Source organism: Aromatoleum sp. (genome assembly GCF_032027225.1).
In the GTDB taxonomy this organism is placed as follows: Bacteria; Pseudomonadota; Gammaproteobacteria; order Burkholderiales; family Rhodocyclaceae; genus Aromatoleum.
The window spans coordinates 1-115,343 of record NZ_JAVSMM010000013.1 but is presented as its reverse complement, the minus strand read 5'-3'; the positions used below and the strand labels follow the sequence as shown (position 1 = coordinate 115,343).

General features: G+C 66.3%; 95 protein-coding genes (1 of these 95 running past the window's edge). 47 read left to right on the top strand and 48 right to left on the bottom strand.

All coding sequences use genetic code 11. The features are described from left to right. Positions 1 to 553, bottom strand: partial view of a cytochrome c3 family protein gene (locus ROZ37_RS14715; protein ID WP_312660379.1) — the 5' portion only. Its footprint begins 341 nt before the window's first position; only the first 553 of its 894 coding nucleotides appear in the window; its start codon is at positions 551 to 553; its stop codon lies off the left edge, out of view. A gap of 101 nt (positions 554 to 654) precedes the next feature. Continuing rightward, positions 655 to 1,734: a hypothetical protein gene (locus tag ROZ37_RS14710; RefSeq protein WP_312660378.1), complete on the bottom strand. Its 1,080-nt coding sequence runs from the start codon at positions 1,732 to 1,734 to the stop codon at positions 655 to 657. A 291-nt stretch (positions 1,735 to 2,025) separates the two neighbouring features. On the opposite strand from ROZ37_RS14710, the gene ROZ37_RS14705 reads away from it, so the two are divergent. From ROZ37_RS14705 to ROZ37_RS14695, 3 genes are all read left to right on the top strand, one after another. Beyond that, positions 2,026 to 4,059 (top strand): TonB-dependent receptor, encoded by a 2,034-nt coding sequence (locus ROZ37_RS14705; RefSeq protein WP_312660377.1) that lies wholly within the window; start codon positions 2,026 to 2,028, stop codon positions 4,057 to 4,059. Between the two features lie 128 nt (positions 4,060 to 4,187). After that, a complete protein-coding gene (locus ROZ37_RS14700) occupies positions 4,188 to 5,672 on the top strand; it encodes a DegQ family serine endoprotease (protein WP_312660376.1) in 1,485 nt (494 codons plus the stop codon). A 492-nt stretch (positions 5,673 to 6,164) separates the two neighbouring features. Next, positions 6,165 to 6,638: a cytochrome c gene (locus tag ROZ37_RS14695; RefSeq protein WP_312660375.1), complete on the top strand. Its 474-nt coding sequence runs from the start codon at positions 6,165 to 6,167 to the stop codon at positions 6,636 to 6,638. Between the two features lie 186 nt (positions 6,639 to 6,824). Here ROZ37_RS14695 and ROZ37_RS14690 read toward each other — a convergent pair whose 3' ends face one another. Next, complete coding sequence (locus tag ROZ37_RS14690; protein ID WP_312660374.1) at positions 6,825 to 7,514, bottom strand: cytochrome b/b6 domain-containing protein; 690 nt, start codon at positions 7,512 to 7,514, stop codon at positions 6,825 to 6,827. Positions 7,515 to 7,577: 63 nt separating this feature from the next. Then, positions 7,578 to 13,364, bottom strand: coding sequence for an excinuclease ABC subunit A (locus ROZ37_RS14685; protein WP_312660373.1), 5,787 nt, complete (start codon positions 13,362 to 13,364; stop codon positions 7,578 to 7,580). Positions 13,365 to 13,766: 402 nt separating this feature from the next. Here ROZ37_RS14685 and ROZ37_RS14680 point away from each other — a divergent pair, with 402 nt between their 5' ends. Beyond that, positions 13,767 to 14,036, top strand: a complete 270-nt coding sequence (locus tag ROZ37_RS14680; protein WP_312660372.1) for a hypothetical protein — start codon at positions 13,767 to 13,769, stop codon at positions 14,034 to 14,036. Positions 14,037 to 14,103: 67 nt separating this feature from the next. Here ROZ37_RS14680 and efp read toward each other — a convergent pair whose 3' ends face one another. From efp to ROZ37_RS14665, 3 genes are all read right to left on the bottom strand, one after another. Then, on the bottom strand, positions 14,104 to 14,661 hold the full coding sequence (gene efp / locus ROZ37_RS14675; protein ID WP_312660371.1) for an elongation factor P: 558 nt from the start codon (positions 14,659 to 14,661) through the stop codon (positions 14,104 to 14,106). Between the two features lie 58 nt (positions 14,662 to 14,719). Continuing rightward, positions 14,720 to 15,880, bottom strand: a complete 1,161-nt coding sequence (earP, locus tag ROZ37_RS14670; protein ID WP_312660370.1) for an elongation factor P maturation arginine rhamnosyltransferase EarP — start codon at positions 15,878 to 15,880, stop codon at positions 14,720 to 14,722. A 634-nt stretch (positions 15,881 to 16,514) separates the two neighbouring features. Further along, positions 16,515 to 17,228, bottom strand: a complete 714-nt coding sequence (locus ROZ37_RS14665; protein ID WP_312660369.1) for a pseudouridine synthase — start codon at positions 17,226 to 17,228, stop codon at positions 16,515 to 16,517. Between the two features lie 239 nt (positions 17,229 to 17,467). Between ROZ37_RS14665 and ROZ37_RS14660 the strand changes: the two genes are divergently transcribed. Both ROZ37_RS14660 and ROZ37_RS14655 read left to right on the top strand, forming a co-directional pair. Beyond that, on the top strand, positions 17,468 to 17,938 hold the full coding sequence (locus ROZ37_RS14660) for an SRPBCC family protein (protein ID WP_312660368.1): 471 nt from the start codon (positions 17,468 to 17,470) through the stop codon (positions 17,936 to 17,938). 87 nt (positions 17,939 to 18,025) lie between these two features. Next, complete coding sequence (locus ROZ37_RS14655; protein WP_312660367.1) at positions 18,026 to 18,973, top strand: recombination-associated protein RdgC; 948 nt, start codon at positions 18,026 to 18,028, stop codon at positions 18,971 to 18,973. 40 nt (positions 18,974 to 19,013) lie between these two features. On the opposite strand, the gene ROZ37_RS14650 is transcribed toward ROZ37_RS14655, so the two are convergent. From ROZ37_RS14650 to ROZ37_RS14630, 5 genes are all read right to left on the bottom strand, one after another. Continuing rightward, a complete protein-coding gene (locus ROZ37_RS14650) occupies positions 19,014 to 22,385 on the bottom strand; it encodes an EAL domain-containing protein (protein ID WP_312660366.1) in 3,372 nt (1,123 codons plus the stop codon). Positions 22,386 to 22,389: 4 nt separating this feature from the next. Continuing rightward, positions 22,390 to 22,818 carry a response regulator gene (locus ROZ37_RS14645; protein ID WP_312660365.1) on the bottom strand — a complete coding sequence of 143 codons (429 nt, stop codon included), beginning with the start codon at positions 22,816 to 22,818 and terminating at the stop codon, positions 22,390 to 22,392. Continuing rightward, positions 22,815 to 25,463, bottom strand: coding sequence for a PAS domain-containing protein (locus ROZ37_RS14640; protein ID WP_312660364.1), 2,649 nt, complete (start codon positions 25,461 to 25,463; stop codon positions 22,815 to 22,817). The genes ROZ37_RS14645 and ROZ37_RS14640 overlap by 4 nt, the downstream gene beginning before the upstream one ends. Beyond that, positions 25,460 to 26,440, bottom strand: a complete 981-nt coding sequence (locus ROZ37_RS14635) for an ABC transporter substrate-binding protein (RefSeq protein WP_312660363.1) — start codon at positions 26,438 to 26,440, stop codon at positions 25,460 to 25,462. Before ROZ37_RS14635 ends, ROZ37_RS14640 begins: the two co-directional genes overlap by 4 nt. A gap of 402 nt (positions 26,441 to 26,842) precedes the next feature. After that, positions 26,843 to 28,030, bottom strand: a complete 1,188-nt coding sequence (locus ROZ37_RS14630) for an acyl-CoA dehydrogenase (protein WP_312660362.1) — start codon at positions 28,028 to 28,030, stop codon at positions 26,843 to 26,845. A 356-nt stretch (positions 28,031 to 28,386) separates the two neighbouring features. Between ROZ37_RS14630 and ROZ37_RS14625 the strand changes: the two genes are divergently transcribed. After that, complete coding sequence (locus tag ROZ37_RS14625) at positions 28,387 to 29,298, top strand: LysR family transcriptional regulator (RefSeq protein WP_312660361.1); 912 nt, start codon at positions 28,387 to 28,389, stop codon at positions 29,296 to 29,298. A 133-nt stretch (positions 29,299 to 29,431) separates the two neighbouring features. Here the strand turns inward: ROZ37_RS14625 and gabD are convergent, their stop codons facing one another. From gabD to ROZ37_RS14605, 4 genes are all read right to left on the bottom strand, one after another. Continuing rightward, positions 29,432 to 30,892: an NADP-dependent succinate-semialdehyde dehydrogenase gene (gabD, locus tag ROZ37_RS14620; RefSeq protein WP_312660359.1), complete on the bottom strand. Its 1,461-nt coding sequence runs from the start codon at positions 30,890 to 30,892 to the stop codon at positions 29,432 to 29,434. 454 nt (positions 30,893 to 31,346) lie between these two features. Further along, positions 31,347 to 31,763: a bacteriohemerythrin gene (locus ROZ37_RS14615; protein WP_312660357.1), complete on the bottom strand. Its 417-nt coding sequence runs from the start codon at positions 31,761 to 31,763 to the stop codon at positions 31,347 to 31,349. An 11-nt stretch (positions 31,764 to 31,774) separates the two neighbouring features. After that, positions 31,775 to 32,935: an HD domain-containing phosphohydrolase gene (locus ROZ37_RS14610; RefSeq protein ID WP_312660354.1), complete on the bottom strand. Its 1,161-nt coding sequence runs from the start codon at positions 32,933 to 32,935 to the stop codon at positions 31,775 to 31,777. 267 nt (positions 32,936 to 33,202) lie between these two features. Next, positions 33,203 to 34,981: an NYN domain-containing protein gene (locus ROZ37_RS14605; protein ID WP_312660352.1), complete on the bottom strand. Its 1,779-nt coding sequence runs from the start codon at positions 34,979 to 34,981 to the stop codon at positions 33,203 to 33,205. 365 nt (positions 34,982 to 35,346) lie between these two features. Between ROZ37_RS14605 and ROZ37_RS14600 the strand changes: the two genes are divergently transcribed. Beyond that, positions 35,347 to 35,607, top strand: coding sequence for a hypothetical protein (locus tag ROZ37_RS14600; RefSeq protein WP_312660351.1), 261 nt, complete (start codon positions 35,347 to 35,349; stop codon positions 35,605 to 35,607). A 35-nt stretch (positions 35,608 to 35,642) separates the two neighbouring features. Here ROZ37_RS14600 and ROZ37_RS14595 read toward each other — a convergent pair whose 3' ends face one another. The 4 genes from ROZ37_RS14595 to dnaA all read right to left on the bottom strand — a co-directional run bounded on the left by ROZ37_RS14595 (position 35,643) and on the right by dnaA (position 41,646). After that, entirely contained in the window at positions 35,643 to 36,014 is a 372-nt protein-coding gene (locus ROZ37_RS14595; RefSeq protein WP_312660349.1) for a hypothetical protein, read from the bottom strand. A gap of 320 nt (positions 36,015 to 36,334) precedes the next feature. Next, complete coding sequence (gene gyrB, locus ROZ37_RS14590) at positions 36,335 to 38,833, bottom strand: DNA topoisomerase (ATP-hydrolyzing) subunit B (RefSeq protein ID WP_312660347.1); 2,499 nt, start codon at positions 38,831 to 38,833, stop codon at positions 36,335 to 36,337. 185 nt (positions 38,834 to 39,018) lie between these two features. After that, entirely contained in the window at positions 39,019 to 40,125 is a 1,107-nt protein-coding gene (dnaN, locus tag ROZ37_RS14585; protein ID WP_312660346.1) for a DNA polymerase III subunit beta, read from the bottom strand. Positions 40,126 to 40,218: 93 nt separating this feature from the next. Then, positions 40,219 to 41,646, bottom strand: a complete 1,428-nt coding sequence (gene dnaA, locus ROZ37_RS14580; RefSeq protein ID WP_312660345.1) for a chromosomal replication initiator protein DnaA — start codon at positions 41,644 to 41,646, stop codon at positions 40,219 to 40,221. Between the two features lie 285 nt (positions 41,647 to 41,931). Here dnaA and rpmH point away from each other — a divergent pair, with 285 nt between their 5' ends. From rpmH to ROZ37_RS14510, 14 genes are all read left to right on the top strand, one after another. Then, the gene (gene rpmH, locus ROZ37_RS14575; RefSeq protein WP_002926183.1) at positions 41,932 to 42,066 is read left to right on the top strand and encodes a 50S ribosomal protein L34; all 135 of its coding nucleotides are present in this window, start codon (positions 41,932 to 41,934) and stop codon (positions 42,064 to 42,066) included. Between the two features lies 1 nt (position 42,067). Then, complete coding sequence (gene rnpA / locus ROZ37_RS14570) at positions 42,068 to 42,430, top strand: ribonuclease P protein component (RefSeq protein ID WP_312660333.1); 363 nt, start codon at positions 42,068 to 42,070, stop codon at positions 42,428 to 42,430. Beyond that, positions 42,427 to 42,636 carry a membrane protein insertion efficiency factor YidD gene (gene yidD / locus ROZ37_RS14565; protein ID WP_312660331.1) on the top strand — a complete coding sequence of 70 codons (210 nt, stop codon included), beginning with the start codon at positions 42,427 to 42,429 and terminating at the stop codon, positions 42,634 to 42,636. Before rnpA ends, yidD begins: the two co-directional genes overlap by 4 nt. Before the next feature lie 21 nt (positions 42,637 to 42,657). Then, positions 42,658 to 44,316: a membrane protein insertase YidC gene (gene yidC, locus ROZ37_RS14560; protein ID WP_312660330.1), complete on the top strand. Its 1,659-nt coding sequence runs from the start codon at positions 42,658 to 42,660 to the stop codon at positions 44,314 to 44,316. Next, complete coding sequence (gene mnmE, locus ROZ37_RS14555; protein ID WP_312660328.1) at positions 44,288 to 45,643, top strand: tRNA uridine-5-carboxymethylaminomethyl(34) synthesis GTPase MnmE; 1,356 nt, start codon at positions 44,288 to 44,290, stop codon at positions 45,641 to 45,643. Before yidC ends, mnmE begins: the two co-directional genes overlap by 29 nt. A gap of 204 nt (positions 45,644 to 45,847) precedes the next feature. Further along, entirely contained in the window at positions 45,848 to 46,627 is a 780-nt protein-coding gene (locus tag ROZ37_RS14550; protein WP_312660420.1) for a TSUP family transporter, read from the top strand. 300 nt (positions 46,628 to 46,927) lie between these two features. Next, positions 46,928 to 48,250 carry a 16S rRNA (cytosine(967)-C(5))-methyltransferase RsmB gene (rsmB, locus tag ROZ37_RS14545; RefSeq protein WP_312660327.1) on the top strand — a complete coding sequence of 441 codons (1,323 nt, stop codon included), beginning with the start codon at positions 46,928 to 46,930 and terminating at the stop codon, positions 48,248 to 48,250. Beyond that, positions 48,204 to 48,797, top strand: coding sequence for a DUF4390 domain-containing protein (locus ROZ37_RS14540; RefSeq protein ID WP_409449967.1), 594 nt, complete (start codon positions 48,204 to 48,206; stop codon positions 48,795 to 48,797). The genes rsmB and ROZ37_RS14540 overlap by 47 nt, the downstream gene beginning before the upstream one ends. Then, positions 48,794 to 50,914, top strand: a complete 2,121-nt coding sequence (locus ROZ37_RS14535; RefSeq protein ID WP_312660326.1) for an ATP-binding protein — start codon at positions 48,794 to 48,796, stop codon at positions 50,912 to 50,914. Before ROZ37_RS14540 ends, ROZ37_RS14535 begins: the two co-directional genes overlap by 4 nt. Before the next feature lies 1 nt (position 50,915). Next, positions 50,916 to 52,160, top strand: coding sequence for a response regulator (locus ROZ37_RS14530; RefSeq protein ID WP_312660325.1), 1,245 nt, complete (start codon positions 50,916 to 50,918; stop codon positions 52,158 to 52,160). 87 nt (positions 52,161 to 52,247) lie between these two features. Next, positions 52,248 to 53,651, top strand: coding sequence for a Trk system potassium transporter TrkA (gene trkA / locus ROZ37_RS14525; protein ID WP_312660323.1), 1,404 nt, complete (start codon positions 52,248 to 52,250; stop codon positions 53,649 to 53,651). 3 nt (positions 53,652 to 53,654) lie between these two features. After that, positions 53,655 to 55,112: a potassium transporter TrkG gene (locus ROZ37_RS14520; protein ID WP_312660321.1), complete on the top strand. Its 1,458-nt coding sequence runs from the start codon at positions 53,655 to 53,657 to the stop codon at positions 55,110 to 55,112. Positions 55,113 to 55,214: 102 nt separating this feature from the next. Continuing rightward, on the top strand, positions 55,215 to 56,285 hold the full coding sequence (hemE, locus tag ROZ37_RS14515; RefSeq protein ID WP_312660320.1) for a uroporphyrinogen decarboxylase: 1,071 nt from the start codon (positions 55,215 to 55,217) through the stop codon (positions 56,283 to 56,285). Between the two features lie 643 nt (positions 56,286 to 56,928). After that, a complete protein-coding gene (locus ROZ37_RS14510; protein ID WP_312660319.1) occupies positions 56,929 to 59,103 on the top strand; it encodes a primosomal protein N' in 2,175 nt (724 codons plus the stop codon). A gap of 3 nt (positions 59,104 to 59,106) precedes the next feature. Here the strand turns inward: ROZ37_RS14510 and ROZ37_RS14505 are convergent, their stop codons facing one another. Genes ROZ37_RS14505 through ROZ37_RS14490 form a run of 4 tightly spaced genes read right to left on the bottom strand, consistent with a single transcriptional unit; the run spans position 59,107 to position 62,746 of the window. Beyond that, positions 59,107 to 60,006, bottom strand: coding sequence for an ROK family protein (locus tag ROZ37_RS14505; RefSeq protein ID WP_312660318.1), 900 nt, complete (start codon positions 60,004 to 60,006; stop codon positions 59,107 to 59,109). A gap of 14 nt (positions 60,007 to 60,020) precedes the next feature. Beyond that, entirely contained in the window at positions 60,021 to 60,677 is a 657-nt protein-coding gene (can, locus tag ROZ37_RS14500) for a carbonate dehydratase (protein WP_312660317.1), read from the bottom strand. Positions 60,678 to 60,695: 18 nt separating this feature from the next. Then, positions 60,696 to 61,439 (bottom strand): uracil-DNA glycosylase family protein, encoded by a 744-nt coding sequence (locus tag ROZ37_RS14495; protein WP_312660316.1) that lies wholly within the window; start codon positions 61,437 to 61,439, stop codon positions 60,696 to 60,698. 11 nt (positions 61,440 to 61,450) lie between these two features. Beyond that, complete coding sequence (locus ROZ37_RS14490) at positions 61,451 to 62,746, bottom strand: AmpG family muropeptide MFS transporter (protein WP_409449966.1); 1,296 nt, start codon at positions 62,744 to 62,746, stop codon at positions 61,451 to 61,453. 411 nt (positions 62,747 to 63,157) lie between these two features. Between ROZ37_RS14490 and ROZ37_RS14485 the strand changes: the two genes are divergently transcribed. Further along, positions 63,158 to 63,475 carry a hypothetical protein gene (locus tag ROZ37_RS14485; protein WP_312660315.1) on the top strand — a complete coding sequence of 106 codons (318 nt, stop codon included), beginning with the start codon at positions 63,158 to 63,160 and terminating at the stop codon, positions 63,473 to 63,475. 181 nt (positions 63,476 to 63,656) lie between these two features. On the opposite strand, the gene metW is transcribed toward ROZ37_RS14485, so the two are convergent. The 7 genes from metW to ROZ37_RS14450 form a co-directional block, all read right to left on the bottom strand. Beyond that, the gene (gene metW / locus ROZ37_RS14480; protein ID WP_312660314.1) at positions 63,657 to 64,244 is read right to left on the bottom strand and encodes a methionine biosynthesis protein MetW; all 588 of its coding nucleotides are present in this window, start codon (positions 64,242 to 64,244) and stop codon (positions 63,657 to 63,659) included. A 2-nt stretch (positions 64,245 to 64,246) separates the two neighbouring features. Beyond that, positions 64,247 to 65,374 (bottom strand): homoserine O-acetyltransferase, encoded by a 1,128-nt coding sequence (locus ROZ37_RS14475; RefSeq protein ID WP_312660313.1) that lies wholly within the window; start codon positions 65,372 to 65,374, stop codon positions 64,247 to 64,249. Positions 65,375 to 65,549: 175 nt separating this feature from the next. Beyond that, entirely contained in the window at positions 65,550 to 67,280 is a 1,731-nt protein-coding gene (ptsP, locus tag ROZ37_RS14470; protein ID WP_312660312.1) for a phosphoenolpyruvate--protein phosphotransferase, read from the bottom strand. A 1-nt stretch (position 67,281) separates the two neighbouring features. Then, positions 67,282 to 67,551, bottom strand: coding sequence for an HPr family phosphocarrier protein (locus tag ROZ37_RS14465; RefSeq protein ID WP_312660311.1), 270 nt, complete (start codon positions 67,549 to 67,551; stop codon positions 67,282 to 67,284). 22 nt (positions 67,552 to 67,573) lie between these two features. Beyond that, on the bottom strand, positions 67,574 to 67,957 hold the full coding sequence (locus ROZ37_RS14460; RefSeq protein ID WP_312660309.1) for a PTS fructose transporter subunit IIA: 384 nt from the start codon (positions 67,955 to 67,957) through the stop codon (positions 67,574 to 67,576). 184 nt (positions 67,958 to 68,141) lie between these two features. Then, a complete protein-coding gene (locus ROZ37_RS14455) occupies positions 68,142 to 68,549 on the bottom strand; it encodes a hypothetical protein (protein ID WP_312660307.1) in 408 nt (135 codons plus the stop codon). A 327-nt stretch (positions 68,550 to 68,876) separates the two neighbouring features. Continuing rightward, positions 68,877 to 70,502, bottom strand: coding sequence for an ABC-F family ATPase (locus ROZ37_RS14450; RefSeq protein WP_312660304.1), 1,626 nt, complete (start codon positions 70,500 to 70,502; stop codon positions 68,877 to 68,879). Positions 70,503 to 70,648: 146 nt separating this feature from the next. Here ROZ37_RS14450 and ROZ37_RS14445 point away from each other — a divergent pair, with 146 nt between their 5' ends. Beyond that, positions 70,649 to 71,215, top strand: a complete 567-nt coding sequence (locus tag ROZ37_RS14445) for a DUF3592 domain-containing protein (protein WP_312660303.1) — start codon at positions 70,649 to 70,651, stop codon at positions 71,213 to 71,215. A gap of 51 nt (positions 71,216 to 71,266) precedes the next feature. Here the strand turns inward: ROZ37_RS14445 and ROZ37_RS14440 are convergent, their stop codons facing one another. The 11 genes from ROZ37_RS14440 to ROZ37_RS14390 form a co-directional block, all read right to left on the bottom strand. Then, complete coding sequence (locus tag ROZ37_RS14440; protein ID WP_312660302.1) at positions 71,267 to 73,114, bottom strand: glycoside hydrolase family 15 protein; 1,848 nt, start codon at positions 73,112 to 73,114, stop codon at positions 71,267 to 71,269. Positions 73,115 to 73,238: 124 nt separating this feature from the next. Continuing rightward, positions 73,239 to 73,673 (bottom strand): DNA-binding protein, encoded by a 435-nt coding sequence (locus ROZ37_RS14435; RefSeq protein ID WP_312660301.1) that lies wholly within the window; start codon positions 73,671 to 73,673, stop codon positions 73,239 to 73,241. A 182-nt stretch (positions 73,674 to 73,855) separates the two neighbouring features. Then, a complete protein-coding gene (locus ROZ37_RS14430; protein ID WP_312660416.1) occupies positions 73,856 to 75,082 on the bottom strand; it encodes a M1 family aminopeptidase in 1,227 nt (408 codons plus the stop codon). A gap of 257 nt (positions 75,083 to 75,339) precedes the next feature. Then, positions 75,340 to 75,945 (bottom strand): hypothetical protein, encoded by a 606-nt coding sequence (locus ROZ37_RS14425; RefSeq protein ID WP_312660300.1) that lies wholly within the window; start codon positions 75,943 to 75,945, stop codon positions 75,340 to 75,342. A gap of 402 nt (positions 75,946 to 76,347) precedes the next feature. Continuing rightward, positions 76,348 to 76,902: a phasin family protein gene (locus tag ROZ37_RS14420; protein ID WP_312660299.1), complete on the bottom strand. Its 555-nt coding sequence runs from the start codon at positions 76,900 to 76,902 to the stop codon at positions 76,348 to 76,350. A 151-nt stretch (positions 76,903 to 77,053) separates the two neighbouring features. Further along, positions 77,054 to 77,641 carry a hemerythrin domain-containing protein gene (locus ROZ37_RS14415; protein WP_312660298.1) on the bottom strand — a complete coding sequence of 196 codons (588 nt, stop codon included), beginning with the start codon at positions 77,639 to 77,641 and terminating at the stop codon, positions 77,054 to 77,056. A 37-nt stretch (positions 77,642 to 77,678) separates the two neighbouring features. Then, positions 77,679 to 78,887: a 3-oxoadipyl-CoA thiolase gene (gene pcaF, locus ROZ37_RS14410; protein ID WP_312660296.1), complete on the bottom strand. Its 1,209-nt coding sequence runs from the start codon at positions 78,885 to 78,887 to the stop codon at positions 77,679 to 77,681. Positions 78,888 to 79,137: 250 nt separating this feature from the next. Continuing rightward, positions 79,138 to 80,388 carry a benzoyl-CoA 2,3-epoxidase subunit BoxA gene (gene boxA / locus ROZ37_RS14405; RefSeq protein WP_312660294.1) on the bottom strand — a complete coding sequence of 417 codons (1,251 nt, stop codon included), beginning with the start codon at positions 80,386 to 80,388 and terminating at the stop codon, positions 79,138 to 79,140. 181 nt (positions 80,389 to 80,569) lie between these two features. Continuing rightward, positions 80,570 to 81,991 (bottom strand): benzoyl-CoA 2,3-epoxidase subunit BoxB, encoded by a 1,422-nt coding sequence (gene boxB, locus ROZ37_RS14400; protein WP_312660293.1) that lies wholly within the window; start codon positions 81,989 to 81,991, stop codon positions 80,570 to 80,572. Positions 81,992 to 82,129: 138 nt separating this feature from the next. Next, complete coding sequence (boxC, locus tag ROZ37_RS14395; RefSeq protein WP_312660292.1) at positions 82,130 to 83,797, bottom strand: 2,3-epoxybenzoyl-CoA dihydrolase; 1,668 nt, start codon at positions 83,795 to 83,797, stop codon at positions 82,130 to 82,132. Between the two features lie 26 nt (positions 83,798 to 83,823). Further along, a complete protein-coding gene (locus tag ROZ37_RS14390; RefSeq protein WP_312660290.1) occupies positions 83,824 to 84,741 on the bottom strand; it encodes a helix-turn-helix transcriptional regulator in 918 nt (305 codons plus the stop codon). Between the two features lie 317 nt (positions 84,742 to 85,058). Here ROZ37_RS14390 and ROZ37_RS14385 point away from each other — a divergent pair, with 317 nt between their 5' ends. The 13 genes from ROZ37_RS14385 to paaH all read left to right on the top strand — a co-directional run bounded on the left by ROZ37_RS14385 (position 85,059) and on the right by paaH (position 98,466). Continuing rightward, positions 85,059 to 86,636: a 3,4-dehydroadipyl-CoA semialdehyde dehydrogenase gene (locus ROZ37_RS14385; RefSeq protein WP_312660288.1), complete on the top strand. Its 1,578-nt coding sequence runs from the start codon at positions 85,059 to 85,061 to the stop codon at positions 86,634 to 86,636. A gap of 48 nt (positions 86,637 to 86,684) precedes the next feature. Beyond that, on the top strand, positions 86,685 to 87,158 hold the full coding sequence (locus ROZ37_RS14380) for a DUF4863 family protein (RefSeq protein WP_312660286.1): 474 nt from the start codon (positions 86,685 to 86,687) through the stop codon (positions 87,156 to 87,158). A 258-nt stretch (positions 87,159 to 87,416) separates the two neighbouring features. Next, positions 87,417 to 89,015: a benzoate-CoA ligase family protein gene (locus tag ROZ37_RS14375; protein ID WP_312660285.1), complete on the top strand. Its 1,599-nt coding sequence runs from the start codon at positions 87,417 to 87,419 to the stop codon at positions 89,013 to 89,015. A 378-nt stretch (positions 89,016 to 89,393) separates the two neighbouring features. Then, positions 89,394 to 90,566 (top strand): ABC transporter substrate-binding protein, encoded by a 1,173-nt coding sequence (locus ROZ37_RS14370; protein WP_409449965.1) that lies wholly within the window; start codon positions 89,394 to 89,396, stop codon positions 90,564 to 90,566. A gap of 72 nt (positions 90,567 to 90,638) precedes the next feature. After that, positions 90,639 to 91,505 (top strand): branched-chain amino acid ABC transporter permease, encoded by an 867-nt coding sequence (locus tag ROZ37_RS14365; RefSeq protein WP_312660284.1) that lies wholly within the window; start codon positions 90,639 to 90,641, stop codon positions 91,503 to 91,505. A gap of 4 nt (positions 91,506 to 91,509) precedes the next feature. Then, a complete protein-coding gene (locus ROZ37_RS14360; protein ID WP_312660283.1) occupies positions 91,510 to 92,472 on the top strand; it encodes a branched-chain amino acid ABC transporter permease in 963 nt (320 codons plus the stop codon). A 98-nt stretch (positions 92,473 to 92,570) separates the two neighbouring features. Further along, on the top strand, positions 92,571 to 93,299 hold the full coding sequence (locus ROZ37_RS14355; protein ID WP_312660414.1) for an ABC transporter ATP-binding protein: 729 nt from the start codon (positions 92,571 to 92,573) through the stop codon (positions 93,297 to 93,299). Next, the gene (locus tag ROZ37_RS14350; protein ID WP_312660282.1) at positions 93,292 to 94,140 is read left to right on the top strand and encodes an ABC transporter ATP-binding protein; all 849 of its coding nucleotides are present in this window, start codon (positions 93,292 to 93,294) and stop codon (positions 94,138 to 94,140) included. The genes ROZ37_RS14355 and ROZ37_RS14350 overlap by 8 nt, the downstream gene beginning before the upstream one ends. 1 nt (position 94,141) lies before the next feature. Further along, positions 94,142 to 94,927 carry an alpha/beta hydrolase gene (locus tag ROZ37_RS14345; RefSeq protein WP_312660281.1) on the top strand — a complete coding sequence of 262 codons (786 nt, stop codon included), beginning with the start codon at positions 94,142 to 94,144 and terminating at the stop codon, positions 94,925 to 94,927. Between the two features lie 36 nt (positions 94,928 to 94,963). Continuing rightward, the gene (locus ROZ37_RS14340) at positions 94,964 to 95,386 is read left to right on the top strand and encodes a thioesterase family protein (RefSeq protein ID WP_312660280.1); all 423 of its coding nucleotides are present in this window, start codon (positions 94,964 to 94,966) and stop codon (positions 95,384 to 95,386) included. A 296-nt stretch (positions 95,387 to 95,682) separates the two neighbouring features. Next, positions 95,683 to 96,486 (top strand): enoyl-CoA hydratase/isomerase family protein, encoded by an 804-nt coding sequence (locus tag ROZ37_RS14335; protein WP_312660278.1) that lies wholly within the window; start codon positions 95,683 to 95,685, stop codon positions 96,484 to 96,486. A gap of 249 nt (positions 96,487 to 96,735) precedes the next feature. Beyond that, complete coding sequence (locus ROZ37_RS14330; RefSeq protein WP_312660277.1) at positions 96,736 to 96,909, top strand: rubredoxin; 174 nt, start codon at positions 96,736 to 96,738, stop codon at positions 96,907 to 96,909. A gap of 9 nt (positions 96,910 to 96,918) precedes the next feature. Then, positions 96,919 to 98,466, top strand: coding sequence for a 3-hydroxyacyl-CoA dehydrogenase PaaH (paaH, locus tag ROZ37_RS14325; RefSeq protein ID WP_312660276.1), 1,548 nt, complete (start codon positions 96,919 to 96,921; stop codon positions 98,464 to 98,466). 102 nt (positions 98,467 to 98,568) lie between these two features. On the opposite strand, the gene sstT is transcribed toward paaH, so the two are convergent. Further along, positions 98,569 to 99,810: a serine/threonine transporter SstT gene (sstT, locus tag ROZ37_RS14320; RefSeq protein ID WP_312660275.1), complete on the bottom strand. Its 1,242-nt coding sequence runs from the start codon at positions 99,808 to 99,810 to the stop codon at positions 98,569 to 98,571. Between the two features lie 80 nt (positions 99,811 to 99,890). After that, positions 99,891 to 101,270, bottom strand: a complete 1,380-nt coding sequence (locus tag ROZ37_RS14315) for an L-serine ammonia-lyase (RefSeq protein WP_312660274.1) — start codon at positions 101,268 to 101,270, stop codon at positions 99,891 to 99,893. Positions 101,271 to 101,410: 140 nt separating this feature from the next. On the opposite strand from ROZ37_RS14315, the gene ROZ37_RS14310 reads away from it, so the two are divergent. Beyond that, positions 101,411 to 103,174, top strand: a complete 1,764-nt coding sequence (locus ROZ37_RS14310) for a LysR substrate-binding domain-containing protein (protein ID WP_312660273.1) — start codon at positions 101,411 to 101,413, stop codon at positions 103,172 to 103,174. A gap of 288 nt (positions 103,175 to 103,462) precedes the next feature. Here ROZ37_RS14310 and mgtA read toward each other — a convergent pair whose 3' ends face one another. Next, the gene (gene mgtA / locus ROZ37_RS14305; protein WP_312660272.1) at positions 103,463 to 106,228 is read right to left on the bottom strand and encodes a magnesium-translocating P-type ATPase; all 2,766 of its coding nucleotides are present in this window, start codon (positions 106,226 to 106,228) and stop codon (positions 103,463 to 103,465) included. Positions 106,229 to 106,797: 569 nt separating this feature from the next. Here mgtA and sugE point away from each other — a divergent pair. Further along, positions 106,798 to 107,115 carry a quaternary ammonium compound efflux SMR transporter SugE gene (sugE, locus tag ROZ37_RS14300; RefSeq protein WP_312660270.1) on the top strand — a complete coding sequence of 106 codons (318 nt, stop codon included), beginning with the start codon at positions 106,798 to 106,800 and terminating at the stop codon, positions 107,113 to 107,115. Between the two features lie 300 nt (positions 107,116 to 107,415). On the opposite strand, the gene ROZ37_RS14295 is transcribed toward sugE, so the two are convergent. Continuing rightward, positions 107,416 to 107,709 (bottom strand): hypothetical protein, encoded by a 294-nt coding sequence (locus ROZ37_RS14295; protein ID WP_312660269.1) that lies wholly within the window; start codon positions 107,707 to 107,709, stop codon positions 107,416 to 107,418. Between the two features lie 343 nt (positions 107,710 to 108,052). Between ROZ37_RS14295 and ROZ37_RS14290 the strand changes: the two genes are divergently transcribed. The 8 genes from ROZ37_RS14290 (at position 108,053) to tnpC (ending at position 114,642) form a co-directional block, all read left to right on the top strand. Next, entirely contained in the window at positions 108,053 to 109,330 is a 1,278-nt protein-coding gene (locus tag ROZ37_RS14290; protein ID WP_312660268.1) for a 2Fe-2S iron-sulfur cluster-binding protein, read from the top strand. Continuing rightward, positions 109,331 to 109,909 carry a hypothetical protein gene (locus tag ROZ37_RS14285; RefSeq protein ID WP_312660267.1) on the top strand — a complete coding sequence of 193 codons (579 nt, stop codon included), beginning with the start codon at positions 109,331 to 109,333 and terminating at the stop codon, positions 109,907 to 109,909. Continuing rightward, complete coding sequence (locus ROZ37_RS14280) at positions 109,906 to 110,643, top strand: cytochrome c3 family protein (protein ID WP_312660266.1); 738 nt, start codon at positions 109,906 to 109,908, stop codon at positions 110,641 to 110,643. Before ROZ37_RS14285 ends, ROZ37_RS14280 begins: the two co-directional genes overlap by 4 nt. A 183-nt stretch (positions 110,644 to 110,826) precedes the next feature. Then, positions 110,827 to 111,162: a cupin domain-containing protein gene (locus tag ROZ37_RS14275; protein ID WP_312660264.1), complete on the top strand. Its 336-nt coding sequence runs from the start codon at positions 110,827 to 110,829 to the stop codon at positions 111,160 to 111,162. A 122-nt stretch (positions 111,163 to 111,284) separates the two neighbouring features. Continuing rightward, the gene (locus ROZ37_RS14270) at positions 111,285 to 112,241 is read left to right on the top strand and encodes a glutathione S-transferase C-terminal domain-containing protein (protein WP_312660263.1); all 957 of its coding nucleotides are present in this window, start codon (positions 111,285 to 111,287) and stop codon (positions 112,239 to 112,241) included. A gap of 130 nt (positions 112,242 to 112,371) precedes the next feature. Beyond that, a complete protein-coding gene (locus tag ROZ37_RS14265; RefSeq protein ID WP_312660262.1) occupies positions 112,372 to 112,740 on the top strand; it encodes a transposase in 369 nt (122 codons plus the stop codon). Next, positions 112,737 to 113,066, top strand: a complete 330-nt coding sequence (tnpB, locus tag ROZ37_RS14260) for an IS66 family insertion sequence element accessory protein TnpB (RefSeq protein WP_312660261.1) — start codon at positions 112,737 to 112,739, stop codon at positions 113,064 to 113,066. The genes ROZ37_RS14265 and tnpB overlap by 4 nt, the downstream gene beginning before the upstream one ends. A 61-nt stretch (positions 113,067 to 113,127) precedes the next feature. Continuing rightward, the gene (gene tnpC / locus ROZ37_RS14255; RefSeq protein WP_312660260.1) at positions 113,128 to 114,642 is read left to right on the top strand and encodes an IS66 family transposase; all 1,515 of its coding nucleotides are present in this window, start codon (positions 113,128 to 113,130) and stop codon (positions 114,640 to 114,642) included. On the opposite strand, the gene ROZ37_RS22120 is transcribed toward tnpC, so the two are convergent. Both ROZ37_RS22120 and ROZ37_RS14250 read right to left on the bottom strand, forming a co-directional pair. After that, complete coding sequence (locus ROZ37_RS22120) at positions 114,524 to 115,192, bottom strand: IS4 family transposase (protein ID WP_409449964.1); 669 nt, start codon at positions 115,190 to 115,192, stop codon at positions 114,524 to 114,526. The two genes, tnpC and ROZ37_RS22120, sit on opposite strands and share 119 nt — an antisense overlap. A gap of 46 nt (positions 115,193 to 115,238) precedes the next feature. Further along, positions 115,239 to 115,343, bottom strand: a 105-nt coding sequence (locus ROZ37_RS14250) for a transposase domain-containing protein (protein WP_312660413.1), incomplete at its 5' end; no start/stop codon positions are given.

Genomic DNA, 115,343 nt, shown 5'->3' with positions numbered 1-115,343 from the left:
CCCCGGGGGCATGGCAGCCGAGACATTCCTTGCCTTCCTTGAGGCCGAAGTGCGAAGTCGCATCGGGACCGCTCGTGTTGGTCCACGTGTTGAGGAAGACGTTGTCCTGCGAAGTCTTCTGCGCCTCCTTGTATCCCCCGGACCCCGGCATATTGACGACCGAGTCCACCGCCGTCTGGCCGTCGTGGCACGACAGACAGGCGAGAGAGTTCGCGCCCGGCTGGCTGATCGCGCCCGACAGGCTGGCCTGGTTGTAGAGCGTGTAAGTGGTTTCCCTGACGGTGCGGTTCCACAACGGTGCCGCGATATTCGTGTTGGCACCGTGCGGCGTGTGGCAGTACACGCATACCTCGCGGTAATCGTTGCGAAACTGGTCCATGCTCGCGCCGCTCGGGCCGCCGCCGCTCGTCTGACGTTGGGTGAGATTGTGACGCGTGTTACCGATCGTGCCCTGGTTGGAGAACTTCGTCGGCAAGTCGATGTCGGCGCTCGCCCATTGCACCGGCAGCACGATGGCGACCGCCGAAAGAATTACAAGATTCCTGAATTGCACGCTTGGCTCCCGCCTTTCGAGTGTTGTTGGGCCGCGCCCGTTCAGATGAAACTCAAATAACTCGATGGCATCAAAAGCAATTACTGCGCCAGCCCATTTCCTCAGCGTGCCGAGCCCGTCGCGTCCCCCGGCCCCACGGGGCGATAGACCTCGATCTTGTTGTGATAGTGATCCGACATGTAAAGCCGGCCGGTTTCGTCGGTCGCGATCCCCGCGATCAGTCCGAACTGCCCGGGCCCGTTGCTGCGCAGGTCGGGCTTGCCGATCCACATCAGCAGTTGCCCTTCCGGATTGAAGATCTGGACGTTGTTGAACGAACCGTCGGAAACGAAGATGTTGCCGTCGGGTCCGGCCGCGATGCTTCTCGGTCGTGAGAATTGCCCCAGGCCCGCTCCCACACTTCCAAACATCATATTCTGACGGCCTTCCAGATCGAAACCCTGCACGCGGAAGTTCCCGGAATCGAGAACGTATAGGGTGCCGTCGGGTGAAACCGTCGCCGAAAGCGGGATGTTGAACCGGCCCGGGCCCGAGCCGCGCGGGCCGAGGCGGAACAATTCCTTTCCATCCGGGGCGTAGGCTACGACCTTGTGATCGTCCCCCTCGAGGCTGCCTCGATCGACGACGAAGATCCTCTGTCCGTCCGCGCTTACCGCGACGCCCGACGGCTGCTGGAGCACCGCCGGGTCACCGACCGCGAACAGAAACAGGCCGAGCGAATCGTAGACCATCACCGCGCAGCGGCCGGCATCGAGAACATAGACGCGGTCGCTCGCGTCGAGCGCGATCGAGACGGGCTTGCGCACCTGATTCGGCTCCCGGACGCCCATCTGGAAAACACGCTGCCGTGGCACGTCGAACACGACGACGGACGCGGTCGGAGGATCCGCAACGTAGATTCGCCCCTTGCGAGCGGCGATGGCGGCCGGCTTGCGATAGACGGGATCGGTCGACACCGCACCGCGGCCGGTGAGCATGCGGCGAACGCGCTCGTCTTCCTTTTCCGGCCGGATGTCGGCGGGGGACCGGAGCTGCGCTTCGTAGACATACCGCGGCGCGTCGGGCGGAGCAGGCCACTGCAACTGGACTTCGGGTTCATCCTCTCCCGAAGACCTCTGGCTCGCGCATCCGGAGAGCAGTACGATCGTCACGCCCGCAATAAAGGTCGCGCACGCGCGCATGGTCGCCGATCGGCATCGAGATGCACGAGAACACGGTAGATCGACAGTCGGGGGCGACGAAGCCCGGAAAGGGGGGCGGCGGACATGCCGAAATAACACTTTTGTCATATAAATGCAGGATGGGCTCCAGACGCCGCTTCTGACTTCGCGCAGCGCCGAACTTCTTTGCTAAAGTCGGACATATCGTTCGAACCCTTGGGTATATCGTTCGAACTACCGGGAGCGCGACGTTACAATTTCGTCTTTTTGCGCATTCGCGACCGCGCGGACAGCGACAACACGAACGGATTCATGAAGCCTCGACGCCCGCCTTACCTCGTCCCTTTCGCACTCGCCGGGCTGTGCGCACAAGCAATCGCCGGGCCAGAAGTCTCCGAAGAAGACTTCCTCAAGCCGCTGCCGATCGTGCTCACCGCCTCGCGCCTGCCGCAGCCGTTGCGCGAGACCCCCGGTTCCGTCACGGTGCTCGACGAGGAGCTGATCCTCGCGACCGGCTACCGCAACGTCGCCCGCCTGCTGCGCCTCGTCCCCGGCATGCAGATCGGCCAGTCGCGCGGGCACGACCAGTGGGTCACATACCACGGTCTGGGCATCGATTACCCGAACCAGATCCAGGTGCTGATCGACGGGCGCTCGGTGATTTCGTCGGGCGGCGGGGTCGGCGGCGCCGATTGGAGCGGCATGCCGATCGCCGTCGAGGACATCGAACGCATCGAAGTGGTGCGCGGTCCGAACTCCGCGGCTTACGGATCGAACGCCTTTCTCGGCGTCGTCAACATCCGGACTCGCCACCCCCGCGCAGAAACCGGGAGCAGCGTCGGCTTCAATGCCGGCGACGGACTGTTCGATACGACCGCGCGGGTCGCAGGCAGCACCGGACCGCTGGGTTTGCGCGTGACTGCGCAGCATCAGCAGGACGAGGGAACGGCAGGCATCAGCGACGATGTCGACCTCAATCGGGCCAACCTGAATGGCAGCCTGCGCCTCGGCGACTATGACGAAATCAACTTCCGGGCGGGAGTGAGCGAAGGCCGGCGAGGCCTCGGTAATCCCGACACGCCCTTCAACACCGACGGTCTGCGCAACGGCCGGCACGAGAGCAACTTCGTCGATGTCGAATGGCGTCTCGTCCGCAGCACCGAAGAGGAAATCACGCTGTCGTATTCGCGTACTTCGGACCAGTACCGCGACGAGTGGCTCGGCGGCGATCCGCGTCGCCCGCTCCCCGGTGCCGGCATCGTGATCGTGCCGGTGAACAACAATGCCGACTTTGTCGGCGAGGCCGTCCGTTTCCAGCACACGTCGGCGCCCTTCGGCGACACACGGGCCGCGTGGGGCGCGGAGTGGCGCTCGGACCGGGTCGAAGGTTCTTTCCTGTTCCACGACAGCGGCGAGCACCGACAGAGCGATCGGCGCCTTTATGGCAGCCTCGAGTGGCACGTCTCCCCCGAGTGGGTGGTGAACACAGGCGCGACGGTCGAGCGGGTCGAAGGTTACCGGAGCCGCGTCGTGCCGCGGCTCGCGGTCAACTGGCTGGCGGCGCCCGAGCACACATGGCGCGCGGGATTTTCGCGCGCCTACCGCTATCCTTCACTGTTCGAACGCAACGCCGACGTGAAGCTCCCGTTTCTCGACACCTTCCTGCGACGCCATGTACCCAATCCCGGTTTGAAGCCGCAGCGCGTCGATGCGTTCGAAGTCGGATACCTCGGGCAGAGCAGCGACCACAAAGGGATGCTCGACGTGCGCGTGTTTCGCGAACGCGTGACCGACCTGATACGCCGCGAAACGGTCACGCCCGAACCGACTTCCAATCCCGTTATCCGGCAGTTGCGCGAACTGCTCGGCTCGAGTCGCTGGGAAAACCAATCCGATGCGGTGACGCTGACCGGCGTCGAATACCAGTTGCGTTACGAGCCGGTCCGGAACGGCCAGCTGATCTTCAGCCACACGCTGATCGACGCCCGCTCGAAGGAGGCGCGGGCGGAACGCTCCGTTGCACCCTACATCGCGTCACTGTCGTGGCTGCAGCAGATCGGCGACTGGCAAGGAATGCTGACGGTGCTGCGGATGGGGCCGGTGGACTTCGGCACCAGCTTCATTCCCGGCTACCGCCGGAAGGTCGACGCCTATACCGCGGTCGACGCGAGCATCGCGTGGGAAAGGCGCATCGGCGGAAACCCGGTCAGGGTAAGTCTGAGCGGCATCAACCTCTTCGGCGAGCACCAGGAAGTCGCGAACCGGCCGCTGCAACAACGGATCGGGGACAGGCCGGCGAACGAGGTCGGCCGCCAGGTGCATCTCGGCCTGCGCATCGGCTTCTGACGTCCACGACCGCATCCGGAATATTCCCGCCATGACCATCGCCTGAGGTCCGAACCCGTTTGGGGAACAATTCCGGCCGCCCGAAAGTCCACTTGCGCACGCTTACTTCTCAGGGAAGCCGGAATACGATGAACAACTCCTTCTTCAGCCGCGTCGGCGCGCGTACGCACATCCTCCGCCTCGCCGTCGCCACGCTTGTGCCGTTCGGCCTCACGCTGTCGGCTTCACCGACGTTCGCGGCCGATAGCGCGACCGCGACACCACAGGCAGCTCCGAACCGGCTCGGGCTTCCCGATTTCGGCGATCTCGTCGAACGCGTCGGGCCTGCGGTCGTGAATATCAGCGTCGTGCAGCGCCAGAAGGGCACCGACGAGCGCGCGCTCGCCGAGGACCCGTTCTACGATTTCCTGCGCCGCTTCGGCGTGCCCGTCCCGGGAATGCCCGGAATGGAGGGCAACCGCGGTCCGCGCATCAGCCGCGGCATCGGCTCGGGCTTCATCGTCAGCGGTGACGGCTACGTGATGACGAACGCCCATGTCGTCGGTGAAGACGGGTCCGAAGTCACGGTGCGGCTAACCGACAAGCGCGAGTTCAAGGCGAAAGTCATCGGCAAGGACCTGCGCACCGACATCGCGCTGCTGAAGATCGATGCCAGCGGCCTGCCCGTCGTGCGCACGGGCAATCCCGAAAAGGCGCGGGTCGGCGAATGGGTCCTCGCGGTCGGTTCGCCATTCGGCTTCGACAACACCGTGACCGCCGGCATCATCTCCGCAAAGGCACGCCGCCTGCCGGACGAGAACTACGTGCCGTTCATCCAGACCGACGTCGCGATCAACCCGGGCAACTCCGGCGGACCGCTGTTCAACCTCGCCGGCGAAGTCATCGGCATCAACTCGCAGATCTACTCGCGCTCGGGCGGCTTCATGGGCATCTCGTTCGCGATCCCGATCGACGTCGCGCTGAACGTCAAGGACCAGATCATCAAGTACGGGCGGGTCCAGCGCGGCAAGCTGGGCGTGACGATCCAGGGGGTCGATCGGGAGCTTGCGCAGTCGTTCGGACTTTCGGAGCCGACCGGTGCGCTGGTGTCGAACGTCGAGCCGGGCGGGCCGGCGGAAAAGGCGGGTCTGAAGGCGGGCGACGTCGTGCTGGGCGTCGACGGAACGAAGGTCAAGGATTCGGGGGATCTTCCGCGCATCATCGGCGACAAGCGGCCCGGCACGGCGGTCAAGCTCGAAGTGTGGCGCGACGGACGCAGCCGCACCCTGACCACGACGCTCGGCGAAATGAGCAACGAAGCGGTCGCCGAAGGGCCCGCCGCTCCGAACAGTGGCGGCGAAGACGCGGGCGGCAAACTGGGCCTCGTCGTGCGGCCGCTGGCGCCCGAGGAGTCCGCGCAGCTCGGCGTGCGCGGGGGCATCGTCGTCGAGGGCGTGAACGGGCCCGCGGAGCGCGCCGGCCTGCAGCCCGGGGACGTCATCCTTGCGCTGAACAACCAGCCGGTCACGAACGCGTCGTCGTTCCGCAATATGCTCGAAAAGGCGGGTAACCGCTTCGCGCTGCTCGTTCAGCGCGGCGGTACGCGCATCTTCGTGCCGGTGCGGATCGAGTAATACGCGTCGTTGGGGGGCGAGCGCGGTGCGGCCCGCGCCCGCTTCCGCACGCTTTTTTTCGCCGGCCTTGGCTTGCGACTGAATCTATCCGCATGCAGTCCGCTCATCGAGGCGATTGCCGAGGCGTTGAGTCGGACGGCGCGAAGCGATATCGACACCGGCGCGGCTTCCGTATCGTTGAAGCCTGGCTTCGGCTCGGCGACGTACGAACGATCCGGATGTCATAACGGAACGTAGAGCCGACCGACCGATCTGCGCGCGGCCGACGGGCTACGCTCCAGCAGCAGCCCGCCGCGACGCGCGAGGAAACAGCATGAGTTTCAGTGCCTGTTTTCCGCCGTCTGCATATCCCGGAGAACTTGTACCGTTCGTGACCTCGGTCACGTTCGTCTTTTCTCCGTAACCAATCTCGCCGAAACTCCTGCTTCCCGAGATATCCCCGGCTAAGGCCTCGCGGCTGCCGGCCTTCCAACACTTCCAATAGGGTCAAGAATGAAGAAGAGCATCAAGCACCTGACTTTCGGTCTTGCCGCGCTGGCGATCGCCGCAAGCGCGTCCGCGCAGACGAAACCCGAAGACCTGATCAAGTATCGCCAGTCGGGATACACCTTCATGGCCTGGAACATGGGCAAGATCAAGGCGCAGGTCGTCGACGGCAGCGTCCCGTACAACAAGGACCAGGTCGCCGCGGCCGCCAACCTGATCGCCGCGACCGCGAACTCCGGCATGGGCGCGCTGTATGCGCCGGGCACCGACAAGGGCAAGGGCTGGAAGGAAACCCGCGTGAAATCCGATTTCTTCAAGGAGCAGGACGAAGTCGGCAAGATCGCGGTGAACTTCGTGCAACAGGCGAACAAGCTGCAGCAGGTCGCCGCGGGCGGAGATCAGGCCGCGGTCAAGGCGCAGTTCGGCGAAGTCGGCAAGGCGTGCAAAGCCTGTCACGACAAGTACCGCATCGAGGACTAAGCGCGAAGCCGTGCGCTCCGGTCCAGCTCTGCAGCCGCCCGTCCGGGCGGCTTTTTTTTCCGCGCTACCGGAATCTCGCGTTCCCACCGCGCCCGACGCTCCATAGGCGCGACCCTAGCCTGAAGGTCTCGACCGAGCGCTGAGGCACACTCAGTCGCGCACGTCTCGCCGCCCCACGCGCTGCCCTTACCAGCTCGGCACCGGCGGCGGGGGTTCGGCCGGCGGCAGGATGCCGCCCGCGGCGACCCACACCGCCGCGATCGCAAGCGCGAGCGCCACGACGAAGGCCGTGACACCGCCGCCGCGCGCGCTTTCGATCGCCGGGTCGCTCACGCGCTTCGTTCCGGTGATCATCGGCACGATCAGGTTGTCCTTCTTCACATGGACGTGGAACATCACCGCGGCAACGTGCAGACCGACCAGCGCGTACAGAATCCATTCCGCCTGGCGGTGCAAGCCGCTCGCGAGCGCGCCGAGCTCGTCGGACACCAGCTCCGCGAGCGGGCCGTAGAACGCGATGTCGTCGTTCGCGAACAGTCCGGCCGACGACTGGAACGCGACGAACGCAAGCAGCGCGAGGACCGACAGCGCGCCGAGCGGGTTGTGGCCGGCGCCGCGCCAGCGGCCCGCGAGGTAGTCGGCGAGCGCGCGCGGCCGCGGCACGAACGCGGCGAAACGCGCGTAGGTCGAGCCGACGAGGCCCCAGACGATGCGGAACACGACCAGGCCGAGCAGTGCGAGCCCGACTCGGCCGTGCCAGACCATCGCGTTGCCGCCGATCTTCACCGACACGATCGCCGCCGCGAACAGCGCGACGCCCGCCCAGTGCGCGACGCGCGTGGGCAGATCCCAGACGCGGATGACGTGTTCGTTCATGCCCGGATTTCCTCCCTGATCCAACATTCGCCGCCCCGGCGGGCAGCATTCCGATGACTCCGTTTATACCGCACGCGTCGCGAGAAATTCCCGCAGGATGCGACCGGTATGCGATCCCTCCGCGGCGCAGACCACCGCCACCGCCCCCTGCGCGACGATCCTTCCGCCACCGTCGCCACCTTCGGGTCCGAGGTCGATCAGCCAGTCGGCCTCGGCCATGACGTCGAGATCGTGCTCGATCGCGAGGACGGTGTGGCCGGCGTCGGCGAGCCGGTGCAGCACGCGGATCAGCTTGTCGACATCCGCCATGTGCAGGCCGACCGTCGGCTCGTCGAGCACGTACAGCGTGTGCTTCTCGGGCGGTAGCGGGCGGCCGCCGGTCGCGGCCCCTTCCCCGGCGCGGCCGCGCACTTTCGCGAGCTCGGTGACGAGCTTGATCCGCTGCGCCTCGCCGCCGGACAAGGTCGGACTCGGCTGCCCGAGCGTCAGGTAGCCGAGCCCGACGTCCTGCAGCAGCGCGAGCGGATGCGCGATCGCCGGATGCGCGGCGAAGAATTCGACCGCGTCGTCGATCGGCATCGCGAGCACGTCCGCAATCGTTTTCTCGCGCCAGCGCACCGTCAGCGTCTCGGGATTGAAGCGAGCGCCGCCGCATGCGTCGCACGGTAGCTTGACGTCCGACAGGAAGCTCATCTCGACGGTCGTCTGACCCTGGCCTTCGCAGACCGGACAACGGCCGGCGCCGGTGTTGAACGAGAAGCGCGACGCGTTCCAGCCGCGTGTCTTCGCTTCGAACGTCTCGGCGAACAGCTTGCGGATCGTGTCCCAGAAGCCGACGTAGGTCGCCGGGCACGAGCGGGGCGTCTTGCCGATCGGCGTCTGGTCGACTTCGAGCACGCGGCCGACCGCTTCCCAGCCGTCGATCGCGCGGCAACCGATCGGCGCCGCGTCGCTCGTCTGCGGCAGGCCGCGGCGTCGCGCCTTCTGCGCATCCGGGTCGCCGAGCCGCGCGCGCAGGCTCGCGTGGATCACATCGCGCGCCAGCGTCGACTTGCCCGAACCGGACACGCCGGTGACGACGGTGAGGCGTCCGAGCGGCACGCGCGCGTCGACGGACTTCAGGTTGTGCAACGATGCGTCGCGGACGAGGATAGCCGGATGGGCGTCCTCGACCGCGCGGCGCGGGTGCAGCGGGTGCCGCAGCGGCGCACGCAGGTACGCGCCGGTCGCGGACTCGGGCGACGCGATGAGGTCGTCAAGGCCGCCTTGCGCGACGACTTTCCCGCCGCGCACGCCCGCGCCTGGTCCGAGGTCGATGACGTGGTCGGCGCGGCGGATCGTGTCCTCGTCGTGCTCGACGACGAGCAGCGTATTGCCGCGGTCGCGCAGCGCTTCGAGCGTGTCGAGCAGCAGCCGGTTGTCGCGCGGATGCAGGCCGATCGTCGGCTCGTCGAGCACGTAGCAAACGCCGCGCAGGTTGGAGCCGAGCTGCGCAGCGAGGCGGATACGCTGCGCTTCGCCGCCGGAGAGGGTCGGCGCGCCGCGGTCGAGCGCGAGGTAGGCGAGGCCGACCTGTTGCAGGAAGTCGAGCCGGCCGCGGATTTCGGTGACGAGGTCGCGCGCGATGTCGACTTCGCGGCCTTCGAGCCGCAGCGTGTCGAAGAACGCCGCGACGGCCTCGACCGGGCGCGCCGACAGCTCGTGGATGCCGAGGCCGCGAAAACGCACCGCGCGCGCGACCGGATTGAGGCGCGCACCGCTGCAGACGCCGCAAATTTCGCCGTCGCCGAACGCCTCGTCCGGCTCCGTGACGTCGAGCGCATCCGGATCCTCGACCCGGCCGCTGACCGACAGGCCGGTGCCGTAGCACGCCGGACACCAGCCGTGCTTCGCGTTGTACGAGAAGAGGCGCGGATCCGGCTCGGGAAAGCTGTCGCCGCAACACGGGCACGCGCGCAGCGTCGAGAACGTCGTCGGCACGGCCCCGACCTTGCCGAGCTCGAGCACGCGGACGACGCCCTTGCCGTGTTCGAGCGCGTCGGCGAGCTGCGCCCGCAGCGCCGCTTCGTGCTCGGGCGCGACGACCGTCATCCCGACCGGCAGCTCGATCGTGTGCTCCTTGTAGCGGTCGAGGCGCGGCCATTTCGCGGTCGGCAGGTAGTCGCCGTCGACGCGCAGCTGCGCGAACCCCTTGCCCTTCGCCCATTTCGCGAGGGCCGTGTACAGGCCTTTGCGGTTCGTCACCAGCGGCGCGAGCAGCTCGACCGACGCGCCGCGGAAATCACGCAGGATCTGCGCGGCGATCGCGTCGAAGCTCTGCGGCGACACCGGCACGTCGCATTGCGGGCAGAACTGCGTGCCGAGCTTCACGTACAGCAGCCGCAGGAAGGGCTGCACCTCGGTCAGCGTGCCGACCGTGCTCTTCGTGCCGCCGCGGCTCGTGCGCTGCTCGATCGCGACCGTCGGCGGGATGCCGAACAGCGCATCGACGTCGGGCTTCGCCGCGGGCTGGACGAATTGCCGCGCGTACGCGTTCAGCGATTCGAGGTAGCGGCGCTGGCCTTCGCCGAAGACGATGTCGAACGCGAGCGTCGATTTGCCGGACCCGGACAGGCCGGTGACGACGGTGAAGCGGTCGCGCGGGATCGACAGGCTGACGTTCTTCAGGTTGTGCTCGCGCGCGTGGCGGATCTCGATCGCGGGCGCGGCGATGGCGCGATAGCGCGCGGCCGGCTCGGCGGCCTCGAAATGGGGCACCGCACTCGATTTCCCGCGCGGGTCCTGTCCCCAGTTTCCCGCCTCAAGCTTCTCCGCCGCCTGAGCGATGTCATCCTCGTATTCGCGCAGCGCGCGCCCGGTCGGCGACGCGTCGCATCCGGCGACGATGGCGGGCGGCCCTTCGACGACGAGTTGCCCGCCATCCTCGCCGCCGTCGGGGCCGAGCTCCACGATCCAGTCCGCCGCGCGCAGCACGTCGAGGTTGTGCTCGATGACGATCAGCGCATGGCCGGCGTCGAGCAGCTTGTCGAATGCGCGCAGCAGCGTCGCGACATCCTCGAAATGCAACCCGGTCGTCGGCTCGTCGAACAGGAACAGCAGGCGCCCCGGCGCTTCGCCGCGCCCGGCCCGCGACTTCTTGCCCGCGAGTTTCGCCGCTTCGGCGAGGTGGCCGGCGAGCTTCAGGCGTTGCGCTTCGCCTCCCGACAAGGTCGGCACCGGTTGGCCAAGCCGCAGATAGTCGAGGCCGACGTCGGCGAGCGGCGCGAGCGCGGCGCGCACCGGAGACTGGTCCGCGAAGAACGCGAGCGCCTCGGAGACCGTGAGCTCGAGTACATCCGCGACCGACTTGTCGCGCCAGCGCAGCTCCAGCACCTCCGGGCGATAACGCCGGCCGTCACAGTCCGGGCAGCGCAGATAGACGTCGGACAGGAACTGCATCTCGACGTGCTCGAAACCGGAGCCGTTGCACGTCGGGCAGCGCCCGGTGCCGGCATTGAAGCTGAACGTGCCCGGCGTGTAGCCGCGGCTCTTCGCGTCCGGCAACGCCGCGAACAACGCGCGGATCGCGTCCCACGCGCCGACGTAGCTGACCGGGTTCGAGCGTGCGCTCTTGCCGATCGCCGACTGATCGACCATCACGACGCCGGACAGGTGTTCGATGCCGTCGAGGCGGTCGAACGCGCCCGGCACCTCGACCGCGATGCCGAAATGTTTCGCGAGCGCGGGATACAGCACGTCCTGGATCAGCGTCGATTTCCCCGACCCCGAGACGCCGGCGACGCAGACGAGCTGGCCGAGCGGAAACGCGATGTCGACATCGCGCAGGTTGTGCTCGCGCGCGCCGACGAGGCGCAGCCGGCGGCTATCGTTGCTCACCGGCCGCATCCGCCTGCCCGCATCCACGCGCCGGCGACCCGCAAGGTAGGCGCCCGTGACCGACGCCGGGTCCGCCGCGAGCTCGGCGGGCGGCGCGTACGCGATGATCTCGCCGCCGCGCTCGCCCGGGCCCGGCCCGATGTCGAGCAGCCGGTCTGCGGCACGCATCAGTTGCGGATCGTGCTCGACGACGACGAGCGTGTTGCCCGCGTCGCGCAACCGCGTCATCACGCCGAGGATGCGGTCGATGTCGCGCGGGTGCAGGCCGATCGACGGCTCGTCGAGCACGAACAGCGTGTTGACGAGCGAGGTGCCGAGCGCGGTCGTGAGGTTGATGCGCTGCACTTCGCCGCCGGAAAGCGTGCGCGACTGGCGGTCGAGCGTCAGGTAAGCGAGGCCGACGTTCGCGAGATAGTCGAGCCGGCTGCGGATCTCGCCGAGCAGCAGCGCCGCGGCCTCGTCGACACCGCCGGGCAGATCGAGGTGGGCGACGAAGTCGCGCACGCGGCCGATCGGCAGCGCCATCAGCTCGTGGATCGCGAGGCCTGGCAACTCCTCGCGCGGAACCGGACGAGCGTGCATCACAGGCGAGGATCCGGGTCGCACATCCGCCGCCGTTACCGGCGCTTCCGGTGCTCGTTGGACGCGCCGCGGACGGTTCGCCACCGAAACCCCCGCATCGGCGGGCTGCGGCGGGTCAGCCTGAACGTTCTCGGTAATGGCTATTGCCGGGCGGCACCCGCTCCGCTCCCCCAGGCGCCACAGCAGCGCTTCGGGCTTCAGCCGCGCGCCCTTGCACGCCGGGCATTCCGTGTAGCTGCGGTAGCGCGACAGCAGCACGCGGATGTGCATCTTGTACGCCTTCGTCTCGAGCCAGTCGAAGAAGTGCCTCACGCCGTACCACTTGCGCGGCCACGACGCGTCCCAGCTCTTCCACTCCGGGTCGCCTTCGAGCACCCAGCGCCGATCCTCGGGCGGCAGGTCGCGGAACGGGATGTCCATCGCGACGCCGTACTTCTTCGCCATCTTCGCGAGGTCGTCCTGACACTCGCGGTAGCTCGCGGTCTGCCACGGTTTGACGGCGCCCTCGGCGAGCGTCTTCGATTCGTCGGGAATCACGAGCGAGAAGTCGACACCGATGACGCGGCCGAAACCGCGGCAGGTCTCGCACGCCCCGACCGGCGAATTGAACGAGAACAGGCCGGGCGTCGGATCCGCGTAGTCGATGTCGCAGTCGGCACAGTGCAGGTCGCGGCTGAAGCGCCACACCGACTCGCCTTCGTCATGCTGCGCGCGCACCGCAAGCCGCCCGTGGCCGTGCTGCATCGCGGTCTCGATCGCTTCGAGCGCGCGCGGCCGGCCGGCGTTCGACAGCCGGAAGCGGTCCTGCACGACGTGCAGCACCTCGCCGGACCCACGCGTTTCACGCGCGTGGATCCGCGCGTAGCCCTGGCGGCTCAGGAGCTCGGTGATTTCCGCATCGCTGAAGCCCGCCGGGACCGGCACTTCGAACGTCAGCACGAGACGGGGATCGTCGGCGGCACAACGGGCGGCGAGCGCCTCGTAGACGCTGTCCGGGTTGTCGCGCCGCACTTCGCGGCCGCAGCCGCGGCAGTAGAGCCGCGCCGCGCGCGCGTACAGCAGCTTGAAATGGTCGGTCAGCTCGGTCATCGTGCCGACCGTCGATCGCGAACTCCGCACCGGGTTGGTCTGGTCGATCGCGATCGCCGGCGGCACGCCTTCGATGCGATCGACCTGCGGCTTGTCCATCCGATCGAGGAACTGCCGCGCGTACGGTGAGAAGGTCTCGACGTAGCGGCGCTGGCCTTCGGCGTACAGCGTGTCGAACACGAGCGACGACTTGCCCGAACCCGAGACACCGGTGACGACCGTGATCTCGTTCAGTGCGAAGTCGAGCGTCAGGTTCTTCAGGTTGTTCTGGCGCGCGCCGAAGATGCGGATACGGTCGGACATGACGGACTCGGGTTGGGCGACGATGAGACGGAGGCGAAGATTCTAACGGTCCGCCAGCCCGGCCGACGCGACACACCGCGACCAGTTCCTTTCCGCCGACGGAAACGGGCATGCACCGATGGCACAAGCGCATCGCTACGCCGGACCGGCAGACGGAATACCGGTTCCCCTGTGAGCGGCCGATTCGGCGGCATGGCCCTTGCGTCAGTTTTCTGACCAGCCCTCCCGGTCGCGCCCCGTACGCGTTCCCAACCGGTTGGAAAAACCCTACAATACAAATACTTGAGATTTCCGGACCGCCGTCTTGCAATTGCGGAACCGGAAGCCGCCGAAGCGAGCCGCGCCAACATGGTGCAGGACGATCACCAGGTTGGCGCGTCGTCTACTTCAGAGGAGACAACGATGCTCAGCCTGACCGATTGCCTCGACTTCATCGACCTCGACGGCGACACCATCGACGTCATCGCCCAACACGAACGCCTGCCGGCGATGCTCGCCACCCAACTCGGCAACCAGTTGCTCGCCGACCTGCGCGGGATCTGGCAGCTGCACCTGATGCACCGCGCGCTGATCGACGAGGCGGCAAGGCGCAAGCGACTCGGCGACGAAAAAGAACTGCGACGCATCTACGCGGCGTTCAGCCGCAAGTATCCGGTACCGCGCCGGATGTAGTCCTCGCACCCGCAGCCAAAAAGAAACGGGCTCCTTCCGGAGCCCGCGGAGCCACGTCGATGGACGCTTACTTGACGCGGTTCTTGTATTCGTCGGTGCGCGTGTCGATTTCGATCTTGTCGCCGATCTCGACGAAAGCGGGCACCGGCAGCTCGAAGCCGCTGGCGATTTTCGCGGGCTTCATGACCTTGCCCGACGTGTCGCCCTTGACCGCCGGCTCGGTGTAAACGACTTCGCGCACGACCGAATTGGGCAGATCGACCGAGATCGCCTTGCCGTTGTAGAACACGACTTCGCACTGCAGCCCGTCTTCGAGGTACTTCAGCGCGTCGGTCATGTTCTCGGCTTCGACTTCGTACTGCTCGTAGTCGGCATCCATGAACACGTACATCGGGTCGGCGAAGTACGAGTACGAGACTTCCTTCTTGTCGAGCTGCACGACTTCGAACTTGTCGTCGGCCTTGTAGACCGATTCCGACGGCGCGCCGGTCAGCAGGTTCTTGAGTTTCATCTTCACGACCGCGGAGTTGCGGCCGGACTTGTTGTATTCGGCCTTCTGCACCACGAGCGGGTCGTTGCCCACCATGATGACGTTGCCGGAGCGGAGTTCCTGTGCGGTTTTCATGCGGTTTCCTGAAATAGAACGCTTACGGCAACGGCCGTAAAATTTAAAAAACCCGACACTATACGCCTAATTCGGAAAAATGAACCAGCGTGGATGCGAGATCGGGTGACTCGGCCAGCCTGCGCGTCCAGCGCTGCTCGTGCGCCAGAAGCTGGGGCAGCGCCGCGTGGAAGTATTTCCAGTTCGACGACACCTCGCCCCAGCCGTTCCACGCCCGCCAGAAGCCGCGCAGCGCGGCTGCCGAGCGCTCGTCGAGCCCTTCGGCGTGGAGATCGAGAAACGCGTCGAGCTTCGCCCGGTGTGCCGCCTCGTCCTGAGGATAGATGTGCCAGACGAACGGCCGTCCGGCCCATTGCGCGCGGACGAAAGAGTCCTCGCCGCGCACGAAGTTCAGGTCGCACGACCACAGCAGGCGATCGTAAGCGTCCTGGTCGACGAACGGCAGGATCCGCACGTCGAGCGCGCGGTCCAGGATGCGGCTGCCGACCGGCGCCGCCTCCCGGCCGAAATGGCGCGCGATGTTTGCGACGACGCGTCCTTCCGGTACGAGCAGCAGCGTCGGCTCGTCGCCTTCGGCCCAGGCGTGGAGCAGCATGCCGAGGGCGGGATTCTCGTAGGCGAACAGGGAGACGACACGCGTTCCCGGCGGCACCGGCTCGACGCCGAGCGTCCGCAGGAAGGCGGCCTGCACGCTGGCGTCGGCCTGTAAGCGGTCGCGGGCGGCGAGCAGCCCGGGCTCGCGCAGCAGGCCGCCAGTGCCCGCAACGAAGCCCGGAAAGAAGAAGCGCTTCAGCAGCGGCAGCAGCGGGTGCGGTGAGCCGAGCCGGTGGCAGCCGGTCACCCACGGCTCGGCGGAGAGATATTCGAGATTGACCCACAGCGGCTTCGCGTCGCTCGCCGCCATCGCCGCAACGTAGCCTGCAGGCAGCTCGCAGCCGAAAGCTTCGATCACGTTCTCGGCCGGCACGACCGCGGGAAAGGGTTCGCGCCATTGCCTCACTTCGACACCGTCGCTTTCGAACCGTCCGGGCACCGTTCGGGCCCCCGGACACAGCCGCGAGAACGCTTCCCAATCATCTACCCACAGCCGCACCGCAAGGTGGTGATCGCGCGCCAAGGCCCGCGCCAGCCGCCAGGTGACGCCGATATCCCCGAAGTTATCCACAACCTTGCAGAAAATGTCCCACGCAAATCGCGGATTGACAGGCAAGGCATTCATGGTCGTGGACAAATAGCGGAAAAGGGCGGGAATGCTTTGTGGAGAAAGGCGTTTACAGCCACCAGCAGGAAAACGGGGCACATTCCATGCACAAGTGAACCGGCCGCTTATCTACGGCTTTTTCCCGCGACGAAATGCTTGCAGCACTTGGGGAAAGCGGACTTATCCACAGAAAGTCGCCCACTGTATACTTCTTTATCTCTTAAATTAAGAGAAAAACAGAAGAACAAAACCGGCGCCCGATCCAGGTTCCCGGCTCGATCCGAATAGCGGTTGCCGACTCCGACCGGAACGTCGTCTAGCGCGGCAACAGGGATCCGGCGCAGAAATTCGCTTCAGTGCGATTCCTGCGCCGAACAACTGCGGGGACAAAAGGTGGATCGCTTGGGGACAAGGCACTGGATTTCCGTTGCCTGGAAAACAGGACACATTCGACGCACAGGTGAACCGGGCTTCTGTCTACTGCCTTGTTCAACGCCCAAGTCTTTGAACGGATGAAGAAAAGAACGCTTGTCCACAGAAAGTGGAGCACTGTTAACTTCTTTATTTATTTAATAAATAGAAAAACAAGAAGAACAAACCCGAGGCTCGCGGCGACGCCTTTGCCATTACCGGCGCCACCGCAAGCGGTGTTTCATTCGAAGCCGCGAGCGGCCAGTTGTGCGAGATCCGCGGCGTCCAGCCAGCGCCATTGCCCCGGCGGGAGGTCGCCGGGCAGCGCAAGACCGCCGACGCGGCTGCGGTGCAGCGCGTCGACCCGGTTTCCGGCCGCAGCGATCATCCGTTTTACCTGGTGGTACTTGCCTTCGGTGATCGTCAGCCGTAGACTCCGCTCCCCCGTTTGCTCGCAGGACGCTGCGGCAATCGGTGCGGGTTCGTCGTGAAGCTGAACCCCCGAGAGCAGCGCCGCGATCAGCTGATCACTGACCGCGTGGCGGACGACGACGTCGTAGACCTTGGGGATGCGCTTCTTGCCGGAACTCCAGGTGTGGATGAACTGGCCGTCATCGGAGAGCAGCAGCAGGCCGGTCGTGTCCTGGTCGAGCCGACCGACGCACTGCACGCCGCGATTGGCGATCGCGTCCGGAAAGAGCGCGAAGACGGATGGATGGAACTGCGGCTGATGCGAGCACTCGTATCCGACGGGTTTGTTGAGCAGCAGATACGCGTTGCCGCGGAATTGCCAGGCTTGGTCGTCGACGCTGAAGACGAGACCGGTCGTCGCGAAGTCGGCAAACGGGTCATCGATGGGCTGGCCGGACACCGAGATGCGGCCGCTGCGGATCAGGGCGCGACACAGCTTGCGGCTGCCGAAGCCCTGGGAATGGAGGATTCGTTCGAGTTGCATGAACGGATGCTAACCGAAGCGTGGAAGGCGTTCCGTGGAACGGTCAGGCGGACTGTGCCAATGCAGAGTCGGGCCCCGCACCGGCCCCCAAGGCGCCGACGCCGAAGTCCTGGCGGAGCGAAGCGCGGCGGCGGACGACTGTGGAGCACGACATCGTCGCGGTGAAAAGCGTAGATTCCGCATCGATCTCCGCGCAGCGGGCGGCTAAACTTCCGCCGAGGTCGTAACGGAGCGGACCATTGAATTTTGAACATCTGGTCGTCATCAACGACCCCGCGGATCCGGCGCTCGAAGAACTGACGCGCGAGGAACTGTGGTTCGGGCTGCTGTGCCGTGCCGAGGATCCGCGGGCTTTCCTGCCGGGGCTCGAGACCTGCACGATCGTCGAGCGCAGCGAAGTGGAACTCGTGCGCGAACTCAAGTTCGGCAGCGCGCTGATCCGGGACCGCGTGACGCTGATGCCGATGGATTCGGTGCGCTTCGAGTCGGAGCCCACCGAATCGCACGCCGGCGGGAGCCTGACGATCGCGATCGAGGAGCCGGCGCTGGGGCAACTGGTGCTGCGCTTCCGCTACCTGACGACGCTGCCCGACGACGCCGGAAGCCCGGACCGGGCCTACGTCGAATACGTGAAGTCGGCCTATCATCAGTCGGACCTCGACACCGTGCGGGTGATCCGGATGATTGCCGAGTCCACCCGGTTCCAGTAGGTCGCCGGCGTAAGCAACGAACATCGCGCCGCCCGCGCGCCCTTCGCGCGGCCGGTTCCCGTCATCCCGAAAATCCGGAAAATTCCCATGTGGTTCAAGAATTTGCAGCTCTATCGTCTTCCTGTCGGCTGGGACGTCGACGCGAACGCCGTCGAGGATCAGCTCGGGAAGAAGCGTTTCGTCCCCTGCGGCAGCCAGGATCAGGAAACGCGCGGCTGGGTGTCGCCGATGGGGGATGAATTCCTCCTCCACCGCGTCGGCGGCCAGTGGCTGATCGCGCTCGGGATGGAGCAGAAACTGCTTCCGTCGTCGGTCGTCAAGCAGGAGGCCGAGGAGCGCGCGGAGGAAGTCGCCGAGCGCCAGGGCTACAAGCTGGGCCGCAAGCAGATGAAGGACCTGCGCGAGCAGGTGATGCAGGAACTGCTGCCGCGCGCGTTTACACGGCGCCGCAAGGCCTTTGCGTGGATCGACCCTGCTGGCGGGTGGCTCGCCGTCGACGCGTCGAGCCAGGCCCGCGCGGAGGACGTTCTGGAGGCATTGCGACAGTCGCTCGACGCCCTGCCGCTCGGCCTCGTGCGCACCGAGCTGTCGCCGACGAGCGCGATGGCCGACTGGCTCGCGGGCGGTGAAGCGCCGGCGGGATTCACGATCGACCAGGATTGCGAACTGCGCTCGGTCAGCGAGGACAAGGCGGCGGTACGCTACGTGCGACACGCGCTCGACGGCGACGAGGTGCGTGCCCACCTCGAAGGCGGCAAGCTGCCGACTCGGCTCGCGCTGACTTTCGACGACCGGATCAGCTTCGTGCTCACCGAAAAGCTCGAGATCAAGCGGCTCGACTTCCTCGATGTGGTCAAGGACAAGCTCGACGAGTACGGCGCGGAGGACGCGCGCGCGCTGTTCGATGCCGGTTTCGCGCTGATGACCGGCGAGCTCGGCCGCCTGCTGCCGGCACTGCTCGAAGCGTTGGGCGGGGAGCTGAAAGGCGTGGATGGCGCCGCGGCGGCGGCCGCCGAACTGCGGCCGGCCGCCTGAGCGGCAAACGCGACAAGGTCCGCGGGCCGGCGACCCGCGCTTACTTCGACGGCAGTTCCGGCGGCTCCGTCAGCAGCCGGGCGAAGTCCTGCGCCGGCAGCGGGCGGCTGAACAGGTAGCCCTGATACGCGTCGCAGCCCTGTTCGGCGAGGAATGCGAACTGCGCGTCGGTTTCGACCCCTTCGGCGAGCACATTCAACTGGAGCTTGCGTGCGAGGGCGATGATGCCGGCGGTGATCTCCATGTCGTTGCGGTCGTCGGGAATGTTGCGGATGAAGCTCTGATCGATCTTCAGCAGTTCGATCGGAAGGTTCTTCAGGTACGACAGCGACGAGTAGCCGGTGCCGAAGTCGTCGATCGCGAGCCGCACGCCCATCGATTTCAGCAGGCGGAGCCGCTGCTCGGCCTGCGCCTCGTGGCCCATGATCATGCTTTCGGTCAGTTCGAGCTCGAGGTTCTCCGGCGGCAGCCCGGTGCGCGCCAACGCTGCCGCGATGCGGTCCGGCAGGTCGGCGTGCCACAGCTGGCGCGCGGACAGGTTCACTGCGACGACGACCGGCGGCAGACCGGCGTCGAGCCAGGCGCGCGCCTGCCGGCATGCGGTCTCGAGCACCCACTCGCCGATCGGCACGATCAGCCCGCTTTCCTCGGCGAACGGGATGAAGCGCGCCGGCGGCACGTCGCCTTCTTCGGGGTCGTGCCAGCGCAGCAGCGCTTCGCAACCGACGATGCGCCCTTCGGCGATGTCGATCCGCGGCTGGTAGTGCAACTCGAATGACTGCTGTTCGAGCGCCGCGCGCAGGCGCCGTTCGAGATCGAGGTGGCGCTGTGCGGCGAGGCTGAGCGCCTCGGTGAAAAAGCGGTAGGTGTTGCGCCCCTGCGTTTTCGCCTGGTTCAGTGCCGCGTCGGCGTGACGGATCAGTTCGGACGCGTTGTCCCCATCCTGCGGAAAGAGGCTGACGCCGACGCTCGCGCCGACATAGACGGTGGAGCCGTTGGCGAGCGTAAAGGGCTCGCCCATCACGTCGATGAGGTTTTGCGCGACGCTCGCGGCTTCGTCCGGCTTGTGCAGGTTCTCGACGATGACGAGGAATTCGTCCCCGCCCCAGCGCGCGATCGTGTCCTCGGGACGCAGCCGCGTGCGCAGGCGCCATGAGATCGCGACCAGCACTTCGTCGCCGCTCTCGTGGCCCATGCTGTCGTTGATGTTCTTGAAGCGGTCGAGGTCGATGAACAGTACGCCGAGGCCCGCCCCGAGGCGACCGGCCTGCGCGATCGCGTGCGTGAGGCGCAACTGGACGAGCAGGCGGTTCGGCAGGTCGGTGAGCGGGTCGTAATGCGCGAGCCGCTCCAGCTGGGCTTCCGACTGTTTCAACTCGCTAATGTCGGTCATCACGCCGACGTAATGGGTCGGGACGTTTTCGTCCATATAGACCGTGCTGATGCTCAGCCACTGCGGATACAGTTCGCCGTTCTTGCGCCGGTTCCAGATTTCGCCCTGCCAGTGCCCGGTGCGCATGACGCTCGCCCACAGTCGGCGGTAGAACGCGTCGTCCTGCAGCCCGGACTTCAGCAGCTGTGGCGTCTTGCCGATGACTTCCTCGCGTGCAAAACCGGTGATCTCGCACCAGGCGCGATTGACGCGGACGATGCGGCGCGACAGGTCGGTGACCATCACGCCGTCGCGGGTGCTTTCGATCACGGCTGCGGCCTGGCGCAATTCGGCGTTGGCGTGGAATTTCTCGACGGCGAGCTGCACGATGACCGAAAACGCCTCCAGCAGCGCGACGGTTTCCGGATCGCGCTTGCGCGGCCGCTTGAAATACACGCCGAACGTGCCGAGCACCGCGCCGGCCGTGTCATGGAACGGAAACGACCAACAGGCGCGGAAGCCGGCGCGCGCGGCAACCTCGCGGTATTGCACCCAGCTCGGGTCGGACAGCACGTCCGCGGCGAACACCGGCTCGCCGCGGGACACTGCGGTTCCGCAGGTGCCGTTGCCGTCCTCGGGCTCCAATCCCTCGACCGCGTCCTTGTAGAAGCCGGGCAGGCTCGGCGCCGCGCCGTGGACGAGGCGGCCACTGGCCTCGTCGAGCAGCAGGATCGACGCGCGCATTTCCGGGACGAGCTGTTCGAGCCGGCGCGCGACGCCATCGAGGATCAGCGGCAGCGGGTCGCCGGCGACAAGGCAGTCGAGCACCGCGTTGCGCGCGTCCTGTACCAATTCTTCGTGCTTGCGTACGGTGATCTCGGTCCAGATGCCGACGACTTCGTGCGCGCTGCCGCCCTCGATGCGTGTCGCGCGCGACTCGTCGCGAATCCAGAACACCCTGCCGTCGTCACGGACGACGCGGTATTCCTCGTTGCAGAAGCCGTTCTCGAGCAGCCTCGGCCGTATCGTGAGCGCGACATCGAGATCGTCGGGATGAACGTGCGCTCTCCACCAGCCCGGGGCGAGCGCTTCGGCGAGCGGGATGCCGAGGATGCGGGCGATGTTTTCGCTGACCCACAGCGGTCCGGCGCTGCCGGGGGAGATTTTCGTCGTGTAGATGATGGTCGGGCTGGCCGACAGCAGATGCGACAGATGCTTTCCGGTCTGGCTCAACTCCGCGCGCTCGCGGATCAACTCGGCGCGCTCGCGAACCTTTTCGAGGGTCGCCGGCAGCGCGTGCAGGTAGCCTTCGTATTTCGTGAGGTAATCGTCGATGCCCAGGCGCAGCGCGCCCGTCACCGCGTCTTCCCGGCCCGGCGCGGCAATCAGCACGATCGGCAGGTCGAGCCGACGTTCATGGCGCAGGATGCGGGCGAGTTCCAGCCCGTCGGTGTCGCCGTCGAGCCGTAGCGCGAGCAGCAGCACATCGAACTCCGACGGCCGGGCCTCGGCCGGCAGACGCGACAGCACCGCGGCGGCGTCGCGCACGATGGTCGGACGGATGTGAGGCGTGTGCTGCGCGAGATGCAGGCGTGTGCGCTCGACGTCGGCACTGTCGCAGTCGGCGTACAGCACTCGCAGCGGGCGCACGCGCGCGAGGCTTGCACCGCGGAAGCGCGCGAGCGCCGAGCGCAAGGTGTCGGGGAGGTGCGCGAGGTAATCGCTGCGCTTGACCTGGTAGTCGTCGGCCCCCGCCTTCAGTGCCGCGAGCGCTGCGGCCTGGTCGTGGGAACCGGTCAGCAGCACGAACGCGAGCGGGCGCTGTTCCAGGCGGACGTGGGACAGCAGGTCGAGGCCGCTGCCGTCGGGCAGGTTCAGGTCGGAGAGGACGAGGTCGAAACGGGTCTCGCCGGCAAGCCGCTGCGACGCGGCGGAGAGCGTGTTCGCGATGTCGATCGTGATGTCGGGCGCCGCCCGCGCGAGCGCACGCTGCGTCAGATCCGCATCGTCCTGCGAGTCCTCGACGTAGAGGATATGCATGTTCTTAGCTCGCAGCCTCGTTCAACTGGCACCAGTACCGCTCGATGTCTCCCGCGACATCGACGAATTTCCCGAAATCGACCGGTTTGACGATGTAGGAATTCGTCCCCAGGTCGTACGCGGAGGTCACGTCGCATTCCTGGGCCGACGACGTCAGCATCACGACCGGGATGCGGCGGAAGCGGGTGTGCGCTTTCAGCTGCCGCAGCACGTCGAGGCCGCCGATGCGCGGCAGGTTGATGTCGAGGAGGATCACCGCGGGGAGCGGGTGGCCGCTCTCCCAGCGCGCGATGAACGCGAGCGCTTCTTCGCCGTCGCGGGCGATGTCGATCCGGTTCGCGTTGCCGCGGCGCGCGAAGGCCCGCAGCGTGAGGTCGAGGTCGACCGCATCGTTCTCGACGAGCAGGATCGGGCCGGGGGTCGCCATCGTCATCGGGGGAACTCCAAAAAGAACGTCGATCCTCGTCCGGGCTCGCTTTCGGCCCACACGCTGCCGCGCATGCGCTGCATTGCCTTGCGCACCAGCGCGAGGCCGACCCCGGTGCCCGGATATTCTTCGATGCGGTGCAGCCGCTGGAAGATCTCGAAGATGCGGTCGTGGTATTTCATGTCGAATCCGATCCCGTTGTCGCGCACCCACACCCGGGCACGGTAGTCATCGAGGTCCCCGCCGATCTCCACCCGAGGCGGCGCGGCATTGCTGCTGAATTTCAGCGCGTTGCCGATCAGGTTGCGGAGCACGAGAGCGAGACCGTTGCGATCGAGCGAGAGTTCGAGCGGCGGGATCTGTACTTTCACGTCGGCGCCGGTTGCGGCGAGCTCGTGCGCGAAGCCATCGAGCACTTCATGCACGAGTTCCGGCACCGCGACGATCGAGCTGTCGAGCGGGCGGCGTTCGATGCGCGAATAGGCGAGCAGGTCTTCGATCAGCTCATGCATTTGCGCAACGCCGCGACGGATGTTCGCGAGCAGACGGCGCCCTTCGTCGTCGAGCTGTTCGCGGTGGTCCTCGAGGAGGATCTGGCTGTAGCCGTCGATGCCGCGCAGCGGGCCCTTGAGGTCGTGCGACACCGCGTACGAAAAGGATTCGAGCTCCCGGTTCGCGTCCTCGAGCTGCTGCGTGCGCTCGGCGACGCGGGTTTCGAGGTCCGCGTTTAGCCGGCGCAACGCATCTTCTCCGTGCTTGAGCGCAGTCACATCGAGCAGGGTGCCGGACACTTTGCGTGGCGCCCCGTCTCTGTTGTTCTCGACGGAAACGCTCGAGAACCACCAGTGCAATGCGTTGTGGTCCGGGTTGCTGCGGAACGGTTCGACATCGACGATGCGGCCGTGCAGCAGTTCGTGGAACGCGGCAACGACGCGGCTGCGGTCGGCGGGATGGACGAACTCCAGGAAGGTGTCGAAGGTCGGGCGCTCACGCGTGCTGTCCGCGCCGAGCAGCACGTACAGCTGCGGCGACCACCAGACCCGCTGCGTGTCGAGTTCGAATTCCCAGCTCCCAAGCTTCGCATGCGCTTCGGCCCGTTCCAGGCGCTCCTTCTGCTGCTTCAGATCGAGTTCGATGCGCTTGTGCTCGCTGATGTCCTGGACCGTCGCCAGGAGGTAATCGACCTCGCCGTCCCCGCGGCGCACCGCACGCACGTCGAGCGTTGTGAACACCACCGTTCCGTCTTTGCGCACGAAGCGCTTTTCGATCTGGTAACCGTCGATCTTGTCGCGAATCACCCGTTCGAACCCGGCCAGGTCGCGATCGACGTCGTCGGGATGAGTAATATCCACCCAGGTTTTCTCGGTCAGCTCCGCGCACGAATAGCCGAGAATTTCGCACAGCCGAGTGTTTGTCTTCAGCCACTGGTGGGTGACCGGCGACGAGATACCCATGCCAATGAAAGGGAGATCGTAGAAGAGGCGCAGGAGGTCGGCCTGCTCGCGCAGCGCCTCGTCAGCGCGTTTTCTCGCCGTGATGTCGACGAGCACTCCGTAGAACCTCGTGACGGCGCCGTCGGCCTCACGGCTCAGCCAGGCGCGGCCTTCGACCCAGATCCAGTCACCGCCCGCGGTGCGCAGCCGATATTCATAGCGACGGTCATCCCGTTCGTCGGCCACGTGCCCCGCGGCCGTGCTCTCTACTTTCGCAAGGTCGGCTGGGTGGATCAGGTCGGCGAAGCGCACGCCCTCGGCAAGCAGTTCCTCCGTCGTGTAACCCCATTGGCCGACGCTCTCGCTGATGAAGCTGACCGGCCAGCCCGGTGCGTTGCGCCATTCGACCGCGACGACCGGGGAGCGGTTGATGAGGTCCGAAAGCCGCTGCAGCTTCGCCTGCCGCGCTTCGACGTCGGCCGCCATGCGGTCGACCGCGAGGCCGATGCGCGCGAGCTCGTCGCGTCCGCTCAGACCCGTCCGCACGTCGATGCGCCCCTCGCCGATCGCGGTGACGGCGGCAGTGAGCTGGGCCGCGCGGCGGAACCACAGCACATGCAGCAGCGTGCCGAGGAGCGCCGCGCCGAGAATGATCATCAGCGTTTCACGGATGATCTCGTGGCGAGTCCCGGCTGCGCGTGCCGCCAGCGACGGCGCGAGGTTCACGCGGACGATCAGCTTGTGGTCGGGAAAGACGGCGACTTGCGCGAGCAGGCAGTCGTCGTCGCCTTCGGGGGCGACCGTGCGGATGCCTTGCGGGTCGTACGTCGCGATCTCGAGGATGCCGGTCTGGACTTCCAGCGGTTCGGACGCGATCGCTTCGGTCAACGGCCAGCCGATCTGCGTGCGCGACATCGCCGCGACCACCGTGCCCTCGGAATTGACGAGCAGCGCGTGCGTGATCCCGGTACGCAGGCCGAGACTCGTGACGAGACGCTTGATCTCGAGCGCGTTGCCGAGGCCGAACTGAACTTCGAGCCGGGATTCCTCCGTGTTCAGGATCTCGGTGATGCGCCCGCGCTGTTCGGTCAAGACCTCGTCCCGGAGGTCGCTCAGCTGCATGAAGAAGTTCAGCGCGGCCGTCGACAGCGCGAAGGCCGCGAGCAGCAGCGGTGCGAGGATATGGGCCGGCAGCGCCGCGAAGAGCCGGCCCCTCATCGCTGCGCCTCCAGCTGCAACAGCGCCTGGAGCGCCGGCTGCGGCGTCAGCAGCGCGCTCCAGTCGGGAGGCCTGTTGATCAGGCCCAGTTGCAGCAGGAGTCGTCCGAGCCCGTGATGCTGTTTCGCGAGCGGCGCGGGATTGCCGGCAAGCAGCCAGGTGCTGCGCTCCAGGGTCTCGAATTTCAATCCCTGCAGGCTCGCCAGATACGCTTCGGGGTCGAGATTCGCACCGCGTGCGAGCAGTCCCGCGGCGGCGGCCGGGGCCGCGCGCATCGCTTCGACGCCCCGTTCCCAGCCCATCAGCAAGGCGATGACGTCGTCGGGGCGCTCGGCGAGCGCGCTCGCGCGTACGACCATCACCTCGACGAGTTCGTCGGGCATCTGCGTGCTGTCGAACAGGACCTTGTAGCCCTCGGCCTGAAGCCGCGACTTGGTCGGTTCGAACGTGATGACCGCGTCGATCCAGCCGGCGCGCAACGCCCCTTCCTGCAGCGACGCTTCGATCCGCAGCAGCGACACGTCGTCGTGGCTCAGTCCGGCTGCCTGCAGCAGGCGTGCGAGGACGACGGCGCCGCCCGCGCTTTGCTCGACACCGATGCGTTTGCCCTTCAGTTGCGACAGCTTCGTGATCGTCGGGCGCACGACCACCGCGTCGCCGCCGGCCGAGACGCCGAGAACGGCGACGATGTGGATCGCCGCGCCCTCGTGCGCGAGCCGCAGCGCCTCATCCAGCGTCAGCGCTGCCGCATCGAGCACGCCGTTGTGCAGGTTGCGCACGATTTGCGAACTCGATGAAAGTTCGACAACTTTCACCTGCGTCGGGTCGATGAGCCGGCGTTCGCGCGCGAGCACGAGCGGGTCGTAGCCGATCCAAGGATTGACGCCGACCATGAGCGGATACGCGACCGGTTTGCCGCAGCCGGCAAGGACGACAAGAACGATCCCGACAGCAACGGCGAGCCAGCCCTTCCGCATTCACCCTCCCTGGACGTGGTACGCGAGCCCGATGGGCAGTGCCCGCAGCTCGGCCCGTGCGAGTGCGCGGGCGAGGGACGAATTCTACAAGCGAAAGGCGTTCCGCCCGTCGGGCGTGACGAGCAGTGGCGCTTCTGCGCATCCGGAGCGTGCGAGTGCAGTGCGGGGGTCGGTCGGGGCAGTCAGCGATCCGACGATTGCGGTGAGCAGGCAAACCGCGGGCCCGTGGGCGTTGGGCGCGGCGATACGGTTACGCGGCGATGTGGCCGGCGTGGCCGGGGCGAGGATGCGGAGGCCGGAACGAAGTCCGACGGGCCGCGAGGAGCGGCTCGCCGGTGCGCAAAATCGTGCGAGCGGGGGCGGCGCTGCGGCTTTCGCGGCAGCGCCGCCCCGTGCCGTGCCTCAGTTCGAGAACGCGGCGATACCGGTGATCGCGCGGCCGAGGATCAGCGCGTGCACGTCGTGGGTGCCCTCGTAGGTATTCACGACTTCGAGGTTCACCAGGTGACGGGCGACGCAGAACTCGTCCGAGATGCCGTTGCCGCCGAGCATGTCGCGCGCGGTGCGGGCGATGTCGAGCGACTTGCCGCAGGAGTTGCGCTTCATGATGGAGGTGAGCTCCACCGGCGCGTTGCCTTCGTCCTTCAGACGGCCGAGGCGCAGGCAGCCCTGCAGGCCGAGCGTGATTTCGGTCAGCATGTCGGCGAGCTTCTTCTGGATCAGCTGGTTCGCCGCGAGCGGGCGGCCGAACTGCTTGCGGTCGAGCACGTACTGGCGCGCGGTCTCATAGCACGCTTCGGCTGCGCCGAGCGCGCCCCAGGCGATGCCGAAACGCGCCGAATTCAGGCACGTGAACGGGCCCTTCAGGCCGCGCACGGTCGGGAACGCGTTCTCTTCCGGCACGAACACCTCGTCCATGACGATTTCGCCGGTGATCGAAGCGCGCAGGCCGACCTTGCCGTGGATCGCCGGCGCCGACAGACCTTTCCAGCCCTTCTCGAGGATGAAGCCGCGGATCTGGCCTTCGTCGTCCTTCCCCCAGACGACGAACACGTCGGCGATCGGGCTGTTCGTGATCCACATCTTCGAACCGGACAGGCTGTAGCCGCCGTCGACCTTCTTCGCACGCGTGACCATGCTGCCCGGGTCGGAGCCGTGGTTCGGCTCGGTAAGGCCGAAGCAGCCGATCAGCTCGCCGGTCGCGAGCTTCGGCAGGTACTTCTGCTTCTGCGCCTCGGTGCCGAATTCGTTGATCGGCACCATCACGAGCGACGACTGCACGCTCATCATCGAGCGATAGCCGGAATCGACGCGCTCGACTTCGCGCGCGATCAGGCCGTAGCTGACGTAGTTCATCCCCGAGCCGCCGTACTGCTCGGGAATCGTCGGTCCGAGCAGACCCAGTTCGCCCATCTCGCGGAAGATCGTCGGATCCGTCTTCTCGTGGCGGAAGGCTTCCTGCACGCGCGGCAGCAGGCGTTCCTGGCTGTACGCGCGCGCGGTATCGCGCACGAGGCGTTCGGTTTCGGTCAGCTGGCCGTCGAGATGGAGCGGGTCGGCCCAGTCGAAGGTCACTCGGTTCGTTGCCATGTCGGAGTCTCCTTGGTGCGGCGGATTATCGATGCGAGGGCCGGCAAGAACTGCACTCCGGCACGTCGGGTAGACGGAATGTAGCGAATCGGCGGATGCCGGCACAAACGAAAAATCGGTCCTGAGGTGTGCGAAAAACTCACTTCACGGGGCGCGCAGCGGCGAAGCTCGGCTACCATCGGGGGTGGATGGCGTCGACGGGTACGCCGGAAAGGTCGCTCCGCTCGCTGTGCCCACCAGTCTGGTGGCCCGGCAGTCGCGCCGCGACGGTCGCCTGCCGCGACGGGACCGGCGCGCGTCGACGCTCATGCCCTGCGGTCTCGTGCAATTTACGCATTTTGACGGGAGAGATTTCGATGCGCCGCAAGATTCCGAGCACGACCGCGCTGCTCGCGTTCGAACTGGCCGCGCGCCACGAGAGTTTCACGCGTGCCGCAGAGGAGCTGGCGCTGACGCAGAGCGCGGTGTGCCGGCAGATCGCCGGTCTCGAGGATTTTCTCGGCCTGCGCCTGTTCCGGCGCACCAAGCGGGGCGTGACGCTGACCGAAGCCGGGGTGACGTACAGCCGCCAGATCAGCGCGCGGCTCGACGCGGTCGAGCGCGACACGCTGTCGGTGATGGCGCATCACGGCCAGGGCGCGACGATCGAGCTCGGGGTCGTGCCGACGTTTGCGACGCGCTGGCTGTTGCCGCGTCTGTCGGGCTTTCTCGAGCGCCACCCGGGCGTCACGGTGAATCTGACGAACCGCAGCCGCCCCTTCCTGTTCGCCGAGACCGAGCTCGACGCGGCGCTCTATTTCGGCGACGCGGGCTGGCCGGGCACCGAAGCGCATTTCCTGATGCGCGAGAACCCGGTGCCGGTGTGCAGCTCACGACTGCTCGGCGGCGCGTCGGCGCTGACGCCCGACGAGGTCGCGGCGCGGCCGCTGCTGCAGCAGACGACGCGACCCTACGCTTGGCGAGAATGGTTCGCGTCGCTCGGGATGCGCATCGCGCACGACATGACCGGTGCCCGGCACGAGCTTTTCACGATGCTCGCGCAGGCGGCGATGCACGACATGGGCGTCGCGCTGATCCCGCCGTTCCTGATCCGCGACGAACTCGACAGCGGCCGGCTCGTCGTCGCGATGAATCACGCGCTGGTCAGCAACAAGGCGTACTACCTGATCATTCCCGAGCGCAAGGCCGAGAGCGCGGCGCTCGCGGCGTTTCGCGACTGGCTGCTCGAGGCGGCGGCGGAATACCGCGCCGCCGCGGGGCTCGACTGATCAGCCGCCAACGCAGTCGGCTAGCTTCGCGCCGAGCTTGCACAAAGGCGGCCGCAACTAGCCGGGCTTCGACAAATCCGGCCGGACGAGGTCCTGTCGCCGGGCTGATCGAAACACCGCTGCGGATAACGTGCTACTGCACGCCGCCCATGCACAGATACTTGATCTCGAGGTAGTCCTCGATGCCGTACTTCGACCCTTCGCGGCCGAGGCCGGACGACTTCATGCCGCCGAACGGCGCCACTTCGGTCGAAATGAGGCCGGTGTTGATGCCGACGATGCCGTATTCGAGCGCGGCCGAAACGCGCCAGACGCGGTTCATCCCCGACGCGTAGAAGTAGGCGGCGAGGCCGAACTCGGTGTCGTTCGCCATGCGGATCGCGTCGGCTTCGTCCTTGAAGCGGAACAGCGGTGCGACCGGTCCGAAGGTCTCCTCGCGCGCGACTTTCATCGTCGGCGTCACGTCGGCGAGGATCGTCGGCTCGAAGAAGCTGCGGCCGAGCGCATGGCGGCGGCCGCCGGTGACGACGCGGGCGCCTTTCGACAGCGCGTCGGCGATGTGCTCCTCGACCTTTCCGACCGCGTTCATGTCGATCAGCGGGCCTTGCGTGACACCTTCGTCGACGCCGTTGCCGACTTTCAGCTTCGCCACCGCGCCAGCGAGCTTTTCGGCGAACGCGTCATAGACGCGGTCCTGCACCAGCAGCCGGTTCGCGCAGACGCAGGTCTGGCCGGTGTTGCGGTACTTCGACGCGATCGCGCCTTCGACCGCGGCGTCGAGATCGGCGTCGTCGAAGACGATGAACGGTGCGTTGCCGCCGAGCTCGAGCGACAGCTTCTTGACGGTCGGCGCGCACTGGGCGGCGAGCTTGACGCCGACTTCGGTCGAGCCGGTGAAGCTCAGCTTCCTGACGATCGGGTTCGACGTCAGTTCGCCGCCGATCTCGGTCGCGGACCCGGTCACGACGCTGAAGACCCCTTTCGGCACGCCGGCCCGTTCGGCAAGCGACGCAAGCGCGAGCGCGGAATATGGCGTCTGCGTCGCCGGCTTCAGCACCATCGTGCAACCCGCGGCGAGTGCGGGGCCGGCCTTGCGCGTGATCATAGCGAGCGGGAAGTTCCACGGCGTGATCGCCGCACAAACCCCGATCGGCTCCTTCGTGACGACGATGCGCTTGTCCGGCTGATGGCCCGGGATCACGTCGCCGTAGATGCGCTTGCCTTCCTCGGCGAACCATTCGATGAACGACGCGGCGTAGAGCACTTCGCCGCGCGCTTCGGCGAGCGGTTTGCCTTGCTCGCTCGTCATCAGCAGCGCGAGGTCGTCCCGATGCTCGACGATCAGTTCGAACCATTTGCGCAGGACGCGCGAGCGCGCGCCGGCCGTGAGTCCGCGCCACGCGGGCAACGCGGCGTTCGCGGCTTCGATCGCGCGACGCGTCTCGACGGCGCCCATCTTTGGAATCGTGCCGAGTTGCTCGCCGGTGGCGGGGTTGTGGATCGCGACCGTCGCGCCGCTGTCCGCGTCCGCCCATTCGCCGCCGACGAAACAGCGGGTGCGGAAGAGTGTGGGGTCTTTGAGCTGTAGGGGCATGAGCGATCTCCGTTGGCTCTGGATCGCGGCTCGGCGCTGACACGGAACCGGCCGACGATCGGGGGTTGTCGATACCCGGCGGCGGAAGCGAGGAAGTGCCAGAAAGGCGCCGGGCGTCGCGGGGACCGTCAATTTACCCGAACCCGGGTGCGGGCGCTCTGTGGGATCGGAAACCGGGAGGTTTCGGCAAACGGTGAGACTGCCGACAACGCGATCGCCGGGCGCCGGGGGAGGGCGAGCGATGATCGAACCGGCACCCGGAACAAGCGCTCGCGCCGAAGCTGGCGGAGGACGTTCTCGGCTGCGAGTCGATCGTTCCGAGTGAGAGCGAGGGATCCGGCTCGAACCCCGTCCGCTCGACCGGTCGGACACCGTCCGCTGGCGCGACCGGCATCCCCGCAGCGAGCGTCGCCCAACTGCAGAAAAGCCGCTCGGGGCACCCTCCGACAGACCGTCAGCGTGCCGTCTTCAGATACGGCACGTATTCCCGATCGGTTTCGCAGATGTGATGGATCAGCCAGTCGCCATAGAGGAAGGGCATCAGCTCTTCGAGCACCTCGGCTCCGCCTTGCTCGAAGACCCGTTCGAATTCCTGCACCTTGCGCAGCAGCGCGTTGTGCTCCTGGCGGTGCGCGACGATCCGATCTTCCGGGTAGCCGGCGTCGGCAATGCGCTGTTCTTCGTACGCCAGATGCCCGGTCACGTAGGCCGCCAGGTCGTCGAAGACCGCACGCGCTCCGCCGCTTTCGGGCGCGGCATTGCCATCGAGCGCGTCGGCGAGCTCATCGAGGATCGCGAGCATCTGGCGGTGCTGGTCGTCGAGGATTGCGTCGTCGACCGAGTACTCAGCTTTCCATTCGAAACGGGACATTGGCGGGGCTCTCAGGGCCGGTTCCAAAGACTGCGCAGGACGACGATCGAGCCGCGGTAATTCGAGAACGGGACGATCCCTTCGACGCGGAATTTGTCGTCGGCGGTGTCCCGCTGCAGCGGCGTCAGCATCGGCATGCCGTCGGGTTTGATGAAGGCGCAGACCAGCGGGCTCGCGCTGTTCGCGGTGCGTTTCTTGACGACGGCGACTTCGCCGCTCGCGAGCCGTACGATCGCCCCGGGCGGAAAGACGCCGATTTCCTTGATCATCATGTGGATTAGGCGGTTGTCGGTCTTCTGGCCCTGCTCGAGCATCAGCTTGCGCATCGCCTCGCCCGACACCATCGCTTTGCGGTACGGACGGTCGCGCACCATCGCGCTGTAAATGTCGGCAATCGCGAGTACGCGGGTTGGCGTGCCGATCGCGTCGCCGGTCACGCCGTCCGGATAACCGGTGCCGTCGAGGCGTTCGTGATGGTGGCGCACCGGATCGAGCCAGGCCGCCTCGGTCGCGCCAAGACTCGCGAGGATCCACTCGCTGTCGGCCGGGTGCCGCGTGATCCGGTCGCGTTGCAGTGGCGTCAGCGGCGTGTGCTGCCGGTCGAGTTCGTCCTGGATGTCGATCAGACCGATGTCGTGGGTGAGGCCAGCCTTCACGAGCGGCAGTCGCGAGTCCTCGCGAACGCCCATCTTCTTGCCGATCAGTTCGCACAGGATGGCGCTCTGCAGGTGATGGATCACCGCGTACGACGTGTCGTAGTCGAGATGCAGGTTCGCGAGCGCCGAATCGGTGTCGTGCGTGCAGGCTTCCTGGATCGTCAGCGCGATGCCTTCGATCCGTGGGACGAAATCGGCGTTGAGGCTGCCCGCCTTGTAGAGATCGAAGGTGCGCTTCAGCCGGATCTTGAGCAGGTCGAGAGTCTCGAACGTGTTGTGCTCTTCGTTCACCGTCGCGATCGGGAGCGGCGGCGTCGAGTGCGGCCGCGGCGTGTCCTCGCCGCGGCAACTGCCGTTCTCGATCAGGACGTCGAGCTGCTTCTGCGTATTGATGACGAATCCGGCCTTGAGCAGCAGCATGCCGCCGCTGTCATAGACCGCATACGGCAGCGGTTCGCCGAGGCGCAGATCGGTCGGCGCGACGCGGCGAAAGCCGCGGCCAGGCAACTTGGACATGCTCCCCCGCCCGGTCGCATTCGTGTCCAGGGTCATTTCGTTACTCGCAGGAAAAAACTGCCGCCAGATCGCGTGCAGTTCGGCACCCGGCAAGTGCCGGAATGCGTGGTGGGATGAGCCTAACAGTTGGGACCGGGCGCAACCGGTGAAAAAAGCCACATCATCGGTAAGGAAATCGGACAGCAATCGGCCGCCCCGCCCGATTGGTGCGCGAATGCGGTCGGATGGCGGTCCGATTTCGGTCCGATTGCGGGGAGACGAGCCCTCTTAAGCTTCGTCCGGGGTCGCATCGGCCTTGCGCGGGCGGCGCGCGCGGGCCGGTTTGCGTTGCGGCGCGGGGGCTTCCGCACCTGCGGCAAGCGTTGCGAGCGTGGCCCCTGCGTCACCTGCGACGATCGTTGACGGCTCGGAGCCCGCGGTCCCCTGCTCCGCCTTCGAGGTCTCGGGTTTGCGGCCCCGACGTTGACGCCCGCGAGCTTCGGACTGCGCGGCCGCGGCTGCTGCTCCTTCGCCGAGGGGCGGCGCGGATTCCGGTTCGGCCGTGAATTGGTGCTCGGGTGTGCTGCTCGTGCCGGCGCCGACGGGAACGGCCGGCGGCACCGGGGGCGAGACGATCACGGCAGGCCGTTCGGCCTTGGGGCGGGGCTGCGCGCCACTAGGCGCTGCGGTAGCGGGTGTGGCGGTCGCTCCAGCGGTGGCCGCCGCCGGTGCAGACTCCCCGACCGACGCAGCGGACGCCGCGGCAGGCGCCACCGCAGGGGTCAGTAGCGCGGTCGACCTGTCCGGACTCGGCGCTGCAGCGGCTGGTGCCGTGGTAGTCGGTGCCGCCTGAGCGGGATCGCGGCCTTCGGCAGCAGGCGTGGGGGACCGTGTTTCCGCGTGGCCGGATGACTCGCCCGGCGCGGTCTTTGCCGGCTTGCGGCCATGCCCGCGACGGCCGGAACGATGGGGCCGCTCGGCCGCAGCGGCGGGCGCGGGGGCCGTCGGTTCGCCCGACAAGGATTCGGCGGCGAGTCCGTCGGGTTCCGCGAGCTGATCGGGTTGCGACGCGGGTTCCACCGCCGAAGTCGGGGGTAGTTCGAGCGTTACGGCCTCGTCTGTCGTTGCCGGTCCGCCGCGGCGGCGCCGGCCGCTCGAGCGGCCGGCGCTCTCGTCCGCGGTCCTGTCCGTCGTAGCGGATGAGGGTTCGGGATGAAGGGTAGTCGGGGCGGCGGCATCCGCGCCTCCGTTGTGCCGGTAAACGTAGGCGCCCGATTTTTCGTCCCGGCCGAGATCCAGCAGACCGCGCGCCTGCGCTTCTTCGAGCAAGTTGCCGAACGCACGAAAGCCGTAGTACGACTCGTTGAAGCCCGGCTTGCGGCGCTTGATGGCCTCTTTCAGCAGCGATGCCCAGATCTTGCCGCTGTCGCCGCGTTCGGCGACGAGCGCGTCGAACGTTTCGACGGCGAGCTCGACGGCCTGCGTCTTGCGTTTTTCCTGCTCTTCGCGGCGGCGCTTCTCCTCGTCCGGCGAGCGCTTCGCGGCCGGCTGTGCCTCGCGCGCGTCCTGCTTCGCGGCCGCCCGCTCGCTCTCGCGGACGAGATCGTCGTAGAAGATGAATTCGTCACAATTCGCGATCAGGAGGTCCGACGTCGATTGCTTCACGCCGACGCCGATCACCTGTTTCGCGTTCTCGCGCAGCTTCGACACCAGCGGCGAAAAATCCGAGTCCCCGCTGATGATCACGAAAGTATTGACGTGGGATTTCGTGTAGCACAGATCGAGTGCGTCGACGACGAGGCGGATGTCGGCCGAGTTCTTGCCCGACTGGCGCACGTGCGGGATCTCGATCAGTTCGAAGCTCGCCTCGTGCATCGTCGCCTTGAAGCCCTTGTAGCGCTCCCAGTCGCAATAGGCTTTCTTGACGACGATGCTGCCTTTGAGCAGCAGGCGTTCGAGCACGCGCTTGATGTCGAACTTCTCGTATTTCGCGTCGCGCACGCCGAGCGCGACGTTCTCGAAGTCGCAGAAGAGCGCCATGCTGACGGTGTCGTGGGATGAAGCCATGCAATTCTCCGTTTAAGCGCCGCATCGTGCAGCGCCAAGCGGACGCGCTGAAGTGCGGGTCCGCGATTGGCTGCGCCGAATGTGGTTGTGGACACGACGCTAGCCGATTTCTTGCCGTCCGGGGCAGGATCCGTGCGCTCCATCCGCCACGCAATGACGGAACGGGGATCTGGGTCGCCGCCTGCTACCGATCCGAGCGTGCGTCTGCGAAGTTCCGCTCACCGGATCCCTTCGGGACTCCGCACGGTCGAACTTACGGATTCGAACGCCTGCGGCGATCGCGAGTTCGAATTTCGGGCGGGCGGCGAGCCTGAAGGCGCGCGACGCGAAACGCCCCTTTCGAGGAGGATGAACAGGAGCGAGCGATGCGGAAACTTTCCGAATACGTCGAGATGGCCGCTTCCGAATATCTGCGCGAGACCGGGAATATCGAGCTCGATGCGAGGTGGATCGCTGAGTTTTTCCAGGACCAGGGCGTGCTCGACGATTATCCGCTGCTCGACCTCGTCGCATTCAGCGGTTTGGTTCAGAAGGCGCTGATCGTGAAGTCGGAGCGCGCGAGCAAGCAGGCCCGGCGGCACATCGAGAAGGTGATGACGTTCTCGAAGCGACGGCGCAAACCGTGAATCCGGTCGCGCCGCTCGCCCCGCCCGTTCCTGCGCTACTTCGCGGGAACGATCTCCGTGTCCTCGACCAGCAAGGGATACAGGTAGCCGCTGCCGAAGTCGCGATCGAGGACGACGCGCCCGGTCGCGACGACCTGATCCCCGACCGCTGCCGTCTGCTTGCTCGTGACGATGAGCCGGTTGCTGTTTTCGTCCCCGGTGCCGTCCTGCAGATGCACGAAGTTGCGGCCCATGATGCCGTTGTTCACCTTGACGACCTTGCCTTCTACGCGCACGAGCTTCCCGCCGAGCGCCGTCTTGTTCTGATGCAGCGCCGCGACGGTTTTCGGCACCGCGTCTTCTGCAAACGCCGCCGGCGAGCCGATGGCGACCGCCGCCGTGAATGCGAGGATCAGAAGTGATTTCATGCGAATTTCCTGGAAGGGAGAAGGCGCGCGAAGACGCCCGAGGGATTGACGCCGGCATTGTACGCGAGCGGGCGCGCCGGGAGGTCGGCGCGCGGGGACGCGCTTTCAACCCCGGACATCGGCCGCGAGCTTGATCGGCGGGAAGCGCGCAGGCGCGCGCGCAAGGACGGAATCGTCGAGGCGACAGACAACAAAAGCCCCGCGTTTACGGTCGGTTTGCCTTTCGGCATATCTTTCAAAATACCGCCTCTGAAAGAACTGTCCGGCCACGCGGGGGTGATTTCATTCTAGGTCGAGATCTACCGGTTTCAAGGAAAAGATCAGACGTCGATGTTCCGCGCGTACAGCGCGTTCCCCTCGATGAATGCGCGTCGCGGTTCGACGTTGTCGCCCATCAGCGTCGTGAAGATCTCGTCGGCGGCGATCGCGTCGTCGATCTGCACCCTCAGCAGGCGGCGCACCGCCGGGTCCATCGTCGTTTCCCACAGCTGCTCGGGGTTCATTTCGCCGAGGCCCTTGTAGCGCTGCTTCGTCAGGCCGCGCTCGACCTCCGACAGCAGCCAGCGGATCGCTTCGGAGAAGCGCGTGATCGCGCGGCTCTTTTCGCCGCGGCGGATTTCCGCACCGGGGCCGATGAGGTCGGAGATCGCTTCGGCGGCCGTGCGGATGCTGCGGTAGTCGCCGGTGACGAGGAATTCCTCGTCGATCGATGCGAGGCGGCGATTGCCGTGATGCATGCGCTCGATCGCGAGGCGCCAGGCGTCGGCTTCGTCGTGATATTCGGCGCGGATCGTCACGCCCGGGGGCAGGTGGGGTTCGATGCGCGCCGCCGAGTCACGGGCGGCGGCTTCGTCATCCAGGCTCACGGCGATGTTGTGCGCGAGCATCGCGTGCAGCACTGCCGGGTCGACGTAACCGGCAAGGCGGTTGATGACCGCTTCGGCGAGCAAGTAGCTGCGCGCGAGGCCGCCGAGCGCTTCGTCGGTGATCGGCTGCGCGCCGTCGTGCGGAATCAGCACTGCGCCCTCGAGCGCCAGCTTCAAGAGGTGCTGGTTCAGCGCGTTCTCGTCCTTGATGTACATCTCGTTCTTGCCGTGCTTGATCTTGTACAGCGGCGGCTGCGCGATGTAGATGTGGCCGCGCTCGACGAGCTCGGGCATCTGGCGGTAGAAGAAGGTCAGCAGCAGCGTGCGGATGTGGGCACCGTCGACGTCCGCGTCGGTCATGATGATGATGCGGTGGTAGCGCAGCTTCTCCGGCTTGTAGTCTTCCTTGCCGATGCCCGTGCCGAGCGCGGTGATCATCGTCGCGATCTCCTGGCTCTGGAGCAGCTTGTCGAAGCGCGCCTTCTCGACGTTGAGGATCTTGCCCTTCAGCGGCAGGATCGCCTGGAACTTGCGGTCGCGGCCCTGTTTCGCGGAGCCGCCGGCGGAGTCACCCTCGACGAGGTAGATTTCGCACAGCGCCGGGTCCTTCTCCTGGCAGTCGGCGAGTTTGCCCGGCAGGCCGACGCCGTCGAGCAGCCCCTTGCGTCGCGTCATCTCGCGCGCCTTGCGGGCGGCGTCGCGGGCGCGCGCGGCTTCGACGATCTTCGCGCAGATCGTTTTCGCGTCGATCGGGTTTTCCTGCAGGTAGTCGCCGAGCTTGTTCGCGACGACCTCTTCGACCGCCGGCCGCGCCTCGCTCGACACCAGCTTCATCTTGGTCTGGCTCGCGAACTTGGGGTCCGGCATTTTCACCGACAGCACGCACGCGAGCCCCTCGCGCATGTCGTCACCGGTGATGTCGACCTTCGCCTTCTTCGCGATCTCGTGCTCTTCGATGTATTTGTTGATCACGCGCGTCATCGCGGCGCGCAGGCCGGTGAGGTGCGTGCCGCCGTCGGCCTGCGGGATGTTGTTCGTGAAGCACAGCACCTGCTCGGCGTACGAGTCGTTCCACTGCATCGCGACTTCGACCGAGAGTTCGGCGTCGTGCCCGGCGCCGGTCGGGATCCGCGTCGTGCCCTCGGCGTAGAACACCGTCGGGTGCAGCACGGTCTTCGCGCGGTTCGCGTATTCGACGAAGCCCTTCACACCGCCGGCGAACGCGAAGTTCTCTTCCTTGCCGGTCCGCAGATCGATGAGGCGGATCTTCACGCCGTTGTTCAGGAACGACAGTTCGCGCAGGCGTTTCGCGAGGATGTCGTAGTGGAATTCGACGTTGCCGAAAATATCGTCGTCGGCGAGGAACTGCACCTTGGTGCCGCGCTTGGTGGTGTCGCCGGTGACGCGCATCGGGCTCGTCGGCACACCGTCGACGATCTCGATGACGCGGTCCTGCGGCACGCCGCGGTGGAACTCGAGGAAGTGCTTCTTGCCGTCGCGCGCGACGGTCAGGTGGAGCCATTTCGACAGCGCGTTGACGCACGACACGCCGACCCCGTGCAGGCCGCCCGACACCTTGTAGCTGTTTTGGTTGAACTTGCCGCCAGCGTGCAGCACGCACATCACGATCTCGGCCGCGGAGCGCCTCGGCTCGTGCTTGTCGTCCATCTTCACGCCGACCGGAATGCCGCGACCATTGTCGGTCACGGAGATCGAGTTGTCCGGATGGATCGTGATGACGATGTCGTCGCAATGGCCGGCCAGCGCCTCGTCGATCGCATTGTCGACGACCTCGAACACCATGTGGTGCAGGCCGGTGCCGTCGGACGTGTCGCCGATGTACATTCCGGGGCGCTTGCGCACCGCTTCCAGCCCTTCGAGCTGCTGAATGCTGGACTCGTCGTAGGCGGCGGGTGCGAGGGGGGTTTGCGGTTGGACTTGCGGTTCGGACATGGTCATCTCGGTTCGGCGGCCCGCGCGTCGCAGGCCGGCCTTGCATCAACAATCAAAGAACGGGGCACTCGCGTCGCACGCGGGCGCCGGAATCGACCCGCGACGGCGGGCGCCGCGAATGCGAGCGCGCACGGCACAGCCGCCCGGCTGGCCGTGGCATTCGTCGGGACGGACGGCCGGCTCGGTCAAATCCGCATCGGCATCACGACATACTTGAAGCTGTCGTTGCCGGGCAGCGTCACGAGCGCGCTGGAATTGCCGTCGTTGAAACGCCACTCGATGCGGTCGCTTGCGGCGTTGTTGAGAACGTCGAGCAGATAAGTGACGTTGAAGCCGATATCGAGCGGGTCGCCGTGATAATCGACTTCGAGCTCTTCCTGCGCTTCTTCCTGCTCCGCGTTCGTGCTGACGATCTTCAGGCTGCCGTCGCCGAGGACGAGCCGCACGCCGCGGAACTTCTCATTCGTCAGGATCGCCACCCGCGATAGCGTGGCGAGCAGCGGCGCGCGTTCGAAGGTCAGGAGCTTCGGGTGGTTCTGCGGAATCACGCGCTCGTAGTCGGGGAACTTGCCGTCGATCAGCTTCGACACGAGTTCGATCGGGCCGAAGCGGAACACGACCTGGTTGCCGGCGAGGATCACTTCGAGGGGATCTTCGGTGTCGGCGAGCTGGCGCGCGAGCTCCATGACGGTCTTGCGCGGCAGGATCACTTCGGTGCGGGGCGTTTCGGTTTCGAGGGCGCTGGCGGCGAACGCGAGGCGATGGCCGTCGGTCGCGACCATGCGCAATTCGTTGCCGGCGACGATCAGCAGCAGGCCGTTCAGGTAGTAGCGGATGTCCTGCTGCGCCATCGCGTACGCGACCTGCGCGAGCTGGCGCTTGAAGCTTTTCTGGCTCACCTGGAAGCGCGTGGCTTCCCCGTCCGGCAAGTTCATCCGCGGGTAGTCGGCGGCGGGCAGCGTCTGCAGCGCGAAACGGCTGCGGCCGGCCTTGACCGTCAGGCGCTTGTCGTCGAGCGTCAGATTGACGCCGCCTTCCGCGGGCAGCGCGCGCAGGATGTCCTGCAGCTTGCGCGCGGCGACCGTGATCGAGGCGTCCTCGCCGCCGATGTGCCCGGCGGTCGTCGTGCGGATCTGGATTTCGATGTCGGTCGCGAGCAGCGTCAGCTGGTCGCCGTGCTTCTCGATCAGCACGTTCGACAGGATCGGCAGCGTATGGCGCTTTTCGACGATGCCGGCGACCGACTGCAGCGGGGCGAGGAGCGCGTCGCGGGTGGTGTTGAGCAGAAGCATGGCGTCAGTGTTTTCCGGTTTGTGTAATGCGGTTGTTCCGGGCCGGGCGCGCGGCGGCGTGTTGTGGAGCAGGAGCGGAAGGGCGATGATGCGTCATCCCCTCAGGACCTGGGTCAGGACGTGGACGTCGTGGTTCAGCTGGTGGTCGCCGAGGCGCAGCTCGGCGATCGTGCGGCACGCGTGCATCACGGTGGTATGGTCCCGCCCGCCGAATGCTTCGCCGATCGCCGGCAGCGACATCGGCGTGAGGTCCTTCGCGAGCCACATCGCGACCTGGCGTGGCCGGGCGATCACGCGCGTGCGCTTCTTCGAGTGCATGTCGGCGACCTTGATCTTGTAGTAGTCGGCGACGGTCTTCTGGATGTGCTCGATCGTCAACTGGCGGTTGTGCGCGTTCAGGAGGTCCTTCAGCGCGTCCTTCGCGACTTCGAGCGAGATGCCGCGGCCGTGGAAGCGTGCAAATGCGACGACCTTGTTCAGCGCGCCTTCGAGCTCGCGGACGTTCGAGCGCAGGTTCTTGGCGATCAGGAACGCGACGTCGTCGGTCAGATCGACCTTCAGCGCTTCGGCCTTCTTCTGCAGGATCGCGACGCGCATCTCGAGCTCGGGCGGCTCGATCTGCACCGTCAGACCCCAGTCGAAGCGCGAGATCAGGCGGTCTTCGAGGCCCTGGATGTCCTTCGGATAGGTGTCGCAGGTGATGACGATCTGCTTTCTCGCCTCGGTCAGCGCGTTGAACGCGTGGAAGAATTCTTCCTGCGTGCGGTTCTTGTTGTTGAAGAACTGGATGTCGTCGATCAGCAGCAGGTCGAGCGAGCGATAGTAGCGCTTGAACGCGTCGAAGCTCTTCTGCTGGTAGGCGCGCACGACGTCGGCGTAGTAGTCCTCGACGTGCACGTAGCGGATCACCGCGCGCGGGTTCTGCTGGTAGACGGCGTTGCCGATCGCGTGCACGAGGTGCGTCTTGCCGAGGCCGACGCCGCCGTAGACGAACAGCGGGTTGTACGACGTACCCGGGTTCTGCGCGACCTGCATCGCGGCGGCCCGCGCGAGATCGTTCGCACGGCCGGTGACGAGCGTGTCGAACGTGAAGTCGGCGTTCAGGCGCGTCTTCTCGTACGCGAGATCGGACACCGTCGCCGACGGCGGGGGTTCGACCGGCCGCGTCACAACCGCCGGAGCCGCCGGGGCGGCGATCGGCGACGCCGCGGCTGTCGTGGCGGCGGAAACGACGGCGGCGAGCGGTCGCGCTGCGGCACGGGCCGTGTCGGCTGCCGGCAGCACGAGTTCGAGTCCGATCGGCGCACCGTGGAATTCTTCGCCGAGCTCGCCGATCCGCCGCAGGTAGCGCTCGCGGACCCACTGCATGACGAAGCGATTCGGGGCGAGGAGGCGCAGCGCCGGGCCCGTCTCGGGATGGTCCAGTTCCACCTTCAGCGTCTTGATCCACGTATTGAACTGTTGCGGGGGCAGTTCGTGCTCGAGGCGCGTGAGGCAGAAGGACCAGAAGTCTTGGTTCACGGATTGGACGGTTTGTGCTTGCGACACGGGTTTCATGGCGCGCCCGCCTCCATTGTTCACCAAGCGACGAGGGGCCGCGTTGATGGCATTGCAGGGACGCTTTCGCTGGACGACGACCGAGAGCGGCGTGGGCGGGGTTGCCCTGTGCGCTCGACCGAAAGCGGAAACGGCGAATTCTACCCTCCGCGGAGAAAGTTATCCACAGGTCGCGGCAAAAATTCTTCTGGACAAACAGGGAATTATCCGATTCAATACCGCGTTTGACCCAAATACTGGCAGACCGAAATGAAACGCACCTATCAGCCTTCCGTTGTCCGTCGCAAGCGCACCCACGGCTTCCTGGTTCGCATGAAAACCCGTGGCGGCCGCGCCGTGATCCGCGCTCGGCGTGCCAAGGGACGTCACCGTCTCGCCGTCTGAGGTGAGCAGCCCGCTGGGCGTTGACCAGCGGTTTCTCGACGCCTACAGAATAAGAAAAACGGATGAGTATTCATCCGTTTTTGCTTTCCGGCGGGCGTTCAAGGGGCGCTACGTCGTCGTTCATTATCGCCCCAACGAGCTCGAAACGGCACGCCTCGGCGTGGTGGTCGCGAAGAAGCTCGCGAAACGTGCCAACTTGCGCAACCTCGTGAAACGTATCGTGCGCGAACAGTTCCGTAAAATCCGGCACGCACTGGCCCCCCATGATCTGGTCGTGCGGCTGAACGCGCCGGTGGGTCAGGCGACGCGGGCGATGATCAATGAGGATGTGGCGCGGCAGCTGGAGCGGTTTCGACGATCATGAAGCATCTGCTCCTCGGCTTGTTGAGCATCTACCGGTACGGCATCAGCCCTATGCTCGGGCGCAACTGCCGCTTCTACCCGAGCTGTTCGCATTATGCACACGAAGCGATCGAGCGGCATGGGGCATTGCACGGGGGCTGGCTCGCGGCGAAACGCTTGGGCCGTTGCCATCCTTTCCATCCCGGCGGGTATGATCCCGTCCCCTGAACCCGACTGAAGAATAATCCGATGGATCAGCGCCGCCTCATACTCGTCCTCGTCTTCCTGTTTTCCACCGTGATGCTGTGGAATGCATGGCTCCAGCACAATCGGCCTGCTCCGACGGCGCCCGTTCCCGCGGCGACCGGCGTCGAGGGAGCCAGCGTTCCGACGCCGACTCCCAGCGCCTCCGCGGTGAGGGGGGCGGCAATTCCGGGTGCGGCAGCCGCGATTGCGCCGGCTACGGCGGCGCCCCGCGTCACCGTCCGCACCGACCTGATGGTCGCCGAAGTCTCGGCGCAAGGTGGCGACATCGTCCGGCTCGAACTGATCGAGCACAAGGGGAGCGCCGATGAGACGAAGAACTTCGTGCTGTTCGACGACGGCGCGAAGCATATTTACGCGGCCCAGACCGGGCTGATCGGCGATGGCTTGCCGACGCACAAGACGGTTTTCGAGCTGCCCGCCGGCGAGCAGATCCTGAAGGAGGGCGAAGACACCGTGACGCTGCGGCTCGAGGCACCGGAGCAGAACGGTGTCAAGGTCGCGAAGCTGATGACCTTCCACCGCGGCAATTACACGGTGGACGTCAAGTACGAGATCAACAATGCCGGCGCAAGCCCGATCGCGCCGCACGCGTATTTCCAGCTGACGCGCGACGGACAGCCCGCGGAAACGGTCGAAGCCTTCGGCGTGAACACGTTTTTCGGCCCGGCGTTCTACACCGAGGAAGAGAAGTTCCAGAAGGTCAAGTTCGAGGATATCGAGAAGGGCAAGGCGAAGTTCGCGAAGAAGGCAGGCGATGGCTGGGTGGCGATGGTCCAGCACTACTTCGTCAGCGCGTGGCTGCCCGAGGGCGCGGGCGAGCGCGAATTCTTCGCGCAAAAGGTCGGTCCGGACCTGTATTCGTCGGGCGTGATCCTGCCGGTCGCCGCGATTCAGCCCGGCCAGAGTGGCGCGGTCGAGGCGCGTCTCTATGCCGGCCCGCAGGAGCAGAACAAGCTCGAAAACATCGCGCCCGGGCTCGACCTGGTCGTCGATTACGGCTGGCTGACGGTGATCGCCGCCCCGCTGTTCTGGGTTCTCTCGTGGGTCCACAACCTCGTGGGCAACTGGGGCTGGGCGATCATCATCGTGACGGTGCTGATCAAGCTGCTGTTCTTCCCGCTGTCGGCGGCGAGCTACAAGTCGATGGCGAAGATGCGCGTGCTCGGTCCGCGCATGCAGCGCCTCAAGGAGCTGTACGGCAACGACAAGGCGAAGATGCAGCAGGAAATGATGGAGATGTACCGGAAGGAGAAGATCAATCCGCTCGGCGGCTGCCTCCCGATCCTGGTGCAGATTCCGGTGTTCATTTCGCTGTACTGGGTGCTGCTCGGCAGCGTCGAGATGCGTCACGCGCCGTGGCTCGGCTGGATTCAGGATCTGTCCGCGAAGGATCCGTACTTCATCCTGCCGATCATCATGGGCGTGTCGATGCTCGTGCAGATGAAGCTCAACCCGACGCCGCCCGATCCGATCCAGGCGAAGGTGATGATGGCGATGCCGGTGGTCTTCACGTTCATGTTCCTTTGGTTCCCGTCGGGCCTGGTCCTGTACTGGGTCGTCAACAACATTCTGTCGATCGCGCAGCAGTGGCAGATCACCCGGATGATCGAAGGTGGAAAGAGCGGAGCCAAGCCTGCCTGACACAATCGCGGCCGTCGCGACCGCACCGGGTCGCGGCGGGATCGGGGTCGTCCGCGTCTCCGGTTCCAACCTCGAAAGCTTCGCCCGCGCACTCACGGGCAAGGCCCCCGAACCCCGCACTGCGGGGTTCGTTCGTTTTCTGGATGCGGCCGGCGCGGCGATCGACGAAGGCATCCTGCTGTATTTTCCGTCGCCTCGCTCCTTCACTGGCGAAGACGTCATCGAACTGCAAGGGCACGGCGGGCCGGTCGTGCTGCAGTTGCTGCTGACGCGCTGTGTCGAACTCGGCGCACGCCTCGCCGAACCGGGTGAATTCTCGCGGCGCGCCTTCCTGAACGGCAAGATGGATCTGGCACAGGCCGAGGCGGTCGCCGACCTGATCGAAGCTTCGACGGTCGCTGCGGCGCGATCGGCGGTGCGTTCGCTGTCCGGAGCGTTCTCCGACGAAATCCACCGCTTGACCGATGCGCTGATCGATTTGCGGATGCTGGTCGAGGCGACGCTCGATTTTCCGGAAGAGGAGGTCGAGTTTCTCGAGAAGGCGCGCGCCCGGGAGCGGCTTGACGCGATCCGCGCGCAGCTCGAAGCGGTTCTCGACCGCGCCCGGCAGGGCGCGTTGCTGCGCAGTGGCATGAACGTGGTTCTCGTCGGGCAGCCGAATGTCGGCAAGTCCAGCCTGCTGAACCGCCTTGCGGGCGAGGAGCGGGCGATTGTCACCGAGGTCGCGGGGACCACGCGTGACGCGCTGCGCGAGACGATCGCGATCGAAGGCATTCCAATTCACATCGTCGACACCGCGGGCTTGCGCGAGACGCAAGACCGGGTAGAGCGGATCGGGGTAGAACGTACGTGGCGCGAGATCGAGCGCGCCGATGTCATTCTGCGCATCGTCGACGCGCGCGGCGGAGTGCAGCCCGAGGACGTGGCGATCGATGCCGGCCTTCCGGCGGGGATCGAAAGAATTACGATTTTCAATAAAATCGATCTATGTGGTGTCGAAGCGTCGCGGGAGGTGCACGGCGCTGCGGTGACGCTCCGGATTTCGGCCCAAAGTGGTGACGGGATCGATCTGCTGCGCGCGGAATTGCTCCGCGTAGCGGGATGGCACGCTCACGGACAGGACGTCGTGCTCGCGCGGGAGCGTCACCTCGTCGCACTGCGGTCGGCACTGGTGCACGTCAACGCGGCGACCGGGCAATATGCGGCATTGGAACTGTTCGCCGAGGAGTTGCGCTCGGCGCAGGAGTCTCTCGGTGAGATCACCGGCGAGTTCTCCGCGGACGATCTGCTCGGGGTGATTTTTTCCCGGTTCTGTATCGGCAAATAGCCAGGGCTGAGGATTCTGTTCCGGTAGGCCTCACTCGGGTACGTGCGATCGATTCGGGGCCAGTGACGAGCCAGTCGGGCCTCCTAGGGGCCGTTGCCCGTCGTTCCTTTCGAACCGCCGGGCCGTCGATGTCGGGTGGATTCGCCGGCTTGTTATAGCGGCCGCTGCCGACGCGTTAATCCAGTTTCACGTGAAACAAGCAGAATGGAAAACGTCGCTCATTTCCTGCCGTTACTCGGTATCGCCGCGTTCTTCGCCGGGCTCGTCGATGCGGTCGTCGGTGGCGGGGGGCTCATTCAGATCCCGACGCTTTTCACGGTGTTTCCCAACGCGATGCCGGCAACCCTGTTCGGCACCAACAAGCTGGCGTCGATCGTCGGGACCGCTAGCGCAGCGGTCCAGTACGCCCGACGCGTCGCGATTCCGTGGGGAGTCGCTCTTCCCGGCGCGGTCGCCGCGCTCGCGGGTTCGTGGTTCGGGGCACGCGCGGTCGCCTATCTTTCGCCCGAGATCCTCAAGCCGCTGGTATTCGTGCTTTTGATTGTTGTCGCGGCGTACACCTTTCTGCGCAAGGACTTCGGCGTCGGTGAGAACCTTGCGCAGGAGGGACCTGGTGCGATGGCCAAGGTAGCGGCGATGGGCGGCGTCGTCGGGTTCTACGACGGGTTCTTCGGGCCGGGTACCGGCAGCTTCCTGATCTTTCTTCTGATCAGGTTCCTGCGCATGGATTTTTTGCGAGCGTCGGTGACCGCGAAGATTCTCAACGTCGCGACGAACCTCGCGGCGATCGCCTTTTTCGCCCTCAACGTCGACCTGCTATGGAAGGCTGCTGCGGTCATGGCGTCGTGCAACCTCGGGGGCGCTGTGGTCGGCTCGCGTCTCGCCTTGCGTCACGGCGTAATGTTCGTGCGCAAGATGTTTCTCGGGGTGGTGTGTGTGCTGATCGCGAAGATGGCATACGACCTGTTGGTTCACCCGGGTTGATTGAGGCGCGGCGTTTCACGTGAAACAGACAAAGGTTTCGCGGCACGCGCCCGCCTTTTCGCAGAGCTGAAAATCGCGCGGCGTGGCTGGCGCGCCGTGCGACTCGGCCGAGGTGTCACGCTGGAATCCGTGGCCGCCCTAAGCTTGCTGGTCGGGTTCGTGCGTCCGATCTGGGGGCGAGCGCCTTGGCGGTATTACAATAGACTCCGCACCTAGCGCCGCTCAGGCGTTGCCCACTTATCTCGCGCCCCGCTCGCTGCACTATGCGTGGCGTGCTTTCCGACCGGTACCCCGATACTCGTGACGTCACGCTCCCGCCTCGTCAGAAGTCCTTCCGCGCTTGCGCCGGAAAGTCTTGCTTTCGCGCTCTCCCAGGCCGCAGATCTCGTCGCGGCCGTGCTCGACGGCCGCAACCTCACGGACGCGTACGAACAGTGGCTCGGGCGCCATCCGCAGTGGCCCGACGGCACGCGCGGTGCGGTACGCGACCTCGCGTGGGGCACGTTGCGCGATTACGGCCGCGGGGATCTCGTGCTTCGCGAACTGCTGCACAAGCCTCTCCCGCCATCCCTGCACGCATTGCTGCTGGTTGCGTTGTACCGCCTCGCAACGCGGCCCGAGCAGGCACATACGATCGTCGACCAGGCCGTCGAGGCAGCCGCAGTGCAGGCGCCGGGCTTGAAAGGTGTCGTCAACGGCGTGCTGCGGAACCGCTTGCGTGATGCCGACGCGTTCCAGCGGCGGCAAGACAGCGACCCGGTCGCTCGCTATCGACACCCCGATTGGTGGATCCGACGGATGCGCACCTCGTACCCGGAGCAGTGGGAAGCCGCGCTCGAGGCGGGGAATCAGCGACCGCCGATGGCCGTGCGGGTGAATCCGCGCCGCGCGAGCGTCGAGACGGTCGAAGCCGAGTTCCGCGCGGAAGGCATCGGCTGTCGTCGCGTCGCCAACGACGCGCTCGTCCTCGATTGCCCGACCGCCGTCGCGGCGCTGCCGGGCTTTGCAGCTGGTCGTGTTTCGGTGCAAGACGCAGGCGCGCAATGGACCGGAGCTTGGCTCGACCTTGCGGACGAACAGCGCGTGCTCGACGCGTGTGCGGCGCCCGGCGGCAAGGCGGCGCAGATCCTCGAGTCCGCGGACGTCGAACTCGTCGCGCTCGAACTCGATCCGACGCGTGTTCGGCGCATCAACGAAAATCTCGCGCGGCTCGCGCTCACTGCCGATGTGAAAACCGTCGATTGCCGGCGGGTCGACGAATGGTGGGACGGCCGGCCGTTCGACCGCATCTTGGCCGACGTTCCGTGCTCCGCATCCGGCGTGGCCCGACGCCATCCCGACATCAAGTGGCTGCGGCGCCGAGAGGACATTCCGCGTTTTGCGGCACAGCAGGCCGAAATCCTCGAGGCGCTCTGGCCGACACTTGCGATCGGCGGCAAGCTGCTTTACGTGACCTGCTCGGTTTTCGACGAAGAGAACAAGTTGCAGATTGACCGATTCCTGGCCCGACACCCCGACGCGCAACGCGAGGTGATCGGGAACCGCCCCGAACAACAGCTCCTGCCCAACGCTGATCATGACGGTTTCTTTTACGCGCTTCTTCGCAAGCACCGCCAGTCGTAGTCGAGCCGCGCTGCTGGCCGTGCTGTTGGCCATGGCGACCTTGCCCGCGCTCGGCGAAGGCCGCATCAGCTACGCCGAGATCGTGCCGAGCGAGGAGGGCTACGTCGTCAATGCGGACATCGACCTCGACCTCAACCCGCGGCTCGTCGACGCGGTGGCGCGCGGCGTGTCGCTGTATTTCACCGCCGATTTCGTCCTCGAGCGCGCTCGCTGGTATTGGCTGGATCAGGTGATCGCGGAGCGAAGTCTCGACTTCCGCCTGTCTTACCATGCGATCAGCCGAAGCTACCGGCTGTCGGTTGGCAATTTCCATCAGAGTTTCGACACGCTGGATGCCGCCGTCCGGACGATGCTGCGTATCCGGAGCTGGCAGATCGTGCCGATCGACGAGCTCGAACCGGGTGTCTCGTACAGCGCCGCCCTCAGGTTCCAGTTCGACACCAGCCTGTTGCCGAAGCCGTTTCAGGTCACCGCGATCGGCAGCCGAGACTGGAACCTCGGCACCGATTGGCTGCACTGGACCTTTCTCGCCGGGGCGGGGCGATGAGGCGGGTTCTGCTCGTCGTCGTCGCCGCGATCGCCGGGATCTCGCTGTTTCTGCTTGCGTCGGCGAGCGCGAACACCGACCTGTTCGCGAAGAGCTACCCGTATCTCCTCGCGATCAACGGCGCCGTCGCGGTCGCGCTCGGCGGGCTGGTCGCATTCCAGCTCCGCGTGCTGTGGCGCGAGTACCGCGCGCGCGAGTTCGGGTCCCGCATCAAGTACCGCCTGATGCTGATGTTCGCGCTGATGGCGCTCGTGCCGGGAATGGTCGTCTACGCGATGTCGCTGCAGTTCGTCGTGCGCAGCATCGAATCCTGGTTCGACGTCCGGGTCGACTCGGCGCTCGAGGGGGGCATTGCGCTCGGCCAGAATGCGCTCGACTACTTGTCGTCCCAGGTCGCCGACAAGGCGCAGGACATGGCGCTCGAACTCGAGATCGCCGATCCGCTGTCGCCGGCGCTGCTGAACCGCCTGCGCGAGCGCGCCGGCGTCAGTAGCGCGACGGTCATCGACGGCGCCGGGCAGATCCTCGTCACCGCCTCATCTGAGCTTTCCGGCTTCCTGCCCGAACTGCCGACGCTTTCCCAGCTGCGTCAGGCGCGCCAGGCGCAGCGCTATCACATCGTCGACACCCAGCCCGACGGGGCGTTGACGATACGCGTCGTCGTACCGATTCCGTCGCGTGTCCTGAGCGTCGAGTCGCGCTACCTCCAGCTCACACAGCCGGTGCCGCAGACTTTCGGCCGCCACGCCGAAGCCGTCCAGGAGGCCTACCGCGAATACCAGCAGCTCACGCTCGGACGGACCGGCCTGAAGCGCATCTATACCCTGACGCTGACGCTGACCCTGCTGCTCGCGTTGCTCGCAGCGGTCGCCGTCGCGTTCGTGCTGACCCGCAGGGTCGTCGCGCCGCTGCTGATCCTCGCCGAAGGGACGCAGGCCGTCGCTGAAGGAGACCTCAGTCCGCGCCAGGCGCTGCCCGCGCGCGACGAACTCGGCGTCCTGACGCAGTCGTTCAACCGCATGACGCGGCAGCTCGTCGAGGCACGCGACTCGGCCGAGCGCAACCGCGCGGCGGTCGAATCGGCGCGCGCCTATCTCGAAAGCGTGCTCGCGAACCTCTCGACCGGCGTGCTCGCCTTCTCGGCGACCGGGACGCTGCGCGCAGCGAACGCCGGAGCGATGGCGATCCTGCAGGACGAATTGCAGGGCTTCGAGGACGTCGATCTGCGCCAGTGGCCGAGGCACGAACGCTTTCGCGACGCGCTGCTGAAGGGTCTCGACGAAAACGAAGGCGACTGGCAGGAACAGCTCGAACTGACCGGGGAGGACGGCGGCCTGCAGACCCTGCTGATTCACGGCGCGCGCCTGCCGGCAGCGTCGGGAGGGGGCGTTGTCGTCGTGTTCGACGACATCACGCGAATGATCGCCGCTCAACGCACCGCCGCGTGGGCCGAGGTCGCCCGCCGACTCGCGCACGAGATCAAGAACCCGCTGACGCCGATCCAGCTGTCGGCCGAGCGCCTCGCCTACAAGCTCGCGGACCGTCTCGACGACGATGGGCGCGAAACGCTCGAGCGCGCCACGCGCACGATCGTGAATCAGGTGGAGGCGATGAAGAATCTCGTGAACGGCTTTCGCGATTATGCGAGACTGCCCAGCCCGGTAATGGGCCGGCTCGATCTCAATGCGCTGGTCGCCGAAGTGCTGAATCTCTACGAGAGTTCGCCGGTGTTGGTGAGGGCGGAGCTCGGGCGCAAGCTGCCCCTCGTCGCCGGCGACGCTAGCCAGTTGCGCCAGGTGATTCACAACGTGCTGCAGAACGCCGAAGATGCCGTCGCGGGGCAGGCGGAAGGCATCGTGACGCTGGTGACGCGCCAGGACGGAGACCTCGTCGCGCTCGTGATCGGCGACAATGGCCCGGGCTTTCCGCCGGAGTTGCTGACGCACGCGTTCGAACCGTACTTCACGACGAAGAGCCGCGGGACGGGCCTCGGCTTGGCGATCGTGAAGAAGATCATCGACGAGCACGGCGGCGACATCCGCCTCGCGAACCCGGAGGCAGGGGGCGCCGAAGTGCGCATCCGCCTGCGGGCCGCGATACCAATCAGTGACAAGTGATATGGCGAAAATACTTATCGTCGACGACGAAGTCGGCATCCGAGAATTGTTGTTCGAAATCCTGAGGGACGAAGGTCACGACGTCATCCTCGCGGAAAATGCAGCTGCGGCGCGCGGAGCGCGCAACGAGGCACGACCGGATCTCGTTCTTCTCGACATCTGGATGCCGGATACCGACGGCATCACGCTGTTGAAGGAATGGTCGGCGAACGGGCAGCTGACGATGCCCGTCGTGATGATGTCCGGCCACGGCACGATCGACACCGCGGTCGAGGCGACGCGCATCGGCGCGATCGACTATCTGGAAAAGCCGATCGGTCTGCAGAAGCTTCTTGCGGCGGTGAAACGCGGGCTGCAGCGCCCGTCGTCGCCGGGAACGCCGTCGCCGCTGACGCTCGCGGCCTTCACGCGCTCGGTGCCTTTGCGCGAGCTGCAGCGGCTCATCCAGCAGGTGGCGTCGAACTCGCGCGTGCTGCTGCTGCGCATCGGCCCCGGCAGCCTCGCCGAGCTCGCAGCGCGCAGTTTCCACGCGAAAGGCGCGCCGTGGCTCGACCTGTCTGCCGTGTCGCCGCCGCTCGACGTCAATCAGCTGCAGGCTTGCCACGGCGGCGTGCTGTTCGTGCCGGAGCTGTCGCGGCTGTCGCGGACGCAGCAGAAAAATCTCGCGTTCGCGCTCGAGCGCCTGGACCGCTACGACCTCAGGCTGGTCGTCGCGACGGACCACACGATGGACGCGCTGGTCCGCGAAGCTTGGGACGAGCTGCTCGTCGCGCGGCTGTTCGAGGTCAGCCTCGCACCGCCGTCGGTGGCCGACATCCGCGACGACTTGCCCGAGCTCGCGGCGCAATTGCTGCTGCATCTCGTCGAGGCGGGCGAAGTGCCGCGGCGGCAGTTTTCTACTGCAGCGCTGAACACCTTGCGCGCGCAGGCGTGGAACGGGGGCTATACCGAGCTGCGCGCGGCGGTGAAGTCGCTCGCGCTCGGCACGCTCGACGAGGAGATCGGCCTCGCGGACGTGAGGCGCCTCTTGATGCCGACGACCGAAGGGAGCGCGGGCGTGTCGCTCGACCAGCCGCTGCGCGAGGCGCGCGAAGCTTTCGAGCGCCTGTATTTCGAGCATCACCTGCGGCTCGAAGGCAGCAACATGACACGGCTCGCCGAGAAAAGCGGGTTGGAGCGCACGCATCTTTACCGCAAGCTCAAGCAGCTCGGACTGCAGGCGAGCCGCAAGAACGAGGAGCTCTGAAAAATGGTGCAGTGCAGCAACGGCCGGCGCGACAGAAGGGCGTCGTCGGTTCGGCTCCGTGAATCCTGAGCCGCGGCTTCGACCACGATGAAGATCATCATCCTCGGCGCTGGCCAGGTCGGCGCCTCGGTCGCCGAGAACCTGGTATCGGAAGCCAACGACATTACGCTCGTCGATACCAGTGCCGAGCATCTCGAAATCCTGCGAGACCGGCTCGAATTGCGCACCGTGCGCGGGAACGCGGCGTCGCCGAGCGTGCTGCGCGAAGCCGGCGCGGACGATGCCGACCTCCTGATCGCGGTCACGCAGTCGGACCAGACGAATCTGTGCGCGTGCCGCGTCGCGAAGACGCTGTTCAACCTGCCGACGCGGATCGCCCGCCTGCGCTCGACGGATTTCGTCGATCACCCGGAGCTGCTGTCCGAGGAGAACTTCGCCGTCGATTTCTCGATCTGCCCCGAGCAGATCGTGACCGACTACATCAAGCGGCTGATCGCCTTTCCCGAAGCGCTGCAGGTGCTGGAGTTCGCCGAGGGTGTCGTCAGCCTGATCGGCGTGCGCGCTTTCGAAGGGGGCCCGCTGGTCGGCCATCCGCTTAAGGCGCTGCGCTATCACATGCCGAACGTCGAAGTGCGGATCGCCGCGATCTACCGCGAAGGCGAGGCGCTGATTCCCGAAGGCGATACGATGATCCTGCCGGGCGACGAAGTGTTCTGTCTCGCTTCGACGGTACATATCCGCCAGGTGATGCGCGAACTTCGGCGCTCCGACCTGCCGATGCGCCGGATCATGATCGCCGGCGGCGGCAACATCGGCCTGCGGCTCGCGCGCTCGATCGAGGGCGAATACAACGTCAAAGTGCTCGAACTCGACAAGCTGCGCGCGGAAGTAATCGCGACCCAGCTGTCGCGGGCCCTCGTCCTGCGCGGCGATTCGACGGACGAAAAACTGCTCGAGAACGAAGGCATCGACGAGATCGACCTGTTCGTCGCGCTGACCAACGACGACGAGGACAACATCATGTCGGCGTCGCTCGCAAAGCGGATGGGCGCGCGCCGCACGCTGGCGCTGATCAACCGCCGCAGCTACGTCGACCTGGTGCAGGGCGGCCCGATCGACATCGCGATCTCGCCCGCGCAGACGTCGATCGGCTCGCTGCTCGCGCACGTGCGTCGCGGCGACGTCGTCGCGGTCCACAGTTTGCGCCGCGGTGCCGCGGAAGCGCTCGAGATCATCGCGCACGGGTCCGAGAAGGACTCCAAGGTCGTCGGCCGCAAGATGCAGGACGTCGCGCTGCCGAAAGGGGCGACGATCGGTGCGATCGTGCGCGACGAACGCCGCCCGGACGGCAAGGTGATGCGTCGCCAGGTCGTGATTCCGCATCACGACACCGTCATCGAAAGCGGCGACCATGTGATCGTGTTCTGCACGCACAAGAAGCTGGTTCGGCAAGTCGAGAAGCTGTTCCAGGTCGGCTTCACGTTCATGTAAGCCATGCGAGCCTACTTCCCGGTTCTCAACGCGCTCGGCCTGATCGTCCTGATTTTCGCGCTGCTGATGGGGTTTCCGCTCGCGGTGTCGTACTTTCTCGGCGACGACGCGACCCGCGCGTTCGATCACGCGCTCCTGATCACCGGCGCGGCCGGCCTGCTGCTGTGGCTGCCGACGCGCGGCGTCCGCCGCGACCTGCGGCCGCGCGACGGCTTCCTGCTCGTCGCGCTGACGTGGATCGTGACGCCGATCTTCGGCGCGATCCCGCTCGCGAGCTACCTGCCGAGCCTCTCGGCCGTGGACGCGTATTTCGAGGCGGTGTCGGGGCTGACCGCGACCGGCGCGACGATTCTGCGCGGGCTCGACACGCTGCCGATCTCGGTGAACCTGTGGCGCACGTTCATGCACTGGATCGGCGGCATGGGCGTCATCGTGCTCGTCGTCGCGATCCTGCCGCTGCTGGGCATCGGCGGACGTCAGCTCTTCAAGGCCGAAGTGCCCACGCCGATGAAGGAATCCAGCCTCACGCCGCGCATCACGGAGACCGCGAAAGGCCTGTGGCTGACCTATTCGCTGCTGACCGCGGCGTGCGCGGTGAGCCTGTGGCTCGCGGGGCTCGACGGCTGGCAGGCCTTGATCCATGCGTTTTCGGTCACCGGCCTCGGCGGTTTCTCGAGCAAGGACGCGTCGCTCGGCTACTTCGACGACGTCTCGGTCGACCTCGTCGTGATCGCCTTCGCGTTGCTCGCCGGCCTCAACTACGCGACGCACTATCTCGCGCTGCTCCGCCGCAGTCCGCGCCCTTATCTCGCCGACCCCGAGTTGCCCTTCTATTTCGGCGTGCTCGCGCTGAGCATCCTCGGTCTGACGCTCTATCTGATGCAATTCGGCGCGCATCCCGACTTTCTGACGACGCTGCGCTACGTCGCCTTCCATGTCGTGTCGATGTCGACCTCGCTCGGGCTGGCGACCTACGACTACACGCTGTGGCCGATGTTCGCGCAGATCTGGATCCTGTTCCTCGGCAGCTTCATCGCCTGTTCGGGCTCGGCCGGCGGCGGCATCAAGATGATGCGCGCGATCATCCTCTACAAACAGGTGTTCCGCGGCATCGTGCGCTCCTTGCACCCGCAGGCGGTGCACCCCGTCCGCCTGGGCAGCCAGCCGGTATCCGACGACGTCCTCCACGCGGTGCTCGGCTTCAGCTTCATGTACATGGTGACGATCGTGTCGCTGACGCTCGTGCTGTCCGCGACCGGGCTCGACATCATCACGGCGTTCTCCGGCGTCGTCGCGTGCCTCAACAACACCGGCCCGGGACTCGGCGACATCGGCCCGACATCGAACTACGAGATCCTCACCGACGTGCAGACGGGCGTGCTCGCCTTCACGATGATCCTCGGTCGCCTCGAGATCTTCACCCTCCTCGTCGTGCTGACGCCGGTGTTCTGGCGGCGCTGACCGCGCCGTTGGCTGCGGGGGGCGGGATATCCGGGGTCGGCATCCCTGGCGAAAACGCGGATAATCACGGATTGCCGAATCGGCCGACAAAAGGATGCGAACGTGAGCCGCCTCAAGAACGATACTTTCCTGCGTGCGCTGCTGCGCGAACCGACCGAATACACGCCGTTGTGGCTGATGCGCCAGGCCGGCCGCTATCTGCCGGAGTATTGCGAGACGCGCCGGCGCGCCGGGAGCTTCCTGAACCTGTGCAAGAGCCCTTCCCTCGCGTGCGAAGTCACGCTGCAACCGCTCGAGCGCTACGACCTGGACGCGGCGATCCTGTTCTCGGACATCCTTACGGTGCCCGACGCGATGGGGCTCGGGCTGTATTTCGTTGAGGGTGAAGGCCCGCGTTTCGAGCGCCCGCTGCGCGACGAATGGGAGATCCGCAACCTCGCCGCGCCCGACCCGCACGTCGAACTGCAGTACGTGATGGACGCGGTCGCCGAAATCCGCCGCGCGCTCGACGGGCGCGTGCCGCTGATCGGCTTCTCGGGCAGTCCGTGGACGCTCGCGTGCTACATGGTCGAGGGCGGCTCGTCCGACGACTATCGCAAGATCAAGACACTCGCCTATAGCCGCCCCGACCTGCTGCACCACATCCTGTCCGTCACCGCCGACGCCGTCGTCGCCTACCTCAACGCGCAGATCGAAGCCGGGGCGCAGGCGGTGATGGTGTTCGACTCGTGGGGCGGCGTGCTTTCCGAAGCCGCGTACCGCGAATTCTCGCTGCGCTACCTCGAACGCGTGGTCGCGGGCCTGACGCGCGAACGCGACGGCCAGCGGGTGCCGAACATCGTGTTCACGAAGGGCGGCGGCCTGTGGCTGGAGAGCATCGCGGCGACGGGTTGCGACGCGGTCGGGCTCGACTGGACGATGGACATCGGACGGGCGCGCGCGCTCGTCGGCGACAAGGTCGCGCTGCAGGGCAACCTCGACCCGTCGGTGCTGTTCGCCCCGGGCGACGCGATTGCGACCGAGGCGAAGCGGATCCTCGACTCGTTCGGGCCGCATCCGGGTCACGTGTTCAACCTCGGCCACGGGATCTCGCAATTCACGCCGCCCGAGGCCGTGTCGGTGCTTGTCGACACGGTGCACGAGCACAGCCGCAAGCTGCGCAGCGGCCGCTGAGCCTGGCGGAGCGGGACGGGGAGCGCTCTCGATACGGGCGCTCCCCGCCGCGATCCGGCACACGGGACGTCGCGACGCTTTGCCGCGATGCCATGCGCGCCCGTCGCGCCCACACATCGCTCGCCACGCCGGCGCGGGGGTTTCGGCTGGCGCGTGACGCGGGCTACATGGTGGGCGAAGGATGCCGATACCGTTTCCGGTCCCGCTCGATGAATGTGGAACACCGGCATTTCCTGGCCGCGTCCATTCGCGCAAAAGTCCGGGCGCCGGGACATTCCGGCGGCTCTCCGCTCGCACCTGTCAAGAATAAAATCTTTTTCGGCGGCTTGACTTATGCACATCAACCCGTTCCGGGTGCGAACGGATGCGAGACAGGTAGTACAAACGTCACGGTTTTCTAAGTGTCTGTAAAATAAGAAAAAACGATTTGCCTACTGTTAAGGCAAAGTGACAGAAGGGCTTGCTCGGCGCCGGGTTCACGGCGTTTCACCCAAGCTGTTCACAAAGTTATCCACAGAATATGTGGACAAGGTCGCTAAGGGTTTCCCATTAGGCAGTTAGTGGCTTTTTCCAGGTACCGATTTAAGTTCGCGCCGCAAATCGTTGAAACGAAACGGGAAGCGGCGAACGAGAGCACTTCTGCATGCCGGTCGTCCGCGTTTCGCTCCCCGTTCCGATCCCGCAACTCTTTGATTACACGTCGGAAGATGCGACGGCAGGGGATATCGGCCGCTGCGTTCGGGTGCCGTTCGGGCGGGGCGAGAAAAGCGGCGTGATCGTCGACCTGCCGGCGGCGTCCGACGTCGCCCCCGTGCGCCTCAAGTTGGTGCGTCACATCCAGCGCGAGGTCGCACCGCTGCCGGCGGACTGGCTCGAACTGGTCGGCTTCGTCGCCCACTACTACCACGCGCCGCTCGGCGAGGTCATCGCGCTCGCGTTGCCGCCCGGTCTGCGACGGGCCGATGCGGTCAGCGACCGCGACGCGGACCCGCTGCTGGCGCTGACCGACGACGGACGCGCCGCGCTGAAGGCGGGTCGCCGCGAGAGCCGGGCGTTGTCGCTGCTGCGGGAACTCGACGTCGCGGGCGTCGTGCGGCGCAGTGTCGCGCGCGCCCTGCCCTCGGGGGAAAGCGTCGGAGACGCACTGCGGCGCGGCTGGATCGCCGCGGTGAAGGCGACCGATCCCGCCGCGTGCAGCCTCGACGGGCTCCCCGAACTCACGGCCGAACAGCTCGCGGCGGTCGACGCGATAGCCGGTGCGCCCGCCGGTTTCGTGTCGTGGCTGCTGCACGGCGTCACCGGCAGCGGCAAGACCGAGGTGTATCTGCGCCTCGCAGCGCGGGCGCTGCAGGCGGGGCGCCAGGTCCTGATGCTCGTGCCCGAGATTGCGCTGACGCCGCAGCTCGAATCCCGCGTCGCCGGCCGCTTCCCGTCGGCGAACGTCGTCAGCCTGCATTCGGCGCTCGCCGAAGGCGCGCGCTCGCGCGGTTTCGTGCAGGCGCTCGAGGGCCACGCCGACATCGTGCTCGGCACGCGGCTGTCGGTCTTCGCGCCGCTGCCGCGACTGGGCCTGATCCTGGTCGACGAGGAACACGACGCGTCCTACAAGCAGCAGGAAGGGGTGCGCTACTCCGCGCGCGACGTTGCGGTGTGGCGCGCGCGGCAGCGCGACGTGCCGGTCGTGCTCGGCTCGGCAACGCCGTCGCTCGAAAGCTGGCACCACGTGCGTGAGGGACGTTACCGCGGGCTGCGGCTCACCGCGCGTGCGATCGCGAGCGCGCTGCCGACCGTGCGGCGAATCGACACCCGGCGGCTGCGGCTCGACGAGGGCTTGAGCCCGGCGCTGCAGGCGGCGATCGCCGCGCGCCTCGAACGCGGCGAACAGAGCCTGGTGTTCCTAAATCGCCGCGGCTACGCGCCGGTGCTGTCGTGCCCGGCGTGCGGCTGGGTCAGCCAGTGCCCGCACTGCTCGGCGAACCTCGTCGTGCACCTCGCCGATCGGCGGCTACGCTGCCACCACTGCGGTTGCGACAATGGCATCCCGCATGCGTGTCCGGTATGCGGCAACCAGGACATCCAGCCGTTCGGCCGTGGCACGCAGCGCATCGAAGCGCGGCTCGGGGAGCTCTTCCCGACCGCCCGCGTGTTGCGCGTCGATCGCGATTCGGCGCGCACCCGCGGGCAATGGGAAAGCCTGCTCGCGCGGATCGCCGCCGGCGACGCGGACATTCTCGTCGGCACGCAGATGATGGCGAAAGGGCACGATTTTCCGAACCTCACGCTGGTCGGTGTCGTCGGCGCGGACGCGTCGCTGCACGCGGCCGATTTCCGCGCGCCGGAGCGCCTCTTCCAGCAGTTGATGCAGGTCGGCGGACGTGCCGGTCGCGCCCACCTCGCCGGCGAAGTGCTGGTCCAGACCGAGTACCCGGACCACCCGCTGTACCGCTGCCTCGTGCACCACGACTTCGACGCGTTTGCCGCGAGCGCGCTCGACGAGCGCCGCCAGGCCGGTTTCCCGCCGTTCACGTACCAGGCGATGCTGCGCGCCGACGCGCCGGCGCTCGATGACGCGATGGCCTTCCTCGCGCATGCGAAGAGGCTCGCGCAGGAGAGCGCGCCGGAAGGTCTGCGCGTCTTCGACGCGGTGCCGATGCGGCTGACGCGGCTCGCGCGACGCGAACGCGCCCAGCTCCTCGTCGAAGCGGACGTGCGCGGCGTGCTGCAGGAGTTCGTCGGCCGCTGGATGCGGATACTGCGCGGGCAGCGGGTCGGCCGCGAGCTTCGCTGGCAGCTCGATATCGATCCGCTCGACGTCTGACGATCAGGTTGCCGGCCACAGCCACGCGGCGCCACGGACGCCCGAGGAGTCGCCGTGCGCGCTCGGCACGAGCCGCGTGACGACCGAATCCGAGAACACGTGCGCGCGCCAGAGATCCGGCACGTTGCGGTACAGGCGATCGAGCCGCGAGAGGCCGCCGCCGAGCACGATCACGTCCGGGTCGAGGATGTTCATCACCGCTGCCAGCGCGCGCGCCAGCCGATCCTCGTAGCGCGCGAGCGTCGCGTCGCATTCGGCGTTGCCCTGCCGCGCCGCGCTCGCGATCTCCGCGGGCGTCATCGCGCGGCCGGTCCTGCGCTGATGATCAGCGGCGAGGCCGGGACCCGACAGATAAGTCTCGATGCAACCGCGACGGCCGCAATAGCATCGCGGAAACGGCAGATCCTCGCCTTCGGCGAGCGGCAGCGGCATGTGGCCCCATTCCCCGGCGATCGCGTTGGCGCCGACGAGAAGCTCGCCGCGAACGACGATGCCGCCGCCGACGCCGGTGCCGAGGATGACGCCGAACACGGTTCGCGCACCTGCTCCGGCGCCGTCAGCGGCTTCGGACACTGCGAGGCAGTTCGCGTCGTTCGCGATCCGCATTTCGCGCTCGAGACGGACTGCGAGATCGTGCTGCAGCAGGCGCCCGTTCAGGCAGGTCGAATTCGCGTTGCGGATGCGCCCATCTCGCGGGGACGGCGAGCCCGGCGTGCCGATGCCGACGCTCGCCCGGGCGCCGATTTCCCGCTCCGCCGCTTCGACGAGAGCGGCAACTGTCTCCACGGTGGCGGCGTAGTCGCCCTGCGGCGTCGGCACGCGGCGGCGCAGCCGTTCGTCGCCGTGCCGGTCGAGCACGACGATTTCGATCTTCGTGCCGCCGAGGTCGATCCCGATCCGCATCGCCGCCGCAAGCGTCAGGGCCTCTGCGTCCGCAGCCGCGACACCGCGTCGCGGTAGCCTTCGATCGCCTCGTTGCGGCTGCCCGCGCTGACGTCGAGATTGCTGACGAGCCCGTTCGCGAGGCTGTAGCACCAGCCGTGGATCATCACTTGCTGCCCGCGTTCCCAGGCTTCGCGCAGCACCGAGGTCTGGCTGATGTTGACGACCTGCTGCATCACGTTCAGCTCGCACAGGCGGTTCACGCGCTTCGCGGGTTCCTCGATGGCGTCGAGAAGCGGCTCGTGCAGGTCGCGCACGTCCTGCACGTGGCGCAGCCAGTTGTCGATCAGTCCGAGACGCCGGTTCGTCAGCGCGGCGCCGACGCCGCCGCAGCCGTAGTGGCCGACGACGAGGATGTGTTTGACCTGCAGTACATCGACGGCGTACTGGATCACCGACAGCGCGTTCAGGTCGGTATGCACGACGACGTTCGCAACGTTGCGGTGCACGAAGACTTCGCCCGGCGCCAAGCCGATGATCTGGTTCGCCGGCACGCGGCTGTCCGAACATCCGATCCACAGATATTCGGGTGACTGCTGGTTCGCGAGGCGGCGGAAGAACGACGGGTCGTCCTCGCGCATGCGTTCGGACCAGTTGCGGTTGTTCTCGAACAGTTCGTGGATTGCCTTCATCGCGGTCCTCGGTAGGGTTCAGTTCGGTGGCCAGACGCCGAGCGCGACGAGCTGCTTCGTCGCCGCCTCGGCCCAGCCGCGGTTCGCCGCGGGGCTGGCCGGGCTCGGGTGGAGAATACGGCCGATGCGCAGACCGCGGTCGGCGAGCGCTTCGACTGCGCGGCTCTCGGCCCAGACGCCGATGGCGATCACCCACTCGGGATCGAGCGCGTCGATGACGCGGCGCAGGTGCTCGTCGCACGCGGCGAGAAGCGGCTGCGCCTCGGCGGCCGGGAGCTTGTCGGGCGTGAGGTTGCGGCCGTGGTCGAAAAACGCGAGCGGGCAGTAGTTCGCGACGAAATGCTCGGCGAAGAAGGCTTCCGGCGTGCCGAAGCGGTCACGGAACAGGCCCCATACGCGGCGCCCGCTGACCTCGGAGCGGGCGCAATCGAAGCCCTCGATCGGACGCTTCGGGTTGCACACTTCGGGGCGGCGCACGGTGCCGTCGAGCCCGAGCCAGCCGCGCACCGCTTCGATCTCGCCGAATGGCACGCCGGTCTGCACCATGCCGAACGGCCCCGGGTTCATGCCGACGAAGACGACGCGCTTGCGCCCGCGGCCGTAGCGGCGCAGGTAGGCCTCATGCACGTCCCACGCGTAGTCGAGCGGGTTGTAGACGTGGCTCACCGGCAGCGCGAAATGCAGCTCGGCGAGTTGCCGGCCCAGCACGCGGGCCGCGTCGGTCAGCACACTGGCGGTGTCGGGGTGAAGTTTGTCGTTCATGGTCTTCAGGTTCAGGCCCGTTCCGGCTCGACCGCGATCGCGCGCGGTTCGGCGTTCCACGGGGCGACTTTCAGCAGCAGCAGCATGCCGGGGATCCCGAGGAGGAAGCACGCCCAGAAAAAGTCGTACCACCCCATCAGCTCGACGAGCCAGCCGGCGGATGCGTTGATGAAAGTGCGCGGCATCGCCATCAGGCTCGTGAAGAGCGCGAGCTGCGTCGCGGTGTAGGCCGGGTGCGTCGTGCGCGCCATGTAGGCGACGAAGGCCGTCGTGCCGAGCCCGACGCCGACCGCTTCGCCGCCGATCACGACCGCGAGGATCGCGAGCCGTCCGGCGTCGGACGGCGCGGGCCCGAGCCACGCGAGCCAGACGAAGCCCAGGATCGTGACGAGCTGCACGACTCCGAACAGCCACAGCGCGCGGTTGATGCCGAGCTTGACCATCCACAGGCCGCCGAGGATGCCGCCGATCACCGATGGCCACAGCCCCGCGTTCTTGGCGACGATGCCGATGTCGGTCTTCGTGTAGCCCATGTCGAGATAGAACGGCGTCGCGAGCGCCGTGCACAGCGAATCGCCGAGCTTGTAGAGGAACAGGAACGCCAGCACGAGCAGCGCCGAGCGCACGCCGTGGCGGCCGAAGAACTCGCGGAACGGTTCGACGACCGCGGCCCGCAAGGTGCGCGGGGTTCCGGCGACCGTCTTCGGTTCCTTCGACAGCACCGTCATCGCGACGCCGGGCAGCATGAACAGCGCGGTGATCACGAACACCGTTCCCCACGGCAGGCGATCCGCGAGGATCAGCGACAGCGAGCCGGGAACGAGGCCGGCAATGCGGTAAGCATTCACATGGATCGCGTTGCCGAGGCCGAGCTCGGCGTCCGGCAGAATCTCGCGCCGGAATGCGTCGAGAGCGATGTCCTGCGTGGCCGACAGCAGCGCGATCGCCGCGGTCAGACCGGCGACGAGCGCGAGGTTCTCGGTCGGCGACACCTGGCCCAGCCACGCGATCGCGGCGACCAGGCCGAGCTGCGTCACGAGCATCCAGCCGCGCCGGCGCCCGAGCCACGGCAGGATGCCGAATCGGTCGAGCAACGGCGCCCACAGGAACTTCCACGTATAGGGAAACTGGATCAGCGCGAACGCGCCGATCGCCTTCAGCGACAGCCCCTCGGTCTTCAGCCACGCGGGCACGAGGTTCAGCAGCAGGTACAGCGGCAGGCCGGATGCGAAGCCGGTGAAGACGCAGATCAGCATCCGGCGGTTCAGCAGCGCGGCGAGCCACGCGGGGCGGGAGGAAGAAGGCACGGGCGGCTTTTCGCGAAGGAACGCCGGCATTATCCCAGATCGCGGCGGACGGCCGACGCGGAAAACGCGGGATCGCGCGACGCGGCGAAAATGTCTGCACTCGACACCCGGTCGCCGGCGTCCAATCCCGGCCAGACGATCTTTGCCGGGAGCGTTCAGGAACGTGGCCGGATCTCCGGGCGGAAAACGTGGAAACCGGTGGTGCGACGAAAACGTATGCGTTCGACGCCGGTCGCAGACTTCCAATCGCGATCGGAAACTTTGCCGGGAGGTTCGCGGACTGAGTCGGATGTTGCGTTGCCCCATCTGTCCCGCTCGCGCGTCCCGACAGGCCGCAGGGCTTGCCTGAGAAGCCGGAGCAACCGGAGAATGCCGCTTCAACGTAACGCCGGCCAACCGGAGGAGACTGGAATGAGCCAGTACGTGATCGTGTCGTACGGACCTGACCGCGAATACGAAGTGACGGTGCCCGACGCCGACGCCGCGAACCTGACGAAGGAGCAGGCCCGCGCGTGGCTCGCGAAGGAATTCGAGACGCTCGAATGTTCGCCGTCGAACCCGATGGGAAAAATCCTCGTGCTCGACATGATCCTGAACGTCGCGAAATACGGCGGCGAGGACCACTTCAAGCTGATCTCCGAATGGGCGCGGCAGTTCGCCGCCGCCACGCTGGTCGCGCTCGGCCGGCCGGTGATCACCGTCGACATCGGCAACTACACGATCCGCTGAAGTTCCGCGACGAGGCGGAAGCGGGCACCTTTCCCGGGCTGCCCCGCTTCGGCCTCGCCCGGGCTTCGCCGGTGCGACCTGTGGCATCGGGCGATGCCTTGCGTAAGTCCCAGCCCCGGCGTGCGGCGTGTTGTTGGGAAGTCGTCGGGGTCGCACTCCTGCCGACCCCGGACTGCCGCCGTCAGCCGGCCCGGCCGAGCCGATAGACCGCAACGCTCGCGAGAAAGTTGGGCTCGTCGAGAATCAGCGTGCTGTCGTGGAAGGCGAGGCGTTCACGCACGGCGATCCCGTTCATCTCGCACAGCGCGTCGAAGTCGGCGATCGTGAAGAAGCGTACGTTCGGCGTGTTGAACCACTGGTGCGGCAGGCTTTCCGACACCGGCATGCGGCCGTTCAGGATGCTCTGGCGGTGGCGCCAGTAGCCGAAGTTCGGAAAGCTGACGACCGCCTCATGGCCGACGCGCAGCATTTCCGCGAGGATCCCCTGCGTGTTGTGCATCGCCTGCAGCGACAGGCTCATGATCACGTGGTCGAAGAAGCCGTCCTCGAAGCCGGCGAGCCCCTTCTCCATGTCGATCTGCAGCACGTTGACGCCGTTTTTCGCCGACGCGAGGAGTTTCTCGGGGTCGTTCTCGACGCCGTAGCCCTGCACCTGCCGCACTTCGACGAGGTGTTTCAGCAGGCTGCCGTCGCCGCAGCCGAGGTCGAGCACCTTCTCGCCCGGAGAGATCCACTGCGTGATGATTTCGTGGTCGTAACGGTAGGCCATTTTTAAACCTCGATGCGGTCGAAGTACGCGGCGAGCAGCGCGTGATACCGCGTTTCGTCGAGCAGAAAGGCGTCGTGGCCGGCGTCGCTCTCGATCTCGGCGTAGCTGACGTTGCGCCGGTTGTGCAGCAGCGCATAGACGATTTCGCGGCTCCTTGCCGGTGAGAAGCGCCAGTCGGTCGTGAAGGACACGACCAGGAAATCGGCGGTCGCGCGCGCGAGCGCGGGGGCCAGGTTGCCGCCGTGCTCGAACGCCGGATCGAAATAGTCGAGCGCCTTCGTCGTCAGCAGATAGGTGTTGGCGTCGAAATGTGCGGCGAACTTGTCGCCCTGGTAGCGCAGGTAGGACTCGATCTCGAACTCGACGTCGTAGCTGTAGACCGCCTTGCCGTGGCGCAGCGTGCGGCCGAATTTGTCGGCCATCGCGTCGTCGGAGAGGTAGGTGATGTGGCCGAGCATGCGCGCGAGCTTGAGTCCGCGCGCGGGCACGATGCCATGCTCGTAGTAGTTGCCGCCGTGGAAGTCCGGATCGGTCAGGATCGCCTGCCGCGCGACTTCGTTGAACGCGATGTTCTGTGCGCTCAGGCGCGGCGCCGCCGCGATGAGCACCGCGTGCCCGATCCGCTCGGGAAACTGCAGCGCCCATGAGAGCGCCTGCATGCCGCCGAGGCTGCCGCCGACGATCGCGGCAAAACGCTCGATGCCGAGCCGATCGGCGAGGCGCGCCTGCGCGTCGACCCAGTCCTCGACGGTGACGAACGGGAAATCGGCGCCCCACGGCTTTCCGGTTGCCGGATTGGTCGACCGCGGGCCGGTCGTGCCGTGGCAGCCGCCCAGGTTGTTCACGCCGATGACGAAGAATTTGCGCGTATCGAGCGGCTTGCCCGGTCCGACGAGGTTGTCCCACCAGCCGACCTGGCCCGGCGCGTCGGCGTAGTACCCGGCGACGTGGTGCGAGCCCGACAGCGCGTGGCAGACGAGAACCGCGTTGCTGCGTGATGCGTTGAGTTCGCCGTAGGTTTCGAAGACGAGTTCGTATTCGGGCAGCGTGCTGCCGCTGCGCAGCGCCAGCGGTTCGGTGAAGCGTTCCCGCTGCGGGGCGACGACGCCGACGGATTGGGGTTGGATCATGTTTTTCGCTGTAGACAAAAAAACCCAGCCGGCTGGGAAACGCGGACTGGGTCGCCCTCGCTTTAGCCGGATTTATTGAGCGCCCGCAAGCTGTGGTTCAAATCGGCGCTGATGGGACTGGAAGTTAGCGCGCAGCCCGGGAATTGTCAAACCGGGTGCGCCCTGCCGGGACGGGTCAGCCGGCGAGCCGCAGCACCGCCTCGCGCACCTTCATCTGCTCGTCCATTTTCAGGATGCGCTGCACTTTCGGCGCGAGCTCGCCGACGTCGGCGCGCAGCACCTGCTGCTTGATTTCGAGGATGTGCGCCGGATGCATCGAGAAGTTGCGCAGCCCCATGCCAAGCAGCAGCAGCGTGTAGGCCGGATCGCCGGCCATCTCGCCGCACACCGACACCGGCAGCCCGAAGCGCGCGCCCGCCTGGATCGTGCCGCCGATCAGCTTCAGCACGGCCGGGTGCAGCGGATCGTACAGATGCACGACGGCCTCGTCGGAGCGGTCGATTGCAAGCGTGTATTGGATCAGGTCGTTTGTCCCGATCGACAGGAAGGACAGCCGGCGGATGAACATGCCGAGCGCGAGCGCCGCGGCGGGCACCTCGATCATGCCGCCGACCGGCACCCGCTCGTCGAACTTCACGCGCTCGGCGCGCAGCTCGGCCTTCGCCTTGTCGATCAGCGTCAGCGTCTGGTCGATCTCCTGCGCGTGCGCGAGCATCGGGATCATGATCTGGAGCTGACCGTGCACCGACGCCCGCAGCAGCGCGCGCAGCTGCGTCTTGAACATCTGCGGCTCGGCGAGCGAATAGCGGATCGCGCGCAGACCGAGGGCGGGATTCGGCTCGAAGCGCGTGCCGATGCCGTTCAGCGCCTTGTCGGCGCCGACGTCGAAGGTCCGGATCGTCACCGGCTTGCCGGGCATCGACTTCAGCACCGCGCGATAGGCTTCGTATTGTTCCTCTTCGTCGGGCAGCGCGTCGCGGCCGATGAACAGGAATTCGGTGCGGTACAGGCCGACGCCGTCGGCGTTGACGGCCTTGATCGCGGCGAGGTCCTTCGGCCCTTCGATGTTCGCGAGCAGATTGACGTCCTCGCCGTCGAGCGTCGTCGCGCGCGTGTCCTTCAGCCGATTCAGCTTCGAGCGTTCGAGTTCGAGCTCGGTGCGGCGCAGCCGGTATTCCTCGATGATCCGCTCGTCGGGGCCGACGATGACGACGCCGCGAGTGCCGTCGATGATCAGCAGCTCGTCTTCCTCGACGAGCTGGCGGATATGGTGCAGGCCGACGACCGCGGGGATGCCGAGGCTGCGCGCGACGATCGCGGTGTGGCTCGTCGGGCCGCCGACGTCGGTGACGAAGCCGCCGATGTTGTGGTCGCGAAAGCCGATCGTGTCGGCCGGCGACAGGTCGTGCGCGACGATGATTGTGCCGAGGCCGTCGCGACGCTTCGCCGGGAGGTGGCCGGGATGGCCGAGCAGCACCTTGACGAGACGCTCGACGACCTGCACGACGTCGGCCTTGCGCTCGCGCAGGTACGGGTCCTCGATCTGCTCGAACTGCTCGACGACGAGCTCCATCTGCTGCACCAGCGCCCACTCGGCGTTGCAGCGTCGCGCCTGGACGAGGTCGCGCGCGGCGTCGACGAGCAGCGGGTCCGACAGCATCATCAGCTGCAGATCGACGAAGGCACCGACCTCGCTGTGCGTCTGGCCGCTGGTCGCCGCCGCCTTCAGGCCGACGAGTTCGCCCTGCACCGTCGCGATCGCCTCGTCGAGCCGCGCGACTTCCTCCGCGAGGTACTTCGCCGAGACGTGGTAGTGGCTGACTTCGAGCATCGCGTGTGACACGAGATGCACATGACCGATCGCGATTCCCTGGGAAACCGGCAAGCCGTGGATCGTGAAGGGCACCTTACTCGCCCTCGCCGAAGCGGTCTGCGATCAGGTCGAGAATCGCCTTCAGCGCCGCGTCTTCGTCGCGGCCCGAGGTGTCGACGATGATGCTCGCGCCCTGCGCTGCGGCGAGCATCATCACGCCCATTATGCTTTTCGCATTGACGCGGCGGCCGTTGCGCTCGAGCCAGACGTCGGCGCCGAAGCTGCTCGCGGTTTGTGTGAGTTTCGCCGAGGCGCGCGCGTGCAGGCCCAGCTTGTTGATGATTTGCGCTTCTGCTCTTGGCATCGGTTGCTCGGCGGAGGTCTGGTTACTCGATATGGATCACGCCGTCACAGCCGCCGGAGACGGCGCGCTGAATCAGCGTCTGCATGTCCCGCTCGCGGTAGGTCAGCACGCGCAGCAGCATCGGCAGATTCACGCCGGCGATCGCTTCGACGCGCCCCGCTTCGACGAGCTTCGCCGCGACGTTCGACGGCGTCGCGCCGAACATGTCGGTGAGCACGAGGACGCCGTTGCCGTTGTCGGCCCACCCGAGCATTTGGCGCGCGAGCGGCAGCAGGTCGTTGGGATCGTCCTGCGCGGAGACGCCGAGCTGCACCGTCTGCGCCGGCCGCCGGTCGAGGACGTGGCACGCGCACTGGATCAGCGACTCGCCGAGGCTCCCGTGCGTGATGAGAAAGATGCCGATCATGATCGTGGACCCGTGTGATCGGGCGATTGTAGCTGACGGATGCGCGGATGCCGCGCGTTCTGGTGCTGCCCGCGCTGCCGGAAATTGAGCTGCGGGCAACGAAAGGACGACCGAGCGCGCACCGGAAGTCCGTAAACGACCGGGGCAGCGACGGCAGCCGGCGGCGCCGAGCGACGCGCCGCGCTCAGAGGTTATGGCAGGTGGTGCAAAGATGAACCGCGCTGCCGCCGCTGCGCACGTAGTCGGGCGGGTGTTCGGCGACGGCCGCGGTCAGGCCGTGCTCGATGTGGCATGACGCGCAGTCGATGACCCATTCGCTGCGGCTGCGGAAGATCTGGATTTCGTCGGGGTCCACCTTGCCGTTGCCATTGCGGTCGAAGAACTGGATTCCGCCCTGCGCGTATCCGGGCTGCCGGTAGTCCGGTCGCGACGGATAGGCGACGCGTACCGGGTGGTGACCGACGAGCTGGAAGTGGCCGCTGAAATCCGGGGTGACGTCGTCCGGCGGCACGTCGAAATGACAGTTGCGGCAATCGGAGTACTCCGCACCGGCGGCGAGCGGCGCCAGCATCGCCGGGAATGCAAGCAGCAAGAATCGGAATCTTCGTGTCGTGCGCAACGTCGGCCGCCTCCAATGGACGGCCGCTCCGCTCCGTCACCGGCCGCGGAATATACCGATCGAATTAACGGCGCGCAAATGAAAATGCAGGATGGATTTTCGAAAGACGCGCCCCGCCCTGTTCTCGCGTGGAATCTGCGAGCGAGGGGCGTGCGCCCGGGGATGCGAGGAACTCGAGCCTGCTCCGCCCCGGAATCTGCGCTGCGGGGACGGTCAGGGCGGGGCGGCGCGAGGGCGGCCGATCGCCGTTCCTCTGCACCGGCAGTATTTCGAGCGGGCCGACGCGTGAAATGCGGTGGCTTATTCCAGCCCTTGGCTCGCGAGGTATTCCTCGTACGTGCCGCGGTAATCGACGATCGTGCCGTCGAGCTTGATCTCGATGATGCGGCCGGCGAGCGACGACACGAACTCGCGGTCGTGCGAGACGAACACCAGCGTGCCGGCGAACTTGTCGAGACCGGTGTTCAGCGACTCGATCGATTCCATGTCGAGGTGGTTCGTCGGCTCGTCCATCAGCAGCACGTTCGGGCGCGACAGCATCAGCTTGCCGAACAGCATCCGTCCCTGTTCGCCGCCGGAGATCACGTTGACCGGCTTGCGGACTTCGTCGCCCGAGAACAGCAGCCGGCCGAGCGTGCCGCGGATCAGCGTCTCGAGGTCGCCGCCCAGCGAATCGGCGGTCACGCGCGCGTAGTCGGCGATCCACTCGGTGAGGCTCTGCGTGCCGGCGAACTCCGCCGAGTGGTCCTGCGCGTAGTAGCCGGGCTTCGCTTTTTCGGCCCACTTCACCGAGCCCTTCTGTGGCTGCAGTTCGCCGAGCAGCAGCTTCAGCAGCGTCGTCTTGCCGACGCCGTTTTCGCCGATGATCGCGACTTTCTCGCCGGCTTCGATCGCGATCGAGAACTTGTCGATCAGCGGCTTTTCCATGCCGTCGTACGCGAACGTGAGGTTCTGCACTTCGCACGCGAGGCGGTGCAGCTTGTCCTTGTCGTCATAGTCGAAGCGGATCCACGGATACTGGCGCGACGACGGCTTGACGTCCTCGGGCTTCAGCTTGTCGATCAACTTGAGGCGGCTGGTGGCCTGCTTGGCCTTCGACTTGTTCGCCGAGAAGCGGCGCACGAACTCCTGCAGGTCGGAAATCTTCTCTTTCGCGCGTGCGTTCGCGGCTTGCTGGCGCTGGCGCGCGAGCGTCGCGGCTTCCATGTAGTCGTCGTAGTTTCCGGCGTACACGGTGATCGTGCCGTAGTCGAGGTCCGCCATGTGCGTGCACACCTGGTTCAGGAAGTGGCGGTCGTGGGAGATGATCACCATCGTGCTGTCGCGCTGGTTCAGCACATCCTCGAGCCAGCGGATCGTGTTGATGTCGAGGTTGTTCGTCGGTTCGTCGAGCAGCAGGATGTCGGGGTTCGCGAACAGCGCCTGACACAGCAGCACGCGCAGCTTCCAACCCGGCGCGACGTTCTTCATCGGGCCGTTGTGAAGCTCCGTGCCGATGCCGACCCCGAGCAGCAACTCGCCCGCGCGCGCTTCCGCGGTGTAGCCGTCGTACTCGGCGAACTTGCCTTCGAGCTCCGCGGCGTGCATGTAGTCGTCCTCGGTCGCCTCCGGGTTCGCGTAGATCGCGTCCTTCTCGGCCATGCACGCCCACATCTGCTCGTGGCCCATCATCACGACGTCGAGCACGCGCGCGTCCTCGAACGCGAACTGATCCTGGCGCAGATAGGCCATGCGTTCGTTCGGATCCTTCGATACGTTGCCGGCTGAGGATTCGAGGATGCCGCACAGGATCTTCATGAACGTCGACTTGCCCGCGCCGTTGGCGCCGATCAGGCCGTAGCGGTTTCCTTCGCCGAACTTGACGGAGACATTCTCGAACAGGGGCTTGGCCCCGAACTGCATGGTGATGTTGGCGGCGACGAGCACGACGTATCCTGTTTTTCAGATAAAACAAAGCCTTGCATTATACGCTACAAGGTGCCGTGGCGTCCGTGGCAGGTTTATGTGGGATTAAATCCCATTTTCGGGAATTACGAACTAGAATCATGAGGCCACTTTCGCGAGTCCATGAGATGCCACCCAACGAGCAGCTTTCGTCTCCGCTGAGTAGTGCCCTGATCCTGTTCGTCGTGCGCGTCGGTTTGCCGCTGATCGGGCTCGCGCTGCTGATGACCGGCCTCCTCGGGGTCGTGTCGTACGGCGTGCTGCCCGTCATCGACGCCGCACGAAGTCACGATTGGAAGCCGGTCGAGGCGACCGTGGAGTCGGTGGCCGTGAGCCCCCCCCCCGTCTCGGGTTTCCATCCGCAGCTGGAAACGCTCGAAATCCGTTACGGGTACATCGCCGACGGCGAGGTCCATGTCGGAGCGCGCTACGATCCCCACGGCGGGCAATATGCGATTCCCGAGAGCAGCGAAGTGCTCGCCAGCCTGAAAACCTCGCCGAGGATCACCGTGTGGGTCGACCCGGACGAGCCGCAGGACGCGATGGTCTTGCGCGCGGTGCGGCTGCCGGTGCTGCTGTTCGCCGTGCCGGCCCTCGGGCTTGCGCTCGTCGGCGGGGTGATGCTGTTCCTCGGCATGCTGTCGTGGAACCACAACCGCCTGACCTGGCGGCCGGGCGGCGCCGGCGAGTCCTGAGTCCGCCGACATTGACGACACGAGGCGGGCGGCGAAGCGTCGGCCGCGCGGTCAGGCCGTGATCTGCTGCCCGCGCCGGCCCGCCAACGCCTGATCGATCGCAAGCGCGGCGGTGATCAGGCCGGAATGCGAAAACGCCTGCGGATAATTTCCCAGAGGCCGGAGGCTGTTCACTTCGAACTGTTCGGCGTACAGCCCGACGTCGTTCGCGCAGGCGAGCAGCCGTTCGAAGAGGCGGATCGCCGCATCGATCTCGCCGGCTCGCGCAAGGTAGTCGACGGCCCAGAAGCTGCACACGGCGAAGAGGTTCTCGGTCCCGCCGATGCCGTCGTACGCAGCGCCGGGCGGATAGCGATACAAAAAGCCATCCACCGCCAGCCGCTCGTGGATGTAGCGGAAAGTGGCGCGCAGACGCGGGTCGTTCGCGTCGGCATAAGCGTAGCGGGCCATCAGCAGCAGGCTCGCGTCGGGCTCGCTGCCGCCGAAGTAGCCGACGTAGCTGCCGAGGCGGGAATCGAAGCCGTGCATCTCGATTTCGCGGCGGATGCGGGCCCGCTCGGCACGCAGGTACGGCAGCGCCATGCCGAGCGGAACGCGCGTCTGCAGGTCGATGAGCCGTTCAAGCGCCACCCAGCACATCAGTTTGGAATAGGTGTAATGGCGCGGCGCGGTGCGCGGCTCCCAGATGCTCGCGTCGGGCTCGCGCCACAGCCGGCATACCGCGGCGCCGAAGCTCGACAGCAGCTGCTTCTTGTCGTCGTTCAGCAGTCCGCCGCGCGCGACGAAGCTGCACGCCGTCTGCAGCACTTCACCGTAGATGTCGAGTTGAAGTTGCCCGTGGGCGGCATTGCCGATCCGCACCGGGCCCCGCCCGAGGTAGCCTTCGAGATGCGGCAGGATCGTCTCGTCGGGGGGCGGCTGTGCATTCAGGTCGTAGAACGGCTGCAGCCGCGGCTTGCGCCCGACCCTCAGCAGCCACGCGAGGAAGGCCTTGCTTTCGCGCTGGAAGCCGAGGTCGATGAACGACTGCAACAGCAGTGAGGTGTCGCGCAGCCAGCAGTAGCGATAGTCCCAGTTGCGACCCGAATCGAAGGACTCGGGCAGCGACGTCGTCAGCGCGGCCATCACGGCGCCGGAGCTGCGGTGGGCCAGCAGCTTGAGCGTCAGGCAGCTGCGGACCACCGCGTCAGCCTGGAACCCGTCGTAGGCACATTGATCGATCCAGTGCCGCCACCACGCGAGCGTCTCGTCGAGGTGTCCGTCGCAGTGGTCGAGGCCCGAGTCGGAATCTTTTGCCGTTACGCCATATGCGAACGCGAAGCGCACGATCTCGCCGCACACGAGCCGGCAGGTGCCGCCGACGTGCCGCCTGGTCTCGTCGAGCGCAAGGGGCGTATCGGCGTCGAACAGGACGACCGCGTCCGCGTGCCGGTACGCCCAGCCGAATTCGCCGTGTGGCGCGATGTCCGGTTGCGCGCGCGCGTAGTCGGGCCGCGGCTGATAGGCGACGTCGACTAGGACTTCGCCCGCTTCGCACTCGACGATCCGGAACAGCCGGTGCGGCGCGTCGTCTTGCTTGGGGATCGACATGAAATCGGTGAGTGATACGCGCCCGGAAGCGCACTCGAACGTCGTTTTCAGCACGGAGCTGCCGCCCCGGTAGCGTCGCGAGACGCGAACGACGTCGCGCGGGCGGATCAGCAGCCGCCCGCCGTGACGGCGGTCGAGCAGCGCGGCGAACACCGACGGCGCGGAAAAATGCGGCATGCACAGCCAGTCGACCGAGCCGGTGCGCGACACCAGCGCCGCGCTGCGGCAGTCGCCGATGATCGCGTAGGCGTCGATCGGTTCGTAGTCGCAGCGGCTCAGCAGGTCGGGAACGGCGTCGGGAGCATTCACGACCGCAGCCCTGCAAAATGCGAGCCGTGATGGAGCGGTCCCGCCGCCCGCCGCGTGCGCCGTTCTTACACCGCGTGGCGCCGTACCGACAGTTTTTACCTTTCCCGCAGCCCGATCGCGGCGCTCAGCGCTTGCCGATCAGCGCCAGCCCGCTCGCCGGGTCGTACACGCGGCGCAGGTGCGCGGGCGAGTCCGTCAGCACCACTTCGAGCGTCGGGCGAACGTCGGCGGACAGCAAGTGGCCGCCGCGGGTGCTGCCGTCGCGCAGGCCGAGCACGACATGCGCGTGCAGCTTCGGGCGTCCGTCGAGCAGCGCGATGTCGCCGACCAGACTCAGCACCTCGACCTGCCCGTCGACCGGAATGCGAAGGTAGTCCTTCCGCTCCCAGTCGAAATAGCCCAGCGTCACGCGCTCGAACGCGCCGATCGCGGTCAGGCGGCTCGCGGCGAGTCCTTCGGCGGCAGCGAAGCGCTCGAGTTCGGCGACCACTTCGTCGCGGGGGTCTAGGACCAGCGCGAACGTGCGTTCCGGCGCGTCGTTGATCTGTTGCGCATGCATGGGGCCGCTCCGACATCGTAGGTGTGGACTCGTGCCGGCAGTCGGCGTGCCCGGCCGTCGTCCGCGAGCTTTCGACTCCGGCCTCGTCGAAGCCGCGGCGTCGAAGCGGCCGAGACGGTGGTAGAGGTCGGGTCGAAGATTGGACCGAAGAGCGTGATGCTTCGCCGGGGCAGCGCGGGAAGCTATCGCTGGCGGTCCGCCGCGCAGTGCGTCACCGGAATCGACGTGGCCTCGGCGGGCCAGACGCCGCGGGCGAGCGCGCGACCGCTCTGCAGCACGAGCCAGCTTTGCTGGCGGTAATGCGGCAGCGGCCGGGAGGCCGCGACGAGTTCGCTTGCGCTGTCGGCGGCGATGACGGCGAGCGGCGCGCCCGATCGCAAGCGTCGCGTCCACACCCGCACGCTACCGCGGCCGGCGACTTCCGGCGGTGCGGGGGGAAGGTCGTGGCGGGCGAGCCACGCCGACACCGCGCCCTCCTCGCCGATCACGAGCAGCGGCCGATCGGCCGGCGTGGATCCGGGCTGCGCGGGGTGTGCCGCTTGGTCGAGCATCCGCGCAGCCAGCATGCCAGCCGGCCCGGCGAACGCGTCGTCGCCGAGCGTGACGAGGCCGGTGCGCGCGTCGAACTGCAACTCGCGCAGGATCGGCGGCGCTTCGCGGCCGTGCAGGCGGCGCAGCAGCCGGTTGTCGGGATCGAGCGTGACGCGGGTCGCCGGGTCCGGGGTGGCGAGCTCGAGTTCGAAGCGCTGTTCGCTACGGTCGAAACGCACGCGTCGCACCGCTTCGCCGCTCGTCGTGCCGATCGTTAGCGGCACCTCGATCGCGTACGGCGGCTCGGCCTGCCTCAGCGTCACCGCGACGCGGTCCTCGCAGGCGCCGCTTTCGACCAACGCGACTTCGGCGAGCCCGGCGCGCGCGAGCCACTGTTCGAAAAAGCGCGCGAGTTGCTGCCCCGACTCGGTTTCAAACGCGACCCGCAGGTCATCCCAGTCCGCGCTGCGGAAGCGCTGCGTCTGCCAGAAACGGCGGATGCCGCGGTCGAAGGCGGGCTCCCCTATGCGATCGCGCAGCATCAGGAACAGCATCGCCGCCTTGCCGTAGCCGATCGCCTGGTCGACGCCATGGGTCCGCGCGGTGAAGGTGGCGAGCGGCCGGTCCGCGTCGGGCGGGATGCCGGAGAGCTCGCGCAGCCACGCGAGGCGCATCGCGTGCGCCTTGTCGCGGCTTTCGCGCTCCGCGTAATGGTAGTCAGCCATGAAGGTCGTCAGCCCCTCGCTCCAGTTGCCGGCCTCGTAGTCGGGATAGACGCCGTTGCCCCACCAGTTGTGCAGCACCTCGTGACCGAGGGACGTCGTCTTGATGAATGGCAGCTTCAATACCTCGATGCCGAGGTAGGTCAGCGTCGGCATGCCGAAACCGGTCGGGGTCGGGCTCGAGACGACCGAGAAGGTCGTGAACGGATACGGGCCGATCCAGCGTTCGTACAGCGCGAGGTAGTCCGCGACGGCGTCGAGATAGCCGGATGCGAGCGGTTCGAGCTCGGCGTGGAAATAGGTGCGCAGCAGGATCGGACGGCCGTCGATCGAGCGCGCCGTCCGTTCGCCGACGCGGTACGGCCCGGCGATCAGGTCGATGCCTTCGGACGGATGCGGGAAGGCGAACTCCGTTATCGTGCGTGGCCCGCGCGTCGCTTCGGCGCCGCGGTGGCCGGCGACCAGCCGCGCTGTCCCAGCGGCAGATCGAGCCGCAGGCTGTACGAATGGAGCAGCCGCTGCCCGCGGCGCGACGCGACCGGGTACCACGCGCCGGACGACGACAGGAAGCTGCCGCGGGTGTCCGCGGTCGGTTCGTGCGCGCTCAACGTGTCGCGATGCTCGAGGGTCGCGAGTGGGGCGAGCGGGCCGCGCCATGCGACCTTCACGGTCTTCCGCGGCGGCACGGAAGGAAGGACGAGACGACTGAGATCGCCGTCGCGCAGCAGGTGAACCGCGACCGGCTTGCCGTCGACCGCGAGCGAGTCGACACGGAAACGCCGGTTGAGGAGCAGATCGAACGGTGCGCCGTCCGACACGGTGATCTCGGCTTCGGCCGCGAGTTCGCGGTTCGCCGGATCGAGGCGCACGTCGAGGCGGTACGAGGCCGTCGCAGCCGCGTCCACGACGGGCGAACCGACGGATCCCGCGTCGAGCGCGTGGGCGGAGCAGGGAATCGTGGCGAAGCACAACATGGCGAACAGGGACGCGACAACAGACCGCGCACGCCCGATCTTCATGTTTCAGGCGGCGCGGCACCGGCCGCACGGCGAATCCGCGCGGGCGGAAAGCGCTCGACGGTCGTGCGTTCGATCATGACCGCCTCCGGGGCTTCGTTGCTATCGACCATTCAGCGGCAGTCAAACATCCGAAGCCGGTTGCCCGAACGTTATGCAAGGGCGTCCGCGCAAATCGGGGCCGGGCAAGTTCGGACCGCTTCGTGGTCGGGTCGAAGGTTTCGACGCCCGCGGCCCCTCGGGGGTTCCGGGAGAAGCGGAAACGGCGCTGAGACCGCTAGGAGTGCCAAGCGACGCGGGATCGGATTCCGTGGCCCCTGCCGCGGCGCGATGCGGGGTCCGAAGTCCGCACCGCGCGTGACGAGGTGGAGCAGCCACGGCTCAGCGGCCAACGCCCCGCGCTGTTCAGCTCCCGCTCTTGCGGTTCGACGCCGCGCCGATCGCTGCGGTCGCGGTTGCCGTCGCGTTCGCGACGTTCGCTTCGGCCACCTCGACGGCCTGGCGCGCGGCCTTGTTCACCTGTTCGTAAGCGGAGTTTGCCGTCGCGAGTGCCGAGCGCACTGCCGCGACCGCGACCTCGGAGCCGGCCGGGGCCGCCTTCGCGGCGTTTTCGAGCGCCTGGCCGAAGTTGCGGTGCGCCTCGGACAAGCGGATTTCGAAAGGCTTCATCGCCTCTTCGAGCGTCTGCGCCGCGATTTCGTAGGCGCTGCGGTAATAGCCGAGCACCTTGTCGGCGGCGGGGCGCGCGATCGACGTCTGGACCGCGATCAGGTCCTGCGGAGTGCGTGCAGCCAGCGCCGCACGGACGGCGTCGGTGCCGTCCGTGAACAAGCTGCGGGAGGTGTTGAGATTGAGTGCGGTCAGCCGTTCGACCGAGTCGAACAGCGTACGGGCGACGTCGAACGAGGTCTCGAAGAGATTCCGGTTCGTCGCGGAGAGGGTTTCGACGGATGTGGTCACAAGGATCTCCTGGGGAAGAAAAATATTTATTTTTCAGGCAGATCCGGCAACAGCACGTCCGGTCTGCCGCGGTGCACAAGTTCATTCTAGACGGGGGAGGACCTCAGTCAAGAAACAAATTGTGCGCCGCAGCAAACGCAGTGGAGCGTCGTCAGGGCATCTCGCGGGCGCCGAAACCCATCGGCGACGGCGCGAGGCTCAGGATGCGCTGGTACAGCACCTCCGCCTCGTCTTTAGGCTTGATGCCGAAGAGCGGGTTGTCGTTTTCGCGGAAGGCCACGGCGATTTCCGCCCATTCCTCGCGGCTCAGCACGCGCTCCGCGATCGGGATGAAGACTTCCTCCTCGGCGCGAAGATGCTCCCATTCGAGCTCCGCGTAACGGTCCGCGGCGGCGAAGAACGCTTCGCGTGCGGCCTCGTCGCCCGCCTGGAACGCGACGAGATGCTTCTTGAGGTCCTCGACCATCGGGTAGCCGAGCTGATGCTCGCGTTCGAGCCGGGCGATCAGGTTGTCGGCCTCGCGCGTGTGGCGTCGCACCGCCGCGAACAGGTACTTGTCTTCCTTCGGATGGTGCCAGCGGTCGGGGTAGGACACGATGTAGTCGAGAATCGCGCGCAGCAGCGCGAAGTTCGGCGCAACGCCCTTGCGCATTTCCTTGACCAGATAGCGCAAGGAATACAACACGGCGCTGATCGCGAGGTGCTCGTCCCTGATGATCTGTACGGCTTCCGGTTTCACGGCGGTCCCCTTCGTGCGGCGGTTTGCCGCTTCGTTGTCAAATCCGCTCGATCGCGAGCGCGATGCCCTGGCCGACGCCGATGCACATCGTCGCCAGGCCGTAACGGCCGCCGGTGGTCTCCAGCTGGTTCAGCGCGGTCGTCACGAGCCGCGCGCCCGAGGCGCCGAGCGGGTGGCCGATCGCGATCGCGCCGCCGTTGGGATTCACGTGCGCGCCATCATCGGCCAGGCCGAGCTGGCGCAGCACCGCGAGCCCTTGCGCGGCGAACGCCTCGTTGAGTTCGACCGTGTCGAAATCGCCGATCTTCATGCCGAGCAGCGCGAGCAGCTTCTGCGTTGCCGGCGCCGGGCCGATGCCCATGATGCGCGGCGGCACGCCGGCGGCGGCGCTGCCGAGAACGCGTGCGCGCGGCGTGAGCCCGTGGCGCTTCACGGCGTCTTCCGACGCGAGCAGCAATGCGCAGGCGCCGTCATTCACGCCCGACGCGTTGCCGGCCGTGACGCTGCCGTCGGGCCGCACGACGCCCTTCAACTTCGCGAGCGCGTCGAGCGTCGTTTCCGGCCGCGGATGCTCGTCCGCGGCGACGATGACCGGCTCGCCCTTCTTGCGCGGCACTGCGACTTCGACGATCTCGCGTGCGAAGAAGCCGCGCTCGTTCGCGGCCCCCCAGCGCTGCTGGCTGCGCAGCGCGAACGCGTCCTGGTCGGCGCGGCTCACGTTGAAATCCTGCGCGACATTCTCGGCGGTCTCCGGCATCGAGTCGATGCCGAACTGCGCTTTCATTGCCGGATTGACGAAGCGCCAGCCGATCGTGGTGTCCTCGATCTTCGCGGCGCGCGAGAACGCGCTGTCGGCCTTGCCCAGCACGAACGGCGCGCGCGACATACTCTCGACGCCGCCGGCGATCATCAGCTCGGCTTCCCCGGCGCGGATCGCGCGCGACGCGATGCCGATCGCGTCGAGGCTGGAGCCGCAAAGCCGATTCACGGTGCTGCCGGGCACTTCGACCGGCAGCCCGGCGAGCAGCGCGGCCATGCGCGCGACGTTGCGGTTGTCCTCGCCGGCCTGGTTCGCGCAGCCGTAGATGACGTCGTCGACTGCAGCCCAGTCGACGGAGGCATTGCGCGCGATCAGCGCCTTGATCGGCAGTGCGGCGAGGTCATCGGCGCGCACCGACGACAGGGCGCCGCCGTAGCGGCCGAAGGGGGTGCGGATGGCGTCGCAGATGTAGACGGGGCGGGTCATGGGCGAAGTCCTCTATGCCGAAATCAGGATTGGCGACCGACCGGACCGTCGGATTTCTCCGTTCGCCCTGAGCCTGTCGAGGGGCGGTGGCGGGGCTTCGACAGGCTCAGCCCGAACGGTCTTTGGTTGTCGGGCCGATCAAGCACAGCTCTTGCAGCGCGCAGGGCGGAAAAGCGAAGCGCGTTGCGCCGGATGGGCAGGCATCCGGCGCATTACGGCTTCGCCTAATGCACCCTGCGGTTCGTGGTTTTTAGTACGTTTCGACGTGGAAACGTGCCTTGGAAAGCAACTGAGGACGCAGGGTATCCCAGTCGGCGCCTTTCGCGCGGCAGATGTCGCGGAAGGCTTCGAGCACGCCGGTTTCCATGCCTTTCAGGCCGCAGATGTAGATGTAGCAGTTGTCGTCCTGCAGCATCTCCAGCACCTTGTCGGCCCGCTCGCGGATCACGTCCTGCACGTACCGCTTCGGCTCGCCCGGGACGCGCGAGAACGCGAAGTTGATGTCGATGAAATCTTTCGGCAGCTTCTGCAGCGGGCCGAAGTACGGCAGCTCGTCAGGCGAGCGCGCGCCGAAGAACAGCACCATTTCGCCGCCTTCGTTGCGCTCGAGGCGGCGCCGGCGGCGCTCGGTCATCGCGCGCATCGGCGCGGAGCCGGTGCCGGTGCAGATCATCATGATCGACGAGCCGGGGTGGTTCGGCATCAGGTAGGTCGAGCCGTACGGGCCGGTGACCTGCACCTTATCGCCTTTCTTGAGGTCGCAGACGTAGTTCGACGCGACGCCGCGCGTCGGGCGGCCTTCGTGGTCCTCGGTGACGCGCTTCACCGTCAGCGAGAGGTTGTTGTAATGCGGGCGCTCGCCGTCGCGCGGACTTGCGACCGAGTACATCCGCAGCAGGTGCGGCTTGCCCTTGTCGTCGACGCCCGGCGGGAGGATGCCGATCGACTGGCCTTCGAGCACCGGGAACGGCGTCGCGCCGAAGTCGAGCACGATGTGATGGATGTCGCTCGACGCGTCGTCGGCGGTGAGCCGGTAGTTGCCGGTGACGGTCGCGGTGATCGGACGCGTCGGCGGGTAGAGGTTCAGGTAGGGATGCGACGCGGACCACGGCGCGAGCGCGGGGCCACCCTGGCCGGCGGTCGCGACGCTGGTGATTTCCTGCACTTCGGCGGGGATCTCGTCGTCGGGGCGGTCGACCGCGAACGGCGCCTCGACGTTGTCGAGCTCGGTCGTGTCCGGCAGCACGTCCCACTGGAATTGTTCTTCGAGGCTGTACGGCGTCGCCCGTTCGACATTGCGCCACGAATCGATCGCACCGGTCGGGCACGGCGGCACGCATGCGAGGCAGCCGTTACAGACGTCGAACTTGACGACGTAGTTGAGGCTGTCGTGCGTGATCGCATTGACCGGGCAGATTTCCTCGCAGGTGTTGCAGCGGATGCAGATTTCCGGGTCGATGAGGTGCTGCTTGGCGATCGCGTGCTCTACGGGCGCGTTCATGGTCGTCTCTCTCCACAGGGCGGGACGCACGCTTGCGCGCACGTCCGTTCTTTATCGAAGTGCAGAGGGTCGAAGAAGGCGTAGCGACGGGTCGAGGTCGCGACGAGAGACGCAGCCGTACACCTGCACGGCGAGTATCACAGTCGCGAGATCGGCCCGCGCGAGCCTTGTTCGCGCCCTCTTAGTTGAACCGGACGTACTCGAAGTTGACCGGCTGGTTGTTGATGCCGCGACCCGGTGCCGCGATCCAGTTCGCGAACTTGCCCGGCTCGATGCAGCGGCCCATCAGCGAATGCACGTACAGGCGGTCCTGCTCGGTCGGCAGCCAGTTCTTGTGCTGGTGCGTCCATTCGGCTTCCGAGATCAGGCGGCCGTCCGGCGCGACATGCACGTCGGCGAACATGCCGATCTTGCGGTGGAAGCCCTTGTGCGGCAGCGTGAAGCGGAAGTCGATGCCGAACTTCGCCGGGATGCGGTTCCAGCGGTCGATGCCCGCCTGCACGTCGGTGATCCAGTCGTCGCGCAGCCGCTCGTTGAGCGCCGACAGTGCCGGCACGTGGCGCGACAGGATCTTGTCGCCGGCGACGTCCATGACCTCGTACTCGCTGTTCTGCAGCTTGTGGTCGTCGTCGATCTTGCCTTCCTCGAAGCGGCCCTTCAGACCGTTCGTGTAGTAGGTCGCCGCGTTCGACGACACTTCGGCGCCGTACAGGTCGCTGGTGACGCTGAAGTGGAAGTTCAGGTACTTCTGCAGCGTCGGCAGATCGATGACGCCGGCCGCGCGCAGCTTCGCCGGATCGTCGGTCTTCAGTTCCTTCATGACTTCGCAGGTGCGCTGGATCACGCGGGCGATGCCCGATTCGCCGACGAAGAGGTGGTGCGCTTCCTCGGTCAGCATGAACTTGCAGGTGCGGGCGAGCGGGTCGAACGCGGATTCGGCGAGCGACGCGAGCTGGTACTTGCCGTCACGGTCGGTGATGAACGTGAACATGAAGAACGACAGCCAGTCCGGGGTCTTCTCGTTGAACGCGGTGAGGATGCGGGGGTTGTCCTCGTCGCCCGAGCGGCGCTCGAGCAGCGCTTCGCCTTCCTCGCGGCCGTCACGGCCGAAGTGGGCGTGCAGCAGATAGACCATCGCCCACAGGTGGCGGCCTTCCTCGACGTTCACCTGGAACAGGTTGCGCAGATCGTACAGCGACGGCGCGGTGAGGCCGAGGTGGCGCTGCTGCTCGACCGACGCGGGCTCGGTGTCGCCCTGCGTGACGATGATGCGGCGCAGGGTCGAGCGGTATTCGCCCGGGACTTCCTGCCACACGTCCTGGCCCTTGTGCTCGCCGAAGTGGATTTTCTTGTCGCCGTCCTGCGGCGCGAGGAAGATGCCCCAGCGGTAGTCGGGCATCTTCACGTAGCCGAAATCCGCCCAGCCCTTCGGATCGACGCTGATCGCGGTGCGCAGATAGACGTCGTAGTTCGTCGAGTTGTCCGGACCCATGTCCTGCCACCATTGCAGGTAGGACGGCTGCCAGTGTTCGAGGGCGCGCTGCAGCGTCTTGTTCTCGGACAGGTTGACGTTGTTCGGGATCCGCTCGTTGTAATCGATCATGGTGTACTCCTCCTGTTCTCTTTCGGGGCGGGGCCTCTCGCGACCCCTCTTTCTGCTTTACTGCGAGCCTCCCGGTCGCCGCGAGGCGCCGGCTGCAACGGCAGCGGGACGGTTCGCCCGCGGCCGGGAGGGAATTCCTTAAACGCGGTTCCAGTCGAACTGCGCCTTCTTGCCGGAGCCGAAGAGCTTCAGCGCGCCGTTCTCGCCGACCGCGTTCGGACGGTTGAAGATCCAGTTCTGCCATGCCGACAGGCGGCCGAAGATGCGCGTGTTCATCGTCTCGACCGGGCCGAAGCGCAGGTTGGCTTCGAGGCCGGTCAGCGCGTCCGGCGACAGCGCGGCGCGTTCCTCGATCGCGATGCGGATCTCGTCGGCCCAGTCGAGGTCGTCGGGGATCGCGGTCACGAGGCCGAGTTCCATCGCTGCGGCGGGCTCGAGCAGGCTGCCTTCCTTCGCCTTCACCGCGGCGATCGGGGCCTCTTCCTGGTAGAAGCGCGCGGCGATGCGCGACAGGCCGTTCACCATCGGCAGCGGGCCGAAGTTCATCGCCGACAGGCCGATCACGTTCTTCGCCTCGGCGGTGTCGAGCATGTAGCTGCGATCGGCGGCGAGCGCGATTTCGAGAAGCGTGCCGGCGAAGCACGAACCCGGCTCGATCAGCGCGTACAGGCTGCGCGACGACACGTCGATGCGGGCGAGCGTGCGGCGAAGCATCCCGAGCGTCTCGCGGACGAACCAGTTGTCGGTGTTCGCGGCGATCGTCGCGTCGATGTCGAGCACGACTTGCGCGTCGCCTTCGGTGCGCAGCTGCCACAGGCCGATGTCGAGGTGATTCGTGCGCAGGTTCAGGATCGCGTCGTCGAGTTCGCGGGCCATCTGCAGCGGCCACCACTTCACGCCCTGGGCTTCGATTTCGGCGGCGGTCTTCGCGGTGACGGCGGCCGGGGCGCGCACGGTCAGCGTGACGGTGCGGCCGGCGGCGTCGATCGTCGCGTCGACGTATTCGTAGTGGTAGCCGTTCGCGTCGTCGGTGCGCTCGAGGCGCGTCAGCTGCACGCCCTTCGCGCCGGCCGGACGGTCCGATTGCGCGGCGAGCGCCTGGGCGCGCGCCTGGATGTGATCGGCGAACTGCTGCTGCTTGACGACGTCGTCGACCAGGCGCCAATCCTTCGCGCGGTTGCCGCGGACGCCTTCGGAGATCGTGCAGAAGATGTCGGCGTGGTCGCGGCGAACGCGGCGCTTGTCGGTGACGCGCGTCAGGCCGCCGGTGCCGGGCAGCACGCCGAGCAGCGGCACTTCGGGCAGCGACACCGACGAGTTGCGGTCATCGACCAGCACGATCTCGTCGCAGGCGAGCGCCAGCTCGTAGCCGCCGCCGGCGGTCGTGCCGTTGCACGCGGCGAGGAACTTGAGGCCCGAGTACTGGCTGGAATCCTCGATGCCGTTGCGCGTCTCGTTGGTGAACTTGCAGAAGTTCACCTTCCACGCGTGGGTCGACAGGCCCAGCATGTAGATGTTGGCGCCCGAGCAGAAGATCTTCGGCTTGCCCGAGGTCACGACGACGGTGCGCACTTCCGGGTGCTCGAAGCGCACGCGCTGCAGCGCGTCGTGCAGCTCGATATCGACGCCGAGGTCGTACGAGTTGAGCTTCAGCTTGTAGCCCGGGCGGATCCCGCCGTCCTCGTCGATGTTGAGCGTCAGCGTCGCGATCTCGCCCTCGGTCGCGAGCGACCAGTGGCGGTACTTCGACGGCTCGGTGCGGTAATCGACTGCCGCGACGACTGCTTCCTGCTTGGCTGCTTCCATCTCTGTCTCCTCTCTCTCGTTGGGGCTCAGCTCATTACGAGCCGGCGTAACTTCATGAAACTTTCATCGGCGCTTTCACCGCTCGTGTCGAGCACGGTGTCGGCTTTTGCGTACAAGGCCTCGCGCGCTTCGAGAATGCGCTTGAGGTCGTCCATTGCTTCGTCGTTGCCCGCCATCGGCCGCAGGTCGCCCTGCGCCATCACGCGTGCCATGTGTTCTTCCGGCGTTGCCTTGACCCAGACGGTCAGGCAGTTGGACAGCAGCATCTCGAAGCTCTCGGGCTGCGACACGACGCCGCCGCCGACGGAAATCACCGCGCGGCTGTGCTCGCGGATCACGCGCTCCAGCGTGCGCTTCTCGATGCGGCGATAACCCGCCTGGCCGTACAGCGCGAAGATCTCGCGTCCCGGGATGCCGGTTTCTTTTTCGATCTCGCGGTCGAGCTCGATGAAGGGCATGCCTTCCTCGCGCGCCAGCCGCGTGCCGAGCGTCGATTTGCCGGCGCCGCGCAAGCCGATCAGCGCGATGCGCTTCCTGCGCACCGATTCTTCGTGACCGAAGTCGCGCATCAGCCGGAACACCACCTCTTCGAGGCGGTGCTGCGGCAGCCGCTCGAGGAAGCGCCGGATCAGGCGGCGCTCGACGGTGTCCTCGGTTTCCGGCGCGAGCAGCTCGACGACCGAAACGTCGAGCGCGCGGGCGATGTTGTCGAGCAGCACGATCGAGACGTTGCCTTCGCCGCCCTCGACGTGCGCGAGGTGCCGCTCGGACACGCCGGCTTCGCGGGCGACGAGCTTGCGTGTCATGCCGCGCCGATCGCGGATCTCCCGCACGCGCTTGCCGAGGGTCGGCAGCAGCGTCGAGGAGGACGGTGCCGCATCGCTGCGGGTTTCCACGGCGGGCGCCTCTACGGGGGTCGATTCGGTGTCGGAATTGAAGCTCATCTCTGGTTCCTGTCGTGCGGTGTGTTGCATCGTTGAGTTGAACAATAGTGCAGGCTATTGCGAGAGTCAAGAGGTAAAGTGCAGTTTGGTGCGAATGAGATAGTGAGAATTTGCAGTGGAATTACAGCGCAACTTTGTTCGAGGCCGTCGAAATAGCAAAATAGCGCCGCCGATCCTGGTTGGTCGGCCAGATGAATGAAGTAAAGTGCTTGACGGTGTACAAAACGCGTGTATTCTATCTCCACATCACTGCGCCGGCGCCGCTTTGCAGAAGACGCCGACGCGACACCCGACACAGGGACAAGAGAGGAGACAAGGTGAAACTGGCCAATTACGTATACGGAGAATGGGTCGAAGGCGCCGGAGAAGGCACCGCGTTGCGCGACCCGGTCACCGGCGAGCAGCTCGTCACCGTTTCGTCCGACGGCATCGACATCGGGCGCGCGCTCGATTTCGCGCGCCGCACTGGCGGCCCGGCGCTGCGCGCTCAAGGCTACGAGGCGCGTGCGGCGATGCTCGACGCGATCGCGAAGCTGCTGGCGGCGAACCGCGCCGAGTACTTCGACATCGCGCTGCGCAACTCGGGCGCGACCGAAGCGGACTCCGGCTTCGACGTCGATGGCGCGATCTTCACGCTGAAGACCTACGCGCGCGCCGGCAAGACGCTCGGCGCTGCGCGTCACCTGAAGGAAGGCGGCCGCGCGCCGCTCGCGAAGACCGACGCGTTCCAGGGCCAGCACTTCCTGATGCCGCTGACCGGCGTCGCCGTCTTCATCAACGCGTTCAATTTCCCGGCCTGGGGCCTGTGGGAGAAAGCCGCGCCGGCGCTCCTCGCCGGTGTGCCGGTGCTCGTGAAGCCGGCGACGCCGACTGCGTGGCTCACGCAGCGCATGGTCGAAGACGTCGTCAAGGCGGGCATCCTGCCGGCCGGCGCGCTGTCGATCGTCTGCGGTTCCGCCCGCGACCTGCTCGATCACGTCGAGGAATGCGATGTGGTGTCCTTCACCGGCTCGGCCGACACCGCGGCACGGATGCGCACGCACCCTAACGTCGTCGCGCGCTCGGTGCGCGTCAATATCGAGGCCGACAGCGTGAATTCGGCGATCCTCGGCCCGGACGCACGCCCCGGCGCAGCCGAGTTCGATCTCGCCGTGAAGGAGATCGTGCGCGAGATGACGATCAAGGCCGGACAGAAATGCACCGCGATCCGCCGCATCCTCGCGCCCGCCGACGTCGCCCGCTCGCTCGCCGATGCCGTCGCGTCGAAGCTCGCCGGCTGCAAGGTCGGCAATCCGCGCAACGAGGCGGTCCGCGTCGGGCCGCTCGTCAGCAAGGCGCAGCAGGCGGCGGCACTCGAAGGCATCGCGAAGCTGCGCGAGGAATGCGAGACGGTGTTCGGCGGCGATCCGGCGTTCGAGCCGGTCGATGCGCACGGCGAGGATTCTGCCTTCGTGCAGCCGACGCTGCTCTACTGCGACAAGGGCCTCGACGCGCGCTTCGTCCATGACGTCGAAGTGTTCGGGCCGGCCGCGACGATCCTGCCTTACGCCGACACCGCGGATGCGATCGCGATCGCACGGCGCGGGCGCGGCTCGCTCGTCGCATCGGTGTATTCCGGCGACGCGGCCTTCCTCGGCGAGCTCGTGCCCGGCATCGCCGACCTGCACGGCCGCGTGATGGTCGTCGATGCGGCGGTCGGTTCGCAGCACACCGGCCACGGCAACGTGATGCCGAACTGCCTGCACGGCGGCCCGGGGCGCGCCGGCGGCGGCGAGGAACTCGGCGGCCTGCGCGCGCTCGCGATGTACCACCGCCGCGTCGTCGTGCAAGGCGGCCCGGCGCTGCTCGACGCGCTGTCGCGCGACGCGGCCGACGCGGCGCTGCTCGATGCTTGACAACAATAAAGCTACCCGCACCTCCAACCCCCACAGGAGATCGAGACGATGACGCCAGAAAAATTCCAGGCGCAAATCGCGGACGTGACGCGCGAGATCAAGGGCCGCCCGCTCGACAAGACGCTCCAGGCCTTCCTCAACGAGCGCTTCCCGGCGACCGGACCGGAATTCCAGGCGATCGCCGCCGCCTGCCGCGACGCCGTCGCCGCCGGCTGGATGTGCGACCGCGAGCACGGCGGCATCAAGTTCGGCCGCGTGGTCAAACCCTGTCCCGAGATCGACGATTTCAGCGTCGACGTCGTCGAAATGACCGACATCGCCGGCCCGCACCACGTCCACCCGAACGGCGAGATCGACATGATCATGCCGCTCGAAGGCGACGCGAAGTTCGACGGGCACGGCGGGGGCTGGTTCGTCTACGGCCCGGGCAGCGCCCACCGCCCGACCGTCAGCGGCGGTCGCGCATACGTGCTGTACCTGTTGCCGCAAGGCGCAATCGAATTCACGCGCGCGAGCGCCTGAGCGCGGCGCGGGACACGCCGACGGCGGCGGAGATCGCCTTCGGCGCGGTCCGACCTACGATAAGAAGGGGGAACGCCCGAAGCGCAGGCCGGAGTGAGCGCAGCGAAGTTCGACACCGCCAGCGAGGGGCGCAGACACCGGCAGTAACAGGGAAGGCCCGGACCGCGTGTGTTGCGGGGGACGGACGAGAAGACCGGCCACGAAGACCGGCGACGAGAGAGATACCCGGTGCGAACCGGACAACGGAGGAAAGACAGAATGCTCACGCAAAGCGCGGGCGACCCGGCCACGGGTTCGCCGAAAATAACGCTGCCCCGCGACTACAACGCGGCCGAGGACCTGATCGGCCGTAATCTCGCCGCCGGCCGCGGCAGCAAGACCGCGTACATCGACGACGCCGGCAGCTACACCTACGATGACCTCTCGGCGCGCGTGAATCGCTTCGCGAACGCGCTCGGCACGCTCGGCATCATGCGCGAGCAGCGCGTGCTGATGTGCGTGCATGACTCGATCGATTTCCCAACGGTGTTCCTCGGCGCGATCAAGGCGGGCGTCGTGCCGATCGCGGTCAACTCGCTGCTGACCCAGTCGGACTACGAATACATGCTCGCCGACAGCCGCGCCCGCATCGCGGTCGTTTCCGCGCCGCTGTACGACACCTTCGCGCCGCTCCTCGATCGCGTGCCGACGCTCGAGCGCATCGTCGTCGCCGGCGGCGACGCACAAGCGCCGGCCGACTCGCTCGCGACGCTGATGGATGGCGCGTCCGATCGCTTCGACGCGGTCGCGACGACCTGCGACGACCCCTGTTTCTGGCTCTACTCGTCGGGCTCGACCGGCGCTCCGAAAGGCACCGTGCACGTGCATTCGAGCCTGATCCAGACTTACGAGCTGTACGCGAAGCCGATCCTCGGCATCCGCGAAGACGACGTCGTGTTCTCGGCGGCGAAGCTGTTCTTCGCCTACGGCCTCGGCAACGGCCTGACTTTCCCGCTCGCCGCCGGCGCGACCGCGGTGCTGATGGCGGAGCGGCCGACGCCGGCGGCCGTCGGCGAGCGCCTGCGGGCGCAGCGCGCGACGATCTTCTACGGCGTGCCGACGCTCTACGCGTCGATGCTCGCGAGCGCGGACTGCCCGACGCGCGAAGAACTCGCGATCCGCGTCTGCACGTCGGCCGGCGAAGCGCTGCCGGAAGACATCGGCCGGCGCTGGACTGAGCGCTTCGGCGTCGAGATCCTCGACGGCATCGGCTCGACCGAGATGTTGCACATCTTCCTGTCGAACCGGCCCGGTGAAGTGCGCTACGGCACGACCGGCAAGCCGGTGCCCGGCTACGACGTGCGCCTGATCGACGACCAGGGGCAAGTCGTGGACCGCGACGGCGAGCCCGGCGAGCTGCAGATCTCCGGCCCGACCAGCGCGGCGATGTACTGGAACAACCGCGCGAAGACCCGCGACACCTTCCAGGGGCCGTGGACGCGCAGCGGCGACAAGTATTCGCGCAACGCCGACGGCTACTACGTCTATGCCGGACGCAACGACGACATGCTCAAGGTCAGCGGCATCTACGTGTCGCCGATCGAAGTCGAGTCGTGCCTGATCGAGCATGAGGCGATCCTCGAAGCCGCCGTCGTCGGCCACGAGGACGACGACGAGCTGATCAAACCGAAGGCGTTCATCGTGCTGAAGCCCGGCGTGCGCGGCACCCCTGCACTCGCCGACTCGATCAAGGCGCACTGCAAGGCGCAGCTCGCGCCGTACAAGTACCCGCGCTGGATGGAGTTCGTCGACGAACTGCCGAAGACTGCGACCGGCAAGATCCAGCGCTTCAAGCTGCGCGCATTGGCCAGCCGGTAAGGCGGACCGTGGGCCGGATGGGCCGGCGGCGCACTCCGCCGGAGTTGGGCGGCGCCCTGGACGGCCGGCGGAAAGCTGTGCTTTTGGCGGCGACGAAACTTCGTTTTCCGCCGTGCCGAAACGATGAAAGGCAAGACGGGAAGTTCGAGATCACCCCGGGCAGAGAGAGACTGAGGAAGCAAAAACAACGCTGGCAATTGTAGGGCGGATGAGCCGAAGGCGTAATCCGCTGCATGGAGCGGTTTCGTGACCGTGACATCCGGCGGGAGGCGCTTCGCTTTCCTGCCCTACGAAAAGCCGCGAACAAGCCACGAAAAGTTCGACAAGAAATCGACAACGGGGCACGACCCCGACCCCCCAAGCTGGAGAGGAGACACCATGAAGCAAACGAAAATGTGGCAGCGCACCGCGCTCGCCGTGGCCGCCGCCGCGCTGTTGCCCGTCGCCGCGCACGCTGCCGAGAAGGTCAAGGTCGGCCTGATGCTGCCTTACACCGGCACCTACGCATCGCTCGGCAACGCGATCACCAACGGTTTCAAGCAGTACGTCGCCGAGCAGGGCGGCACGCTCGGCGGGCGCGAGGTCGAGTACTTCGTCGTCGATGACGAGTCCGATCCGTCGAAGGCGACCGAGAACGCGTCGAAGCTCGTCAAGCGCGACAACGTCGATGTCCTCGTCGGCACCGTGCATTCGGGCGTCGCGCTGGCGATGGCGAAGGTCGCGCGCGACACCAAGACGCTCTTGATCATCCCGAACGCCGGCGCCGACGAGCTGACCGGCCCGCTGTGCGCGCCGAACGTGTTCCGCAGCTCGTTCTCCGCCTGGCAGCCGGCCTACGCGATGGGCAAGATCGTCGCCGAGCGCGGCCACAAGAACGTCGTCACGGTGTCATGGAAGTACTCGTTCGGCGAGCAGTCCGTCGCGGGCTTCAAGGAAGCGTTCGAGAAGGCCGGCGGCAAGGTCGCGAAGGAACTCTACCTGCCGTTCCCGAACGTCGAGTTCCAGCCTTTCCTGACCGAGATCGCGAGCCTGAAGCCCGACGCGGTGTTCGTGTTCTTCGCCGGCGGCGGCGCGGCGAAGTTCGTCAAGGACTACGACACCGCGGGGTTGAAGAAGTCGATCCCGCTGTACGGCTCCGGTTTCCTCACCGACGGCACGCTCGACGCGATGGGCGGCGCCGGCGAAGGGCTGATGACGACGCTGCACTACGCCGACGGCCTGACCAACGCGAAGGACGCCGGCTTCCGCGGCAAGTACGAGGCGACGTACAAGATCGAGCCCGACGTCTATGCGGTGCAGGGCTACGACGCGGCGCAGATGCTGCGCGCCGGCCTCGACGCGGTGAAGGGCGCGAAGCTCGACAAGGCGGTGATGATCAAGGCGATCGAGGCGGCGAAGATCGACAGCCCGCGCGGCGCCTTCACGCTCTCGAAGGCGCACAACCCGGTGCAGGACATCTACCTGCGCAAGGTCGAGGGCCGCGACAACAAGGTCGTCGGCGTTGCCGAGAAAGCGCTCGCGGACCCGGCGCGCGGCTGCCGGATGCTGTAAGCGCGCGTCTCCTCCCGCCTTTCCGTTCAACCGTTTCCGGGTGCCCTCGCGGGCGCCCGGCGGGGAAGACTCATGGACTTCGTCTCGTTCCTGATCCAGATCCTAAACTCGCTGCAGTACGGCCTGCTGCTGTTCCTCGTCGCGAGCGGGCTCACGCTCGTGTTCGGGATCATGGGCATCATCAACCTCGCGCACGGCAGCTTCTACATGGTCGGCGCCTACCTCGCGTTCGCGCTGACGAGCCTGACCGGCAACCTGATGCTCGCGATCGCGCTCGGCATTCCGCTCGCGTTCGTGTTCGGCGCGCTGCTCGAATGGCTGCTGTTCTCGCATCTGTACAAGCGCGACCACCTCGAGCAGGTGCTGCTGACCTACGGCCTGATCCTGATCTTCGAGGAACTGCGCAGCCTCGCGGTCGGCGACGACGTGCATGGCGTCGCGATCCCGGCGATCTTCTCGGCGTCGATCCCGCTGTCCGAGAACCTGAGCTACCCGGTGTATCGCATCGTGATCTCGGTCGTCTGTCTCGCGCTCGCCGCGGGACTGTACTTCCTGATCCAGAAGACGCGCCTCGGCATGATGATCCGCGCCGGCAGCCACGACCGCGACATGGTCAAGGCGCTCGGCATCGACATCAACCTGCTCTACCGCACCGTGTTCGCGCTCGGCGTCGCGCTCGCCGCGCTCGCCGGCATGCTCGCGGCGCCGATCTCGTCGGTGTATCCGGGCATGGGCTCGTCGGTGCTGATCATCTCGTTCGTGATCGTCGTCATCGGCGGCGTCGGCTCGGTGTGGGGCGCGCTCGTCGCGGCGCTCCTGATCGGCTTCGCCGACACGTTCGGCAAGGTGCTCGTGCCCGATCTCGCCGGCCTGATGGTCTATCTCGTGATGGCCGCGGTGCTGCTGTGGCGGCCCGAAGGCATCTTCAAGAAGGGGTAAGGCGATGAATTCGCGTATCTCCACGTTTCTCAAGCTCGCGGTGCTCGCCGGCATCGTCGCGTTCCCGGCGTTCGGCTCCGACTTCTACGCCGAGCTCGTCGCGAAGGTGCTGATCCTCGCGATCTTCGCGATGAGCCTCGATCTGCTGGTCGGCTTCACCGGCCTCGTGTCCTTCGGCCACGCCGCCTACTTCGGCGTCGCCGCGTACGCGGTCGCGCTGCTGACGCCCCAGTACGACCCGGCGAACCTGTGGCTCGCGCTGCCGCTGTCGATCGGCGCCGCCGCGCTCGTGGCCTTCCTGATCGGGCTCTTCGTGCTGAGGACCAAGGGCATCTACTTCATCATGGTGACGCTCGCGTTCGCCCAGATGGCGTACTACGTGTTCCACGACACGCCGCTCGGCGGCGGCTCGGACGGGATCTATCTCAACTTCAAGCCCGACGCGTCGATCGGCGGCTGGGCGCCGTTCGACCTCAACGAGCCGCTGCACCTGTACTACTTCGTCGTCGCGGCGCTGCTGTTCGTGTTCGGCCTGCTGAAGCTCGTGCTGCGCTCGCCGTTCGGCCGCGTGCTGGTCGGCATCCGCAGCAACGAGCACCGCATGTTGTCGCTCGGCTACGCGACCTTCCGCTACAAGCTCGCCGCCTTCACGCTCGCCGGCGCGCTCGCGGGCGTCGCCGGCTTCCTGTACGCGGTGTTGTTCGGCTTCGTGACGCCGGAGTACCTGTCGTGGCACAAGTCGGGCGACGTGCTGCTGATGGTGATCCTCGGCGGCATGGGCAACCTCGTCGGCGCGATCGCCGGCGCGGTGGCGATCGTCGGCCTGCAGGAAGTCTTCACCGGCTGGACGAAGCACTGGCAGCTGATCATGGGGCTGACGATCGTCGCCGCGGTGCTGTTCATGCCCGGCGGTTTGACCGCGGTGCCGGCCCGCATCCTGAACTGGAAGAACGGAGGCGCGAAATGAGCCAGGCCGTGTTGAACGAGGCCCGCATGGAGTCGTGGGCGACGAGAACGGCGCCGGGCTCCGCGCCGGCGCGCGAGACGCTGCTGTCGGCCGAGAACATGACGCGCCGCTTCGGCGGCCTCGCGGCGAACCAGGACGTCAACATCAGCCTCGAGCGCGGCGTGCTGCATGCGCTGCTCGGGCCGAACGGCGCCGGCAAGTCCACCTGCATCAACATGCTGTCGGGCGACCTGCCGCCGTCCGAAGGCACGATCCGCTTCAAGGGCGAGGACATCACCGGCCTGTCGTCGCACCAGCGCTCGAAGATCGGCATCGGCCGCAGCTACCAGCGCACGAACATCTTCCCGAAGTTCACGGTGCTCGAGAACTGCCGACTCGCCGCGCAGTCGCGCAACCCGCGGCCGTGGCGCCTGTTCGCCGACGCGCTGCGCCTCACCGACACCGTCGAGCGCGCGAAGGCGGCGATCGCCGAGGCCGGCCTCGCCGGTCGCGAGGACCGCATCGCCGGCACGATGTCGCACGGCGAACAGCGGCAGCTCGAGATCGCGATGGTGCTCGCGACCGACGCCGAAGTGCTGCTGCTCGACGAGCCGCTCGCGGGCATGGGCTCGGAGGAGTCCGCGCAGATGGTCACGCTGCTGAACCGCCTGAAGGCGACGCGCGCGATCCTGCTCGTCGAGCACGACATGGACGCGGTGTTCGCGGTCGCCGACCGCATCACCGTGATGGTCAACGGCCAAGTGCTCGAATCGGGGACGCCGGAGCAGATCCGCAGCAGCCCCGACGTGCAGCAGGCCTACCTGGGACACGAGGCGGAACATGTCTGACACCACGATCGGAACGCTGCGCGAAGGCTTGTTCTCGGCGCTGCCGGCCGCGGCGCCGCAGCGCGAAGCCGAACCGGCGCGACTCGCAGCGGCGGGTGCGACGCCGGCCGGGAGCGAGTCCGCGGACGAGCGCGAAATCCTGCTCGAAGCGATCGGCCTGCACACCTACTACGGTTCGAGCCACATCCTGCACGGCGTGAACTTCAAGATCCGCAAGGGGGAAGCCCTCGGGCTGATGGGCCGCAACGGCATGGGCAAGACGACGCTGATCCGCACGATGATGGGCTACCTGACGCCGAAGGGCGGCGGCGTGCTCGTGCGCGGCGACCGCATGACCGGCGGCCCGACGCACAAGATCGCGCAGCGCGGCATCGCGTACGTGCCGGAAGGCCGCGGCATCTTCCCGAACCTTTCGGTGAAGGAGAACCTGCTGATGGCCGCGCGCGCCGGCGTCGACGGCCAGCGCGAGTGGACCTTCGACCGCGTGATGGCGACTTTCCCGCGTCTGTCCGAGCGGCTGACGAACGGCGGCGGGCAGTTGTCCGGCGGCGAGCAGCAGATGCTGACGATCGGCCGCGCGCTGATGACAAACCCGGATCTGCTGATCCTCGACGAGGCGACCGAAGGCCTCGCGCCCTTGATCGTGCGCGAAATCTGGCGCGTGATCCGCGAGATCCGGGACAGCGGCATCGCGACGGTGATCGTCGACAAGAACCATTCCGCGATCACCGCGCTGACCGACCGCTCGATGATCCTTGTCAAGGGTCAGGTCGTGTTCGACGGCCCGAGCGAGGACGTGCGCAATAATCCGGAGCTCATCCAAAAACACTTGGGGGTATGACGTGAAGCGGGTAAAGGTCGGCGCCGAGCCGGGTGCACAGCATCTCGAATATGTCCGATTGCGGTCGGCGCATGCGCGCGACGGCGCGCCTTCGATCGTGTTCCTGCACGAAGGGCTCGGCTCGGTCGCGATGTGGAAGGACTTCCCGCAGAAAGTCGCCGATGCGACCGGCTGCGAGGCGGTCGTCTTTTCGCGCGCCGGCTATGGCCGCTCCGACCCGGCGACGCTGCCGCGCGACACGCGCTACATGCACGATGAAGGCCTCCACGTGCTGCCGGCCTTCCTCGTCGCGCTCGGGCTCGAACGGCCGATCCTCTTCGGCCACTCCGACGGCGCGTCGATCGCGCTGATCTGCGCCGGCGGCACCGACACGCAGCTCTCGGGCGTCGTCGTCATGGCGCCGCACGTGCTGGTCGAGGACATCTCGGTCGAAAGCATTGCGCAGGCGAAGGTCGCGTGGCAGACGACGGACCTGCCGGCGCGCCTCGGCAAATATCACGCCGACGTCGAAGCCGCGTTCCGGGGCTGGAACGACATCTGGCTGCACCCGGATTTTCGTGCGTGGAATATCGAGGAATACCTCCCGCGCATCGCGGTTCCGGTGCTCGCGATCCAAGGCGAGGACGACGAATATGGCACGATGGCGCAGATCGACCGCATCGCCGCGCAGACGCGCGACGTGGAACTGGTCAAGCTCGCCGACTGCCGTCATTCGCCGCACAAGGATCAACCCGAAGCGGTGATCGAGGCCGTCGGCGATTTCGTCGCCCGCATCCTCGACTACTGACGGGAGCGGGCAGCCCAAACGTCACCGGAGCCCTAGATGATCTTCGAACGCAAGAAACTGATCCGCTTTCACCACTGCGATCCCGCCGGCATCGTGTTCTACCCACAGTACCTCGTGCTGTGCAACGAGCTCGTCGAGGACTGGTTCGACGAAGGGATCGGCATCAACTTCTACAAGCTGCACGCCGAAATGCATCGCGGCGTGCCGATGCGGCACATGGAAGTCGATTTCCTCGCGCCGAGCGTGCATGGCGACGAGCTGAACTTCAGCCTCGGCATCGACCACCTCGGCGGCACGTCGATCCGGCTCGTGATCTCCGCGGAGAAGGACGACATCGTCCGCTTCAAGGCGCTGCAGACCGTGGTCTGGGCAGACCTCGAAGGCGTGCCGAAAGCCGCGCGCATCGACGACGAGTGGCGCGAGCGCTTCAGCCGCTTCATGTTGCCGGGGAAGGAATGAAGGGGCCGAGCAGGACGTCGGACTGAGCCCGGCAATCTCCGACATCCAAGAATTCCGGCGGCCGGTGTATCGACCTTCGGCCGCGGCTCACGCCGCCTTCGGTGGGATCTTGGCGCGGGGCGAATCGTAGGTCGGACCGAGCGCAGCGACGGCCGACATCCACGGCGGGCGGAGGCTTGTGCGTCGGCCTTCGCCTTCGGCTCACGCCGAGCTGCGTCGGACGTCGGCGTGCGCGAAGGTCAGGGCAGCGATGTCCGACAGCGCACACAACATCAAAAGTAAAACCGGAGAGACAGATGGATTACAGCCGCTACACGAACCTGACGGTCGAGCTTCACGGTGGCGGCGTCGCCGAAGTGGTCCTCGGCGAGCGCGGCAAGCTGCCCGCGGCCGATGCCGTCGGCCATGGCGAACTCGCCGACATCTGGCGCGACCTCGACCGCGACCCGGCGGTGTCGGTCGTCGTCGTGCGCGGCCAGGACAAGGGCTTTTCCGCCGGCGGCACGCTCGACCTCGTCGCCGCGATGGTCGACGACTTCGAGCACCGCGCGCGCGTGTGGAAGGAGGCGCGCGACATCGTCTACAACATGATTAATTGCTCGAAGCTGATCGTCTCGGCGATCAACGGCCCGGCGGTCGGCGGTGGTCTCGCGGTCGCGCTGATGGCGGACATCTCGATCGCGGCGAAGAACGCGCGGCTGATCGACGGCCACACGCGCCTCGGCGTCGCCGCCGGCGACCACGCCGCGATGATCTGGCCGCTGTTGTGCGGCATGGCGAAAGCGAAGCTGCATCTGCTGCTGTCGGACGAGATCAGCGGCGAGGAAGCCGAGCGCATCGGCCTCGTGTCGATGGCGGTCGAGGCCGACGCACTGCACAGCACCGCGTTCGACATCGCGCGAAAGCTCGCCGCCGGCCCGCAGACCGCGCTGCGCTGGACCAAGCACAGCCTCAACAACTGGCTGCGCCAGGCCGGGCCGATCTTCGACAACTCGGTCGCGCTCGAGATGCTCGGCTTCACCGGCCCCGAAGTGCGCGAAGGCCTCGCCGCGGTGCGCGAGCGCAGGGCCCCGAATTTCCCGGGCGGTTCGCCGATATGAGGATTCGGAAAGTGACATCGCATACACGTAGGGCGGAAAACGAAGTTTCGGCGTAGCCAAAAGCCGAAGGCGCTTTCCGCCGAGTGATTCCCGGCCGATACCATGCGGCGGAAGGTGCTTCGCTTTTCCGCCCTACGCCGGGCCCGAGACCCGAAACACCCGAAACACCGAACAAACCGATAACAACGACGCCGCAGAGCGCCCGACCCCGACCCCAACTAAACCGACAGACCGAGAGAGAACACGATCATGACGACCTACCAGTGCAGCGCCTGCTATTTCCCGTATAACGAGGCCGACGGCCTGCCCGACGACGGCATCGCGCCCGGCACGAAGTGGGAAGACATCCCCGCCGACTGGGTGTGCCCTGACTGCGGCAACGGCAAGGAGCATTTCAACCCGGCGCCCGACTCGGACGAGTGAGGTGATGCGATGACTGCACTCTCCTCCGAGGTGAAAGTCCTCGTCGTCGGCGCCGGCGCGATGGGCAGCGGCATCGCCCACGTCGCCGCGACGGCCGGCCACACCGTCTATCTGTACGACACGCGCGCCGAAGCGGTGCAGAGCGGTCGCGACAGCATCGCGCGCGACCTGCGCTTCCTCGCCGACAAGGGCAAGCTCGCTGCGGCCGACGCGGACGCCGCGCTCGCGCGCGTGATCCCGGTGACCGAGCTCGGCGCCGCGCGCGACGCCGGCCTCGTCGTCGAAGCGATCGTCGAGAAGCTCGACGTCAAGCAGGCGCTGTTTCGCGAGCTCGAAGAGTTGCTGCCGGTCGACGCGATCCTCGCGACGAACACGTCGTCGCTGTCGATCACGCAGATCGGCGCCGCGCTGAAGCGGCCGGAGCGGCTCGCCGGGCTCCACTTCTTCAACCCCGCGCCGCGGATGAAGCTCGTCGAGATCGTCTCCGGCCTCGCGACCGAGTTCGCGGTCGCCGACACGTTGTACGCGACCGCGAAAGCCTGGGGCAAGGTGCCAGTCCATGCGACCTCGACGCCGGGCTTCATCGTCAATCGCGTCGCGCGCCCGTTCTACGCCGAAGCGCTGCGCGTGCTCGGCGAGCGAGCGGCCAGCCCGGCGACGCTCGACGCGGCGCTGCGCGACGGCTGCGGCTTCCCGATGGGGCCGTTCGAGCTGATGGACCTGATCGGCCACGACGTCAATTTCGCGGTCACGAGCTCGGTGTTCGACGCGTATTTCGGCGACAAGCGCTTTTCGCCCAGCCTGATCCAGCAGGAGCTCGTCGCCGCCGGCCGGCTCGGGCGCAAGAGCGGGCGCGGCTTCTACGACTACCGCGACGGCGCCGAGCGCCCGCAGCCGCAGGTCGAGGAAGCGAGCGAAGGTGAGGACGTGATCACCGTCGTCGGCGACCTCGGAGCGGCCGCGCCGCTCGTCGCGCGCCTCGAAGCTGCCGGCGTCGAAGTGCGCCGCCGCCCGCGCGAAGGCGAGTCGACCGGCGCCGGCCGCGGCTGGATCGAAGTCGGCACCGCGCGCCTCGCGCTGTCCGACGGCCGCACCGCGTCGCGCCGCGCCGCGGACGAAGGCGAGCCGAACTTCGTGCTGTTCGACCTGTGCCGCGACTACGCGACGACGCCGCGGCTGACGCTCGCGCGCGGCGACGCCTGCTCGCCCGCGGGCTGGGACGCGGCCGTCGGCACGTTGCAGCGCACCGGCGCGATCGTCGGGCGCATCGACGACGTCGCCGGCATGGTCGCGCTGCGCACCGTCGCGATGCTCGCGAACGAAGCGGCCGACGGCGTGCTCGGCGGCATCGGTTCGGCCGCGGACATCGACACCGCGATGCGCTACGGCACGAACTACCCGCAGGGACCGCTGGCGTGGGCCGACGCGCTCGGCGTCGCCTTCGTCGCGCGCGTGCTCGATCACCTGCGCGAGCATTACTTCGACACGCGCTACCGCCTGTCGCCGCTCTTGCAGCGTGTCGCGCTGCGTCCGGAGGGACGGTTCCACTCGGCCTGATCGCGAGCGACGGCGCGGATGCTGAGCCCCATGGCTCGGCATTCGCGCGCTAAGACCGCCTCGTGCTGGCGTCGTCGCCGACGGCGAGGCGGTCGAGGGACCTCAGCGGTCGAGGATCAGCGCTTCCCCGGTCGCGGCGGCCGACCCGGCCGCGGTGAAGACGACGTCGGTCGAGGAGTTCAGCGCGGTCTCGACCGAGTCCTGGACGACGCTGATCACGAAGCCGATCGCGACGACCTGCATCGCGACGTCGGTGTCGATGCCGAACAGCGCGGTGGCCATCGGAATCAGCAGCAGCGAGCCGCCCGCGACACCGGACACGCCCGCCGCGGCGAACGAGGACACGATGCACAGCAGCAGCGCGGTCGGGAAGTCCACCGGAATGCCGAGCGTGTGCGTCGCCGCGAGCGTCATCACGCTGATCGTGATCGTGATCGCCGCGCCCGCCATGTTGATCGTCGCGCCGAGCGGAATCGAGATCGAGTAGGTGTCCTCGTGCAGGCCCATGCGCTTGCACAGTTCGAGGTTGATCGGAATGTTCGCGGCCGAGCTGCGCGTGAAGAACGCAGTCACCGCGCTCTCGCGCAGGCAGGTGAACACCAGCGGATAGGGGTTGCGGCGCAGCTTCCAGAACACGAACAGCGGATTGACGACGAGCGCGACGAACAGCATGCAGCCGACGATCACGAGCAGCAGGCGGCCGTAGCCGAGCAGGGCGTCGAGCCCCGAGTCGCCGAGCGTCGCGGCGACGAGGCCGAAGATGCCGAGCGGTGCGAAGCGGATCACGCCATGCACGATCGACGACACGGCGTCCGACAGGTCGTTCACCATGCTTCGCGTGCCGGGACTGGCGTGGCGCAGCGCGACGCCGAGCGCGATCGCCCATGCGAGGATGCCGATGAAGTTTGCTTCCATCAGCGCCTTCACCGGGTTCGCGACCACGCTGAGCAGCAGGTTTTCGAGCACGCCGAGGATGCCGGCCGGCGGCGCGCCGCTCGCTGCCGGGGCGTTGAGCACCAGCGTCGTCGGGAATGCGAAGCTCGCGAGCACGCCGACCAGCGCGGCGGCGAGCGTGCCGAACAGGTACAGCATCAGCACCGGGCGGACGTGGGTCGGCTGGCCGTGCTTGTGGTTTGCGATCGAAGCCGCGACCAGCACGAACACCAGCACGGGTGCGACCGCCTTCAGCGCGGCGATGAAGAGGTTGCCGAGCAGCGCGACCGATTTCGTCGCGCCGGGCGCGATGACGGCGAGCGCAATGCCCAGTACCAGGCCGATCGCGATCTGTGAAACGAGGCTCAGGCGCGTCAGGCGCTGGAAAGCCGTGGGAGCTGCGGTGTGCATCGAGTGTCTCCTCGTGGGTGATTTTGTCTATTGCTGGGATGCCCGTTCGGGGCAGATTTCGGGCGTGAGCGGGGGTGCGCTCAGCACTCGGGGAAGCTGACGGCGAGGCCGCCGCGGGAGGTTTCCTTGTACTTGTCGAGCATGTCGCGGCCGGTGTCGCGAATCGTGCGGATCGCGTGGTCGAGCGAGATTGCGTGCGCGCCGTCGCCGCGCAAGGCGAGCTGCGCCGCGTTGATCGCCTTGATCGATGCCATCGCGTTGCGCTCGATGCACGGCACCTGCACGAGGCCGCCGACCGGGTCGCAGGTGAGGCCGAGGTTGTGCTCGAGACCGATCTCGGCCGCGTTCTCGACCTGCTCCGGCGTGCCGCCGAGCACTTCGGCGAGCCCGGCCGCGGCCATCGCGCACGCGGACCCGACTTCGCCCTGGCAGCCGACTTCGGCGCCGGAGATCGACGCGTTCTTCTTGCACAGCACGCCGACCGCCGCCGCCGCGAGCAGGAAGCGATCGACGTCGCGCGCGCCGCTGCCGGGCATGAACTCCATGTAGTAATGCAACACGGCCGGAATGATACCCGCGGCGCCGTTGGTCGGCGCGGTGACGACGCGTCCACCGCCGGCGTTCTCCTCGTTCACCGCCAGCGCGCACAGGTTCACCCAATCGAGCGCGGCCATCGTGTCGCTGATGAGGTTGCGCCCGGCCGCGCGCTCGCTCAATTTGCGATGCAGCGCCGCCGCGCGACGGCGCACTTTCAGCCCGCCGGGCAGCACGCCTTCCTGCGTGATGCCGCGTGCGACGCAGCCGCGCATCACGTCCCAGATGCGCGCGAGCGCGGCGCTTGTCTCCGCTTCGCTGCGCCACGCCGTTTCGTTCGCGAGCATCAACTCGCTGATGCGCAGCCCGTGGGCGCGGCACTGTGCGAGCATCTCGGCGCCGGTGTCGAACGGATAGCGCAGCGCGACCTCGGCTTCGGCCGCGGTGCCCGACTGCGCTTGCGCCTCGTCGACGACGAAGCCCCCGCCCACCGAGTAATAGGTGTTCTCGAACACGACGCCCGCGTCGCCGTGCGCGGTGAGGCGCATCGCGTTCGGGTGGTAGGGCAGGCTCACCGGCAACAGGCGCATGTCCCGCGTCCAGTCGAACGCGACCGGCACGGTGCCGGCGAGCATCAGCGAGCCTTCGGTACGCACGCGGTCGACCGCGCCGACCACGAAATCCGGATCGACGGTGTCCGGTCGCGCGCCCATCAGGCCGGCGGCGACCGCGCGATCGGTCGCATGGCCGACGCCGGTCGCCGACAGCGAGCCGTAGAGCTTCACCTCGACGCGTCGCACCTCGCCGAGTCGCCCGTCCCGCTCCAGTGTCGCGGCGAAATCGTGCGCCGCGCGCATCGGTCCGACGGTGTGCGAACTCGACGGCCCGATACCGATCTTGAACAGGTCGAGGACGCTGATTGACATGTAGGGCTCCGGAGAAAAGTGTGTGTTGATTTAAGAGAACTAACAGCGAAAATATTTATTGGTGCATCAGCGCATTTTCAGGTGGTGGCCAGAGCGCCTCAATCGATAGTTTTTTACGCAAGCTTTAGCAGGGCTGAACCATGACTTCGGCCGCACCCTCGCAGGTCCATACGCGGCTGCGCGTGTTCCTCGCCGCCGCCCACCATCTTTCCTTCACGCGAGCCGGCGAGGAGTTGCACATCACGACCGGCGCCGTGAGCCAGCAGATCAAGCTGCTCGAGGACTGGCTCGGCCAGCGCTTGTTTCGCCGGCTGCCGCGCCGCATCGAGCTCACCGACGCGGGCAACCGACTGCTCGCCGCGGTCGACCCGGCCTACGCGGCGGTCGACCTCGCGATCGGCCGCCTGCGCGGCGGCGCGTTGAGCGGCATCGTGCGTGTGCGCGCGCTGCCGTCCTTCCTCGCGACCTGGCTCGTGCCGCGGCTCCCCGGGCTGATGCGGCAGTTCCCGCAGATCGACCTGCAGGTCGAAGCCGAGGACAGCGCACATTCGCTGCGCGACGGCGAATTCGATCTCGCGATCGACCTCAACGACGGCGCCTACCCCGGTTTCCAGAGCACCGTGCTGCTCGAAGAGGAGATCTTCCCGGTGTGCTCGCCGCTGCTGCTCCACGGCCGCCCGCCGCTCGACTCGCCCGAGGCGCTGCGCCACTACCCGCTGCTGCACGACATGACCGCGTGGCGCGGCAGCCAGCCGTACGCCGAGTGGGAGCGCTACCTGAAGGCGATCGGCGCGCCGATGGTCGAAGTGCGCCGCGGCTACATGTTCAACCGCAACCACATCACGATGCAGTGCGCGATCGCCGGCATGGGCATCGCAATCGCGCGCCGCACGCTGATCACCGACGAGCTGGACAGCGGTCGGCTAATCGCGCCATTCCGGCAGATGGTGCCCACCGGCAAGCGTACTGCCTCGTGTATTCAGCCGGCGCGCTCGCGGACCCGCGCGTTGCGACCGTGCATGACTGGATCGCGAACGAAGCGCGGGGGGTGTGGAATGCGGCTCGATATTGCGGACCTCCATCTGTTCCTGTGCGTGGTGGACGCCGGCAGCATCACCCAGGGTGCCGCGCGTGCCAACCTTGCGCTGGCTTCGGCCAGCGAGCGCCTGCGGAACATCGAAGCCGATGCGGGTGTGACACTGCTCGAACGCCGTCCCCGAGGTATTGCCACTACGGAAGCCGGGGAAGCGCTCGCTCATCATGCGCGACTGATGCTCCGCCAGCAGGCGCTACTCAAGGACGAGTTGAGGGACTTTGCCGCCGGCGCGCGGGGCACGCTTCATCTCTATGCCAATACCGCGGCCCTGGCCGCGTTTCTTCCATCGAGACTCGCACCATGGCTGGCGGAGCGTCCGCGCCTGCACGTCGAACTGAAGGAGCGGACGAGTGCCGAAATCGTCCGGGCCGTTGCCGCCGGACTGGTCGAGGCCGGCATCGTCTCCGATGCGGTAGAGCCAGAAAACGTGAAATTGCTGCCGGTGGCAAAGGACCATCTGGTTCTGATCGTGCCGAAGGAGCACCGTCTCGCCCGGTCCAGGCAGGTTCATTTCGCGGACGTCCTCAACGAACCCTTTGTCGGTTTGTCGCCCGAGAATGCGTTACAGGACCACCTCGACTACCACGCTCGCGCCGCCGGCCATCCGCTCGCGCTGCGTATCCGCATGAAGACCTTCGAAGGGCTGTGCGAGATGGTGGCGCACGGTGTCGGCTTGGGCATCCTGCCGCAATCCATCGCAGCCAGCCTCCGCCGGCCGCACCGCTACCGGACCGTAGCGCTGACAGACACCTGGGCGCGCCGGCAACTCTGTCTGTGCTTTCGGGATTGGATGGACTGTCACCGCTGATGCAGAGCCTGTTCATCCATCTGAGCGGCAGCGTGGATGCGACCTCCAAATCCCTTTGCCCGGGCTGAGAATTTTCACCATCTCGACCGCCTCGATCAAACCGCTTGCGGACCTGATTGGCCCGTTCTTACGCCCATCGTTAATCGTACGGCGCCTAATGAGGCAGCTGCTGAAGTTGAAGTCGCCGAGATTGACGACGAGGCATGGCTTTTCAAGTCCTCGTGTCGTGACGAGGCTCGCTTGTCTGGCGAGGGATGCACCGGCGGGGAGTTGTCTCAAAGCAGCCCCCTATTGCCATCCAAATCGCCGGGTGTAGAAACTCTTCATCGCCTGGGTCAGCAACATGTACCCCAGCAACAAGCCAAGCAGCATCGGGAAATAGGTCAACGGCAACGCTTGAAGCTTGAAGTAATGCGCCACCGGTCCCATCGGGATGAAGATGCCGCAGGCCATGATGATGCCGGTCATGACCAGGAGCGGTGCGCCCGCCCGGCTCTGGAGGAAGGGAATCTTCCGGGTCCGAATCATGTGCACGACCAAGGTCTGGGTCATCAGCCCCTCGATGAACCAGCCCGACTGGAACAGGGTCTGCCGCTCCGGCGTATTAGCCCCGAAAACGAACCACATCATCAGGTAGGTCAGGATGTCGAAGATGGAACTGACCGGACCGAAGAACAGCATGAAGCGGCCGATGTCTGCGGGGTTCCAGCGCTGCGGCGCCTTGACCAGTTCCTCATCGACGTTGTCGAACGGGATGGCAATCTGCGAGAAGTCGTACAGCAGGTTCTGCACCAGCAGGTGCATGGGCAGCATCGGCAGGAAGGGAATGAAGGCGCTGGCGACTAGGACCGAGAACACATTGCCGAAATTGGAACTGGCAGTCATCTTGATGTACTTCAGCATGTTGGCGAAGGTCTTGCGGCCCTCGACAACGCCTTTTTCCAGCACCATCAGGCTCTTCTCCAGCAGGATGATGTCGGCAGCCTCCTTGGCAATATCGACCGCCGTATCCACTGAAATGCCGATGTCCGCAGTGCGCAGTGCTGGCGCATCGTTGATGCCGTCGCCCATGAAGCCGACGACGTGGCCGTTGGACTTCAGGATACGCACGATGCGCTCCTTGTGAGCCGGGGTCAGCTTGGCGAAGATATTGTGTTCCTCGACGGCCTTGGCCAGCTCGTCATCGCTCAGGCGCTCGACATCGCCGCCGACCATGACGCGCTCTTCCGGCACGCCGACCTCGCGGCAAATCTTCGCGGTGACCAGTTCGTTGTCGCCGGTCAGCACCTTGACCGCAACCCCGTGTGCAGCCAGGGCCTCCAGGGCCGGGGCCGTGGTTTCCTTGGGGGGGTCGAGAAGGGCCACGTAGCCAATCAGGGTCAGTTCGCGCTCATCGGCCACGCCATACACATCCTTGGTCGGCGGCAGTTCCTTGGCTGCGACCGCCACCACCCGCAGGCCATCCTCGTTCAGGTCCGCGGTGACACGGCGGATTTGCGCCAGCAACTCCGAGGTCAGCGGCTCGTCCACCTGGCCGTGGCGTACCCGCAGGCAGATACTCAAAATTTCCTCGGCGGCGCCCTTGCAAATGAGGAGGTGATGTTCATCGTGCTTGGCGACCACCACGGACATGCGGCGGCGCTGGAAGTCGAAGGGGATTTCATCGACCTTGCGAAAGTTGGCAGCCGGGTCCAGTTCGCGGTGCACGTCGGCGTGTTCCAGCACCGCCACATCGAGCAGGTTCTTGAGGCCGGTCTGGTAATAGCTGTTCAGGTAGGCTGCTTCCAGCACGTCGTCGGATTCCTCGCCCCAGATGTCGCTGTGCCGGGCTAGAAAAATCTTGTCCTGGGTCAGGGTGCCGGTCTTGTCGGTGCACAGCACATCCATGGCGCCGAAGTTCTGGATCGCGTCGAGCCGCTTTACGATGACCTTATGCCGGGACAGGATGACTGCGCCTTTGGCCAGCGTGGACGTGACAACCATCGGCAGCATCTCGGGCGTCAGGCCGACCGCAATCGACATGGCGAACAGGAAGGCTTCCAGCCAGTCATCCTTGGTGACGCCGTTGATGATGAGCACCAGTGGCGACATGACCAACATGAAGCGAATCAGCAACCAGGCCACCTGGTTGACCCCGGCCTGGAACTGGGTGGTCGCCCGGTTGCTGGCAGTCACCCGCTGGGTCAGCGCCCCGAAATAGGTACGACCGCCGGTCGCCACAACGACCGCCCTGGCCGACCCGGACACGACGTTGGTGCCCATGAACGCGAGGTTGTCGAGTTCGAGGGCATTCAGGGTATCGGGTCCTTTGTGCTGGGCGTGCTTCTCGACCGGCAGCGACTCGCCGGTCATGGCGGCCTGACTGACGAACAGGTCCTTCGAGGTCAGGATGCGGCAGTCGGCCGGAATCATGTCGCCGGCCGAGAGAAACACGATGTCCCCGGGGACGATGTCGCGGATGGGGATGTCGGCCTTCTGCGCAGTGCGGGGATGCAACTGCACCTCGAAATATCGCTTGGCATCCTCCATGGCGTCCTCCGCCAGGTCGCGTCGCAGCACGGTGGCCGTGTTTGTCACCATGGCCTTCAACTTCTCGGCCGCATGGTTCGAATTGCGCTCCTGCCAGAAGCGAATGGCGACCGAAAGAACGACCATGGTCGAGATGACGATGGTCGCCTTCATGTCTTCGGTGAAATACGAGATTGCGGCCAGCAGGGTCAGCAGAATGTCGAACGGCGTCTTGTAGCAGTTCCACAGATGCTGCCACCAGGTCGGCGGCTTCTCATGCTCGACCTCGTTATGGCCGAAGCGCTCACGCATCAAGGCGGCATGGGCTTCCGAGAGCCCGTCCGGATGCGACTCCAGGCGCAATAGCAGCGCATCAATATCGCTATTGGCGGCCGCCAACAATTCCTGAGAGAGCTGCTTCGGTATCTCTCGGCTCACCTCCGTAGTGGCCATCAGTTCAAGCATCGCCAGACGTTTGAAGTGATGGCCAAGTCCACGGCTGCGGACGAAATTAGCGAAGAATTCTTTCAGGAAGTTGAGCTTCATGCTGCGGCCTCCTCGGAGACTAAGGTCTCAAGATCGCCGTAGTGCTTGCCGATTTGGTAATCGATGGGAAGCATCTTGGGCTCCTTCGGCCCAGTCACCCGGCCAAAACGCAGCACCCAATCGCCCTGGTACCACTCGGCAGCAAAAACCAGCCGAAACCGCGGGCATCGGCGGCATAGCGATGGGACCGGAATAAAGACTGCGTTTATCTTGCCAAGTGTGCGCTTGTCAGCGAGACGAAGCGAAAACTGTCATTCGGACAAGGGCCCACGTGGGTTCTCCGCAAATGAAAACGGGCGGAATCCGGTCCAGGACGGTATGAAAGTAAGCGACAAGTCGGTTACGGCTTGTGGAGTTGCCAGGTTTACTTCAGTAAGCGGCCATAACCGATGCGATGAGGCCAGGACCGGTCCGGGTCGAGACCAGACAGGTCCCGGTGCAGTCCGGGCTCGAAGTGCCGGCCACGAGCGGACAAGAGCCATGGTAGTGTCTGTCCTGCTACCAGGAAGTGAGGACGACCTCACCGCTCCAGTTCGTGCGGGGACGGCCCCTCTTTTGAGGAGCTATTTATGAACTGGGTCCTTCTTTTCACCGCCGGACTGCTGGAAGTCGGCTGGGCGATCGGTCTCAAATACACCGAAGGTTTCACTCGCTTGTGGCCTACTGTCTGGACCGTTCTGTCCATGGTCTTGAGCGTTGGTTTGCTGGGGATTGCCATGAAGTCGCTGCCGGTCGGCACGGCTTATGCGATTTGGGTGGGTATTGGCGCCATCGGGACGGCGGTGATGGGAATGGTTCTGTTTGGCGAGCCGGCCAACACAATCAGATTGCTGAGCCTTCTCCTCATTTTCATCGGCATCGTTGGCCTGAAGTTATCAGCATCCTGACGGCCCTCATCGGGTCGAGCCCGGACAGGGCCGGGCAGAGCGGTCGTTCGGATCAAGCTTGGGACGAATGACCGCTCTCGTGCAGTCTGAACGCGAAATTCGCGCCATGACGAGACGATTGTCGGCTGATCCCAGTCAGCCGGAGGACGAGCGGCTGTGCCAATTGAGCTGCCGCCGGAGTATGGCGACGCCGTACGTACGCCTCTTACGGGTCGAGCCCGAGCGGTAGGAGACGGAAAGAGAATTAGCCCCGCTGAATACCGAGGACGAGCCCGGTACCTCCCGGGCCTCCTTCGGGCATCAGTTCTTGTTCTTCACGTGTTGATCCCGGCGGTCCAACTCTTCGTTCGGCACGGCCCGCTCTCCGTAAGCCGCGCGGACGGCATCTTCCGAAGTGAAACCGCACTCGCGGCGGACAGCCAATTTTCGAAGCAGTTCGGCGTTCGCGGGAGGCAGCACTCCGATGAGCGTCCTGATCTGCTCGCACGTCTCCACCGGATACGCTGCCGCCGCCATGGCCGGCGGGCTAGCGGCAACGATGACGCTGGTAAAAGCGGCAGACAGGAAATTGCCCGGACTGACCAAGCGGCGCATTTGGCTACTCCCGATTTCAGCACGTGAATGGGGCGGAAGGTGGGCGCAGGGGCGGACCAGATACATCGAAGATGCGTCCCGACTCCCGGATCTCCCGATCGAATCTAAGCGCTGCGGAATGAATGCCGTCTGAACGGGTGAAACCCTGCGGGAAAGCCGTTCATTCTCCGTTCACGCGGACGGCGAAAAAATGACGGTCATTGGAAGCTTTGGTTTGGATGCAGGATGACTTTGTGCCGTATCTCCCATTCGCGCGGTAAAATGTCTTTGGTCTTTCGGGGCTATGTTGCACGAGGCATAGCAGAACTACCCGCCGATCCCGTTTTCCTGATGGCCACCTGACATGACTTCGCTCACCCTCTTGCTGTGGATTGCGTTCGGGATCGCGGCTCAGTTCGCGATCTTTCTTGCGGTATCGTTCTGGCAGCACTGGAAGAAGTACACCGCGCTAAGCCTCCGCTCCGATCCCGATGAACCGGTGCTGCCGCAAGAGCCGGCACAGCCTGCGACCGACGCGGGAGGGGCGTCCTGGACCGGCTTCCGTCCCTTCAGGGTGGTGCGAAAGGAGGCCGAGGACGAGACAGGCTCCGTGTGCTCGTTCTATCTCGAATCCGAGGACAAGCGCCCTCTTCCGCACTTCCTCCCGGGCCAGTTTCTGACGTTTCGCCTCGAAGTCCCCTCGTCCGCGGGTGGGACCGAGGAGATCGTCCGCTGCTATTCGCTGTCGGACGCGCCGCGGCCCGACCTCTTCCGGGTGTCGATCAAGCGGGTCCCTGCTCCGCCCGACAGTGCGCTGCCACCGGGGCGCTCGTCGAATTACTTCCACGATCACGTCGATCCGGGAAGTCGACTGATGGTTCGTGCTCCATCGGGACATTTCCATATCGATCGCAGCGACACTCCTGTCGTGCTGATTGCAGGCGGGATCGGCATTACCCCGATGTTGAGCATGTTGAACTGGTGCGCGGCCGAACAACCGGGAAGGGAGGTGTGGCTCTTCTACGGCGTTCGGGATGAACGCGAGATGGTGATGCTCCCTCACCTGCGGGAGATTGCGGAGCGGCATCCGAACGTTCATCTACGCCTTTGCATCAGCAACCCCGGCACCGAACGTGGATCCGAAGCGGCCGACGTTCGCCGCGGGCGGGTGGATGTGGCGTTGCTGCGCATGGAACTGCCGCTCAAGCCTTATCACTTCTACATCTGCGGACCGACGCCGATGATGGAAAGTCTCGTCCCTGCGCTGGAGGACTGGGGGGTTCCCGACAGCCATATTCATTTCGAAGCCTTCGGTCCGGCCTCGATCAAGCGACGCGCGAAAAGCGCTCGGGCAAGCGTGGTGTCCGAAGAACCCGTCGCCGAGACCGGCCTCACGGTCACGTTCGCCAAATCGGGCAAGAAGTTGGCGTGGGATGGGGGTAGCGGCAGCCTGCTCGAGCTCGCCGAGACGGGCGGAGTGAATGTGCCTTCCGGCTGCCGCGCCGGCAGTTGCGGAACCTGTCAGACGAAAATCGAGTCGGGCGAAGTCGGCTATCGACAGGAACCCGATTTCGATCCGGAGCCGGGCACCTGCCTCCTGTGCGTCTGCGTCCCCCGAACCGCCCTGACATTGGGGGCTTGAATGACGAAAACCATCTGGCGCAAACACATCCTGCCTTTCGCCGTGCTGGTGGGGCTTCTGGGTGTCGGCACGGTGCTGGGCGACTATGTCCTGCATCGCCTTGATCTGGTGTGGATCGGGCGTTACCTGGGTATCCCCGGCACGCTGCTGATCATCGGATCCCTCGTGTACTCGCTGCGCAAACGCAAGATGATCCGATCGGGGAATCCGAAGGCGCTGTTGAGCATGCACGAATTTTCGGCGTGGCTCGGATCGTTGCTCGTCCTGATCCATGCGGGCGTGCATTTCAACGCGATCCTGCCGTGGCTTGCGACCGTCGCGATGGGCATCAATACCATCAGCGGCCTGGTCGGGAAACTGCTCCTCGGGCGTTCGCGCGAGCACGTTCAGTCGCAGCGCGAACACTTCCAGTTGCGCGGCTTGTCGCGCTCGGAGGTCGATCAGGCGGTGTTCTGGGACGCCGTCATGCTCGATGCGATGACGCGCTGGCGAAAAGTCCACATCCCGATCTTTGTCGCCTTCGCGGTCCTCGGACTCGGTCACATCATCAGCATCTTTCTCTTCTGGGGCTGGATATGAACCGGACGGTCAAGTTCATCCTGGCTGCCAACCTCGTGGTGCTGGCGGTGCTCACCTTCGCTTTCCCCGAACTCATGGTCGCGCCGGGGAAGCTGATACCCGGACACCGGGATCTCGAGTCGGACTGCTTTGCTTGCCATCAGTCATTTCTTGGCGCTTCCGCCGATCGCTGCATGACCTGCCATGAGCCGCAAAACATCGGCCGACTCACTACCGAGGGGCAGCCGATAGCGAAACCGTTGACCACGACGCCGTTTCACCAAAAGCTCGTCAAGGACGACTGCGTCGCGTGTCATAGCGACCATGCCGGGGTAAAGCGCTACCGGCAGCAAGGACGCTTCAGTCACGCACTGCTTCAACCCGATTCACGCAATCAATGCGAAACGTGCCACAAGTCGCCCACGGACGCGCTCCATCGGCAGATCACGGGCAACTGCGGAGAATGTCACGGGCAGGAAAAGTGGGTTCCGGCCACCTTCGATCACGACAAGTACTTCCGACTCGATCGGGATCACAACGTCAAGTGCGTCACCTGTCACGAGCGCAATGATTACAGCCGCTATACCTGTTACGGCTGCCACGAACACACCCCGGAGAACATCCGCCGGGAACATATCGAAGAAGGCATCCGGAAATTCGACAATTGTGTGGAGTGCCATGCCAGCGCGGACGAGCACGACATCCGGGGCGGTCACGGAGGAGAGGGCCGGGGCGGGAGGGATGACGACGATTGATGACGCCGACGTGGTCGCCCGCATTGGGAGCGAGCAAGCGAACTTCGGGACGAGCGGCGCGAGAGGTCGTCGAACGCCAGGGTGGCGGAGGTGGTCTGGTCACGCTCAAAAGGTATCAAGGGCAATTCGATCGTTTCCCGATCGACACCCGATCTTGCCGCATACAAACCATCGAGGGGCGCGATGAGTACCGAAGAAGGTAGAACCGAGGTGCACAACCTCAAGGCTTTGCTTCAATACCAGGACAAGGCCGTCGTGAGCCGGATGCTCGTCAAGAATTCCGCGGGCAATGTGACGCTGTTCGCCTTTGACGGAAATGAGGGCCTAAGCGAACATACCGCGCCATTCGATGCCCTCGTCATCGGCATCGAAGGTCGCGCGGAAATTCCCCTCGGCGGCGTCACTCATTTGGTCGGCGAAGGCGATGCGCTGCTCATGCCCGCGGGCGTGCCTCACGCGATCCGTCCGATCGACGGGTTCAAGATGTTGCTGATCATGATTCGGGGCGGATCAGAATAGGGTCTGTGCATTGTCCTGATTTGCGCAACAATAATCGCCGGTTGTTGCTGTTTACCCCGCTCCGCACGTCCCATACGCTCTCCCCCATAGGGCACCGCCCACAACAGAGAGAGGACGAAATCATGCTGGTGAACGGCAAATGGGTCGAAGAATGGCAGCCGGTTCAGAAGAGTGACGCGGACGGGCGCTTCATTCGGCAGCAGTCGGGGTTCCGCGACCGGATCGGTCCCGACAGCGAGAAAGGCTTTGCCGCCGAAGCGGGACGCTATCAGCTATACGTCGCGTACATCTGCCCGTGGGCGTCGCGGACGCTGATCGCGTTGCGGCTGAAGGGACTCGAGAAGGCGATCGACGTGTGCGTTGTCGACCCGCGGCTCGGCGATCAGGGCTGGGCTTTTACCGGTCGCGACGGCAGTGACCTCGACCGCGTCAATGGCGCGAGCTATCTGCACGAGATCTATACGCTCGCCGACCCGACGTACAGCGGGCGCGCGACGGTGCCGGTGCTGTGGGACAAGAAGACGCGCACGATCGTCAATAACGAGTCGGCGGACATCGTGCGCATCCTCGACAAGGACTTCGGCGAGCTGGCCACCGGCGACGTCGACCTTCGCCCTGCGGCGTTGGAGGACGCGCTCGACGCGGTAAACGAACGCTTGTACGACGGATTCAACAACGGCGTGTATCGAGCGGGTTTCGCGACGACGCAGAGCGCGTACGAGGAAGCGGTCGAGGAGGTGTTCGCGACCCTGGACTGGATGGAAGAGCGCCTGGCGCGCGCGGACTGGCTTGTGGGCGACCGGCTCACCGAAGCCGACATTCGCGCCTTCGTCACGCTGGTGCGCTTCGACCTCGCGTACTACGGCCTCTTCAAGTGCAACCTGCGGCCGCTCTCGGCCTACCCCGCGGTGCACGCGTATCTCGTGCGCCTGCTCGCGATCCCGGCGTTCGCCGCCAGCGTCCGCCCGGACCACATCAAGGCGGGTTACTACTCGATCAAGGCGCTCAACCCGACCGGCATCGTGCCCGTCGGACCGGATCTCGACTATCTGGCGCGGCTGCTCGTTGCACACGCTTAAAGGCAGCTGAACCCGGTGACGATCGATATGCGCTTGATGCGCGAGGTCGGTAAGCACCCGGCGAACCCACCTTCCCCCAGCCGCCTAGCCCATTGAAGATCGTGTCCACTAATTTTCGATGGTGGACACCATGGATGTGGTTATCCCGCGCCGGAGTCGGCGAACGCATAGCGAAGCCTTCAAGCGGTCGGTGGCCTCGGCCTGTCGTGAGCCCGGCGTCTCGGTGGCCGGCGTGGCCCTGGCCAACGGCCTGAACGCCAACCAGGTCCACCGCTGGATGCGCGAGCGCGGCATCGAGCCACCAAGCCGGCGCAAGCCTGGCGGCGCAGCGCTCACCGCGATGGCTGAACCGGGCTTTGTACCCGTGCAGGTCGCTCCCGCAGTCGAGACGTTGGTGATCCGCCTCGAAGTGCAGCGTGGCAACGCCCGCGTCAAGCTTGAGTGGCCGATCCAGGCCGCCGATGCGTGCGGGGCGTGGCTGCGCCAGTGGCTCGCATGATCCGCATCGATGCGCTGTGGCTGTCGGTGGCGCCCTTGGACATGCGCGCAGGCATGGACACGTTGCTCGCGCACGTGGTGCGCGTGTTCGGTGAAGCACAGCCCAATCACGCCTACCTCTTCAGCAATCGGCGCGGCACGCGCTTGAAGGTGCTGGTCCATGACGGCTTCGGGGTGTGGCTCGCCTGCCGGCGCTTGAACCAGGGCCGGTTTCACTGGGCCGAGGGCCAGGGCGGTGTGGCGCTCACCCGGGCGCAGTTCGATGCGCTGGTGCTCGGGCTGCCGTGGCAGCGGCTTGGGGACGGCGGCGTGATCAGAACTCTTTGAGCCCTCGCCATCGGCAGATGCCCCGATGGCGGCGGATGGGCGCATCGGACATGATCGATCCATGCCACTGCCCGCCGACCTCGACCAACTGGACGCCGACACCTTGCGCCGCCTGCTCATCGAGCAGGAGCGCGAACTCGTGTGGCGCCAGACCAAGATCGAGCGGCTCACGCATGAGCTGGCGCTGCATAAGCGTCATCGCTTCGGCGTGAAGGCCGAGCGCCTGTCGGTCGAGCAGGTGCAGCTCTTCGAGGAAACGGCCGAGGCCGACCTGGCGGCGATGAGCGAAGAGCTCGAGCAACTGCAACCGGATGCCGGCACGTCGACGCCCAAGGGTCAGGCCCGGCGCAAGCCGCTGCCGCCCGAGTTGCCGCGCACCGAGATCCGTCACGAACCCGATTCGACCACCTGCGCCTGCGGCTGCCAGATGCGCCGCATCGGCGAGGACGTTGCCGAGAAGCTCGACTACACCCCGGGCCGCTTCACCGTCGAGCGCCACATCCGGGGCAAGTGGGCATGTGCCGCGTGCGAGATGCTGGTTCAGGCGCCGGTGCCGGCGCACATCATCGACAAGGGCATCCCGACCGCCGGCTTGCTCGCCCAGGTGCTGGTCGCCAAGTATCAGGACCATCTGCCGCTCTATCGTCAGGAAGCCATCTTCGGCCGAGCCGGGCTGGCCATCCCGCAATCGACGCTGGCCCAGTGGGTAGGCCAGAGCGGCGTGCATCTGCAGCCGCTGGTCGATGCGCTCAAGGCAGACCTGCTGGCTCACCCCGTACTGCATGCGGACGAGACCCCGGTGGCGATGCTCGATCCGGGCGCGGGCAAGACGCACCGCGCCTACCTGTGGTCCTACAGCGTCGGCGCGTTCGATCCGATCAAGGCGGTGGTCTATGACTTCGCTGACAGCCGGGCGGGCCGTCATGCGCAGGCGTTTCTGGGCGACTGGCGCGGCACGCTGATCTGCGACGACTACGCCGGCTACAAGGCGCTGATTGCTCTGGGCGTGACCGAAGCCGGCTGCATGGCGCACGCGCGGCGCAAGTTCTTCGATCTTGCCAATCAGGGCCAGAGCCAGATCGCCAGCGAAGCACTTGAAGCCATTGGCCAACTGTACGGTGTAGAACGCGAAGCGGCTGAACTCGACCTCGATGCCCGGCAGCGCTTACGGGAATTGAGGGCCCGCCCCCTCCTCGAACGCCTGCATGCGTGGCTGCTGCAGCGGCGCACCCAGGTTCCCAACGGCTCGGGCATCGCCCGTGCCATCGACTACAGCCTCAAGCGCTGGGCCGCACTCACGCACTACGTCGACGACGGGCGCGTGCCCATCGACAACAACTGGATCGAGAATCAGATCCGGCCGATTGCGCTCGGGCGCAAGAACTGGCTGTTCGCGGGGAGCCTGCGGGCGGGCCAGCGTGCCGCTGCAATCATGAGCCTGATCCAGTCCGCACGGCTCAACGGACACGAGCCCTTCGCGTACCTGAAGGATGTGCTCGAACGGCTGCCGACGCAGCCCTACAGCAAGATCGGGGAGTTGCTGCCGCATCGCTGGCAGCCGGCCGTCTGCACCTGAGCGAAACGGCAAGACGGGTTCGCCGGGGGCTTACGCCGATTCGCACCCCTAAGACGATGTCGTTCAGCTTGGACAAGCCTCTCCAAATGACGGTATTTCCAGGGGGAGGATCGTTGGCACGGTCAAGATAACCACCGAGTTTTGCCAAGCACACGAGGTACTCGGACAACGCGGGTTTGACGCGACCGTGACGCGGCATCAACTCGTTGAGGACCTGCACTTCCAGTGGTGTGAACACAAGCTCGGGCATGCCATTCGGTGTCACGCGGTTCATCATGGTCATCCAAAAGATTCGCCAGCTTAGGATGCATAGCGTCGCGATCAGGTTCACGAGCCTTTCGGCTGTTTGCAGTCTCGAGTCTTCGACCCTGCAGCCAGACTTGAGGATCTTGTGAAAGACCTCGATTTTCCAACGCATCGCGTACCAGCTCAGTTTCTCGACGGCGTCGCCGGGTGAGCCAACATCGAGGTCCGTAACCAGCTTCCAGTCGATGCGGTCGCGCTCGCACGGCGGATCTTTCTCGCGGGCGTGAATGACCGTCAGCGACAATGCCGGATAGCGGTAAGCCCCCGGCGAACCCGTCTTGCCGTTTCGCTCAGGTGCAGACGGCCGGCTGCCAGCGATGCGGCAGCAACTCCCCGATCTTGCTGTAGGGCTGCGTCGGCAGCCGTTCGAGCACATCCTTCAGGTACGCGAAGGG

Excerpts from the sequence above, each read along its gene's own strand:
- ROZ37_RS14710 (WP_312660378.1), bottom strand. The coding sequence starts at position 1,734 with ATGCGCGCGTGCGCGACCTTTATTGCGGGCGTGACGATCGTACTGCTC.
- ROZ37_RS14705 (WP_312660377.1), top strand. The coding sequence starts at position 2,026 with ATGAAGCCTCGACGCCCGCCTTACCTCGTCCCTTTCGCACTCGCCGGG.
- ROZ37_RS14700 (WP_312660376.1), top strand. The coding sequence starts at position 4,188 with ATGAACAACTCCTTCTTCAGCCGCGTCGGCGCGCGTACGCACATCCTC.
- ROZ37_RS14695 (WP_312660375.1), top strand. The coding sequence starts at position 6,165 with ATGAAGAAGAGCATCAAGCACCTGACTTTCGGTCTTGCCGCGCTGGCG.
- ROZ37_RS14690 (WP_312660374.1), bottom strand. The coding sequence starts at position 7,514 with ATGAACGAACACGTCATCCGCGTCTGGGATCTGCCCACGCGCGTCGCG.
- ROZ37_RS14685 (WP_312660373.1), bottom strand. The coding sequence starts at position 13,364 with ATGTCCGACCGTATCCGCATCTTCGGCGCGCGCCAGAACAACCTGAAG.
- ROZ37_RS14680 (WP_312660372.1), top strand. The coding sequence starts at position 13,767 with ATGCTCAGCCTGACCGATTGCCTCGACTTCATCGACCTCGACGGCGAC.
- efp (WP_312660371.1), bottom strand. The coding sequence starts at position 14,661 with ATGAAAACCGCACAGGAACTCCGCTCCGGCAACGTCATCATGGTGGGC.
- earP (WP_312660370.1), bottom strand. The coding sequence starts at position 15,880 with ATGAATGCCTTGCCTGTCAATCCGCGATTTGCGTGGGACATTTTCTGC.
- ROZ37_RS14665 (WP_312660369.1), bottom strand. The coding sequence starts at position 17,228 with ATGCAACTCGAACGAATCCTCCATTCCCAGGGCTTCGGCAGCCGCAAG.
- ROZ37_RS14655 (WP_312660367.1), top strand. The coding sequence starts at position 18,026 with ATGTGGTTCAAGAATTTGCAGCTCTATCGTCTTCCTGTCGGCTGGGAC.
- ROZ37_RS14650 (WP_312660366.1), bottom strand. The coding sequence starts at position 22,385 with ATGCATATCCTCTACGTCGAGGACTCGCAGGACGATGCGGATCTGACG.
- ROZ37_RS14645 (WP_312660365.1), bottom strand. The coding sequence starts at position 22,818 with ATGACGATGGCGACCCCCGGCCCGATCCTGCTCGTCGAGAACGATGCG.
- ROZ37_RS14640 (WP_312660364.1), bottom strand. The coding sequence starts at position 25,463 with ATGAGGGGCCGGCTCTTCGCGGCGCTGCCGGCCCATATCCTCGCACCG.
- ROZ37_RS14635 (WP_312660363.1), bottom strand. The coding sequence starts at position 26,440 with ATGCGGAAGGGCTGGCTCGCCGTTGCTGTCGGGATCGTTCTTGTCGTC.
- ROZ37_RS14630 (WP_312660362.1), bottom strand. The coding sequence starts at position 28,030 with ATGGCAACGAACCGAGTGACCTTCGACTGGGCCGACCCGCTCCATCTC.
- ROZ37_RS14625 (WP_312660361.1), top strand. The coding sequence starts at position 28,387 with ATGCGCCGCAAGATTCCGAGCACGACCGCGCTGCTCGCGTTCGAACTG.
- gabD (WP_312660359.1), bottom strand. The coding sequence starts at position 30,892 with ATGCCCCTACAGCTCAAAGACCCCACACTCTTCCGCACCCGCTGTTTC.
- ROZ37_RS14615 (WP_312660357.1), bottom strand. The coding sequence starts at position 31,763 with ATGTCCCGTTTCGAATGGAAAGCTGAGTACTCGGTCGACGACGCAATC.
- ROZ37_RS14610 (WP_312660354.1), bottom strand. The coding sequence starts at position 32,935 with ATGTCCAAGTTGCCTGGCCGCGGCTTTCGCCGCGTCGCGCCGACCGAT.
- ROZ37_RS14605 (WP_312660352.1), bottom strand. The coding sequence starts at position 34,981 with ATGGCTTCATCCCACGACACCGTCAGCATGGCGCTCTTCTGCGACTTC.
- ROZ37_RS14600 (WP_312660351.1), top strand. The coding sequence starts at position 35,347 with ATGCGGAAACTTTCCGAATACGTCGAGATGGCCGCTTCCGAATATCTG.
- ROZ37_RS14595 (WP_312660349.1), bottom strand. The coding sequence starts at position 36,014 with ATGAAATCACTTCTGATCCTCGCATTCACGGCGGCGGTCGCCATCGGC.
- gyrB (WP_312660347.1), bottom strand. The coding sequence starts at position 38,833 with ATGTCCGAACCGCAAGTCCAACCGCAAACCCCCCTCGCACCCGCCGCC.
- dnaN (WP_312660346.1), bottom strand. The coding sequence starts at position 40,125 with ATGCTTCTGCTCAACACCACCCGCGACGCGCTCCTCGCCCCGCTGCAG.
- rpmH (WP_002926183.1), top strand. The coding sequence starts at position 41,932 with ATGAAACGCACCTATCAGCCTTCCGTTGTCCGTCGCAAGCGCACCCAC.
- yidD (WP_312660331.1), top strand. The coding sequence starts at position 42,427 with ATGAAGCATCTGCTCCTCGGCTTGTTGAGCATCTACCGGTACGGCATC.
- yidC (WP_312660330.1), top strand. The coding sequence starts at position 42,658 with ATGGATCAGCGCCGCCTCATACTCGTCCTCGTCTTCCTGTTTTCCACC.
- ROZ37_RS14550 (WP_312660420.1), top strand. The coding sequence starts at position 45,848 with ATGGAAAACGTCGCTCATTTCCTGCCGTTACTCGGTATCGCCGCGTTC.
- ROZ37_RS14540 (WP_409449967.1), top strand. The coding sequence starts at position 48,204 with ATGACGGTTTCTTTTACGCGCTTCTTCGCAAGCACCGCCAGTCGTAGT.
- ROZ37_RS14535 (WP_312660326.1), top strand. The coding sequence starts at position 48,794 with ATGAGGCGGGTTCTGCTCGTCGTCGTCGCCGCGATCGCCGGGATCTCG.
- ROZ37_RS14530 (WP_312660325.1), top strand. The coding sequence starts at position 50,916 with ATGGCGAAAATACTTATCGTCGACGACGAAGTCGGCATCCGAGAATTG.
- trkA (WP_312660323.1), top strand. The coding sequence starts at position 52,248 with ATGAAGATCATCATCCTCGGCGCTGGCCAGGTCGGCGCCTCGGTCGCC.
- ROZ37_RS14520 (WP_312660321.1), top strand. The coding sequence starts at position 53,655 with ATGCGAGCCTACTTCCCGGTTCTCAACGCGCTCGGCCTGATCGTCCTG.
- ROZ37_RS14510 (WP_312660319.1), top strand. The coding sequence starts at position 56,929 with ATGCCGGTCGTCCGCGTTTCGCTCCCCGTTCCGATCCCGCAACTCTTT.
- ROZ37_RS14505 (WP_312660318.1), bottom strand. The coding sequence starts at position 60,006 with ATGCGGATCGGGATCGACCTCGGCGGCACGAAGATCGAAATCGTCGTG.
- can (WP_312660317.1), bottom strand. The coding sequence starts at position 60,677 with ATGAAGGCAATCCACGAACTGTTCGAGAACAACCGCAACTGGTCCGAA.
- ROZ37_RS14495 (WP_312660316.1), bottom strand. The coding sequence starts at position 61,439 with ATGAACGACAAACTTCACCCCGACACCGCCAGTGTGCTGACCGACGCG.
- ROZ37_RS14485 (WP_312660315.1), top strand. The coding sequence starts at position 63,158 with ATGAGCCAGTACGTGATCGTGTCGTACGGACCTGACCGCGAATACGAA.
- metW (WP_312660314.1), bottom strand. The coding sequence starts at position 64,244 with ATGGCCTACCGTTACGACCACGAAATCATCACGCAGTGGATCTCTCCG.
- ROZ37_RS14475 (WP_312660313.1), bottom strand. The coding sequence starts at position 65,374 with ATGATCCAACCCCAATCCGTCGGCGTCGTCGCCCCGCAGCGGGAACGC.
- ROZ37_RS14465 (WP_312660311.1), bottom strand. The coding sequence starts at position 67,551 with ATGCCAAGAGCAGAAGCGCAAATCATCAACAAGCTGGGCCTGCACGCG.
- ROZ37_RS14460 (WP_312660309.1), bottom strand. The coding sequence starts at position 67,957 with ATGATCGGCATCTTTCTCATCACGCACGGGAGCCTCGGCGAGTCGCTG.
- ROZ37_RS14445 (WP_312660303.1), top strand. The coding sequence starts at position 70,649 with ATGCCACCCAACGAGCAGCTTTCGTCTCCGCTGAGTAGTGCCCTGATC.
- ROZ37_RS14435 (WP_312660301.1), bottom strand. The coding sequence starts at position 73,673 with ATGCATGCGCAACAGATCAACGACGCGCCGGAACGCACGTTCGCGCTG.
- ROZ37_RS14430 (WP_312660416.1), bottom strand. The coding sequence starts at position 75,082 with ATGCCGACGCTGACCTACCTCGGCATCGAGGTATTGAAGCTGCCATTC.
- ROZ37_RS14425 (WP_312660300.1), bottom strand. The coding sequence starts at position 75,945 with ATGAAGATCGGGCGTGCGCGGTCTGTTGTCGCGTCCCTGTTCGCCATG.
- pcaF (WP_312660296.1), bottom strand. The coding sequence starts at position 78,887 with ATGACCCGCCCCGTCTACATCTGCGACGCCATCCGCACCCCCTTCGGC.
- boxA (WP_312660294.1), bottom strand. The coding sequence starts at position 80,388 with ATGAACGCGCCCGTAGAGCACGCGATCGCCAAGCAGCACCTCATCGAC.
- boxB (WP_312660293.1), bottom strand. The coding sequence starts at position 81,991 with ATGATCGATTACAACGAGCGGATCCCGAACAACGTCAACCTGTCCGAG.
- boxC (WP_312660292.1), bottom strand. The coding sequence starts at position 83,797 with ATGGAAGCAGCCAAGCAGGAAGCAGTCGTCGCGGCAGTCGATTACCGC.
- ROZ37_RS14390 (WP_312660290.1), bottom strand. The coding sequence starts at position 84,741 with ATGAGCTTCAATTCCGACACCGAATCGACCCCCGTAGAGGCGCCCGCC.
- ROZ37_RS14380 (WP_312660286.1), top strand. The coding sequence starts at position 86,685 with ATGACGCCAGAAAAATTCCAGGCGCAAATCGCGGACGTGACGCGCGAG.
- ROZ37_RS14375 (WP_312660285.1), top strand. The coding sequence starts at position 87,417 with ATGCTCACGCAAAGCGCGGGCGACCCGGCCACGGGTTCGCCGAAAATA.
- ROZ37_RS14370 (WP_409449965.1), top strand. The coding sequence starts at position 89,394 with ATGAAGCAAACGAAAATGTGGCAGCGCACCGCGCTCGCCGTGGCCGCC.
- ROZ37_RS14365 (WP_312660284.1), top strand. The coding sequence starts at position 90,639 with ATGGACTTCGTCTCGTTCCTGATCCAGATCCTAAACTCGCTGCAGTAC.
- ROZ37_RS14360 (WP_312660283.1), top strand. The coding sequence starts at position 91,510 with ATGAATTCGCGTATCTCCACGTTTCTCAAGCTCGCGGTGCTCGCCGGC.
- ROZ37_RS14355 (WP_312660414.1), top strand. The coding sequence starts at position 92,571 with ATGACGCGCCGCTTCGGCGGCCTCGCGGCGAACCAGGACGTCAACATC.
- ROZ37_RS14350 (WP_312660282.1), top strand. The coding sequence starts at position 93,292 with ATGTCTGACACCACGATCGGAACGCTGCGCGAAGGCTTGTTCTCGGCG.
- ROZ37_RS14340 (WP_312660280.1), top strand. The coding sequence starts at position 94,964 with ATGATCTTCGAACGCAAGAAACTGATCCGCTTTCACCACTGCGATCCC.
- ROZ37_RS14335 (WP_312660278.1), top strand. The coding sequence starts at position 95,683 with ATGGATTACAGCCGCTACACGAACCTGACGGTCGAGCTTCACGGTGGC.
- ROZ37_RS14330 (WP_312660277.1), top strand. The coding sequence starts at position 96,736 with ATGACGACCTACCAGTGCAGCGCCTGCTATTTCCCGTATAACGAGGCC.
- paaH (WP_312660276.1), top strand. The coding sequence starts at position 96,919 with ATGACTGCACTCTCCTCCGAGGTGAAAGTCCTCGTCGTCGGCGCCGGC.
- sstT (WP_312660275.1), bottom strand. The coding sequence starts at position 99,810 with ATGCACACCGCAGCTCCCACGGCTTTCCAGCGCCTGACGCGCCTGAGC.
- ROZ37_RS14315 (WP_312660274.1), bottom strand. The coding sequence starts at position 101,270 with ATGTCAATCAGCGTCCTCGACCTGTTCAAGATCGGTATCGGGCCGTCG.
- ROZ37_RS14310 (WP_312660273.1), top strand. The coding sequence starts at position 101,411 with ATGACTTCGGCCGCACCCTCGCAGGTCCATACGCGGCTGCGCGTGTTC.
- mgtA (WP_312660272.1), bottom strand. The coding sequence starts at position 106,228 with ATGAAGCTCAACTTCCTGAAAGAATTCTTCGCTAATTTCGTCCGCAGC.
- sugE (WP_312660270.1), top strand. The coding sequence starts at position 106,798 with ATGAACTGGGTCCTTCTTTTCACCGCCGGACTGCTGGAAGTCGGCTGG.
- ROZ37_RS14295 (WP_312660269.1), bottom strand. The coding sequence starts at position 107,709 with ATGCGCCGCTTGGTCAGTCCGGGCAATTTCCTGTCTGCCGCTTTTACC.
- ROZ37_RS14290 (WP_312660268.1), top strand. The coding sequence starts at position 108,053 with ATGACTTCGCTCACCCTCTTGCTGTGGATTGCGTTCGGGATCGCGGCT.
- ROZ37_RS14285 (WP_312660267.1), top strand. The coding sequence starts at position 109,331 with ATGACGAAAACCATCTGGCGCAAACACATCCTGCCTTTCGCCGTGCTG.
- ROZ37_RS14280 (WP_312660266.1), top strand. The coding sequence starts at position 109,906 with ATGAACCGGACGGTCAAGTTCATCCTGGCTGCCAACCTCGTGGTGCTG.
- ROZ37_RS14275 (WP_312660264.1), top strand. The coding sequence starts at position 110,827 with ATGAGTACCGAAGAAGGTAGAACCGAGGTGCACAACCTCAAGGCTTTG.
- ROZ37_RS14270 (WP_312660263.1), top strand. The coding sequence starts at position 111,285 with ATGCTGGTGAACGGCAAATGGGTCGAAGAATGGCAGCCGGTTCAGAAG.
- ROZ37_RS14265 (WP_312660262.1), top strand. The coding sequence starts at position 112,372 with ATGGATGTGGTTATCCCGCGCCGGAGTCGGCGAACGCATAGCGAAGCC.
- tnpB (WP_312660261.1), top strand. The coding sequence starts at position 112,737 with ATGATCCGCATCGATGCGCTGTGGCTGTCGGTGGCGCCCTTGGACATG.
- tnpC (WP_312660260.1), top strand. The coding sequence starts at position 113,128 with ATGCCACTGCCCGCCGACCTCGACCAACTGGACGCCGACACCTTGCGC.